Below are 115,343 nucleotides of genomic sequence, written 5' to 3'. Positions count from 1 at the left end.
AACCAGCTGTTTCAATCCGGCAATGGTTTGTTTTACCCAGTCTTCAGGATTTTGTTCAGAATAGCCAGTTCTTTCCTGAATTAAAGGGTACTCCTTTGTCACTTCACGAACAACTTCCCCTGTTTTATTTACCAGCAGTAATTTTACAGCACTTGTTCCTAAATCTACTCCAATAACGTAACTCAATTGATCACCTCTTTAAATAGCATGATAGAAGACTTAGCTAGGTACTAAGTCTTCTAAATCAGCAAAATTATTTATCTGTGTATGCATTTAATAAGTATTGATTGATTGTAGCTTTAATCACTTCTAAGCGACCGGATTTATTCTTAATTTCCTTGAGATTAAGGGCATACTCTTCCAGTGATTTGAAATCAGCTTTTCCTTCCACAATATCTTTACCGATTCCTTCTTTATAACTTGCATAACGGTCGTCGATAATATTTTCAAATACTTTATCTTCAACTAATTGGCTTGCTACTTTATACCCGACTGCGAAATGATCCATTCCAGCGATATGGGCGTGGAATAAGTCTTCTTGATCGAATGAGCCTCGGCGTGCTTTGGCATCGAAGTTTAATCCACCTGATCCTAGTCCGCCATTTTTAATAATTTCATACATTGCTAATGTTGTAGAATAAATATCTGCAGGGAATTCATCTGTATCCCATCCTAATAATGGATCTCCCTGGTTCGCATCAACAGATCCAAGTAATCCATTAACACGAGCATAACGAAGCTCATGTTCAAACGTATGACCAGCTAATGTAGCATGATTTGCCTCAATGTTAAGCTTAAAGTGGTCTTGCAGCCCGTATTTTAATAAAAATGCATGTGTAGACTGGGAATCAAAATCATATTGATGCGTTGTAGGTTCTTTAGGTTTAGGCTCAATTAAAAATTGGGCATCAAACCCGATTTCCTTCGCATAATCAACAGCCATCTCGAAGAATCGAGCTAAATTATCCTGCTCTAAGCCAAGGTCAGTATTAAGCAATGTTTCATACCCTTCACGGCCTCCCCAGAACACATAGTTTTCCCCGCCTAATTCCTTACCAATTTCTAATTGCTTCTTCACTTTTGCTGCAGAATATGCAAATACATCTGCATTACTTGAAGAAGCAGCACCATGAACAAAACGAGGGTTTGTAAAGTTATTTGCAGTGTTCCAAAGTAACTTTACATCACTGTCCTTCATATGATCCTTAATAAGTGCAACAATGGTATCCTGATTTTTGTATGTTTCTCTTAAACTGTCTCCTTCTGGTGCAATATCAACATCATGGAAACAGAAATATTTAGCACCAATTTTTTCAAAGAATTCAAAAGCTGCCTCCACACGGGCTTTTGCACGATCCATTCCATCATACTTATCCCAGTTACGGATAGCCGAACCTGCACCAAAAGGATCAGATAAATCAGCGGTAAACGTATGCCAGTAAGCAATACCGAATCGTAAAAATTCCTCCATTGATTGCCCATTAATTTGCTCTTCGGGATTGTAAAATTTAAAAGCAAGCGGATTTTTAGATTTAGGTCCTTCATATTGAATCTTGTTAACGTTTTCAAACCATGTCATTTGTTTATACCTCCAAATTGTTGAAATGATGTTCCTTTTTTCACTGTCATTATAGCAAGGTTCACTAAGTTTGTCTAGCGAATAAACAAAGGTTATAGAATATTTTTTATTAATATGATAAAATAGCTCTATAACTGGATACGCCAATAGAGAGTGAGTGAATAAGTTTGAGCCAAACATGGAATCAGCATGTCGTAAAAAAGGAAAATAAAGCGCTTGTTCTTAATACAATCAAAGCTAATGCACCTGTTTCAAGAGCGAGCATTGCACAAACCACTGGACTGAATAAAGGGACAGTTTCTTCCCTTGTCAGTGAATTATTAAATGAAAAATTGATCAATGAATCCGGAACCGGTGAATCAAGTGGCGGTCGGAGACCAGTAATGCTGCTGCTTAACGAAACTGCCGGCTTTACTATCTCCATCGACCTCGGTGTCAACCATATTCTTGGTGTTGTAACAGACCTGCGGGGAAATATTGTGAACGAGAGAACCATTACTTTCAGCAATGAAGACTTAGAAGAAGTTTTAAAACATCTACACCAATTAATTGATGAATTAAGGAATGAGGTGCCAGAATCTGAATATGGAATTGTCGGAATTGGTGTAGGAGTACCCGGAGTCGTAACATCAGATGGCGAAATACTGTTAGCACCAAATTTAGGATGGAAAAAAGTCCCTCTAAAAGATATTTTATTCGAACGATACCGTGTACCGATTATTGTTGAAAATGAAGCAAACGGCGGAGCATACGGTGAAAAGGTATATGGCGTCGGACAAATGGCTGACGAATTAATATACACGAGTATCAGTATTGGAATTGGTGTTGGTTTAATTCTGGACGGAAAATTATACAAAGGCTTACGTGGATTTTCCGGAGAGCTTGGCCATATGACAATAGAAAAAGACGGGCCAGATTGCCGTTGTGGGAATAAAGGATGTTGGGAGCTTTATGCCTCAGAGAAAACACTACTTGAAAAAGCTAGAGAAAATGGATATAAAGATACAAATATCCACGAACTTGTTACAGCAGCCGAAAATGGTGAATCAAAAGCTATTCATTTACTTGAGGAGCTTGGCGACTATTTAGGAATTGGAATTACTAACATCATTCATATCTTTAATCCCGAGCAAGTTGTAGTCGGAAATACTGTTCAAATTGCAGAAAAGTTCATTATGCCGGCAATTGAAAAGCGAATTGAGAAGAATGCTATAGGTTTTAATAAAAATGATGTTCAATTAAATGTTGCTAAATTGCAAAAATATTCAACTGTAATGGGAATGGCAGCATTCAATATTGAACATTTCTTTGAAGCGCCTGATAAGGCCGTAATTTCCAATTAGTCTAAAAAAGATGTAATTCCACCAAATTATATTATCACTTCCTGGGTGTATGACACATATGCTACATGGGGTGATGACACATGGAGAAAGATTATTATGATTATTTAGCGGATTTGTTTGAATGGGGAGAAAAATTAAAAAATGAAATTATGTCCTCAAAAATAACTGAGGAGGAAAAGTTACAGGCAATATTTCAAGTCGAACAATGGCAGGAAAAAATTCAGTCACTAATAGGAAGCACTATTCCTGAACTGGAAGACGAGGAACGGTTATTAGAACTGAGAAATGAAGGGGAAGCATTTATTTCTGATATAACAAGGAAAAAGTCTGAAAGTATTCCTTATGGGAAACATCAATTGCCGCCTTTGCCTTATTCATATAATGCACTGGAGCCCTACATTAGTGAACAGATTATGCGCCTGCATCATACGAAACATCATCAGTCATATGTTGATGGTCTTAATAAAGCAGAAACAGCCTTATACATCGACAAAAAAGAACCAGTAAAGCACTGGTTACGAGAGCAGGCTTTTCACGGATCTGGTCATAACCTTCACACAATATTCTGGTATAATATGACGCCAAATGGTAAGAAAAAGCCATCTGGTGAGATCCTACGACAAATTGAGAAAGACTTCGGATCCTGGGCTGCATTTCAGAAGCTCTTTACATCTGTTGCTAATTCTGTTGAAGGAAACGGCTGGGCCGTTCTTTACTGGTCACCGAGAAGTGGTAAATTAGCCATACAGTCATTTGAAAAGCACCAGTTATTCCAGGTACCTGACACAATTCCGTTATTAGTACTGGATGTATGGGAACATGCATATTACCTTCAGCATAAAAATGATAAAAAAACCTATATTGAGAACTGGTGGAATGTGGTGAACTGGGAGAATGTGAATAAACGATTAAAAGAAGCAAGAAAAGTGAAATGGGAATTATATTAATGCCACAAAGCCAATTCAAAAGTTTATGAACTTTAACAGTACACCGGCTCTGACTTTGCCTGTACGAAGTATGGGAAGGATGCTCTACAATATTATTAAACATAAAAAAGTTACTCAGGAACAATACTTAATTTGATTGTTCCTGAGTATTTTTGTATGTTCAAGAAAGTACAGATCGCTTATATTCCATACCTTATTAAGTGTATCTCAAAAGCACACTTTTCACTTGGGTGGAACGTGATAGTTATGTACTATTCTAGTAGGAATCAAGTGAACTGTCGTCCAATCCAGGGTAGGAGGCTGACTCGTCGTTGACTGGTATAACCTCAATAATTCTGACCTCATTTTTAGTTAAGGTTACTGAGTGTGTCAATTTATTCTCCTTCACTTCAAGCTGCTTTGATTCAAAGAAAGGGATGGCACTCTTATTCAGCACTTCAATCTGAGATTTTGACGGGAAGCGTGGTCTCCCCATCTGCTGCCATGTTCTCCATGGATTGGCGCATTCCTCACTAATGGACTGTTCTGTCATAAAATAAATCCCCCTATTTACTGGAAGTTCCAACTCGAAATCCTCGCTAAAATCGTTACCTTTTTCCATCACTAAATTCCAGATAATCAAAACTAGCTCTCCATTAGCTCGTTTCGTTACAATCAGATTATTATCCCGGTACATTACCTTGCTTCCTAATCGAGTGAACTACTCCCACCACTTACCACCCTTACGGGTTGCTTGAAGTGGGGGCTTCTTGGATAATCGTCCCTTTTGGCAGCTGACGAAATAGACCAAGCTAACCCTCTTGTTCCAAGAGTTTATCCTTTCATTCGGCACTTGTTAATAAGCGAATGCCTTCTTTTTTTATGTTTAGCGCAGCATTGTAATCTCTATCAAGATTTAGTCCGCAAGAACAAACATACATCCTAACATTCATAGGCATTGGTTGGGTATTTCCACATACAAAATGTTAGAAAGTCAGTTATCCATTCATCTGAACCTCCACATATAGCCGGTCCGCCTACTTTCAATTCCTTGTTGACTGATTTGATCGCATTAACAGTTACTCTATATAACTTAAAATATTCCTCTTTATCTGTATCTTTCCAAAAGTTGACCAGATTAGGTTCATTCCATATTTCGAATGGCCATGTTAACACTTCTTCTATTCCGTACCGATCGATAAAATGTATAGTTACCGTTTTTATAAGCATTTCCCATTTTTTATAATCTTTCGGTGGGGTGACATTCCCTTCCCATGCAAAAATTGTCTGTGAACCTGATGCAAGGCTTGGGCATAAATCCAATTTCAACAAATGGCTTCAGTCCAAGTTCAAGAAATGAATCAAAGATCCGGTCAATATAAGTAAAATTGTAAAATGGGTGTTTCTCTCCATCAATTTCTAATTCACGATATATTCCAATATCATCGTGCAATAAGCCATGACCTCTGATATAGGAAAAGCCAATCTCTTGTTGTACTATTTTCAAATGTTCCAGGTACTCTTTTTTGTAATGCTTAACCTAATCTCCCGGTACCAATACATTTTTTCCAATTTCCCGGAAAAGACTGGATGTTTTTATCATCAATTTGTATCACTTTTTTCATTCTTTCTACACCTCCCGTTGATCTAAACTCCGCTGTATGCCATAAACCCGCCATCTACAGGGATACAGGTACCTGTTACAAAGCCGCTCGCTTCATCATCAACTAACCAGAGTAATGTACCTAACAGTTCCTTAGGAGTACCAAGTTTCCGCATCGGGGTATGTTCAATGATCTTTTGCATTCGTGGTTTAGGAGATCCATCCTCATTAGTAAGCAATGTCCTGTTCTGATCTGTCAGGAAAAATCCTGGTGCAATGGCATTTACTCTGACATTAGCCTCGGCCATATGCACAGCAAGCCATTGTGTAAAATTATTAATTGCAGCTTTTGCGGAACTGTATGCAGGGACCTTAGTCATCGGACTAACCGAACTCATTGAAGAAATATTAATAATGCTAGTTTTTCTTTCAACCATTCTTCTTGCAAATACCTGGGTCGGGATCAAGGTACTGATAAAATTAAGATTGAAAACAGCAGAAAATCCATCAGTAGTCATATCGAAAAACGTCCTTATCGTATCATCGTTTAAATCTTTTGCTCGATAAACTTCATTAGTCGTTGTTCCATCAGGATGATTACCACCAGCGCCATTAATCAGAACATCGCATGCACCATAAGTTTGAAAAACTTTCTCTTCCGCTTCTATCACCATTTCTTTATTTAACACATCACATTTTATCGCTATAGCTTCGCCTCCGTTACTTTTAATTTCCTTAACAACATTCTCCGCCTTCTCCAATGTCCTGTTAAGAACAGCTACTTTCATTCCCTGACGAGCCAGTTCAATTGCCATGGCGCCGCAAAGAACTCCACCGCCTCCTGTCACAACCGCTACTTTACCCTTTAAGTTTATGTTTATTGGTAACATCTGTTTCTCCCACCCTTTCTGATAACTGATATGCATCCCATAATCCTGATAAGTACATCACTCCCAATGCACGGTCATATAAACCATAACCTGGTCGGCAAACTTCATCCCATATGTGGCGTCCATGGTCCGGTCTCACATATCCCCGGTAGCCTATCTCATGATATGCTTTCACTATTTTATCTATTGGCAAAGACCCATCTGCTGTGTAGTGAGATGTTTCAATAAAATCTCCATTATTAAATAATTTCACATTGCGGATATGAGCAAAGTGAATCCGATCTTTTAGTTCGTAAATCATTTCCACGATATTATTATCTTTCCTTACTCCCAGTGCCCCGCTGCATAATGTGATTCCATTGTAATGACTATCTACTAAGCTGGTAATCTCCAGCAATCTTTCTTTAGTTGTCACAATCCGTGGTAAGCCAAACATTTCCCACGGCGGGTCATCAGGATGAATCGCCATTTTCACATCGTATTCTTCACACACAGGTATAACCCGTTCAAGAAAATATTGGAGATTAGCCATTAAGTCTTCAGTGGTAACAGTAAGATATGCTTCAAATAACTCCTTTAATGCCTCTAAACGCTCCGGCTCCCAACCCGGCATTGTATATTCAGGGTTTGTGGCGATTCTGTTCACTAATTCTATTGGATCCATGTTTTCTACTTTTGCCTTCTCATAAAATAAGGCAGTTGACTTGTCTGGCAAAGTTCCAAATAGATCTGTTCTTATCCAGTCAAATACAGGCATAAAGTTATAACAAATAACTTTCACTCCTATTGTGGAAAGATTTTTAATTGTTTGAATATAGTTAGCAATATATACATCACGATCAGGACTTCCCAGTTTAATTGACTCATGAATATTGACACTTTCTACCACTTTCAGATGAAGATGATATTTATCTGCGATTCTCCTGCATTCCTGTATTCGTTCTAATGGCCAAATGTCCCCTGCTGGAATATCATGAAGGGCCCATACTAACCCTTTTACCCCGGGAATCTGCCTTATTTGGGATAGTGTCACACTGTCATTGCCCTCCCCAAACCATCTGAATACCATATTCATGATGTTTCCTCCCTTATATCAATAAATTGTTCTTCTCTTTTCGTCTTCAATTCCCGATTTGCGGTAAAAATAGGTATTTATTTGATCACGCCATTCCTTTGCATTTCTTTTCTGCATAGAAAAACGCTCGCTAATATTTTTATATCTCGGTACATCGATATGTTCTTTTATAGTTTCCCATTTACTAATTAACTGTTCCACTTGTTCATAACCTGAAAAATGGGTGTCATAAATATGTTGAATAACTGTTTTCCCGCTCTTCAAGGTATACTTGTATGGTACGTGGTGGAAAAATAATAGTAATTCATCAGGACATGTATCAATATTGTTATACAGGAGTTGGTTAGGCATTTCATACTGGGCGGTATACCCGGTTCCTGTTTCTATCGTTCTGTCTACCCCTATACCCTGTCGGTCTGCAAAATGATAGGTTCCCCATCTAGAATATTCATAGCCGTCAATATTAGGTCCGTAATGCGAGTGAGGGGTTACCATCCAGCCTATTCCCAGTGGTGCTGTATAGTTCTCATAGATATGCCATGAATCCATCAATATTTCTTCCATTGTTTTAAGCACTGATTCTTTTTTTCCAAATGTCTGCTGGATCCATTCTTTCGCAATTGTTTCTGCAGCTAATCCCGGATTCCATGTCAGTCTTCCATACCCGTATAAATTAGCCTGCGCTAAAGTATTTCCTGTCCAATTATCATCATTTCCAATATTCGATACTGCTGCTAGACCACTGTATTTATAAGAATGAACATTCCCTGCTACTATTTCTTCTATTGTCGTTCCTTCTCCTTTTATATGTGTATCAAACTTAAGAACGTGCTTCCACTGCGGGATTAAATAACATAAGTCTCTTTGTTGCCCGGTATACTCCTGTGCTATCTGAAATTCGACCATTTGATTCGTATGTTCCATTGCACCTATTAACGGTGATACTGGTTCACGGACTTGAAAATCCATTGGCCCATTTTTTATTTGTAAAATGACATTTTCGTGGAACTTTCCATCTAATGGCTTGAAATGGTCATATGCAGCTCTTGCTCTATCTGTACTGCGGTCACGCCAATCCTGCACACAATTGTAAACAAAACAACGCCAAATGACCTTTCCATTGTATGGAGCAAGAGCTTCTGCTAACATATTCGATCCATCCGCATGGTCTCTCCCATATGTAAATGGCCCAGGACGATGTTCTGAATCTGCTTTAACTACAAAGCCACCAAAGTAAGGGATATACTGATAAATTTCTGTTACTTTTTCTTTCCACCATTTCCTCACTTTATCTACCAATGGATCTGCCGTGTCCAACCCATCGATTGCTATAGGACTTGCAAAATTTATGCTAAGATATAAGGTTACTCCATATGATTTAAAAATATCGGCAATTTCTTTTATCTCAGGTAAGTATTTCTTCGTAATGAAGTAGGTTTCTTCTTCCCATACATTTACATTATTTATAGAGATAGCATTAATTCCTACAGACGCAAGAAATCTTGCATAATCTCTGATCCTTGATTTGTCTTTAACAATTTCCCCGTTTTCATAGAATATAGAATTTCCTGAATAACCTCTTTCGACACTGCCATCAAGATTATCCCACTGGTTGACCATTCTAAGAATGTTTTTTGGCCCCTCAACTACATTCAGGGAAGTAACATCATTACCAAGCTGGACTTCTCTTAATACATGAAAAACAGCATACAGTAGTGCTTTATCTGTTTTTCCAGTAAGTATAAGCTGACCCTGGTTATTTGTTATCAAATACCCTTCTTCCGGTAAATCAGCAATTATCTCTTTTTGCTTCCCATTCAGCAGCCCGCTAATTTCCTTTATGACACCGATTACAATTTTAGCTTGGTGATTAGTGGTAATGTCGGGGGCTATTTTATACATACTGTTCAATGCAAATCTTAGTTCTTCCTTAATGGACCTGGCGATACATGAATTACTCAGTACCGCCACTTCTCTCCAAAAATCTTTATTATTCTCGTTCACTATCTTATATTGAAGCCACATATTATACATTGTACTTGTTTGCATTTGTTCCCAACTCCTTTAATTATGTAAAAAAATTCGGATTCTCTTCTCTTAATGCATCTTTTTCTATATCTACTAACCGGAGATGCTCAATTATTGTTTCTTCCGCTAATTCCGCATTCCGGGCAGAAATTGCTTCAAAAACTTGGCGGTGTTGTGACACAATAATTTTCCAATCATGGTTTACAGCAAGTCTTAACAGGCGCAGTCTGTCAAATTGGATATTCATCCTTTTAACCATTTCCCATGAACGCAGCTTGTCACAGCCTTTATACAATAAACGATGAAATTCATCATCCAGTTCGAACAACCGTTGATAGGACCCTTTTCCCAATGAAAATTCCTGAAGTGTTAAGTTTGTTTCGATCTGCAATAAAGCTTCCTCATCCATCGACTCTGCCGCTTCTCTCACGATAGCCTTTTCAATATTTTCGCGAACAAATCTGCCTTCTTCGACAGACTTTAAGTCAATTTTTGTTACAATTGTTCCAATTTGGGGAAATACACCTAATAACCCTTCCTGATTAAGTTGCAGGAAAGCCTCTCTTACGGGTGTTCTACTAACCTCCAGCTTCTCGGAAATTTCTTTTTCTGATAATTTTGTTCCTGGTGAAATCTCACCATTCATTATCTGTTCCTTTATAATCCTGTAGACATAATCCCTTGAAGATCCTTTTGCTCTTTGTCTTTGAACAACCATTTTAACACCTCATAATTTATACTAGTATGGTAGATTAAATTATACGTTTTTTTTTCGTTAAATTCAACTATTGAGACGATTTTTCTAAAACCATTAGTTATAATTCCATAAAATCACCCACTCGTCGCCCTCCATCGTTACATAAACAGGCTGTCGAATTTCAAATGATCCATACTTACTTGAAAATGATTGGGTTACAGTATAGTGATATACATTTAATATCTCCGGTACTTCATCACTCATCCGCCACTTTGGTAATTCTTCCACTTTTGAATAACTGTATTCAAACGAACTGACGCCAAAGTTCTCTTTAAGCATACTGGTACGTTCCTGCATGTAAATATTTTTTTCCAATTTTTCTTTCATAAATGAATGAAACAATTCCCATGAATTTGCAAAGTCTCCTGTTTGTTCATAGTTATAAAATAACTCCAATGCCCGCTCTGCTTTTTTTTCAGGACTAAACAGACTACTAATAAACAAATATAACAGTATGAGGAAACCAATAAATATGAAAATTAATATGATATTTTTCCATTGCAATAATCGATTTCTTTTATAAAAATATCGCATACTTTCACCTCAGCCTTGTACCATTTTTATATATAAAACCCTCTAATGAAGCATATTCAAAGCCATTCTATTTTATTATTTACATTTTCTTCATTAAAAATGAGTCTATTTGCCTATTGTAAACCCTTTCTTTATTTTATATACTGTAAACGGTTACAATATTAGTTGTTGTGTACATATACTGTTCATTCTTCTATTCGAGACGAATGAATACATGTACAGTATTTTGATTCAAAATAGATTGTCCCCCTTTGCATCCATATGAGAGTATGGGTGCCTTTTTTTTTCAAAAAAATAAAACCATGATCTGATATTGATCATGGTTTTATTTTTCTAATTCGCCTTAGTGAGCTTCAACTGGTTTAACATAAGCTGTTTTTTCATTTTTTGTATATATTTTTCTTACAAATGGAATAACATAATGGTCTAATCCAAATCTTCCTGCATTATAACCCGCAACTAACAAGAATAATGTAAGTAAAATCATTTGACCGTTCGTGCTGACAGTCCCGCTTAAAAGGAAAGCGAAGTTCATTAATATCCCCATTAATGCAGCGAAGTTTGTAAATACACCCAGGATTAAAGCAATACCAACTAATAATTCACCCCACATTACAAGGAAGGTAAAGATATCCGCTCCAGGGAGTGCCACATTCTCTAAAAATGTTGCCCACCATCCTTGTACTGCAGGATGATCTCCGGTTGCCTTTCCAATTGCTCCCTGAATAAATCCCTCTGCATCAAAACCGCCAGTTATTTTTCCCCAACCGCCAACTAACCATTGGTACCCGATATATACTCTAATAAATGTTAAGATTGCTGCCACTATACGATTTTCTCTTAATAAATTTACAAACATTTTCAAACACTCCTTCAAAATTTTTATTATTTTGTTCAACTCTTCACATAATTGCTCATTATTTAGTGTGCTTCAGCTATAACGCCTTTTAAACGGTTCTTTCTTTCCATTACTTTATGACGGAGAAACGGAATAACAAATCTGTCTAATCCAAATTTGCCTGCATTGTAACCTGCAACTAACAAGAAAGCTGTTAATAGAATCATTTGGCCGTTTGTGCTTACGGTTCCGCTGAAAACGAAGGCAAAATTCATTATAATACCCATTAATGCTGCAAAGTTTGTAAATACACCTAGAATGAGTGCAATTCCTACTAAGAGTTCGCCCCACATAACTAAGAAAGTAAAGAGGTCAGCTCCTGGAAGTGCGACTTTTTCTAAAAATGCTGCCCACCATCCTTGTACTGCCGGATGATCTCCTGAAGCTTTTTCAATTGCCCCCTGAAGAAATCCTCTTGCTTCAAATCCACCTGTCATTTTCCCCCAGCCTGCTGTCATCCATTGATACCCTAAATAAATACGAATAATTGCTAATAAACCAGCTACTATTTTGTTACTTCTTAAAAACTCTACAAACATTTCATCCAACTCCTTTTTTATTTGTTCAATATTTCACAATATATTGTGTAATCAGATATCTTGTTTACACTTATATAATATCATGATTTTCGTTTAATGGAATAATAATGTTCAATACTTCACAATTTATTCAAATATTTATGTCTAACTTGTGACAACAAGGCCGAATTTGTTTATTCTATACATGTAGCGTTTTCAATGAACAGTTTGAAATAAAGTAACCCTGCAAAATACAATTCTATTGAGAGAGGTGCAAACAATGAAGTATCGACGTCTTGGAAGAACGAATCTAAATGTATCTGTTGTTGGAATTGGAACATGGCAATATGGTGGGGAATGGGGGAAAGATTTCACACAAAAAGAGGTTGACGCCATTCTGCACCAGGCTAAACATCAGGGCATTAATCTTATTGATACAGCAGAATGTTATGGCGATCATCTATCTGAACGATTCATCGGTGATTTTATAAGCCGTGATCACAGAGACGATTGGGTTATTGCAACGAAATTTGGCCATCATTTCCACAGTAACTTTGAGCGTACAAGGCATTGGTCTGCAGATGAAGTATTAAAACAATTGGATAGTTCACTTCGTTCATTGAAAACCGACTATATTGATTTGTATCAGGCACATTCTTGCACAGATGACGAATTTAATAATGATGACCTATGGACGATGCTCGACAAACAGAAACAAGCAGGAAAAATCCGCCATCTTGCGATATCACTTGCAGGAAATACGGATAGTTATCAAACTGACAGAGCGACTGATGTAGGGGCAGAAGCAATTCAGGTTGTTTATAACCGGCTTGATCGAGCTCCAGAAGAGGAAATTTACCCATCTGCCATTAATCAGGATCTTGGAGTACTTGCAAGGGTACCTCTTGCAAGCGGTTATTTAAGCGGGAAGTATAAGCCTGGTGCTACTTTTACCAGTAATGATGTCCGTTCCCGGCATGATCAAAAAGAAACAGAACGCAAACTGAAATTAGTCGATGAAATTGCTTATCACGAGTTACCTGAGGGTGTAGATATGGCAAGTTGGGCATTAGCATGGTGTCTAAAACATGAAGCGGTAACTACTGTTATTCCAGGCTGTAAGAATGAAGAACAAGTTATCTCTAATGCAAAAGCTGCTGATTTACACATGGTATCAGAAGCTCATCCGCAAAATGTAAATTTCTAAATTGGTTATTTAGCTCAATGGGGGGTGATATCTATCCCCTTTGAGCCTTTGCCAAATATATTGGGAAGGTAGGGTTGGTTGGAAATGAATAATCTGAAGGAACACTTAAAAGAATTAGAGGAAAGCCATATCAATCTTGATGTACGAAAAAGTCCGGAAAAACTTGGAAAAATACTTGCAGACGATTTTTTCGAATTTGGGTCATCGGGGTATACTTGTAACAAGAAAGATTGTCTCGAAAGTGGTGTCGTATTAACCGAGATGTCATTACATAATTATAATATTTATCCTTTATCAGCAGATGTGGTATTAACTACCTATTATATTGTAGATAAAACAAGAAACCGGAACACGCTAAGAAGTTCGATATGGAAATTGACCGATAACAGGTGGCAACTATTCTTTCATCAGGGCACAATTACCCCATTACAATTAAATGAGATTCTTGGTCAGATTGAATAGCATCAGCGTCTCTATGATCATACGCTATTTTAAATACAGACCGATTCTGTCTATAGAAAAAACTGTTCAAAAATTATCAGGTAACATTTTTGAACAGCTTTTCTCTCTAAATATTATACATGCTTTACAAAACACTGTTTCACTTCACTCAGTATTTCATCCCCATTACGTTCCCAAAGTAATTTATTTATAATTTCAACCTCAATCGGCCCATCATAGCCTGCCTCTTCAACCGCTTTTCTCATACGATTGATTTCTATTACGCCTTCACCCATCATAGCACGCCCTGCAAACATATCTGGCATTGGAACCTTCCAATCTGACACATGAAAACCGAGGATCCTCCCTTTGGCTCTTTCAATTTCTTTGTACAGATTTGGGTCCCACCATACATGATAAACATCAACAATAACCCCGACTTCATTCGAATCATATTTTTCAGCAATGGTTGTTGCCTGGTCCATTGTATTAATAACGGAACGGTCTGCAGCAAACATTGGATGAAGCGGTTCAATAGCAAGCTTTACCCCGTAATCCTTTGCAAAAGGCACTAGCATATCGATCCCTTCTGCGACTTGCTCTCTAGCTGTATCGATGTCCCTGTCTGCACTCTGTCCGCAAACTAAGACAAGTGTATCTGTTCCCAGTTCAGCAGCTTCTTCGACTGCCCGTTTATTATCATCAATTTTCGTTGCTCTTTCTTTCGCAGTTGCAGCAGGGAACATCCCTCCACGACAAATACTGGAAACTTTTAAACCAGAGTCCTGGATCAGTTTCTTACTCTGTTTCAATCCTATTTCTTCTATCTTGTGCCGCCATACAGAAATCCACGGTACATCCTGGTGAAGACACCCTTCTACTGCTTCTTTTAAAGTCCATTGGTCAACAGTAATCTGATTAAGACTTAAACGGTTCAATAGCTTATCAGTCATTAACGTGCCCCCTGTTCTATACCTGCTAACTCTAACGCTACCTTCATTCTCTTTGTCGCCAGTTCTGGATCTCGTAACAAGCCAGCTTCATCGGCCAGTACGAACAAATCAGACAAATGTATAATGGAACGTGCCCCTTCTTTACCGCCAATCATCCGGAAGTGATCTTGATGACCATTCAGATAAGCCATAAAGACAACCCCTGTTTTATAGGAAAATGTCGGTGCCTCAAAGATATGCCGGGAGAGCGGGACTGTTTTTTCGAGTATTGCATCATACGAATTCCAGTCATCTGCATCAACTGCATGCATTGCTGCCGCTGCCGCTGGTGCGATTGCATCAAATATACCTAATAATGCATGGCTGTATCCTTGATCATCCCCTTTGATCAGTTCAGGATAATTAAAGTCATCTCCTGTATACATCCGAACGCTTTCCGGTAATAATCTGCGCATATCAACCTCTTTCTGCGCATCAAGAAGAGAAATTTTAATCCCATCCACTTTTGTTTCATTATCCCGTATAATCTGCAGACACACTTCCATCGCTTTGTCTGTATCTTCGAAGCCCCAGTACCCCTCTAATGCAGGATCAAACATATCACCAAGCCAATGCAAAATTACTGGCTCCTTTACATTTTGCAAAATTTTATTATAAACACGTTGATAATCTTCAGGTCCTTTCGCACATGCAGCTAATGCACGGCTCGCCATTAAAATAATCTTCCCGCCTTCCCCTTCAACAAACGACACCTGCTCTTCATATGCTCTCTCTACATCTTCTAAAGATACTGCTGGTGTTGGTGCTAGATGATCTGTTCCTACGCCACTAGCAACCTTTCCCCCAACAGATTTTGCTTCCCTTACAGACCTGGAAATTAATTCTTTTGCTCTGTCCCAGTTTAAGCCCATTCCCCGTTGTGCAGTATCCATTGCTTCTGCCACAGACAGACCAAGTGACCATAAATAGTGGCGATACTCCATTGTTTTGTCCCAGTCAATCTGGCCATCCAAGGTCGGATCAGAAACAGAAAGCGGGTCAGCTACAACATGTGCTGCGGAGAATGCAATTCTTTTCTTAAATGGTTTATCCTGTGGAATTTCAAATCGTTGAAATTCCCTTGTTTCATAAGAATAGAGCTTGCGGTCTTTATTTGGCAATAATAATTTTGTCATGCAAAGTCCCCCTTACAGTTTAATTTCCGGAACATCTATCCAGCGTCTTTCCTCCCACGATTTCAAGCCCAGATCAGAAAGCTGTGTACCTTTAGCACCTTCCAGCAGGTCCCAAGGGAATGCTTCATCAGCGAAAACATGCTTCAGGAAAAGTTCCCATTGCACTTTAAAGCCATTATCATACACTTCATTAGTTGGTACTTCCTGCCATTGGGACTGGAAGTCAAATGGATTCTCTATATCCGGGTTCCATGTTGGTTTAGGAGTGTTCACACGGTGCTGTACTTTACAATCACGTAATCCTGCAACTGCACTTCCTTCTGTACCATCTACCTGAATTGTCAATAAATCATCTCGATTCACTCTTACAGCCCATGAGGAATTTGCCTGTACAATAATTCCATTCTCTAATTCAAAAGTTCCGTAAGCAGCATCGTCCGCTGTAGCTTTATATGTTTTGCCATTTTCATCAACACGCTCAGGAATGTGGGTGGCACCGATACACGATACAGCCTTCACATTACCGAATAAATTATCAATCACATAACGCCAGTGTGCAAACATGTCCACAATAATTCCGCCGCCATCTTCTTTACGGTAATTCCATGATGGCCGTTGTGCTTCTTGCCAGTCTCCTTCGAACACCCAGTAGCCAAACTCCATTCTTACGGAAAGAATCTCACCGAAAAACCCGGAGTCTATGAGTCTTTTTAATTTTAATAAGCCCGGTAAAAATAACTTATCCTGTACAACACCATTTTTCACACCAGCTTCTCTCGCCAGTTTCGCCAGTTCAATCGATCCTTCCAGGTTTGTAGCTGTTGGTTTTTCACAATAAATATGCTTCCCTGCAGCGATTGCCTGCTTTATACTATCAGCACGTCTCACCGTTGTTTGGGAATCAAAATAAATTTCGTTATAATCATCAGCAAGCGCAGCTTCCAGATCTGTTGAATAACGTTCGATACCATGAGTTTCTGCCAGCGCTTTCAATTTCTTCTCATTCCTACCAATTAGTATCGGGTCCGGCATCAATGTATCATCATTTTTAAGCATTACGCCGCCTTGTTCTCTAATTGCTTTAATCGAGCGAATTAAATGTTGATTTGTACCCATCCGGCCTGTGACACCATTCATTATAATTCCAATCTTATGTTGAGCCATTTCAATCCCTACCTTTTCCTTTTGATAGATTAAGTCTACCGCAATAAAAAAAATTCGTCTTATTATTCTAAGAACGAATTTCTTAATTTCGGAAATCAAATTATATATGGTAACTTTTCTGGTTGTTCCGATATTTATTTGGTGAAATGGAAACAATGTTTTTGAATGCACGGTAAAAGGTCGAGATTGACTCAAAACCCGCTTCGAAACATATTGATGCGATATCTTTATCTGTCTCGGCAAGCATTTTTTTGGCAAGGCCTACCCTTACTTCTGTTAAGTACTGGATCGGAGTCTGTTGATAGTTTTCTTTAAAAATCGTGTTCATATGCCTTGTGCTGATACCAAGTCTTGCGGCCAAATCTTCAGCATGTATCCATTCATAGTAATGGGAATCTATGTATTCTTTCAATCTCTCAGCTCTTAAAGCATTCGCATCAGAAACCGGAGACTTTTTTTCCCCTCTTACCATGAGTAATAGTAACTGGGAAAGAAAAATTTTTAACGCCATTTCCTGCTCATTTGTCTGATTTGCCTGTTCGTACAATAAAGTACGGAGTGTTTGACGTATTTCACTACTGTCAAACGGGTTCAGACCAATGAATTTGGTTTCATTTAATGGGAGTTTCTCATAGATAGATTTATCCATCACACGTTGGTCAAAAGCAAGAACAAGTACTGTCAGCTTCTTATCCGGAATAATGGCATGTTGTGTGAATGGCTTTATAAACGTAAGATAATCCTGTTCAAAGTGATGCAGTTCTCCGTCTAATTTTATCTCCCCCATCCCTTCCAGTGCATATAATACCTGGTAAATCTCATGATGATGATTTTCTACCCGATCGCCTTTAGTATGTTTACTTTCATACAATTTTATCCCGTATGGTTCAAGGTTTATTTTTTTCAGCATAAAAACTTCCCCCAATTATCAGACTGAAATCTCTAATTATTTGATATTCCTATTCTACTACTGCGAAAATAAGGAAGTTATGATATATTTCTATTATACTGTATAGAATGGAAAAGAAAACAATAGTGAGGGGTTTTTACATGGAGAAAAAGGTATCAGTTGTATTAGTCGGCATAGGAGGGTATGGGAATATTTATGTAAAAGAGTTTTTTTCTGACGAGAATGAAAACGCATTCTTAGAAGGGGTGGTGGACCCGTATCCCGAGAATTCCAGATACTATCAGGAAATAATGGATCACAACATACCTGTTTATTCCAGCTTAGAGGATTTTTATTCTGAGCATACAGCAGATTTAGCAATTATTTCTTCACCGATTCAGCTGCATAAGCATCAGTCATGCTTAGCAATGGAAAATGGGAGCCATGTTTTATGCGAGAAGCCTGCAACAGCCAATCGTGAACATTTACAAGAAATGATTGATACAAGAGACCGGACGAATAAATTGTTAGCCATTGGATTTAACTGGTCCTTTACTGATTCTGTACAACAATTAAAAAAAGACATACTTTCCGGCCTTTTCGGTCAGCCTTTAAGAATGAAAAGCTTAGTATTATGGCCTCGTAATGTAGACTATTTTAACCGATCAAGCTGGGCAGGAAAGAAATTCAGTTCTCAAGGTGAAATGATCTTTGACAGTGTTGCCAACAATGCTACTGCTCACTTTCTGCATCACCTATTATATTTAACAGGTGACACGATTGAAACGTGTGCGGAAATTGATCAGCTATCTGCTGAGTTATATCGCGCTAATCCAATCGAAACATTCGATACTTGTGCTGTTCACCTGATAACCAAAAATAATGTAGAAATGGTGTATTTAGCCTCACATGCTGTTGCAAATGAACACAGACCAAAATATACATTGGAGTTTGAAAATGCAGTAATTACATATCACCCGACAAATGAAAATTCTAATATAATCGCAAAATTTAATGATGGAAAAGAAAAGGTTTATAAAGATCCTGAGAAAGACCATCTAGCAAAATTTGGTGTGATGTTGGATGCAATCTTACAAGGTCATAACAAAATACTATGTGGTCCAGAAGCAGCTAGCGGGCATGTGAATGCAATTTACGGGATGCATCAATCAGTTAAAGAAATTCCTGTTTTCCCAGATAAATGGATCACAATAGAAAAAACAAAAAAACTTACGATAGTGGAAGGATTAGAAGAGACATTAACACAGTGTTACAAACAGTTCTGTCTTCCAGATGACTTAGGAACGGAGTGGAGTGCCCCGGGCTCAATTATTAAATTGTAGATCATCGCAAATTGGCTGAAAAATCCTAACTTTAATTTGCTAATAAGTATAAAGAAATACGAAGACACCGGCAGAATGTTCGTTTCCGCTGGGGTCTTCGTACATTACCACTGCTTAGTAAGCTTCAAAGTTCATATCATTTGAACATTTCTAAAAGAACTGTTAATACTGATTGATCTGATTGTTATATTGAGGCAGGTAGGAAACTACTGCTTCCACTTCTCCACTTTCAAGCATTTCCACATAATCAGTATAAAAGGGAATCTCCGGATATAAAGATTTCACCTGTTTACGTTTATAAGGGTCCGGGTCATAGACTGCCCCCACTTCCACACCTTCTATCATGCCATCCTTGATCAGAGAAATATAACTGTTAGATTGTTCATGAAATCCTGCAATTCCTAATTTTAATTTGCGCATCATACATCAATCCTTTTTAAATAATTCGAGCCGCTTCTTGCGAAATTCTTTCGGAGAGACTCCTTCTTTTTCCTTAAAGTACCTGCTAAAATGAGAGGCATTTTCAAATCCGCATTTGAATGCAATTTGCTGGATGGCCATTTTCTCTTCTGCTTCAAGTAGATATTTTGCTTGTTTCATACGGCACGCCATAACATACTCCATTACCGTAAACCCTGTCATTTCCTTAAATACATGAGAAATATAAGATTTGTTTAGGTTCAGAGCTACTGCTATCTCTGATATCGACAGCCTGTGTTGAGAGTGTTTTTGTATATATGTTGCAATTTCTTCTGCATGAATTGCTTTTCCGCTTTTATCCTTTTTATCAAAAGCAAGTGTATCATGCAGGAGATGATTGACCTTCACTAACAATTGACCTGTTAATAATTTCATTTCCCATTCTTTCTCAATTTCTGAAATGTCAGTTGCCCTCATAACCTGGTCCATCATCTTAAAAATATTTTCTACATCCAGCAAACTTGCATTGCTTTTTGTCCGAATCAGATAATGATGACAAACCTGAAATACATTTAGCAATTTTGTTGCTTTCATAGTCCGTAAGATTTCCTCCACGGTTTCAGGAGAAAAATGCAGATGACTTCTAATGTATTCACTATCTTCCGGGATATTCGGTTTGTGTAATGCTAAACCATCCATTAAAAGGATATCTCCGGGAAGTAAGTCATAAATCTCACGGTTTATTAAATAACGGCAATTTCCACGATGAAACATATAAATCTCATAGGCATCATGTGAATGAAGCTCTTCATGTTCCGGATCATCACTGACTCGATACTTTACTGAAAACATCTGCTCCATTGGTTGCACCACCTGTTAATATTGTAATCGAACTGGCTGTTCGTTAAAATAACTGAAAATGGGGAGAATCTATTCATTCTTTACTGTAAGTGCGCTTATATTATTATATTTCATTATTCATAAGATGACGGGTTAATAGTTATTACAGAGGCTGCCACATCCGTTATAAAAAGTGATCGATAGATATAAGTATGTCATAGAGTTTCTAATGTGGAAATGGTTTGCTTTACGAGTATGTTGATTACCGTTTCTTTTTTTCATTCTTAATATTTTATTAGAAAATGTGGAGCGAAAGGGTACTTAATTGAACAGATGAGAACATTAAAAATTCTCATGAACAATCTATGCATTGAATGCTCATGAGAATTTTATAGTTTTTTACAATTGAGTGAAACTTGAGTCCTTATATCATTAGGAGTGATAGCCTTAGAACATAACCAAAATATACTGTTATTCCACATAATCCATATGATGCTTTTTTCACTTCAACAGCCTGTTAGATCGAGCGTCATAGCTATGGTTTATCCTGCCTTTTTTTATGATTCATCCGCTTTTAATTTTTGCAAGCTTTTTAGTATGTCACTTTTTGCTTTTCCCATATTAGATTCCACTGCAGCCACATATGCTCCTTCTACGATTGGTATACCTTCCGCTATTTCTGTATTCTTTATGGAATACATCTCTATTGCCATTTCTGCATTCATTTTCGCACTGCCTAAATCATAGAAAAGGATCGCTTCTGATTTTCCATTTACGCTTTTCATTGCTGCCTGGATCTTTTCAATACTTGTCCCTATCTCATTATCACTTGTCCCACAAGCCAGCATAACAGGCACATCGGTGATAACCTGACTGATTAATTCTTTTACCCCTTCACCAATGTGAATACTGTGCGAAACAATTATCAAGGCTACTTTATTACTCACTCCCATCCCCCGTCTCCATAACTGTCATAAGTGCTTCGAATATATAAAAGGATGACATCGATCCCGGATCGACATGTCCTTTGGAACGTTCTTTCAAATAGGATGCTCGACCTTTTGTTGCTGTCATTTCTCTTGTATCTTCGATTGTTGCCTGACAAACTTCCAACAAAGCATCCCAATCCTCGGCGGGTTCTTCCGCAAGAAAGTTCGCAACCTGGTTCCATACATCATAAAGAGTTTTTTCACCCATACCTGCTTTTCCGCGCATCTTAATCCCTTCTGCTGCTTCTCTTACTGCAGTTTTAAAAACAATCTCATCTACTTCTTTTCCTTGCATAGCCATTGACATTTTCAAAAAGGCTGTACCATACAGTGGACCAGAAGCTCCGCCAACTTTTGCAGTCAATGTCATTGCAACACTTTTCAACACGTCGGCTACTGATTCATATTCTGTATCTGATATTTTCGCCAGCACTTCCCGGAAACCGCGCTCCATATTGATACCATGGTCTCCATCACCAATTGCCTGGTCTAATACAGTTAACTGTTCTTTGTTTGCCTCCATTCGTTTTTGAATTTCATTCATCCATTTTTTTGTCTTTTCCACAGTTAAAATAATCATTATATTCTCCTTTAGTTACAAAATGATAGCGCTTCACACTCTTTGTCTAATAGTTCTGTTAATTGGTCATCAAGATCAAGTAAAGTAATTGAAAAGCCTGCCATTTCCAATGAAGTCATATATTCTCCTACCCATGTTCGATGGATGTTAATCCCTTTTTCGTTTAGTTCCTGAACCACTTTGCGGCTGGCAATATATAATTCCATCTCAGGAGTTGCACCTAATCCATTAATCATTACCGCAACATGATTACCAAAGTGTTTATCACCTAAAATGTTATCAAGCAGTGTTTTAGCAATCTGATCAGCTTTCTGCAATGGGATACGTTTAATCCCTGGTTCTCCATGTATTCCTATTCCTATTTCCATTTCATTATCTTCTAAAATAAAGCTGGGCTTTCCTGCTGCCGGTACCGTACAAGATGTTAATGCTACTCCCATTGAGCGTACATTCGCGATCGTCTTTTCCGCCACTTCTTTCACTTCTGCAAGCGATGCTCCTTTTTCTGCCATTGCTCCTGCTATTTTGTGGACAAATACTGTCCCGGCGATACCCCTCCTTCCTGTGGTAAATGTGCTGTCTTCCACTGCAACATCGTCATTGACAATGACCTGTTCTACCTGAATTCCTTCCAATTCAGCCATTTCCTTTGCCATTTCAAAATTCATTACATCACCTGTATAGTTTTTAATAATCAGCAATACACCGGCACCACTGTCTACAGCTTTAATTGCTTCCATTACCTGATCAGGTGTCGGTGAGGTGAACACTTCTCCGACAACCGCAGCGTCAAGCATCCCTTTTCCTACATACCCTGCATGAGCTGGCTCATGACCACTTCCTCCGCCACTTACGAGACCGACTTTTCCTTTTACAGGAACATCGCTTCTTGTAATAACCGTTGTATTTGGCAGCCTTTTCAATAAATTTGAATGGACTGATGTTATTCCTTCAATCATTTCATCAACAATCTGGTTTACATCATTAACAACTTTCTTCATCAGGGCTCACCTCTTCTTATTTTTTTGTTACTATATTAACCTAGAATAGCAGACATTTCCACTTATAGACTGACAAAGTTACTATCCATATGATGAAAAATCGTGAAGCTGAAAACTTCACGATTTTTTTCATTATTCTTCTACCGGATGAACTGCATCATATAATAATTGTTCAAGTTCATCTGTATATGCTTGTTTTATATCTTCTGTCCAATTAAAGAGGGTCTGCATTTCCTCAATAACTTTATCTTTTTCTTTCCTTACCCAATCGATATGGAAAAATAACGCTCCAGTTCTCCTTACGAAGAAATCGACGGGTTTACAAGCTGCCTCGTATTTAATACTGTAATGAAGCATTGAATAAGTTAATGGCGGTAAACTGCTGGAGGAATTTCCCGATTCCTTGTATAATTCAAATAGTTTGTCAACATTGGATCCATATCTTTGTACCAGTTTTTTTGCATCTGTATCTGGCAAACCTATTTCTTTTCCTTTTTCAACCTGCTCTTTTGTAAACTCGATAAACCCTTTAGATCCACCAACTTCTCCCCCGGAAATCGGGAGATGCTTCGTATCACTCGGATAAAAAACTTTTCTCTCTGCTTTTATCATCTTATCTGCGAGGAAATCGACGACATCTTCTGCCATTTTACGATAACCAGTCAATTTCCCACCAGCAATGGAGATTAAGCCGGAATCAGACTCAAATATTTCATCTTTCCGTGAGATTTCAGAGGGATCTTTACCTTCCTCATGGATTAAAGGACGTAACCCTGCCCAGCTTGATTCTACATCATCCGCATTAATGTTTAAATCCGGGAACATATAATCAATTGCATGAAGAACGTAGTCACGATCTTCTACCGTCATGGTCGGATAGGCAATATTTCCTTTATATACTGTATCAGTAGTACCTACATAGGTCTTTCCTTCCCTCGGAATAGCGAAAACCATTCTCCCGTCAGGAGTATCGAAGTAAATCGCTTGCTGCAACGGAAAAGCAGACTGATCGAATACTAAATGAATACCTTTTGTCAATTGTAATGTTTTCCCTTTTTTAGAGTTGTCCTTCTCTCTTATTGTATCCACCCAAGGACCCGCAGCATTGATTACATGTTTTGCAAATATATCATGCATTTCGCCTGTTAACTGGTCTTCAACCTTTACTCCTGTGACTTTTCCGCTATCATATAACAGGTTATCCACTTTAGCATAATTTAAAGCTAAGGCCCCTTTCTCTATAGCTTTTTTCATTACTTCCATTGTCAGCCGGGCATCATCAGTCTTATATTCGACATAATATCCTGCCCCTTTCAAATTATCACTTTTTAACAATGGTTCTCTCTGCAATGCTTCCTCACGGCCAAACATTTGTCTGCGTTCTGATCTCTTCACACCTGCAAGAAAATCATAAACACGTAGGCCGATATTTGTCGAGAAAGGTCCAAAAGTTCCCCCCTTATAAAAAGGTAACATCATCCATTCAGGGGTTGTAACATGCGGGCCATTTTCATATACTATCTCTCTTTCCTTCCCGACTTCTGCTACCATTTTGACTTCAAATTGTTTTAAATATCGTAATCCTCCATGAACTAGTTTTGTAGATCTGCTAGATGTTCCCGCAGCAAAATCCTGCATCTCCACAAGGCCAACATTTAAACCCCTCAGTACAGCGTCAAGCGCAATGCCTGCTCCAGTTATCCCCCCGCCGATAATGATCACATCAAGCGGAGTATTTTTCATTTGTTGATACGTCTGTTGTCGGTCTAAGCTTGAGAATAACATAGATTTCGTCCCTTCAATCTTTCTATATTTGGTTACATTATCACAGCGCAAGGCATACTGATAAGTTCTCTTTATTTGTTTCTTCCATTATTTAAACACTCGTGTCGCTTCAACTGCCTTTTTCCAGCCACTGTATAGTTTATCTCTCGTTTCATCATCCATTTTACTTTCAAATTGATTATCCACTTTCCAGCGGTTAGTAATTTCATCACGACTTTCCCAGTAACCTACTGCGAGACCTGCCAGATATGCTGCACCTAAAGCAGTTGTTTCTATCACTTCCGGTCTCTCGACAGGCAGGTCTAAAATGTCACTCTGGAATTGCATTAAAAAGTTATTAGCTACAGCTCCCCCATCAACCCTAAGTGATTTCACATCAATACCTGAATCCTCGACCATTGCTCCGATTACATCTTTTGTCTGATAAGCAATTGACTCTAACGTTGCTCTGATGAAATGCTCTTTAGTCGTTCCACGCGTTAACCCAAACATAGCCCCTCTCGCATCACTGTCCCAGTATGGTGTACCAAGTCCCACAAAAGCCGGAACTAAGTATACTCCGTCAGCCGATTCGACTCTCTCCGCATAGCTTTCTGTTTGTTTCGCATCTTTAAACATCCTCAGACCGTCCCGAAGCCACTGAATGGCAGAGCCAGCTACAAAAATACTGCCTTCTAATGCATATTCGACTTTTCCATTCACTCCGCATGCAAGTGTTGTAAGAAGTCCATGATCAGATCGAACAGGCTCCTCACCTGTATGCATTAACATAAAACAACCGGTCCCGTACGTATTTTTCACCATTCCTTTATCGAAACATGCCTGCCCGAACAATGCTGCCTGTTGATCTCCTGCTGCACCTGCAATTGGTACTCTCTGCCCAAAGAAGTGATAGTCAACTGTTTCTCCATAAACCTCAGAAGATGAACGGACTTCTGGCAGCATCGCTTCAGGGATATCAAGAATTTTTAATAATTCCTCATCCCACTTTAACTCATAAATATTGTACATTAAGGTACGAGAAGCATTAGAGTAATCTGTCACATGCACTTTACCCCCAGTTAATTTGTAAATTAACCATGTATCAATTGTGCCAAATAATAAGTCACCATTATCAGCTTTTTCTCTAGCTCCTTCGACTTTATCCAATATCCATTTCACTTTGGTGCCGGAAAAATAAGCATCAATCAGTAAGCCAGTCTTATTTCTGAATGTTTCCTGATGACCTGCTTCTATTAACTCACGACATATCCCGTCTGTTTGTCTTGACTGCCAGACAATTGCTTTATAAACTGGTCTGCCAGTATGTTTATCCCAAACAACTGCAGTTTCTCTCTGATTTGTAATCCCTATTCCGGCAATTTGGGATGGTTCAATATCTGCTTTGCGAAGCACATCTGCGATACATGATAATACAGACGTCCAAATCTCATTAGCGTCGTGCTCTACCCAGCCGGATTTTGGGAAAAACTGTTCAAATTCTTTTTGTGCTGTTTCCACTATCTGTCCTTCATGATTAAAAATAATTGCTCTTGAACTTGTTGTACCTTGATCAATTGATAAAATGTATTTTTCCATAATTCTTCCTCCCGGTTATTTAATCTTTTTATATAACTTTTTTATTCGTTTGATTATTCGCAGAGCTGAAGTTATACTTTTTTAATTCATGTACCACTGCAATGATAAATATGGAGAGTACAACAGCTGACATTATCCAGAACAAAACAGAGAGTTCCCCCATAAAAAACGCATTATAGAACACGGCACCATAGACGCCTCCAATTAATGGTCCTATAACAGGTATAGCCGCATATCCCCAATCCGAATCACCTTTTCCTACAATCGGTAAAATGGAATGCGCAATTCTTGGACCTAAATCCCTGGCGGGGTTTATTGCATAACCTGTTGTACCCCCAAGTGACATCCCAATGGCTATAATAAGAAGTCCTACAATTGCAGGGTTTAAACCTTCTGTAAAGTCATTGGCACCAATAAATAGTAAGCCCATTATTAGAACAAAAGTACCGATCATTTCACTTACCAGGTTGGATGGTGCACTTTTTATAGCTGGATCTGTTGAAAAGACAGCAAGCTTAGCTCCTTTATCTTCTGTAACTCCCCAATGGGGCAAATATTGAAGAAATACAATAACTGCTCCAATAAAACCACCAATTAATTGTGCTGTAATATAAATCGGAACTTTACTCCAGGGAAATTCACCAATGGAAGCAAAAGCTAATGTGACAGCAGGGTTAACATGTGCATCTGACACGTTTCCTACCGCATACACAGCCATGGTAACTGCAAGACCCCATCCAATTGTTATCACTACCCAGCCTGCTGCCTCTGCTTTCGTCTTTTTCAGAACAACCCCGCCAACGACACTTCCACCAAAAATGATTAAAATCATTGTTCCAATTAATTCTGCTAAAAATTCAGACACTTTCCTCACCCCTTCATTTGAATAAAATTACATTGATAAGAGGTGCACCTCAATAATTTATATACCGGTATTGCTGTTTTTCATTCTGCCGGATATACAGATAGACGAAAAAATCCACACTACAATAACTATACTTCTTCCCGGGGAAGTATAATAATTGCAGTGTGGACTCCTTGTCTCCGACACTATTGGTTAATTAACTTGTTGCTCACATGATAACCCATTTATAAAGCGCTGTCAAATTTTTTTCATCTTTCACTTTCAATAATTTTTATTCTTCCACATTACCATAACACCTTACTTGATGTAGTAATGGCTACTGCTCCACTGTCAAACGCTTCCTGTATTTGTTTTTTCGTTTTAATCAATCCACCTGCTATAACCGGTGTTTCCGTTTCGCGGGACACTTCTTCTATTACTTCAGGTATAATACCTGGCAAGACTTCTATGTAATCAGGTTTTGATTGTTTGATCATTTTTATATTATTTTGAACTGCTAAACTATCAAGTGCAAATAAACGTTGAATGGCAACAATCTTATGCTTTTTTGCCAGTGACACAACATTATTTCTAGTAGAAATAATTCCGTCAACTTTTACTTGCCTGATTAAATACTCCATTCCGTACTGGTCTACTTTCAAGCCATTAATTAAGTCAGCATGAACAAAGACTGTCTTACCGTATTTCTTTGCATACCTTACCATTTGATTTAACTGGGCAATTCTTGTTTCGAGCAAGATAAACAAGTTATGTTCACTTTTGACAATTTCCTCAAAATCTTTCATATTTCTAATCGCCGGCAAGACCCCTTTTAACTGCATTTATATTCCCCCTATTCTTCACTGTTTTTAGTTAAATATTTGCGATAATTAGCTTTTTAGCATAAAATAATAGATGGTGTTTGTATTCTGTCTCATTATACTCTACCATATTTACTTGAAATTCTGATAATTCGGACAACATTTTTATTAAATGATGAGGTTTGTGTTCATTCATAGGTTGTGCGATATCATATGGAAGTCATATCCTCTATCCAACTCCAGCCATATCATATGCAAGGCCCTCTTATAGCTTGACTATACTTAACATATGGATACATCCATATCGGCAAAAAATCAATATTTTCGAAAGGAAGTGGGATAAATGGGAGCAATTACTGACGAAAGATCAAAAGTTTCCCTGCTGCAAGATGTAGATTATTTGACTAAAATTCTGGATGATGTGTTACTTCATGAAGGCGGGGAGCCATTATTAGATATCGTCAAAAAAATTCGCGAACTTTCAACAAAAGTGAGAGAGACAGAAGATGATGATGCACAAAAGCAAATTAAGCAAACGATGAAAGAACTTAACCCTGATGTTAGACAAAACGTTATCCGTGCGTTTGCTATTCATTTACATTTATTAAACATTGCGGAACAAAACTATCGTACTAGACGTCGCCGTGAATACCAGGCACAAGACGCAGATATCATTCAACCTGGTTCCTTAGAAGCAGGCGTAAAACAGTTAGTTGACAATAATGTAACTCCAGAACAAGTTACTGAGTTACTTGAGAAATTATCCTTGGAATTAATTATGACGGCACACCCGACTGAGGCTACAAGAAGAACAATTTTACAGATTCATAAAAGAATTGCTAACCTTCTTACCTCCTGGGATTATGCAGTTACGCGCTACTCGAAAAAAATGATAAAAGAAAGAATTGCTAATGAAATTACAATTCTCTGGCAAACACAGGAGATTAGACAGAATAAGCCATCTGTAATGAAAGAAGTATCGAATGGTCTTTATTATTTTGATCGTGTATTGTTCGATGTATTACCACGTATACATGACGATTTAGAAGACTTATTATATGAAAAATATAATCAGAGATGGAATATTCCTTCATTCCTGAGATTTGGTTCATGGATCGGCGGAGACCGTGATGGAAATCCGAATGTTAAAGCCACAACAACATTTGAAACACTTAAATGCCACCGTGAGCTTGTATTGAAAAAATACAATGAAGCTTTAAATACATTAAAAGACCGAATGAGTCACTCCAGCTCCATTGTAAATGTAAGTGATGAGATTAAAGCATCGATTGCAGCAGACCGAAAAGCACTTGGTGAAAATGGCTGGCACAAAGAAGATGAAGTATACCGTGTAAAACTATCACTAATGTTAAAGAAATTGGAATATACAGCACAGGATGATGACCGGGGATATCAAAAGTCTGAGGAACTTCTAACAGACTTAAATATCATTCGTGACAGTATGCAAGTACATCACCCTAAGAGTAATCCAATTAAGCTATTGAGAAAGGTTATCCGTCAAGTAGACTTATTTGGTTTCCATTTAGCGTCATTAGATATTCGTAACCACAGTGGTGAACATGAATCAGCACTAACGGAAGTCTTGAAAAAAGTAAATATCACAGATGATTATTCTTCATTGAATGAAGAAGATAAGGTGAAAACTCTAATTCAGGTGCTTGAAAATCCTCGTCCAATGGTATCCATTTATGATGAATTCACACCGGAAACTTTAGAGGTAATTGATACCTTCCGTATGATAAAACGTGCGCAGGATACATTTGGCCTTAGAGCAATTGAAGTATATTTAATCAGTATGACAAGTGCTGTTAGTGATTTACTGGAAGTTCTTGTTCTTGCTAAGGAAGCAGGCCTGTACCGCGTTTATCCAGACGGTAAAGTTGTAAGTAAAATCCATGTAGCACCATTACTTGAAACAATCGATGATTTAAAAAACGGGCCTGGAATGATTAAACAATTATTTGATATTCCGCTTTACCGTAAACATCTAGAAGCACGTGGTGACTTGCAGGAAGTAATGCTAGGTTATTCTGACAGCAGTAAAGATGGTGGAAACATTACCGCTAATTGGGAATTATACAAAGCCCAGCAGGAAATCCACGACATTGCTTCAAGTTATGGTGTTAAATTGAAATATTTCCACGGACGTGGCGGGTCATTAGGCCGAGGTGGAGGTGCACTTTATTCAAGCATTTTATCACAGCCGCCAGTCACATTAGGTGATGGAGTGAAGATTACCGAACAAGGGGAAGTCCTGTCTTCACGTTACCTGCTGGAGGATATTGCATACAGAAGTTTAGAGCAAGCTACTTCTACTCTTATGACTGGTATTGCTGGTATTCATGACCAGACAGCAACTGATCCACAGCCAACAAAAGAAGAAGAAGAGGTTATGTCTATCATTTCCGAATATGCTCTGAAGAAATATCAATCCTTAGTATTTGAGGATCCAGGTTTCATTCAATACTTTAATCAAGCTACACCTTTACATGAACTTGGTGATTTAAATATTGGCTCCCGTCCAATGAAGCGTAAGGGTAGCAATCGTTTTGAAGACTTACGTGCCATTCCTTGGGTGTTTGCATGGACGCAGTCCCGTCAATTATTGCCAGCATGGTATGCTGCAGGTACCGGAATTAAAAAATATTTAGATGAAACAAATAATATAGAAATATTCCAGAACATGTACAAGCACTGGCCATTCTTTGAAGCAACAATTAACAATCTTCAAATGGCATTAACGAAAGCTGATTTAAAAACAGCGAGTGAATATGCTAATATGATGCAGGATAAAGAGATTAGCCAGCGGATTTTCCGTCAGCTTGAAGAAGAATACCATTTAACAAAAGATATTGTCTTACAAATTACTGGCTTGAATGATTTATTAGACCATAAACCAAATATTAAAGAATCTGTCAAATTACGTAACCCGCTTGTTGACCCATTAAATCAGCTCCAGGTGTTACTCGTTTCCCAGCTTCGCCAAGAAGAAGAAGGCAGCGAGAACTATGAAGAGTTATTAATGGAAGCACTGCTAACGATCAATGGTGTCGCAGCAGGTTTAAGAAACACAGGATGATTAAGGTTCCAAACTCCTGGGTATAACTATTATACCCAGGAGTTTTTTTATATCCTTTTAACATAATTTTATTGTTTAATTAATTGTGTCTATTTTTTGAATTAATTGTTACAACTTTTTGAACAATATGTTATAATCAATGTAACCACTTACAATAACATGATTAAGAGGTGAACATAATGGATATATTATTAATTTTCTTACTTATTTTTAGTTTTACCCCATTCCTTCTGTGGGGAGATAAATGGAAAAAAACCGCTTTATTACAAATACCATTTGTTATAGGTGCATGGTTTACCTTTGTTAAACATATGATGGTCGGCATAGCCCCAAATGAAAGTTACCTGTGGATCTTCTTTATTGCTAATTTAATTTATGGTCATATCGCATTTACGATTATATTGCTGGAACTAAGAAAATCTATGAAGATAAGACAACGTTTCATTCAACAAAACTAAGTTATCAAAAATCCGGACATAGTTCGGATTTTTTTATATGAAATAAATTTACAGAAATCAGTTTATCCATTAGTAGTAAATATTACCTATCTTACTCTCCCTGCATTTAACTTCTGGAATTCACCACAGAAGTTTCCCTTTATTGTTTGTATCCGCTTTCTAAAGTATAATTTAGTCATAATATAACAGAGGAGGCCACAAATTGAATATTGTAATTGCACCTGATTCATATAAAGGAAGCTTGTCAGCAATAGAAGTAGCAACAATTATTAAAGAAGCCATTCAGGAAATTGCTGATGACCAGATCATTATTAAACCAATGGCAGATGGCGGTGAAGGGACAATTGAAGCTATCTTGTCCTCAACTGATGGAACAGCGGTACATCTGCAAACCTCGGGACCACTTGGTATGCCGGTTGATACTTATTACGCTATTATTGATGGAAATACCGCTATTATAGAAACAGCTCTCCATGCAGGTATTACACAACTCTCTGATAACGAACGGAATCCAGATAATACAACAACTTACGGAATTGGTGAAGCGATCAATGATGCGGTCAGTAAAGGATGCCAATCAATTATAGTTGGACTTGGGGGAAGTGCCACGAATGATGGCGGTTTAGGAATGATGCTCGCTCTTGGAATGAGAGCATATGATAAGCATCATAATGAATTGGGGCCATTTGGTAGAGATTTATTAATGCTTGACTCCATTGATATGAGCGGATTGAACCCAAAAATAAAAAATTTAGAAATTAAAATTGCATGTGATGTAGACAATCCATTATGCGGGCAGAGAGGAGCTTCAGTGGTATACGGTCCCCAAAAAGGAGCGACGGACTCTCAAATTAGTACATATGACAAGGCACTTGGCAAATATGCAGATTTGGTGGAATCTGAATTTAACGCTTTTCTAAGGAATGTGCCAGGTGCCGGTGCAGCAGGCGGATTAGGATTTGCCTTTTTAGCATTAGGAGGTCAGCTGGAATCCGGAGCAAAATTAATAGCAAGCACAACAAAATTGGAGGAAGCACTGAAGAATGCTGATATGGTGATTACAGGTGAAGGAAAGAGTGATGAACAAACATTATACGGAAAAGCTCCTTCCTTTGTTGCTGATATGGCTAATCATCTGAAGATACCTGCAATACTGTTGTCAGGAAGCCTTGGCGGGAATACCGATATGCTTAGGGGGAAATTTGCCGGCTGTTTTTCTATAATTAATAAGCCATTGTTACTCTCGGAATGTATGGAAGAGAGTAAAGAGCTGTTACGTAGTCAAACAAAACAAATCAGAACACTAATTCAACATTTCCAATAGGGATAACTTGTTTCCTTCTCCTAGATTTGCGATAATTATGAAGAATATATCGCATAAAATGACAAGAAGTGAGGTTTTTAATCGGCACTAAGCATTAGCGCTAACTTACCAGAATGCTTAGCGTCTGTGAAAAAGAACATGTTATTTAGGAGGTCTTTTGCTTGAACGAATCGTACCATAATTCCAAGCTGAAAGTTTTTTCATTGAGTTCCAATACTCCCCTTGCAGAAGAAATCGTTCAGCATATCGGCATTGAACTTGGACAATCCTCTGTCAAGAGATTCAGTGACGGTGAAATTCAAATTAATATTGAAGAAAGTATTCGCGGATGTGATGTGTTTGTTATCCAATCCACCAGTGATCCTGTAGAAGATCATATTATGGAGCTGCTTATTATGACTGACGCATTGAAAAGAGCTTCAGCAAGATCAATCAATTTAGTGATTCCATACTATGGTTATGCGAGACAGGATCGGAAATCACGCGCCCGCGAACCCATTACAGCAAAACTTATTGCAGACATTATTCAGAGAGCGGGTGCCGATCGAGTAATTTCTATTGATCTGCATGCACCACAAGCGCAAGGCTTTTTTGATATTCCTGTTGATCCAATTACTGCAGTTCCACTTATCGGAAATTATCTTCTGGATAAACAGCTTGATGATATTGTAGTGGTAGCACCAGACCATAGCAGTGTATCACGAGCGAGGCAATTGGCCGATCAGCTTAAGGCACCCATTGCCATTGTAGACCGTAGAGGACCAAGAGAGAATGCTTCCACTATCAACATTGTCGGAGATGTCGCAGAGAAGACAGCAATTATTATAGATGATATTATCGACACTGGAAGAAGAATTGCAACAAGTTCCCAGGCGTTGGCAGCACATGGTGCCAGAGAGGTATATGCTTGCACCACCCATCCCGTTCTCTCGGGTCTCGCTGTAGAGAAAATAAATGAATCAAATGTAAAAGAATTAATTGTAACTAACACGATCTTATTATCAAATAGTCAGCAAACAGATAAAATTACTCAGCTAACAGTAGCACCCGTCGTAGCTGAGGCAATCATCAGATTATATGAACAACAGTCTGTCAGTTCTCTCTACAAATAAGTATCGCAATAAAAAAACCACCATTAGGTGGTTTTTTTATTGTATCCATCTAAACGCGCACACTTTATTAGGCGAAAACATAAGATATGCATATAAAGAGAGGAAGAGACAATATGAATATAAATCGCCTAATAAAAAAAATTAATCCACAGCAAGTTATCACGATCTCCTCCCCACTGCTCTTACTGTTGTTATGGGAGATATGTTCCAATACAGGAGTATTAGATGCACGTTTTTTTCCACCTCCAACACTTATTATTCAAACAATGTTCAGTCTGGGTGAATCTGGAGAGTTATTTTCACACATATCTATAAGTCTGACGAGAATATTACTAGGCTTTTTGCTCGGAGTCATTCCTGCCATCTGTATAGGGCTATTAATGGGAATGTATAAGTATTTCCGGCATTTCTTTTCTCCAATTGTAATGATATTTATGCCAATTCCAACATTAGCGATGTTACCGATCATACTTATCTTATTTGGTATCGGTGAATTCTCCAAGATGATTACAATAGCGATCAGTGTTTTCTTTCCAGTCGTTATTAACACTGCCGCAGGTGTCGCAAATATTGATCGAATTTACCTTGACGTTGCAAAAAATTATCAAGCGAATGCGAAAGACTTTTTCTTAAAAATCGCATTACCTGGTGCACTCCCTGTTATGCTGGAAGGGATACAAATGGGGCAGGCTATCGCACTACTGACAATTGTGGCAGCAGAAATGATTGGTGCTACATCAGGTATTGGTTACTTAATCTGGATGAATTACAAAGCATTCTTACTCCCGGAAATGTATGTTGGGTTAATACTCATCTCCTTTTTTGGATATTTGTTCTCATTATTACTCCGTGGTCTAGAAAGAAAATTATTACCTTGGAAATAATTTTAAAAAAGGGTGAGTCTATGTCGAAAATTGAAATAAGGGAGCTTTCCAAACGGTTTGATAAAGGAAAAAAACATATTGAAGCATTGCAAAACATTGATTTAACCGTGAGTCAGGGTGAATTTGTTTGTATCTTAGGACCAAGTGGTTGTGGAAAAACGACCTTATTACGAATCCTCGCTAACCTTGAAAAACCGAGTAAAGGTAAAGTAACCATCCATTCCAAACATAACAGCCAGCAACCCATTCAGTCGATGGTATTCCAGGAGAATGGTGTCATTCCTTGGCTCACTGTTGAGGAAAATGTAGCATTTGGCTTAAAGATGAGACATACACCAGAGAAATTCACTAAGAAACAGACTGAGTATTATATTTCAAAAGTAGGTTTAGCTGATTTCCGAAAACTGTATCCGAAAGAACTTTCTGGCGGGATGAAGCAAAGAGTCAGCATCGCCAGAGCTTTTGCCAATGATCCAGAAATTTTGTTAATGGATGAACCTTTTGCAGCACTTGATGAACAAAATAAATTTATTCTTCAAGAGGAACTCCTGAATATATGGCAAGAGACCAGAAAGACAGTATTATTTATTACCCACAGTATTGACGAAGCCTTACTATTGAGTGATCGTATATTATTGATGAGTGCACAACCAGGTAAAATAGTGAAAGATATTAGACTGAATATTCCCAGACCGCGCACCATTGAACAAGTTAGATCAAAGCCAGAGATTACTCGCATTTTCCTAGAGATTTGGGAGCATTTGCAACATGAAGTAAAACAAACTAGGTTAATAAAAACTGCAATGGAGGAATGAAAGTGAAAAAGCCGGTTTGGTTAATTGTATTATTTTTCGGATTTATTGCTTTATCAGCATGTCAAAATAGTGAGAATAAACCATCCCTTTCCCTATCTCAAGACGGTGAGTTGCCGCCTTTGGAAGAAACAGCCAAAGTAGTAATCGCGGAAGACGGCTCCGCTTCGGGCGCCGGATTTTATATCGCAAAAGATAAAGGGTATTTTGAAAAATATAATATAGAAGTGGAGTTTGCTACATTCGGGAATAGTGATGAAATGCTTCCAGCAGTAGCTTCCGGCGAAGTCGATGTAGCTGGAGGCATATCCTCTGCTTCATTCTTTAATTCCATCGCACAAGGTATTGATGTCCGCTTTATTGCAGATAAAGGACATAACAATGAAGGAAGTGCCTATTTCTCATTTGTAGTGCGTGAGGACTTACAGAATGAGATAACAGATTACGCTGATATTGAAGGAAAAAAAATAGCTGTCTCTACCAGAAATGCTGTTGATGATTATATTTTTCATGAAATGGTGAAACATGCCGGTGTCTCAACAGACAATGTTGAATTTGTTTTAATGAGCGATTTTGGAAATATGATGTCTGCAATGGGAAACAGGCAAATTGATTTAGCACTCCAAATTGAACCATTGATTACGCAAGGCGAGAATGAAAAAATTCACCAACGATTCGGAGATACGACCGATTATGCCCCTGAAGCACAAATAGCCATGGTACTTGGTTCTCCAAATTTCCTGAATGAAAGAAGAGATGTTGCAGTAAGATTCATGGTGGCATATTTAGAAGCTGTCAGAGATTACAATGATGTCTTTGTCAAAAATGAGGGGGATCAGGAAGAGATTATTTCCATCATGTCCAACCACACTGCGTTAAAAGATAAAGATCTGTGGAAACAAGTTGGTGTTACAGGACTTAACCCTGATGGTTTTATATTTGAGGAAGATGTAAAGAAACAATATGAATTTTATAAAGAAAATGGTGCAATTAAGGGAGAGCTGGATTTAGAAGAGATTATTGATATGACTTTAGTAGAGGAAGCAATTAATATCATTGGTACCTATGAAGATTAACTATTCCAATCTGTTTAATATGTTTAAATAGATATATCCCTCTTTCTTTGATAAACTATCACTATATTAATAAAGGGGGGAAATATTGATGAACGTACTAGATGCTATCAAGAGCAGACGGGAAATTACAAAATATGAAGAAAGAGCAATTGAAGATGATGTACTAGAAAGAGTAATTGATGCCACTTACTATGCCCCGACCGGAAACAACCTGCCTTCCAAAGATATTATTATAGTGACAGATTCGGATAAGTTAGTATCATTGAAAGACACGACACCATTTATGCCATGGATTGCGGATGCAAAAGCTGCGATTGTTATTACAGGCAGGCCAGACATTAGTAAATACTGGCTTCAGGATACATCAATAGCTGCCGGTTATACATGGCTGGAAGCTGTTAACCAAGGTTTGGGAGCTGCTTTTGGCGCTATCTATCATGCTGAAGATGCTGAAGAATCACAGCGAAGGGAAAGCCATGCCCGAAAGGTGCTGGGTATACCTGAGGACCGTCGTGTGGTTGCAATTATCGGGATGGGTTATCCAGCAGAAATTAAGCCGCCTAAAGAACTTTTACCAAGGGAAGAAATGGTTCATTACAATAAGTTCTAAGACATAGTCCCGGAGTTTTAATTCCGGGATAGTTTTATTCCCTTCAGCCTGTTAACCACTCAAATGTGAAGCTTACCTTCGTCCACTGCTGCAAGTCCAAAACTTCCAAGTGAAAAACCAAAAAGTATTCCTCTTCCCCATAATGATTGATAAAACACTTTCTTTCGATATTCTTATTCCCTGTAATAGAATGAAATGATATTCTAAATGATTCATTTTTTTGATAGAAAATTATATAATGGTCAAATATCTCGTAAGTCATATCTTCCAGAATAAATGTTTCTATTAATGATACAGGTGTTTCGGAAAAGGAAAAAACATCTTCTAAAATTAAACGTGGCTCCTGCTTTTCCCAGCTAAATGTCCGATTATAACTGGTTAGTATTGGGTCATCATATGCCTTTTCCATTTGAAGGGAAAAGAGATTAGTATTTTCGTTCACTGCTGCTGTTTTCAATTTGGCATAATAATTAGCACCAGCTGATTGAGTAAAACCATTAATCACCGGAACCGAGTGACCAGCAGAACTGTTACAGATAAAGTGATACCGGGCTTCACCAAAGTAATCTTTATTATATTGACCGGCCCCTAAATCTTTCAAAAAGTACTGATTACCTGAGAATAATATAAAATGCCCGATATCATTATGATTATGCGGTTCATCATTATTTCCTCCTTTTGCGGCAAAGGCAAACGTACGGTTTTTTTTCATCAGACGTGAAACCATGATAGCAGAATCAGCTAGCAAGTAATCAGCTTCCGGCCAGTCAGAGCCTGTTTCAGGTTTTGACCAAATAAGTTCACGAAAAGCAGGCGCCCATCTCCCACAATGATCGATAATTTCTTTTTGTGAAAAATGATCTGAATGTATATGAACTTCCGAGAACTTTTTATGTAAATATTGCGTGAAGCCTAACATAGGCTTTGCTCTACGATATGCATCAGAAAAGTTTACTGTATCATTATTAGCAAGGAATACTTTCTGCTGAAATAGAGATATTTCTTTCACTTTACGGCGCTCCCAGAAGTCACTGGCCTTTCCTGTATATTTCTCAAATAAATCAATATAATAGACAAAATAACCAAAGCCGTATTGCCAGTAATTAAACCCTTCCATACAAGCACCATCCGCTTTAAACCCACTAAGGTAGTACTCCATTGTTTGGTTCACTCTATCGAGAACTTCCCCAAGACCGGGATCTTCGCCCATTATATAAATTGCTGCTGATCCGATTGATCCGGCACAAACAGCGGCCCAATTATGGGTGGATGTTTCCCAGTGAAGTTGGCCGTTTTCAATAAATTCTTTTAAAACCCTGCGATATATCTCTATTCTTACTTTTTCGATTAAAAATTGATCCAGTCTGTTTGTGAAGATATGCAGTAATTCTGCCAAAGTAAAAGCTGTCTCTGCTGCAAATAAATCTATCGTATATCTTAAGCTATAATTATTTCTGAAATCCTCATAGCTTTGTTCTTCCAAATCCTGATTAATGTGGGCAGATAAAGACCAAGTGAATTCCTGGCATACTTGCCAAAGTTCATTTTCCAATAATAATAGATAATCATTATTTTCCGGATATATGTATGCCAGTAATCCATATGTTGTTAATCTTTTTCTTCTTCCAAAATAACATCTTTCAAATTCTTCCCTGTCACCTGTCTGATGAAATTGCCTATATGTTTGAAATGTCATTTCAACTAATGGTTTTTCTCTGAATTTGTCGGCATTTTCCTTTAATGATGTTATTATTTCCGTATCTATTCTTGTCCTGTCAATTGATTCCCAATAAACCCGGTTAATCATTATATAACTCCTTCTAAAAATTTCTGCCTGTACTCGTATGGGGTATAGCCTGTATATTGCCTGAATATTTTTATAAAGTAGCTTTGGTTATCGTAGCCAAGCCGTTCACTAATTGCACCAACTGGTTCATGGGACTGCTTTAATATTTCTTTCGCCCGCTCCACTTTTGCCTTTTTCACATATTCGATAAAAGTCATTTTCATTTCTCTCTTAAATAAGCGACTGAAATAGCTGGCATTTAAAAATAAGTGATCTGCCACTTCTTCCAGAGAAAATTTAGACTCGATATTTCTCGAAACAAAATAACAGGCATTTAGGACATCTTTATGTTTTGCTCTCACTGATAGCGACTCAGAGTGTTTCTTCCAGTTATCAATAAACCTTTCTACATAATCAATCACTTCATCCATCAAATCCAGTAACAGAACATCATTCTGGATGGATTCTTTATAATAAGCAGGGGTAACATGATACATTATATTAACTTTCCCCTTCAGCTCCAGAACTAGGTGAATCAGCGTTTCCTTAACATAGCCGGGGTTCAGTTCGTACTTAAAACAGTAATGTTTAAAATGAATTAAATGCTGTTTCAGCGATTCTGAATCTTCGTGAAAAACTGCTTGTTTTATTAGACTAATCAGTTTTTTTATATGATCTTCCGTTTCGATACTGACATTCGATTCAATCAACACGTTTTGTCTGATGGTTGAAATTGTATTCTTATTTAAATAGAATAATTTATCATTAAACAGAAGTTGATCTATCGACATTTTTAAAGATTCAACATGACCATTATGTCCAACGATAAAGGATACCTCTACATCGAGTACCCGATTAATTTCTGATTGTATATTCGTCAATAATTGTTGAATCACTTTGTAATAATCTATTTTAATTGACAAATCATTTTCGTAAAGAAGAAAAGATTTATTCCCTTCATAATGAATATAAAATAGGGTCTCTCCCATTCTTCTGATCATTTCTTCCGTAACATTTCGAATCGCAAAAAGTAACGTGTCCTCACTAATGTATTTCTTCTCTTTCCGGTAGAAATCATTCACAAGAAGGAGGACGGGGATATAACACTTTTCAGGATTTAAATAATCATTAATTAACTGATTGGAAATTCCCTTCACAAATTGTTTAAATAACCTTTGTTCCTCTATATCATTTGATTGGTTTATTTTAAACTGCAAATGTTCTATTTCCTTTAATTGATTATTTTCAGTATCTAATCTGTTTTTACATTTGATTAATATTTTTTTCATATCCTCAATATCCAGTGATTCTTTAAGTAAATAATCCTGTACATTCATTTTTAAAGCTTTCTGTGCATAGGAGAATTCATTATGGCAGGAAATGATAGCTACCTGAATATTCTCATTTAATTGCTTAAGCTTCTCGGTTAATTCTATACCATTCATCTTTGGCATCCCAATATCAGTAATAAGAATGTCCGGCACTTCTTTCTTGGCAAACTCAAGTGCCTGCAAGCCATTTTCATGTGTGCTGATTAATGTAAGGCCAAGCTTCTGCCAGTCAATTGTCTCGGCTAAATATTCAACCATGGGAAAATCGTCATCAACTAACATCACTTTGTACAATGGAATCACCCTCCATGATCACTTGAATTATAGTTTCTGTCCCTTTACCTTCAATACTCTCAATCTGGATGGAAGCATTGTTTTGATAATACAGTTGCAACCGCTCAAAAACATTGGAAATACCTATACTCGAAAATCCCTTATTTGTTCGTTTCTGTTGTTTTGTCTGGGCTAAAGATTCCCTTAAAAAAGATAGATCTGACGGATTCATTCCAACACCACTGTCTTTCACACTAATAATAAATTTATTTTCCTCTATCTTTGCCTCTAATGTAATGATACCTGCACTCTGAATCAGCCCGTGAATAATGGAATTTTCTATTAACGGCTGCAGAATGAACCTAGGCACAAGAATATGGTGTGTTGCTTCAGTTACATTAGTGATTAATTGGATTTTATTCTTCTGCCGCATGTTCATTAAGTTCACATAATCCTCGATTAAGTTTATTTCCTCCTCAAAAGGAATTACATCTTTCTTTGTGTCAATTGTCCATCGCAGTAAGGTTGACAGCGATTGAATCATTTTCGCACTATCTTTATCACCGAACTTCAATATTTTCATCCGAATTGAATTTAAGACATTAAAGAGAAAATGCGGGTTGATCTGCGCCTGAAGCATGGCAAGTTCTGCTTGGCGTTTTCTCAACTGGGTATGCTTCACCTCTACAATCATTCTGTTTACACGGTTAATCATTTCATTCAGGGACATGGAAAATTTGCCGATTTCGTCATTACTAGTCACATCTGCGCGAACAGATAAATCACCTTCCTGAACTTGCTTCACTACTTTATTCAGGTGTGTTAACGGCCTTGTAATTCTGTTCATCAAGTAAGCTAAAATTATAAAGAAAAGTAAGAATGATATAAATAACAGCAGAAATACATCAGAAAAAACGGATGTAATATTGGAGGTTGCATTCTTATATGGGATAATGGAAACTAAACTCCAGCCATTGAAGGAAAGAGTTTTCATTGAGATAAGATAATCCCGGTTATGCCATTTAATGATTTCAGCATCATTTTGATTCACCAGTTTGGATGAAAAGGGAAGTGGATGATTTATTTCATCACTATTTTTTGTCGATAAAATTTTCTTCTCATTATCTATTAAATATATATGTTCTGTTTCATTCTGGTTTTGTAATATTTCCCGTATCTTTGTTTCCAGCAATGTCACGACGACATACCCGTAGATACGCTGATTCGTGTCCCGTAAAGTTCTTGCTACAGATATCTGATAAGGATGTTTATGAATATCAGGTTTGAAATTAGTCGATTCAACACCAATCCACAATGACTGATATCCACTCAATTGTCGTAATTGCTCAAACCATTCCTCTTGAAAAATCTGTTGAGGGTTATAATCTGATATCGCATAATTGGTGTAGTATTTCCCATTTTCCAACAATATCGTCACATAGGACTTCTCCCCAAGCAGTGTAATATTTTCAATAGTCCTTCTGACGAGACTATCTTCCATGTATTCATCATATGTTAGATTAGTAAAGTTACTCGTCTTATCCTTGGATTTTCGTTTCAAAATTGTATTCAGTTCTGAATCTATTTGTACAAAATTGGAAACATTTAATAAATCCTCTAATAACCTTGACACATTCTCCTCAACGAGATTCAGTTCTTTTTTGGCATTTAATAACGCCTGTTCTTCAACAGCATCCCTCGTTAAATAGGTATATAAAGATAGTGACAATATAACAGGAATACCGATACAGATAAATGATGCTAAAAATACCTTTGTACGAAAAGAAGGAGACGTTAATCTCCGATAATTACTCCACATATAATAATCCTCCTGCTTGCAGATAGGTTATGGGATTTTCTCGGGTAAAACGCCCCTTTCCATATTGTAAACCTTTTCATTTTTAAATTCCAGATCAATTTATCACTGATTGTTTGCAATAATTTCTTCAGCTTGTGAATGAATCGCTTCAATTGTTTCATCAATCGATTGCTCTTCATATATTAATTTTTCATATTCATCATTTACTACCTGATAAATTTCTGCCTGATAAGATACTGGTGGAATCAGTTTAGAGGATTTCGCATTTTTTAGTACACTTATTAATGCTTCTTTATCCACTTTCTCCGGACTGACGGTATCTGAAAGAATGGTATCAACAATATTTCCTAATTCGTCCTCACCCACCCCATTCCATGACGGGATGTTCTTCCCTTGCACAACCTGGCCTTCCGTTGTATACCAGCGAATAAATGTATATGCAGCCTCTTTATGTGAAGAATTAGCTGCAACAGACATATAATCAGTCGTTACAGGAGTATAACCACCTTCATCACCTGCATCATTTTTTGGATATGGTGCAATACCGACATTGAACTCTAGTGGAAATTCTTCCGTTCCTCCTAATTCAGTATTCATCCAGCTGCCGATTAATACTAAACTTGCATCCTGATTAAAAAACTGGTTACGATAATGGAGTTTTTGTGACATGATATCAGTATATGGTGTAGCAGATTGGTCTTCTTTTTCCATTTTCCAGCGTAGTTCCAATGTTTTACGGAAAAGTTCATTTTCAAAATTAGAAGTACCGTCTTCTTTTACAAACTCTGTGTTTTCAGGTTCACTGGCAAGTGCCAATTTCATATATTCCATCCAGCCTCCATTTTGCGGGCCATGGAAAAAAGTCCCGTAATGGTCTTCATTTGTTAACTGTTTTGCGTATTCTGCAAAGTCGTCCCATGTCCATTCTGTCGGCATTTCCAGTCCAGCTTCTGACAAATGATCTTTATTCACTAATACATACCACGGATTAAACTTTCCGGGCAGCGCATAATACTGATCATTTAATATTGTATTTACCTTATATTCTTCACTCACTTCATACCCTTCCGCTTCAATAAATTCATCGATAGGTGCAACCATTCCTAAATCTACACGTTCAGCATAAGAAGCAGGATCACTAAACATCAACACATCCATCTGCTCACCTGAAGATGCTGCTAAATCCAACTTCTGCAATGCTTCATTTGTATCACCTTTCTCACTTAGAATAACAAGATCTACATTAATATCCGGGTGTGCTTCTTCAAAGGCAGCAAGTGTCTCAGACCAGTTGTAACTTGCTTCATTACCATGTGTATGAAACTTTATCGTAACTTCTTCTCCCGTTTCGCCTTCTTGCTCTTCATCTGATTCTTCTGAACTCACCCCTGATTCAGAGGAGGTTTCTGAACCTGTATTCGTTTCTTCTGATCCACCTGAATTACATGCCGTGAGGAATAAGATAAGAAATGCAATGCTAAATAAACTAAGCAACAACCTTTTTTTCATTAACGTAACCCCCTGATAATTTATTATTGAAATCACTTACAATTTAATGTTAGCAAATACTTTAATAAAACAATGTTCATTTTTTTACCTTAAACACCATTATTTTGACTTTATCCTTTTACCCCGCCTAATGCAATCCCATCGATAACGTGTTTTTGACCTAAAATAAATACAATAAGCAGTGGCAGAATTGCCGAGACTGCTGCTGCCATAATTAATGAATAAAACTCACCATTAATCGTCGTAAACTTTTGCATAGCAAGCTGAATCGTGTACAAAGCATCTGTACGTAAAAATATCAACGGATTTTGGTAATCATTCCATGTCCAGATAAAGCGGAGAATGGCATATGTTGCGACAGCCGGTTTAACAATCGGCAATGCAATTCGCCAAAAGATTCTCCAATGCCCTGCCCCGTCGATTTTTGCTGCATCAATGAAATCATGATGAATTCCCATAAAAAATTGCCTTAACATAAATGTTCCCAGCACACTAAAACTGCCAAGCAGGATTAAACCAAAATGACTGTCAAATAAACCAATCTGACGATACAGGATAAATTGAGGAACAAGACTTGCTTGAGGTGGTACCATATATGTTGCCAAAACGATAAGAAATAACCATCTGCCTGCGGGAAACCTTACTTTTGAAAAACCGTATGCTGCCAATGAAGATACGACAACGGACAGTATTGTTGTTAGAACAGCTACTTTAATAGAATTCCAATAATACAGATAAAATGGCTGGTCACCAAACCATACTTGTTTGTAATTCTCCAGAGCATTCCATCTTGAAGGAATCCATTCAATCGGATATTTAAATACATCTGCTTCGATTTTAAACGAAGTGGACAGCATCCATATGAATGGTAGTAAAAAAGCAATACTGCAAAACAATAATATAACTGTACTTGCCAATTTCCTGAAATTCAATTTCATCAGGTTCACCTCCTTCTAATAATTCACCCATTTTTTCTGACCAAACCATTGCAAAATGGTGATAGTAAAAACGAACAGAAATAATACAACAGCTATCGCTGAAGCATAACCAATCTCTAGATTTAAAAATGCCATTTCATACAGATGCCATACAAGCATTGTTGTTCGGTTTAATGGCCCCCCCTGTGTGAGAACCGCTATTAAGTCAAACACTTTAAATGTAGCTATTACGCCTGTAATTAGTAAGAAAAATGATGTAGGCGAAATTAGCGGAAATGTAATGTTCCTGAATTTATACCATGCATTTGCTCCATCCATTTCGGCTGCTTCATACAACTCTTTCGGAATTGACTGGAGGCCAGCTATATATACGATCAGATTAAAACCGATTGAGATCCAAATATGGATTATCGCTACTGACAATAAGGCAAACTCAGGATCAGAAATCCATGTTGGGGGATTATCAATCCCAAATGACATTAACACCTGGTTAATTGGACCAGCGGAAGGATGAAACAATACTTGCCACACAACAGCTATCGCTACTACACTTGATATATACGGCATAAAAAACGCCACTTTAAAGTAACTTTTTAAATAAACATTCTTATCGATTATCACAGCTAAAATTAAGGAAAAAATCATTGTTACTGGTACTGTAAAAATAAATAACGCATTATTAATAATAGACATGATAAACTTCTCGTCCTGCAGTAATGCCGAAAAATTTGCAAACCCTACCCATTTTAATTGATCAATGCTTACAACAAACTTCCAATCAGCAAATGCTAAAATAAATGTCGCCACAATAGGGAACAGCACAATGACAGATACACCTAAAAGCATCGGGGAAACAAATAAAAGCCCTGCAAGGTTCTCGTTTTTTTCTATTTTGTTCTTTTTTTTACGGTCGACAGCAGTTAATCGCTTTGTGTCAGCACTAGCCATCCAATGCACCTCTTTCCACATGTTTTTTAATATTATGGGTTTTTGATAAACGTCTCATTGCAAATCTGGAAAAATATGTTGTTATATAAACTGCACCGCTGCCTAAATAGAATATGGCCAATCCAGGAATAACCCAGCAAATAAATAAAAAGCTGAGAGTGGATATGAACAGCCAAACTGTCTGTAATGGTAGTAGTGTGGTTATATGTAATGCTGTCTTAATTTGTTTCAACATACCGAGATCTGAGGTTGCCATTAAATAGAAAATATAAAGTAAAACGGAGCAGATAATTATTAAAACAGTTGTACTGCTGCTCAGGATCAAATAATAAATCAGCCCGTGGAAATTTGGTAATATCGTGAAATCGATATACAATGCTATCATGGCGAAAATCATAACACCCGCAAATTTGTTTGCTTTCAGGAAATGACTCTTGTACGTTTTCCAAAAGTGTCTGCTTATAGAAAAATCATTCTCTCCCTCCTGCCACCTGTTATTTATGGCAAACATAGCGATAATGGAAGGAAATAAACCGAGAATAACTCCCCCGCATATAGTGCCGGCTATTGCCAATAAATTTAGATACGCCAGCCGGTAAAACCATTCACATAATTTGTATAAACCATTTGTTGCTTGTACCTCCATGTTGATCAGCCTCCCCTCACAATTATATTGTAAGCATTTACATCGATAGGTAATATCACTTTTTTTACCTGTTACATACGAAATTTGACTTTGTAAGGTGAAAAATTTTCAGTACTGATAAGGAGACACATCTTGCCGTACAAAAAAAAATAGACCACATGTCAGATGAACATGTGATCTATCTATATTATTTAATTTTCAAACCAGTTGTTTGCTACAGTCTGTTTATACCAGTAATAACTGTCCTTCTTCGTCCGCTCTAATGTACGGTAATTTACATGAACAATACCAAATCGCATCGTATATCCCTCAGCCCACTCAAAATTGTCCATCAGTGACCAAGTAATATATCCTTTAATATTCACCCCTGATGCAATTGCACGGCTTAGGGCAGTCAAATGCTGCTGTAAGTAATTGATTCGCCCGCTATCTTTTACCTGGCCGTTTTCCGGCTCATCATTATAACAGGAACCATTTTCAGTAATGTAAATCGGGATATCACCATAACTTTCTTTAATTCGCATCAATACTTTATAAAAGCCTTCAGGGAAAATTGGCCAGCCGATATCTGTCCGGTCATAATTCATTTCAACCATTTCCCAATCTAGTAACCCTTCATTTTCTTTATGTCTGGCGATATGTCCTGTGTAATAGTTAATTCCTAAAAAGTCAATCGGCTGATTAATTTTCTCCATATCTCCATCCTGTATATCCAGCTCTACTCCTTTTTTCTTAAACCACTCCAACATGAAATCAGGATAGCTTCCTTTAAATACAGGATCCATAAACCATTCCACATACCAGCCAATTTCGCGGTTACATGCATCAATATCTTCCTGACGATTACTATATGGCTCAAGCCAAGTTGTATTTGGTGCAAAGCCAATTTGTCCATCAATGCCTGTTTCTCGAAACTTTTTAACCGTTAAGCCATGTGTAACCAGCAAATGGTGAGAGATTTGGGCAGCTAGCTGTAAATTCTTGTTGCCAGGAGCATGGACACCAATATAATTTGAAAGAAAAGAAATACACCATGGTTCATTTAATGTAAGCCACTTATTGATCTTCCCTGAGAACTCTTTAAATATCACTTCTGCATACTGCACAAATGCATCGATTGTTTCGCGGTTGTTCCACCCTCCTTTATCTTGTAATGCTTGAGGAAGATCCCAATGATACAATGTACACATCGGTTCGATATCACTTTCAATTAATTTGTCAACTAACCGATGATAGTAATCTAAACCTTTTTGATTGATTTCACCAGTTCCATTCGGGAAAATCCTTGGCCATGCTATTGAAAAACGGTACACATCGATTCCCAATTCTTTCATTAACTCAATATCTTCTTCAAATCGGTGATAACTATCGCATGCAATATCGCCATTATCCCCGTTCACTACATTGCCTGGTGTTTTTGAAAATGTATCCCAAATCGAAACTCCCCTGCCATCTTCATTGGCTGCTCCCTCAATCTGGTATGAAGCTGTAGCTGTACCCCATTTCATATCTTTCGGAAACTGAATAATTGCCATTAAATAACTCCTCCTCATAATTATAATATGAACATATTGCTTTCAGACATAGTCGGACTGATTGGGCAAAATGCTCATCAGCAAACAAATTGCAAAAAACAAAGACTCCATTAAGGAAACCGATTTCCTTCACGGCAAAAATTAACCAAGTGCATTCTCTTTTATTACCTCAGCACTCTTCCCCCCTGATAAGGTTTCACAGATTTTTCACTCAAGGGTATAAGAAACCAGTATCTCAAAAGGATAATGAAGCAATTTATCATAATCCTCATTCACTATGGCGCTAATAGCTTTTTACGTGAAAGATACCGGTTTCATTATACCATACTATTTTATTTTGATCACTGCTTTATTTAAATTTTTAGAAATTACTATCCATTACTAATGTCAGCAGTTTCTAATTGAGATTCATGTGTAATATGATATACACTACGAAGCTTCAGACTTTCTTCTATATCTTTTAATGTAATGGTTTCAGGCAATACAGATTTATCTATTGTTACTATCTTGGGCTCATTTGCTGATAAATCAAAATAGTTGTCTGATAGAATTACATCTGGATCCAATTGAATTTCTACATACTTTGTATAGGCATTTGCTAAAATTTCTATCATAATTTGTTCATTGTTTTCCGATACGTGTGATGTTAAATGCGGGTTTAAAAATTCAAAATGCTTTGCTTTAGTAAAGATAACTGTTGTACTGCTGTACCATTCTTCATTTATATAAAGGATTGCTTCTAAATAACAATTACGCTTTCTTTCCGCTGTTAAAACTGATGAGAAATCTAATTCCTGGCAGTTTACCGCTGTTAATGAAGGAATAACTGTTTCTACATCTCCATGTTCTAAAATAACCGATTTGTTATTCCTAAGCTTCCATTCAACCCGGCATTTCACCTCTGTCAAATGATCGTTAGTGACATATATATTGGTATTCTTTTCTCCTTCTTCTAAAGATACGAGAACAGGGTCATAAAACTTCCTTGCAAAATAATGCAGTGCCTTCCATCTCCCGAAATAGTCGATACTTGACCATGAAGCGACTGGCCAACAGTCATTTAACTGCCAATAAAGAGATCCCATGCACCGTCCCAGATTACGTCGCCAATGTTCCACTCCATATTTAATAGCTTCAGCCTGCAATAATTGTGATGTGTAAAGAAGTGTGTCAAAATCTTTTGGATAAAGGAAATTTTCTGATAAATAATAAAGAATTTTCCCATTCGCATCATCATTTTTCTGATGTTTTTCCATAATTCTTGAAAAGATATTCCTATCTCCGGGTTCAGTGAACGATTCAATCGTTTTCAATGAAGGAAATGATTGAAAACCGAATTCTGAACAAAAGCGAAAATAATAATTTCGATATTCATTGAATGGTTTTTGTCCATGCCATACTTCCCAATAGTGAACATCTCCAATATCCGGATTTTTTGGCTCATCAAATCCGCCTCCTGATGATGGAGAAGACGACCAGTAAAAAGTCTGCGGGTCGTATTCCATTACTACCTCAGGTAACATTATTTCAAATAGTTTAATATAATCTCTTCTCCATTCTGCCTTTTTCGGCCATCCCCAATGCTCCATCGCTTCTTCTACTTCGTTATTTCCACACCATATACCAAGTGATGCATGATGACGTATTCGTTTAATTTGATCAATTGCTTCATTTTGCACATTTTGGGTAAAATGTTCTGTTAAGCGGTAAACACTGCACGCAAACATGAAATCCTGCCATACAATCAGACCATGTTGATCACACAGATCATAAAAATAATCTTCCGGGTAATGCCCGCCGCCCCAGACTCGAATCATATTAAAATTTGCTGCTTTGCAATCTTTAATTAATTGCTCTGTTCTTGCTTTAGTAGTACGCGGTAACAAACTATCTTCCGGAATGTAATTGGCTCCCTTCATAAAAATCGGATATCCATTCACAACAAATTCAAACGACTTGCCCCATTTGTCCTTCTCATGTTTCACCTCAATCGTTCGGAGCCCGACCGTATAATTCTTTCTATCCAGCTGCTTTTCTCCGTTTAATAAGGAGATTTCCACTTTATATAAAGGCTGTTCTCCATATCCTGCCGGCCACCACAGTTGAGGATCTTGGATTAAAAAAGATAGATGTTCCAATTGATTCAACTGATTTATCACTTGTTCCTCTTCTATTCCACCAGGAGAAATCACTTTTGCTGAAAGCCTGAGATTTGTATTTTTTTGATTGTGCAGGGTCACCTTCACGTCTAGTTGAACATGATTCTCTTCATGATTTTGAGCAATATAAACATCATCAATGCGATTATCATTCCACATAACTAATTCCACGTCTCGCCAAATTCCCAAATCAGGAATTTTGGGACCCCAATCCCATCCAAACATGCTATGTGATTTCCGTAAATGCTGATATCCCTGTATTGCATGATCAACTCCAGCCAATGGGTCTTTTTCATGCATACTCTCAATATACCGGATTGGGGAATATAAAATTACCTTCAGAATGTTCGTTCCTTCCTTCAAGTAATCTTTTACACTTATTTCAAAAATTCGATGCATATTATCTGTATTGGAAATTTTATGACCATTCAAGAATATATCAGCTATTGTATCAACCCCATGAAAGATAAACTCAAAGTGGTCATATTCTAACTCACCCTTTTTTATCTCAAACTCTTTTTGAAAAATATAATCCTTTTGAGCCACCTCTAATGCCTTTTCTTCATTGTCGCGGTAAAAAGGGTCATCAATGACTTCAGCATCCAATAATGTATTCATAACAGAGGCTGGAAGTGTTACAGGATACCAGGCATTTCCGGATAACTCCTTCATTTTCCAACCTTGGTTAAAGTTCAGCTTTTTCATAGGTCACCTCTTCGAATTTTTTGTAATAAGCATTGATTACTCTTTCAGCTGGTTTTCCAAAAACTGCGTAATCCGTATCCTGATCTGCTTCCCCTTCCGGATAAAGTACCACTTTCCAGTCCCATAATCCAAAACCTCTCACCCAGTCTCTTTTCCTTGTCGCCTCAAACATGTCACGATAAAAAGACGCCTGTTCTTCTAAGTTTATTTTCCCATCTAAGGACCAGTCATTTGGAATGCGAGAAGCACCTGTTCTGCTTGGACAGCCTGCTTCCGCAAAGAAGAAAGGCTTATTAAATGGCTGAATAATTTTCTCAATACGGTCTAATTGATTATCCCAATCCCCCAATGGGTAATATCCACTTGAAGATATAATATCAACTTCATCCCACCATTTTACATTTCCCTCCTGGTACTTATCCGTATTATAAGTAATTAAACCACCATAAACTTCGCGTACTTCCCGAATCAGTTGACGCCACTCCTGCTCACGCCTTTCCGTTTGAACCATTTCACAGCCAACGATAAACATTTCAGCATGTTTCTTTGCAGCTATATTTGCATAATGAAGCTGGTAATCTGTATAGCTTCTAAACCACTCGCTCCATTTCGGCTCACATGGTACGTCAATATCAAAAAAGTTGATATGGGCCCGCCATATTCCGTCATCCGGATTTACCGTCGGCTTTATGATTACTTTCAAATCTATTGATCTAGCGTAATCTATCATCTCTTCTAGCTCTTGATCTGACACCATATGTTCCCCACGAAAGATTACATTAGTAGAGAAAACAGTGTCCTGTGAAGCTGCTAATGCAAAAATGACATAATTGCAAGCAGTTCTCTCCTTCATTAACCTCAGGGATTCCTTAGCTTCTTTCTTCTTAAACTCTCCACGTTTTGCCCCCCAGCCAAACGTAAACCCTCTTATATACTCCATCTGTTTCTCTCCTTTTATTTCACAGATCCTGATGTCAATCCGTTATAAATATATTTTTGCAACGATGTAAATGCAATGAAAGTCGGTATAATTGCAAGCATAATACCTGCACAAATCACTTCCCATTCTGAGCCATATGGACCTTTAAATTTAAATAAAGCCGTTGAAATAACGTGCAGTTCTGTTTTCGGCATATAGAGATATGGTGTATAAAAATCGTTGTATACATTGATTCCTTTTACAATAATTACTGTAACAATAGCCGGTGTGAGTAATGGAAGGATTATTTTCCGGTAAATAGTAAAATAAGATGCCCCATCTAACATGGCAGATTCATCTAATGAAACAGATATCGAATTCATAAATTGCAGGAATATATAAATAGCAATTATATCTGTACCCAAATAAAGAATGACAGCTGCCCATATCGTATTAAACAGACCTAAAAAGTTAACAATTTGGAATGTGGCTACTTGTGTTGTTACACCTGGTATTAATGTAGCTAGTAAGAAGGCTCCAAGTATCAACTTACTGCCTTTGAATTTAAACCGATTTAAAACAAAAGCAACCATAGACCCTATTATGGTCGTACCAAAAATGGAAACTAGCAGAATAATAACAGTATTTTTAAATCCTGTTAGCATATTTCCTTCGGTAAAAGCCCGTTTAAAGTTTTCAAAATTTGTCCAGTCTTCTGGAGGTGTTAAAGGGCCTGTTGTTGTATACTCTGTACCAGTTTTAAATGCTGCAAAAAATACAATTAGAATCGGCAATATTGCAGCAACTACTCCCAGAATCAGGGAAACATATTTTATAGTAATACCCGCTAAAGACTTCGCTCTCATATTTACTCCTCCTCCGAGAAGAATTTCCGTTGTACAGCAGTAACAATAATGACGATAATAAGCAGAATAACTGCCATCGCTGATGCTAAGCCGATTTTCCCATACTTAAATGCTGTGTCTACTGTCTGTATAACAAAAGTGGCACTGCCGTTTGAACCACCTGTCATAATGTACGGAATCTCAAATGCACTTAGTGCACCACTAATGGCTAAAATTAGATTAAGAGATACAATTATTTTGATACTTGGCAAAATAATATACCTGAACTGGTGCCAGCGATTGGCACCATCAATTTCAGCCGCTTCATAAATATCTCCGGGAATAGAGGATATTGCCCCTAAAAAGATAATGAAGTTAAATCCCATATATCTCCAAATGGACGTACCAGCTAGGGAAATGTTAATCACATCCGGATTTCCAAGCCAATGGGTAGTCATGTCACCCATGCCGAGCAGCTTAAATACTGTGTCCAGTCCCCCATCTGGTTGGAAGAATAATAAAAACATGAATCCAATCGCCACACCATTTAGTAAGTAAGGGAAGAAGATAACACCTTTAAAGAAGTTCTTAAATCGTACTTTAAAACTTAATATTGTGGCAAAATACAATGCCAGGCCCATTTGGACAAAAGTCCCAACGAAATAATATAAACTGACAGTAAATACGCGGAAGTACTCCGGATCTGTAAAAACTGTCTTGTAATTTTCCAATCCTAAAAATTCCTTCTCACTGAATCCATTCCAATCCGTGAAACTGTACCAGAACATATTGGCAACAGGCAGAAACGAGAACGTACCTAGCAATGCCAACGGGATAATTAGAAAGGATACTATTATAATTCTTCGTTGGGTCCGATAACTTAATTTTGAAAACATCGTTTATTGACACACCTCACTTTCTTCCACCCTATTCTTTTATGTTTTAAAAGAACCGCTATTAATTCCAATAAAAACAGCAACGAGACCGGGAAAAAGCAATTTCTCTGTACAACTCTCCGAACTATTATCACTAAACAGAAAGGTTGTTTGATTTGTATGAGTATTTTTTCATCGTCCGGCAATCTGTATTTTTACATAACTATATTACTCATGTCCCAGCCCCGTGTAATAATTGGATTCTTTAATTTGCTTTTTTTACTCCCCTGCGATTTTTTCAAATGCTGCAGACCAGTCTTCATTCCAGCTGTTCATCACATCATCAAATGACATGTCTCTGTTTCCAATAGCGGCCTCAATTAATATCTTTTTATTTGGTTCCAGCCAGAGGCCAACTTCAGATTCTTTATCTATTTCATCCAGTAAACCTTTTTTTCCTTCAGGTGCAGGGGTTAGCATAGAGAATTCCCATCCTTTTTCTTCACCTGCTGCTAATTCCTCTGGAAGGGGAACTTCTTTTGATGCACTAATCCCTCCAGCCTGTTCTACTGAATATCCTGATTCATGGATAAACCAATCAACCCAGGCAAAAGCAGCTTCTTTGTTCTCACTATGTTTATTGATAGAAATATTTAAATCCGCCCCTAAAGAGAAGATGGTTTTCTCTGCGTCTGTTGGAAATGGCATAATCCCAATATCCTCACCATTGTCCCCTGCACCCTGAATTTGTTCCAGGGCCCATGAACCCAGAACCATTGTTGCAATCTCTCCATTATTCATACGTACTTTGGACGCTTCCCAATCAGTAGTCAAAGGATCTTCTTCGATTAATCCTTGTTCAGCTACATCATACATAAGTTTATAATGTTCATAATGCGGATCTCCTTCATCGAATGGAGTTGGGTCCTCCAGCATTTCAACATTATAATAATCTACACTTCCGGCAGTTGTCGTAACAGCACCTTCCCATTGTGTTAATGGCCATCCAGCTGCATAATTTGTATAAAGTGGAATAGCATCTGTATTTTCTTTAATTTTCTTTAATGCTGCGATAAATTCTTCTTTTGTTTGCGGGATATCTTCTACGCCAGCTTCCTCAAACACCGCTTTATTATAAATGATACCTGTATACGTTACTGCAATTGGAATACCATAGACAGTACCATCAACTGCACGTTCTTCCACACCTAAGTAGTTCTCTTCCATTTCATCTAATTTTCCGAACGGTTCAAAGAAATTAGGAATATCCTGAATCGGGACTTGGACAGGCAAATATTGAACATCCCCGTAATCTTCTGTATTCATCCGTGGCATAATCTCTCCGCCATAATCAGTAAGTGCTTCAAAACTTACATTTACATTTGGATATTTTTCATTAAATTTTTTGGCATAATCCTGATAGACCGTATCCACAATATCGGTTCTGTGAGTAATTACCGTCAGATCGCCTTCGATTTCTTCCGGGTCTAATTCTTTCCATGATTCATATAGCGGTGCATCTGATTCAGCAGATTCTGATACATCATTTACTCCTTCTGATCCATTACTTGCATCTTCTTGATTATCAGATGAACAACCAGCTACAATCAATAGAACAGCTAACATTGTTACGAAATACATTACTGTTTTTTTATTCATACTTTTCAACCCCTCCCCTTTATTAGGTTAACGTTTAAGTAACCTATAAACAGTATAATAACTTGAAACCGCTTACCAGTCAATACTTTTTTCTGAATTAAACAAATCATATCCGCACTCAATCTAGCAATTTTTTATACTAAAACTAGAAATTATAAATACAATCTATTAGTTTATCGTTAAGTTACAAGAACACAAAAAAGAACGAGCATTTCACCCGTTCTACATTATGAAAAATTTTATTTCGCTATTTATTATCTTTGGTGAACCATATGGAAAGAAGACGAAGGTCTTTATCTACATAACCTTCCGAACAGATTCACGAAAGATAATTTTCCCTTTTATAGCAATCCTGCCAAATTCCGCTGAAGGATTATCCATTTTTTCGCAAATGAATTTTACCGCAGTTTTTGCCATCTCCTCAATGTCTACTTCCACAGTAGTAAGGCTTGGAGAGGATAAGGTTGCATATATATCATTATCGAATCCTACAACTGAAAAATCATCCGGAACCTTATAGCCGTTTTTTTGCAGTCTGTCTATTAATAAATGTGCAACCTGATCACAGTTACAAACAAATGCTGTTGGCAATTGATCAGGAAAGTCAAACTCTATATACTCACCGCGGTCGTCCCGGTCACTTATGACATATTCTTGTTTTAAATGAATCTTATGTTCTAACAACGATTTATAATAACCTAAAAAGCGATCCTGAATACTACTTGTGGAAAAAAGGTTCCCAACATAGGCAATATCACGGTGCCCTTGTTTTATTAAGTAATTGGTGAGCTCATAAGCTCCATAAAAATTATCTGTAATTACTGCATCCACATCGTCATGCTCATCATAGAAATCCAGGAAGACAAGCGGCATATCAACACTTTGAATTAACTGGTTATATTCCTTACTAGGCTGACCAAGCATAATGAAGCCATCTACTCTACGTTCGTGATATATTCTTGGCAGTTTCAGCTTTTCTTCATCATCTCCCGGAAGAATATGAATAATACCGTAGTAGCCACTTTCTTCTAAAATTTGCGCAATGGATTGGTAAATTTTTAGATAAAAAGACTGAGTCATACCAGTATACCGTTCAGGAATAATGACACACACATTATAAGATCTGCCATCTTTCATCGATTTAGCCATTGTATTATAACGGTATCCCATTTCGTCTGCCAGCGTTTTTATTTTTTCTTTTAACTCTTCACTGACACCTTCTTTATCATTTAACGCCTTTGATACTGTTACACTACTTACATTCAATTTTTCTGCAATATCTTTCATCGTGACGTTTGACTTCAATTTGTTCACCTCATACTATTTCTTCCCATTTTTATCATCATAACATTATTTTAAATGTATTACTTAATCATTTTACTTAATAGTTACTTTCTCTCGAAATAAAACAAGAAAGTACCTGCACCTATTTCCAACCAAAATAAGTGCAGGTAACTCTCTGAATCCTCAATAACCTTTTAGAAGAGCTTCATTTTGTAAGATAAGTTCTTTTCTTTGTTGTGCATTTTCCAAGGAGCGACCGGCATCTTCCGGGGTATTAAACGTATAATCTATTAGCTGATCAACAGTAGTTAAAGCTACATGAATTCTAGTATCGCTTGATGCATAATAAATAAATATTTCATCATTATTATTCACTACCGCTCCATTACAGAAGATGACATTCGATACATCCCCAACTCTTTCATTATCATACGGCGCGATAAAATGACCCCCTGGTAATGCAATCAATTCCGTCGGATCTTCTAAACTGGTTGCAAAGGTATACAATACATATCGCAAGCCAGCTGCAGTATTACGAACACCATGTGCAATATGAATCCATCCTTTTTCAGTTTTAATCGGTGCAGGTCCTTGACCGTTCTTCACTTCATATATAGTGTGGTATTTCTTACCATGGATTACTTTTTCTTCATTAATAATTGGTTTCGTAATATCTTTCGTTAAGCCAAATGCTATGCCCCCTCCTGACCCAGTAGAGATAAAGCCATCTTGCGGACGTGTATAAAATGCATATTGACCATCCACATATTCTGGATGAAGAACCACATTACGTTGTTGTGGTGAAGGAGTTTTAATATTCGGCAACCTTTCCCAGTTTTTCAGATCTTTTGACCGGACAAGGCCTGCTTGTGCCACAGCACTGGATGTATCAAATTCAGCCACATTTGGATCTTTACTCTCCGAACAGTAAATTCCGTAAATCCATCCATCTTCGTGTTTCACTAACCGCATATCATAAATATTCGTTTCTTCTTTACCAATATCATCCCAAACGAGCGGTGCCCCGGTAAATGTAAATTGGTCAATACCATTTTCACTTACCGCAAGAGCAAAAATCGACTTCCTATCTAATCCTTCTAACCGAACAACTAAGTAATACTTATTATCATGATAAATAGCACCGGGATTGAAAGTCGCATTCACACCAAGACGTTCCATGAAGTAAGGGTTCGTCTCTTTGTTCAAATCAAAACGCCAATGGATCGGAACATGATGACGTGTTAACACCGGATATTTAAATCTGTTATACACTCCATTATAGAATTGTTCTTCTTTTTCATTTTTTCTATTAATAAGTCTCTCTTGTTTTTCTATAAGTTCAAAGTATTTGTTGTGAATCATTCTCCTGACATCCTTTCCATATATTCCAGACAAAACCGTCCATTATGATATGATGTTTTCCATGGTTCCCCAATATCCCTTCTGGTCGGGGTCCCGTCAGCTTCAACAGACCAAAACCATTCGCCGTTGTCGCGTTTATCCACAATATTATTTTTTATATACTCCCACAATGAATCTATTAAAAGTTCAAATTTTGGATCATTAGTATGTTGATAGGCATTAAGGAAACCGACCATCGCTTCTGCCTGTACCCACCATACTCTTGTCATATCATAGTTATCTTCTATCTGCTCATTAATTAGTGAACCATCTGATTGTATCGCATAATCCGATATATTATAGGCAATATCCAGGATCATCTCATTGTATGCCGAATTATTTATACCGAGTGTTTTCACCGTTTCATCCATTAGCCAGCTAGCTTCAATATCATGGCCAAAAGACTTTACCGGAACTAATGAATTCCAACCCTTATCAAAAAATACACCTAGAAATTTAGTGTTCTTATCATAAATCTTTTGATAGTGAACATGCAGAAGATTCTGCAATACCTCTTTTAGTTTCTTAGATGGATACACTTTATACAAATTCGTATAAGCTTCCAATACATGAATATGGGTATTCATTGTAATCTCGGCAATCACACCATTTTCACTCAGCATTTCATTTGCTTGCGGGTTCCAGCATCGGTCAAATTCTTCCAAATACGCATTATTCGTACGGTTAAAGCCCTTCTCTTCGATTAATTGATAAATTTCCAACGCCAGTTCCAGCACTTCCTTCGATTCAGTCACTCGATAATATTCACTTAATGCGTAAATCGCAAACGATTGAGCATACACATGTTTCCTTGTATCTTTTGGCTCACCTTTGTAATTGACGAGCCAGTAGATCCCTTTATGTTTTCGGTCATAAAGCTTATCTCGCAGGAATAAGTAAAGATGCTCCGCATGTAATAAATAATCTTTATTTCCCGTAACCCGATACGCAGCAGAAAATGTCCACAGGAATCTAGCTGTTGCAATCCCTCCTTTATCCTCTTCTTTATGAACAATAAGTTCCTCATCCACTTTACCGAAAAATCCGCCATTCTCCTCATCTTTCAATTTCATCCAGAATGGGAGGATTTTATTTTCTAAGTGATCCCGGATTTCCGCAGCAAGTTTTAACATAGTCACAGTCCTTCCTTTAATTACTCGATAACTTAATATTAACATATTAATTAACCTAAATTACGCTGTCAAATATAATTATTTACTAATTAATAATACTCTTTATTTTTAATCCATTTTAACCACTAGATCAAACTTATGCCGCTGGAATACTTTAACTTCCAGCGGCATAGTATGAAAACAAACTTTTAGTTACAAATTGAATCATTCACTCCATAATTCTACTTTTTGTCGAATAAGTTCTGTATACTCATCTTCTGCTTTATCTATATTGACATTTTTTAAAGCTGTCATATATTCTTCCCAAACTACATTAAAATTACTTGGATCAGCTAAAGTTGCTTTAGGGACAAGTTGTTTTGTTATGTCCAATGCTCTTTGATTAATTGTTTGCAATTCCGAGTTTGCAGGAATAGAAATGTTGTAAGCTGCCCCCCACGGTTTCACCGGAAATTCCTCCGCTGAAGGAAATAAATCTTTCCATAGCTCTGCACCATAAGCTTTTAGTACTTCATTTTCTGTATCTGTTTGATTTTGTATCGCTAGTTCTCGTGTATTAGTAGTAAATGGTTGCCCTGTGGAATCTAATACTCCATCTCCATACCGGGGAGCAAACCTCGCAAAATTAAAACCAATTCCTGTTTTCTTTAAATAGTCCTTATCTGAATTCCTTTTCTCCCATTCATCCTCTGGTATCATTCGTTTACCATCTTTAATTTCATAATGCTCACCTTCAATACCCCAGTTGAGCATAATCTGTGTTTCTTCAGAGGCTAAATAATCTAGAAATTTAATAGCTTTTACAGGATCTTCACAATCTTTTGTAATACTTATACCCCAACCAACCTGGAGACCATTGCTTTGGTAAGAACGATTCTTAAATTCTTCATTTAATGTAACTGGATATACACCGTACATTCTTTCTTCCATTCCAGCTTCTCGTAACGCTTGTTGAGGATTAGCCATCAAATAATCAGGTCCTATCGTAGCAAGAACACGACCGGAAGCAAGTTTAGCTTCAAATTGATCGTTTTTTTGAACAAACATTTCGGGATCTATTAATCCCTCTGAATTCATTTCATTCCACCATTTAAATACTTCTTTCTCTATTGATCGACGATAATGCAATGTTGCTTCATAAGTATCTGGATTGATATAATATTCACCATCATCACTTCCACCTGTCATCATAAACCCTGAATTTAAGAATGATGATTGAATTCTCCAGCTATCCGTGTTCATCGTTAACCCAATTGTTTTCTGCCCATCAATTGTCGGATGTAATTCTTTGTATTCTTTCACAACATTCTTTAAATCATCTAATGTTCTTATTTTCGGATAATCTAACTCTTTCACCACTGCATGTTGAATCCATGCTCCATAACTCGGAGTAATTTGCTCATTATCTACCGGAGCAGTGGTTAGCACATAAATTGAAGGATCTTCCTCACTCCACTTAAGTCGATTCAATCCATCTTCACCTAACATTTTTTTCAGATTCGGGGCGTGCTCGTCAATTAACGGAGCAAGATCTATTAGAGCATCTGCATCGACAAGTTGATCCGCCCCCTTAGACACAATCATATCTGGGTAGTCTCCACTAGCAATCATTAAAGGAATTTTTGTTTGACCGCCTTCAATGTCGAATTCAGGGTCTAATAGTACTCCCGTATCTTCTTTAATTCTCTTTCCTACAGGTGTTTCCATCTCTTCTACCCAATCCGGGTTGGCATCTGAATCAAAAACAGTTAAAGTAGTTAATCCATCAGAAGTGGTTTCGCTTTTATTTGTTGTCTCATTTCCAGAATCTTGACATGCTACCACCAATAATAGAAAAAACAAAATAAATCCTAATTTTAATTTTTTTAACCTCATCTTTTCCTTCCCCCATTACTATTTATTTGCTTGAACAGTTTTACCTGAAAACACCATCATTACTGCTTAACAGCTCCTAATGTCATACCTTGTATAAAGTATTTTTGTACAAAAGGATATACACATATAATTGGTATTACAGTAACCATTGTAATTGCCATTTTTATAGATTGTGGAGATACTCTATTAACTTGTTCATCATTATGTCGCATCATATTCGCATCTTGAGATCCCCCCATACTGGTATTGTCCATAATTTTCATTAATTCATATTGCAAGGTTGTTAAACTTTCATTCATGCTATTGTATAAATACGTATCAAACCATGAATTCCACTGTCCAACTGCTACAAATAACGCTATAGTAGCTAACACGGGTTTACAAAGTGGCAGGATTATACGATAAAAAATCACAAAGTCATTTGCTCCATCCATTTTAGCTGATTCTTGTAGGGAATAAGGTAATCCATCCATAAAGGAGCGAATAATGATGATATTAAAAGCACTTACCAGACCAGGAAGTATATAAACCCAGAATGAGTCAATAAGTCCTAAATCTCTCACTAACATATAACCAGGAATCAAACCTCCCGAAAAATACATAGTTAAAACTATGGTGGTTGATACAAATTTTCTCCCTTGAAAGTCATTTCTACTTAAGGTAAATGCAACCATCGCCTGGATGAATACACCTAGAACCGTTCCAATAACTGTTCTTAATACAGAGTTGATAAATCCTGTTACCAGATTGTCATACTTTAATATTTCGAAATAATTACTTAGAGTAAATTCCCTCGGCAAAATATAAATACTGCCTCTTACTGTGTCTGTTGAATCATTTAAGGAAATTGCTAGTACATTCAGAAAAGGATATAAAGTTATGCTGATCACAAGAAATAGAAAAATATAATTAACGATCTCGAATACTTTCTCACCTTTAGAAACCTTTGGCAGTTTATATGATCTGGACACAATTTTTCCTCCTACATCACACTCTGATTAGAGTATCTTTTAAATATGCCATTTGCTAATAATAACAAAACAATGCTGACAACAGAGTTAAATATACCAATTGCTGTTCCATATGAGAATTGTCCTAAGCCAATACCATAATTAAGCGCATACAATTCTAAAACTTCTGCATATTCTATAACTAACGGATTACTAAGCAGCATTTGTTTTTCAAAACCAATTTGTATCAGATGTCCAATATTTAATATTAAAACAACTAATATCGTAGGACGGATTCCTGGTAACGTAATATGCCATATTTGTCTGAATCTATTCGCACCATCAACTTTTGCTGCCTCGTAAAGTTGCGGGTCTAATCCCGCAATTGCCGCTAAGAAAATTATTGCGTTCCAGCCCATTTCCTTCCATATGTCTGAAACGGTTACAATTCCCCAAAACCATTTTCCATCCGCCATAAATTGATAAGGCTGATCTAAAATCCCCATACCAACTAACAAATCATTTATGATACCACCATCAGTTGACAGCATTTTTGTAACAATACCAGCCACAACTACCCAAGAAACAAAGTGTGGCAAATAAGTAACAGTTTGCGTAACCCTTTTAAAAAAGGAATTTCGTACTTCGTTTAATAAAATGGCAAAAATTATCGGGATAGTAAAACCGAACAATAGCCCTAAAAAACTCATAGCAAGAGTATTACGTAATGCTAGAAAAAATCGTTCATCCTGAAATAGTTGAATAAAGTGTTGAAGACCAACCCATTCCTGTTCCCAGAATGCTTTCCCTGGAATATAATTTTGAAAAGCCATCGTCCATCCCCATACGGGCAGATAATTGAAAACAAAAACCCAGGCAACAAATGGTATTGACATCAGATATAGCATCTTCTGATTTTTGAAGCCTTTCCAAAAAACACTAAGTCTACTCTTCTTTTTTGTAATATCTTTTTTTGTAACTAAATCCATAATCCCCCTCCTTCTGTTGATATATTAATAGTAACTTAATGCTTTACTTTGTAGAACCCTATAAAATAATAGTTATTTCATGTAAAAAATAAAGAAAGCATCCATAAACAAGGAAACGCTTTCTTTAATACATACTTCTATCTAACTAGTCTATAAAATCCCTATTGCTTCTCTCTGAGTTCTTCTAAAAGTTGATTGATAACAGAAACCATGTCATTGAAAATCGGTTCCTCTATTTGCTCATCTTCTCTATATTCATTTAGTATCTTTATTGTCTCTTTAAGTTGTCTAACCTCTAAATAAGTATCTAAATTCGGGAGCTCATCTAGAGTAATTACATTTTCATGATTATAAACCTCTTTTAAATGGTCAATACTATTATTGTCAGTTATAAGACCAATCCATGTTGTAAAATAGCTGTACATAGAGTCATAGACGGTTAACAAATCAGGATCTGGAATGGGGCCATTCTCTGTCATTGCAATTAACTTCCTGTTTGAAGAAAGTTCCACAAGTTCTTCATATTTATAATTTTGAGGAGAATAATTATACTTTTCAGGGTAAGAGTCAAAGCTAACAATATCAACATACTCATCCCCTGGATACCATTCCGGATCAACTGAATTCCAGATCCATATTAGATTATTTAATTTATGATAATTGGTTAATCGATCATACATTAGTTTCCAGAGGTCAATAGTAGGCTCCGGCCCTTTTGCTCCCCACCAGAACCATCCTCCTTCCGCTTCATGCAGAGGTCTCCATAACACTGGAACTTTTGCATCTTGAAGTTTTTTTAATTCAACCGCAATTGCATCTATATCCCGAATTATTAACTGGTAATCTTCTGATTCCGGATTATTCATTGCGTATTCCAAATCGAAAGTTGTGGCATCTGTATAAAACCCACTCCACCAAGGTTTATCTTCTGTATCTATTAGATCTTTTGGGGCGTTCCAATGCCAAGCGAAAGTCACTATTCCGCCTTGTTCAGCCCATTTGAGAGCTTGCTCAACTTCATAGGTCTCTGCTCCTTTTTCAACACGCGACGGGCTATAATCCATCATGTCTAAACCTAGTATAGCTGGTGTCTTTCCTGTTAACTCTTTAATATATCTTATATCTGCTAAATCATTATTACTAGAATCTTGTTGACCTGCTATTATGCTCTTCCCAAAGTTATCCACTAGATAGCTGAACAAGGCCTGCGTTTCTTTTGTTGCATTAGGATTAACTAATCGATTATCCACTTTGTGTTCCATCGGCTGAGGTGCTAGGGATACCTTTATATAGTCGATTGCGAAATTCGTCCAATCAGGCATAATAGTAACTGTATTCGTACCTTCTTTAAGAAGTACTTTACCTGTTGAAACTTCAGCGAAGCCTTCCTCCATTTCAAATGAAGTAAATGCCTCTCCATTTAATTTTATCTTCGCATGTTTACCTTCACCATATATCGCACCATAACCGACCGTTAGGTTATATAAATCGGTATCTGGGACTGTAATAGTAAAAGATACACTGGCATCTTTGTCATTAAAATCACCAACATATCCATCTCCCGAAAAACCTGGTACGTCACTCAACACACTAAGTTTATTAATATCTGCATCTTCCGCTTCCAATTTCATTTCTTCAAAGTCATTTTTTACTTCTGCGTGGACTAATAATCCCACTTCAAAAAAGCACATAGCTAAAGAAAAAAACGAAAGCAAAATAACTGTTCTCATCAATTGAAATATTCTCACCGACAGCTACCCCCTATTTTATAAGATTAGCGCTCACATTATCCCCTTCTTTTTTAGTTTACAGTTAAACTTACCTTTTAAAGCTAGGTAATTTGTCTAATGTGATTACATACTGATGGTTATATACATCTCTTAAATAATCAGGTGTATTTTGTTCCTTTACATGTATAGTATGCCATGTCAAAAACCAAACCCAGTTAGCCCCTTTTATTATCATCTCAGCCGGATTCGGAATAGGTCCACATTCATGCAAAGCAACCGGCATTTTCTTACCTACTGTGCCCACAGCTTGTTGAAATAATTCGGCATGCGGTCCAGGATTATATGTATCCGCGCCTGCAATATCCACATAGTTGTCACCCGGGTACCATCCTTCTTTTATTTCTCCTGAATAACCAAGTACCCATATCAAATTGTTCAAACCATGGTATCTAGTATAACGTTCATACATTAAGCACCAGAGTTTCACAAAAAGTTCAGCTCCCCCCTTGCCCCACCAGAACCACTCCCCATCGAATTCATGGAAAGGTCTCCATAAAACCGGCACTCTAGCTTCTTGTAACTTCTTTAATTCTTGTGCCACTTCATCCATACGTTCAACCATACTACTGTATAAAGGTGTCCCTTCTGTCAAAGCTTCATTTAAATTAATCGTTCCCTTTGAAGATTCATATCCAATTCCATCTGGAGGCATTCCCCAATGCCAGCAAATTGATACTATTCCACCCAATTCCCACCATTCTATTGATCTTTTGTTTACACCTTCATAGTCTTCATTAATGTAATCAAGACCACGTATCGCAGGAAGTTTACCTGTTATCCCTTTTATATATTCCATTTCGTCATTTGGAGGTGCTTTCCAATCTGATTCTTGCTGACCCGAAAGAATGGATTCTCCAGAAATAGAACAAATGTATTTAAATAACTTTTTTGCTTCATATATTGCATTCGGATTTGATAATGTACAGTCTTCTAAAAGCAAATTTTCTTTCACTATATTTCCTCCTCAATTTATTAATTTGCCCAATTTATACCGCATTACAGTTAACCTCACTTTAAGGCCCCTTTAAATTACGGATGATTATTTTAAAAACCTCCTTCACTTTTATTAAACAAATAATAACTTAATGCTATTTCTGATATAACCCTATAAACTAGTTGCTATTTCATACAAAAAATAAAGAAAACGCCTTCAAAAATTAAGGTGGCGTTTTCTTATTTTTATTTTTTCCGATAATCTGATGGGGATATTCCTTCATATTTCTTAAACTTACTATGAAAGTAGTCAGCAGTTGTATACCCTACCATTTTTGCTACTTCATAAACTTTGTAACCTTCTTTTAAATAACGTTTGCTATTTTCGATACGCACTTTATCTAAATATGTTTTAAAGTATTCCCCCGTTTCTTCTTTAAATAATTTCCCTAAATATGCTTTGTGATAATGTAGAAGTTCTGCGATCATATCTAGCTTAATGTTATTAGCATAATTATTATCAATAAAATCTGTCATTCTTTTCACAATTAAGTTGGATTCACTTATATCAATAACTGAAGACAATTCAATCAAATGCTCATGCACTGAAGATATCAATTGCTTTACATTACGGCTATTCTGTATGTCTGCCAGATCAGCTAGAATATTGGTTATTTCCTCTTGAAATTGAGGATAACGTGCAGTTAACTTATTATTTATGTAAGTTAGTGTCATAGTGATCTGGCTTTTGATTTCTTTTTCCGATGCCCCGCTTTTTGCCAGCATTGCAACTGTATCTTTTATAAATTTTATAAATACACTTTTATCACTAATTTCAATTGCATAAAGTAACTTGTCCTGATAATTAGTTATCTCTCCTCTTTCCTCCTTAATTCTGCGGTCAAAAATTTGAGGAGTAGTTGACGTGATCAAATATTGCTCTTCATAAAAAAAACTCTTTTCCAGAAAGAAAATTGCTTGCCGATAACATTTATTTAATGACTCTATTTTTGAAACTACCTCCGATACAGCAGCTATCACTTCAATACTTTTCATTGTTAGTTGATGATAAATAGTATAGTATAATTTTTCAGTATTACTTCCACTCTTATTTTCATTAACAAGTATACCGATATGGTTATCTTTTAAAAAAACAATACCTTTGTCACCTTTTACCATGCCCTGTGTATTTTGATATATATCTCTAAGGGCAAAATCCTTTTTCTCATGAAATTTTAATAGTAAAAGAGCATAATGTTCCCATTTTAAGTTTTCCTCAAAATATAGTACCGATTTTTGCGTTAATACTCCCTGAATAATATTATCTACATGACTTTGACAATGATTATTTTCTTTTTCTTTATTAAATATATTTTGCTCATCCAATTCCTTGTGAATCTTCATTAGATAATTTGTTAATTCTTCCTCCTCTAGAGGTTTTAACAAGTAGCCAGTAGCGTTATACTGCAAAGCTTGCTTTGCATAATGGAAATCTGCATACCCACTTAGAATAAGAAATTTTACATTCTGATCTTTTTCCCTGATTATTTTTATCACTTCTAATCCAGACATTTTTGGCATCTTAATATCAATTATGACGAGATGTGGTAGATGTTTCTTATATTTCTCTATGGCTTCAAGGCCATCTGCAGCTGTATCAATTACTTCAAAACCAAACCTTTTCCACTCTATTAATGTTACAATCCCTTGTCTGGTTCTTCTTTCATCATCCACGACCATCACTTTCCACAATGTTCTCTCCCCCTACTCCTAAAAAAATAGATAGGGATACGGTTGTCCCTTTACCTTCTTCGCTTTCAATTTTTAGTTCACTATCTTCTCCACAAACTAATTTTAATCTTTGATATACATTCCGCAAGCCAATTCTAACACCTTGTTGATCTTCATTATCAGACAATGTACGTGAAATCTCAATAAGTCTTTTCCTGCTTATTCCAGTCCCATCATCACTAACTGTTATAAATAATCTATTGTCCTTTAATTTCGTTGATATTCTTACTTCACCTCCATTTCTCACATCTTCCAATCCATGAATTACACTGTTCTCTACTAAGGGTTGAATAATCAGAGGCGGTATTAGTAGTTTTTCAGTACTCGGCTCAATATTAAAATAATAATTTAATCTATCTTCATAACGGAATTTTTGAATGTCTAAATACCACTTTGTTACATCCACTTCTTTCTGCAGTTCTACTCTCCCCTCAGAAACCTCTAGATTATTCCTCATTAACTTGCCTAATAATTTCACCACCTCTGCTATTTCAGTTTCACCTTTGAAGTGTGCTTCCATTCTAATGGATTCTAGACAGTTAAATAGGAAATGCGGATTAATTTGTGAAGCAAGCATTTTGAATTTTATTTCACTTTGTTTCTTTTCAAGCAGAGCTTTTTGTCGATTACTTTTTTCTATCTTTTGCAGTAAATTCTTTGTATTAATCACCATTTGATCTAAATCATTAGCTAATTGGCCTATTTCATCCTTGCCATCTATGTTAATACGCATATTAAAATCACCTTTAGAAACATTGGATATTTGTTTGCTCAGTAAAATAATTCGGGTAGAAAACAATTTGGCCAGTATATAAATTAGAATTACAGCAACAAGAATGGTGATAGACATTAAGATTGTTCCCATTTTACCGAATTGATGGGCATTTTTTACGATTTCTTGATCCTCTATAATAGAAATGATGAATAATTTATTTAAAGCGTCTAGAGGAACATTTTGCACAAAAATTCTTCTAGGCTCTTTTGATTTTGTATCATGGAAAATACCAGTATCTCCTTTTAGAACTTCTTCCATATCAGTAACACGATCCAGTTTATGTCCAATTTGTTCTTCACTGTTAGAAGCAATAATGTTATTTTGGCCATCGACTAACATTGTCATAGATGATTCTTGTGAGAGTATGGTTTTTAATGTTTTGCTATTTACATTAATTACTAATACCCCACTAGTTTTATATGCTGAAAAGTCAATTTTTCTTACAAGACTCAGATACTTCTCATTACTTTTTGTCTCATCTCTAATATAGTTCCACTGTATTGCACCACCATTTTCTAATGCGGTTTTGAACCAATTCTTTTCTTTTATGTGAGCACTAGCAGGGATTATCTCCCAATCATTAATAAGATTAGGATTATCTACATAAAAACGAAGATTTGAAATTTCAGAATGATATGTTCTAATGTATTCCTGGAAGTTATCGTACTCCCAGTAATCACTAATTAATTGGAAAGTTGATTCATAATTTTTATTAAGTATATTTTCTAATTGGTAATCAAGTCTTATATTATTAGAGATATAGATAGGAACTTTTAAAATTTCAAGTGTCCTCTCCTTTACCCGCTCCATATTCATAGCTACTTGTTCTTCAGCCTCAGCAATCGCCTGATTTCTAAGTTCGTTAGTTAAGTACCCACCAACTATAACTACCGGAGCAAAAACAACCAATACAAAAGCGATAAATAATTTATCTCTGACATTTATATTATTAACAAACCGTCTAATTGGATTAAGAATCATACTCCCTCCCTTTAATAATTTATCGATAAAGTTAATGTATTCTATATTTTATAACACAAAAAATAATAACACCATAGATTTTTCGATTTATTAAGATTGTATAATTTATATTGTCAGATTTCTTTATTATTAGGCCCATATAGAATACAGTTCAACGTTCTTCGCTGTCGTTCAAATAATAACATGCAAAGTTTGTGTGTATTTAATAAAGAAATTCTTTAATTATGTCCAGTTAGTCTTATTGCTATTTTAGACTTTCAGCCGGAAAAAAAATTAATTCACTTTGACATTCAATAGCATTTCTTATATATTTAAGTAATCGATAACTTTTCTATAAAGGGAGGAGATTCTTTTTGCCAATTAGAATCAATCAACACCATTCTGAATTCCACTTATACAATAATAAAGTGAGTTATATTTTCCGTGTTATAGAGAAAAGCAGGCAGCTTGAACATTTATATTATGGAAAACGGATACATCACCGCGACAGTTTTGATCACTTGATAGAGCGGGAAATTAGACCATCCTGCAATATGTTTGAAGGGGACCACACTTCATCTATGGAGCATATTAAACAAGAATATCCTAGCTATGGATCGACCGATTTTCGTTTCCCTGCTCATTCCATTCTAAGGGAAGATGGAAGTCATATTACGAACTTTACTTATCAAAACTTTCGAGTCACTAAAGGAAAAAAGAAATTAGAAAACTTACCTGCTACTTATGTAGAACAAGAAGATGAGGGAGATACATTAGAAATTGATTTATATGACGATGTATTAAAGTGTCGACTTACACTTTCCTATACTATTTATCAAAACCGGAATGTGATTACTCGTCATGCTGAATTCTCTAACGAAGGAAATGAAAATTATTATCTCGATCATGCAATGAGTATGAGTATAGATTTTCCTGATGATCAATTTGAAATGGTCCATTTACATGGCGCCTGGGCGAGAGAAGGACATCTGGAGAAAAAAACATTATCAAAAGGTATTCAATCAATCTATAGCAATCGGGGAGCAAGCAGTCATGTGTTCAATCCATTTATAACGTTAAAGCGTCCCAATGCAGATGAACACCAAGGAGAAGTTTATGGATTTAGTCTCGTTTATAGCGGTAATTTCTTAGCACAAGTGGAGGTCGACAGCTATAATGTAAGCAGAATCACTATGGGAATTAATCCTTATCGTTTCAAATGGAAGCTTGGTGCAGGGAGTAGTTTTCAGACACCTGAATGTGTAATGGTTTATTCTGATAAAGGCTTAAATGAAATGAGTCAAACTTATCACAAGTTATATCGGGAACGTTTAGTTCGTGGAAACTGGCGAGACAACGCCCGTCCCGTATTGATTAATAATTGGGAAGCTACATACTTTGACTTTAATGAAGAAAAAGTATTAGAAATTGCCAGTACAGCAAAAGAGCTTGGTATTGAACTTTTTGTATTAGATGATGGCTGGTTCGGTAAAAGAGATGATGACACAAGTTCTCTTGGCGATTGGTTCGAAGATAAACGAAAATTGCCAAATGGTATTAATGGTCTGGCTGAAAAAGTGGAAGAACTCGAGATGCGGTTTGGGTTATGGTTTGAGCCGGAGATGGTATGCAAAGATACAAAATTATTCGAAGAACATCCTGACTGGATTATCTCTACTCCAGATCGGCAGATATCACATGGCAGAAATCAATTTGTACTGGATTTTTCCCGTTCAGAAGTAGTAGATTATATTTTTCAAATGATGAATCAAATTCTTTCAAAATCCAATATCACATATATTAAGTGGGATATGAATCGTCATATTACGGAAGCTTATTCACAGAAACTTCCAGCTGATCAGCAAGGGGAGGTATTTCATCGTTACATTTTAGGAGTATACGATTTATATGAGAGATTAATAAAAAAATACCCTGATATATTATTTGAATCCTGTGCAGGTGGCGGAGCCCGCTTTGATCCTGGGATGCTGTATTATGCGCCACAGACTTGGACTAGTGACGATACTGATGCAGTTGAACGTCTAAAAATTCAATATGGTACCTCGATGGTTTACCCATTAAGTTCGATAGGGAGCCATGTTTCGGCGACACCTAACCACCAGGTTGGCCGTTTAACCCCATTGCAAACAAGAGCTGCTGTCGCATACTTTGGCACATTTGGTTATGAACTAGATATCACCAAACTTTCTGATGAAGACAAAGCAATGGTTAGAGAGCAAGTGGCTTTCTTTAAAGAATATCGTGATTTGATTAGAATGGGCGAATTTTATCGACTCCTAAGCCCATTCGAAAGTAATGAAACATCATGGATGGTAGTAAGTCGGGATAAATCCGAAGCTTTAGTTGGTTATTATAAAGTGTTAGCAAAACCGAACGAAGCATATCAGCGGATAAAACTAAAAGGCCTTGATCCTGATCGGTTATATCGAGTAAATGGAACTACTACCCATTATGGCGATGAGCTGATAAATATCGGCATTTTACTATCCGGGAATTACACAGATAGGGCCAATGAATTCTGGGGACAGAAACACCCTGGAGATTATCAATCTCAATTATTTATACTTAAGGGTTTATAACGGAAAAGGAGTAAGTTTATTACTTACTCCTTTTCCACGTCATTATTTGGGGAAAATTCATTTATTTTGCTTCAATATGAAACAGGATTTCACTACCTGCTTTCACTTCTTCAGCAAAAGAAATGTTAGTTAAATTATAATCTTCTCCATTCATCAGAATTATTGGAGTGATCGTTTTGTAACCTTTAGCTTTGACTGATTCCACATCAAAATCAGCTAAATTATCTCCTTTTTTAACTTTATCACCATTATTTACTTTTATCTCAAATCCTTCTCCATTAAGTTCAACTGTTTCCAGACCCATATGCACTAATATTTCTGCACCATTATCTGCCCTTAAACTTATCGCATGCTTCGTTTTAAACACATCAACTACTTCCCCATCGACAGGAGAAACAACCAGATTAGAAGTGGGATCAACCGCTATTCCTTCACCCATCATCTTTTGAGAAAACACCTGATCCGGGACTTCTTCAAGCGGGACTACTTTACCTGTTAGTGGGGAGACCAGATCTGCGTTAGTATCTTTTTTCTTAAATAGGTTTTTGAGCATATTTATACCTCCATATACTTCAGACTTATTTTATATTACTTATACCCTGCTGCACCTCTTCTTAACCGCAGAAAACACTCGAACATTAAGTTCGAGTGTTTTCTATAACTGCTTTGAGTTTTTCTACATTTACTCTGGCACTGTCAAGGGGATCTCCATCAAATTTTTCCTGTTCTATTACATACCATTTGACACCAGCTCTTTCTCCGGCTTGCCATAAAGAACCAATGTCCAGTGTGCCTTTTCCAATTTCAATACTTCTTTTTTCACCATTTTCTATTGTCATATCTTTAATATGAAGTGATACAATCTGATCATCGTACGACTGAATTACCTTTAATGGGTCATTATCCGCATGTGTTGCCCAATAACAATCAAGTTCCACTTTCACATTCTCATTATCCGTTTCCTCGAAAATAATATCGAACCCTCGCTTTCCATTTCCTAAGTCGAAAAATTCCATATTATGGTTATGATAGGCAAAAGTAAAACCTGCCTCTTTACACTTACGCCCTATTTCATTCAGTTCTTCTGCTGCACGATAATATGCCCCTTCATCCGCTCGATAATCCTCTGGTAAAATTGGGCAAATAATGAGATTGTTTCCGATCTTACGATTATATTCAAGTGAATCTTCTAATTGATCACCAATTAATGTTTCGAAAGGCATATGGCTGCCTGCCGCCACTAATCCTGCTTCATCCATCACTTTTTTTAATTCATCTGCTGGTGTATCAAAAAAACCTGCAAATTGTACGGCTTCATAGCCCATTTCTCCTAATTTTCGCAGTGTGCCTAAAAAGTCATTTGCTGTATGTTCCCTTACGGAATACAGCTGGATTGCAATTTTGCCCATGGTAAACCCTCACTTCTTATTATAGATTAATTGCTTTTCCTGTTTCAGCTGATTGATAAAGTGCATCAATGATTTTTTGGATATTCGTGCCTTGTTTGGCATAAATGTCTGTGACATTTCCCGCGATACAGTCTGCTGCAAATGCATGAATCTCTGTTTCATGAGCATTAACATTTGGCAAATAGGCTGGTGTGATATCGAGCAGTGTGTCATGCTTTTCCTGATACATTTTTAACGGAAAAATATCTGCACCGCCTTCGTTCCCCATCAGTGAGACTTGCATGAAATCATTTTTCTCTACATTTGCTGCGAATGCTGATTCTAATACGATGGAAGCCCCATTTTTGAATGTAATCATTCCTACAGCCATATCTTCGACGGTATAATTCTCATAATCCCATGCACCTAATAAACCGACGCCTTTTCTGGTACCAAGCTGCTGGTGTGTTTGACCGAGGACTGATACAGGTTCTGGATATCCCATTAAATACAGAGCAGTGTCAAGCATGTGAACACCAATATCAATAAGCGGGCCGCCACCTTGCAATTCCTTATTTGTAAAAACTCCCCAACCGGGTATGCCGCGCCTTCTGATAGCCTGAACGCGGCCTGAATAAATCTCACCAAATTCTCCTGCATCAATAAATCTTTTTACTGTTTGGGTTTCTGCCTGATAACGATAGTGAAAACCGTACATTAATAATTTACCTGAGGCAGCTTGTGCATCTTCCATTTCCTTTGCTTCCTGCTGATTCATCGCAGGTGGTTTTTCGCAAAGGACGTGACATCCCGCCTCGAGTGCTGCAATAGCTGCATCACGGTGGAATTTATTAGGTACACAAATGCTCACAGCATCTAGTTCTACTTCCTTTAGCATTCTTTCGTATTGCTCAAAAACATAAGGAATATTCTCTTCGTCTGCTACCACTTTTGCTCTGTCATAAGCTACATCTGCAATGGCAACAACCTCCACTTGTTCCGGGAGTTTCTTATATGCAGGCAGGTGAACACTCGTAGCAATTCCGCCCGCTCCTATTATTCCGACACGTAGTTTACCCATAGTATTCGCTCCCATTATGCCCACCACATATCTGTCGGACTCTCTTTGATATTTACTGCCTTTAAGTTATCGATTGCTCTTTGGAATCCTTCATCTATCGACATAATCGGGTCCTCGTGTTCAATACTAACCACATAATCATAGCCATAGATTCTTAACGCACTAATCATATTAGACCACTCCTGCAAACTGTGACCACACCCAACTGAACGAAAGTTCCACGCTCTTGTCTGAATATTTCCATATGGCTGCATATCTGTTAAACCGTACATATTCACATTATCCTGGTCAATATATGTGTCTTTTGCATGGAAATGATGGATAGCATTTTCTTTTCCAAGGATTTTAATTGCAGCTACAGGGTCGATACCTTGCCACCATAAATGACTTGGATCAAGATTGGCTCCAATTGCCAGGCTGGTTTGCTCTCGTAATTTCAGCATAGTATAAGGTGTATGAACTAAAAACCCTGCATGTAATTCAAGTCCTATTTTCACATTGTGTTCCTCTGCTAAATTTCCGATCTCTTTCCAATACGGGATTAGTTTTTCTTCCCATTGCCATTCAAGAGTTTCTGCAAATTCAGGCGGCCATGGTGCAACAGGCCAGTTTGGAGCCTTTGCATTCTCACTGTCTCCAGGAGTACCTGAAAATGTATTCACAACTGGAACACCCATTAAACCAGCCAATTTAATCGTCTTCCGCAGAACAGAATCACATTCTTCTGCAAAGGATGTATCAGGTGTCAGCGGATTTCCATGGCAGCTGAAGGCACTAATTTCCAATCCTCTGTCTGTCACTGCTTTTAAATAAGCATTTCTTTTGTTTTCATCCTCCAAAAGTTCATCAACTTTACAATGTGCATTACCAGGATAACCACCTGTCCCTATTTCCACAGCGTCCAATCCACTTGCTTTTACATGATCCAGCATCTCTTCAAAACTTTTCTCAGCAAACAAAACTGTAAAAACACCTAATTTCATGTATAGCCCTCCTTATAATAATATATTTTTTTTCGATTCGTTCGCTTCGAGTGCGGCAAGTATAATTTTTAATGATTTATACCCTTCTTCTCCATCTATTAATGGTCTTTCATCATTTAATACACAGTGAACAAAATGATCAATAACACCTGATGATGTCTGGCCACCATTATCATTTGTCTGTATTTGTCCTAGTTCATAGTTGACTTTAGATCCATCTGTATAGCTCGCAATAAGACTGTAATTCGGATCCTCTTCCAGACGGAGGTTTCCTTTTTCTCCATATATAACAGTAGAATTGTCTTCCCCGCCTTTGTAAGCCCAGCTTGCAGTGAGTGTCCCTATAATGCCGCTCTCACTTCGTAATATAGTAACTGCCTGATCATCTACATCACTATTTTCTTTTGCAGAAGATTCGATCATTGAAGCCACTTCCACAAACTCTGTATTTAGAATGTAACGAATCACATCTGCTTTATGTACACCCAAATCGCCAAGTGCACCTATAAATGCCTCTTCTTTCCGGAAGAACCAGCTGTTTGCCCCGTCAATACTCCATCCTTCCGGGCCACCATGTCCAAAGGTTGTACGGAAACTGTATATCTTTCCTAGGCCTCCGTTCTCGATAATTTCCCGGGCTTTTTGGTGACTTGCTACAAAACGCTGATTATGGGCGATCATAAGTTTCTTGCCAGCTTTTTCGCTCGCAGATATCATTTGCTGTGCTTCCTCGTCAGAAGTTGCCATCGGTTTTTCACACAGTACATGCTTGCCATTCTCTGCAGCAAAAACTGATACAGGCGCATGCAGATAATTCGGCAGACAGACACTGACAAGATCAGCGTCGCTTTCAGTAATAGCTTTCTTATAGTCTGTATACGCTTTTGCTCCATACTTTTCTGCTGCATCCTGCACTCTATGTTCAACTATGTCACATACCGCTACAATGTTAACGCTGTCATTCGATGCATACTCCGGCAGATGCCTGTGGATGGCAATACTTCCACATCCTATAACTGCTACTTTTAATCTGGTCACATTAATCTCTCCTTTTATTTAGGCTGAATTGTTTCTAATGGCTTTGCATTTCCATATGATGAGTATTCACGCTGGACAGGACTTGCCCATTTCACTGCGTTTTTAATGATTCTTTGCACCTCTTTATGATAGTAAGTCGGATAAGTTTCGTGTCCTGGGCGGAAATAAAAAATACGACCATGACCTCTCTTATAAGTACATCCCGAACGGAACACTTCTCCACCTTCAAACCAGCTGACTAAAACCAGCTCATCAGGGGCAGGAATATCAAAATGTTCTCCATACATCTCTTCTTTTTCCAGTTCAATATATTCTCCAATACCTTCCACAATTGGATGTGAGGGAGACACTACCCACATTCTTTCTTTATCATCTGCTTCCCGCCATTTCAGGTCACAGCTTGTGCCCATTAATTTTTTGAAAATTTTCGAAAAATGACCGGAATGGAGTACAATTAAACCCATCCCTTCCAGCACTCGCTGGTGAATTTTATCAACTATTTCATCATTCACTTCATCATGAGCCATATGCCCCCACCAGATTAATACATCCGTCTCAGCCAACTTCTCATCTGTAATGCCATGATCTGGTTCATCTAAAGTTGCCGTATTTACTTCTACATTATCATCTGCAAGAAATTGCTTTATCGTGCCATGGATTCCATCTGGATAGATTTTTGCAACTTCTTCATTTTGCTGTTCATGTCTAAATTCATTCCATACTAGTACCCTCATTTTATTCTCCTCCAATCTCTTAGACTAATATTATTCGATTCTTTATCATTTGAACATAAATGATATAATCATAACATGAACTATTTTGCTATTAATTTGATTATAGACATTTTGCCCGGAATATATCAATGGATTTATGGTTGAAAAATATGAGAAAAAGGCTGGTGTTGATGTTGAAAATAAACTTCTGCGGTTATGCATACCATAATCAGAATTTCCATACTTCACACAAATCAAGGTATGCCTCCTATCTGTTTCGATTACAAATAGATGGAGTTGCCAAAGTGAAAGTTCATGGTAAATTACATGATATAGAAAAAGGACATTTGTTAATTGTTAAACCTAATGAAAATTACGAGTTATTTGTATCTGAAGGCCAAAAGAGCGGAGATTTTCATTTATATTGCGAAGGAGAGTGGATTGATCATCGATTCAGTCAAGCTCCTGCATTATCAAAAATTCAGGTAGATGATACTTTACTGGACTTGTGGCATCACCTGACGATTGAAGAAAGAAGGCCTTTTAAAGAAAGGAACAGTGAACTTACCCATTACCTGTTAAGTGCACTGTGCGTTTCTTTAGAAAGATTATTAGATCGGAAGAGCACAGATAAACAAAGACCATATATCGTGACGAGAATGATGCGATATATAGAAGAGTATGCTACAAAACCCGGATTCCAGGTCATGGATGTTGCTGAGCAATGTAATTTGAGTGTATCCCGTTGTGTTCATTTATTTAAAGAACATGTCGGTGTAACCATTATTGAATACGCTCAATCGATTCGCTTATCCACAGCCATCAATCAGATGAAATATACAACAATGACTTTAGAAAATATTGCACAAAACTGTGGATTTGGTTCTTATTCTTACTTTCATCGTGTATTCAAACGTAAACATCAAATTTCTCCAAGAGAATTCCGCGAGAAAATGTAGATAATTAACCGATCATTTCAGAAAGCATTTGTAAAAGTTCCACACGATTTTTTATGTTTAGTTTCTTGTAGATAATTGACAGGTAATTTTTCACTGTACCTTCACTTATACCCAGATGTTCAGCAATCATTCGGTTAGTCCAGCCTTTTTTCATAAGCTGAATGATTTGCCATTCCCTTTTATTGAAATCCTGTCTATGATTAAAGTGCTCTTTAATATAGTGGAGCGAGCTTTCTCTTTCTAATCTTAATAAGCTGTCAAGTCTTCTGGAGAAATACTGGACCATTTTCTGTGGTGCAACAAATTTCCCATCAACAATAAATCTAAGCGTATCTTTAAATTCATCTAATCCTGAACTCTTTAATATATATCCATCTGCACAAACGGAAAGTACTCTTTCAATTGATTTTTCGTCATCATAAGCTGACAGTAGTACAATTTTAATATTCGGGTAAGTTTCCTTTAACTTTTTTGCACATTCCATTCCGTCCATAATCGGCATATGGATATCCAGTAAACAGAGAAAAGGCCGCACCTCTTTCTGTTTTATAAAATCAATTACTTCCTGGCCATTTTTCAACTTACCAATTACTCGGAATTCATCCATGTCTTCCACGAAACTTGTAATCATATCTCTGAACAGGGTCTGTGCCTCTGCTACCACAACGGTATGTTTTGTCATCAATAATTCCCCCACTTTTTATAATAAACAGTCAATCTGCCGATAAATCAATGATACGGAAAAACTCTCAGTGTTCGTGTTAGCCTATGGACAAAGGAGTGCTTAAATGACAATCTTTCCAACCACAGATATATTATAACGTATATTTCGTTCTTTTAAAAGAACATTTTAGTTTATTTTTCCTACATAATTATTTCATTTCTGGATTTCTAATTAATTCTATTAATCTCGTAATATCTTTATTCCATATCTTATGATCTAAATAGGTATTACAATGGTCACGAAATTTATAGGAGTATACCGGCTTATGAAAGCAAATAGCTTCTTTCAGAAAAGAGCAATGTCCTCCCCACTCTAAATAAATATCTGTATCTTTAATATAGCCATATACATTGTTTACATTTTCCACCATATTTATTACAGTAAATAACTGATATTTATGAACCAGACCCGCTATTTCGGAAGAAAATCCACTTTTACCCAGTAGGTATAATCTCACATCAGTCATCTTCTTTTCCCTCATTAATAGGCAAAGATTGACAAAATTCTCTATTTCCAGAGAGTTATCCCACGAGTTCGGGACCAGAATTTTCGTTCCTGGAAAACTGTTCATTAAGTTTGGTCCCATCTCACTTGTTGCCATTATGTTACTTACTGCAAACATACTTTTTATAAAAATAACTGGTAACTTATTCCGATAAAAATTAAAAAGTACAGCCGAAGAACTTGTTAAGTTAAGATGATTCTTCTCTATAAAAAGACCTTCACACTCGGGCTGAAATACATGCTGGTGTGTAAGAATTTTTTTTGCATCTATATGGTCTTTTACATAAAATTGGGGTAATCCCTGAGAAAACACTACTGCTTCATCATAAAACCGTTCATCTTTATGAATCATTTTTCTCATGTGTTGCCAGTAAAGCTTAACTAAGGAAGGATAATTATATGTAGCAAAACGAATATTCTTCGGGATTGAAAATGACACGAATTGATAGGAATTATTTAATTTATTTTGAGACACTTTATTATTATTCCAGGAAAATGGTGGCAGCATTTTGCCAAATAACCTTAACCTACGATAAACTGCCGGATGGTATTCCAGTAGCTGGATGTAAATAGAGTTTCCTTCTTTATAATGATAATGACACATTGAATATAACTGCTGCAGTGAAATAACTGGATCATAGGGATCGATAACCCATAAAATTTTCTTTCTTCTCATAGTTCCACCCTTTAGTTACTTATTTTCATCTGTTTTCCAACGGATAAATTCAAATATAATCTTATATTCTTCAAGACTATATCTTTCCAGTCCTAATGCCTTTAATTCATTAACAAAGTCCAGCCACTCTTTGTCACTAACTAATATATCTCCGTCACTTTGCAGTAAAGCAGCCAAATCGACATTTAAAACCTCTGCAAGTTTTTCTACCACTTGTATTGATGGATTGTCATTTAGATTCCTTTCCAAATTACTTAGATAAGACTTTGAAATTTTAGATTTCTCCGCAAGTTCTGATAGGGTGAGCCCTTTTTGCTTTCTCATTCTACTAATATTCGTACCTATCATTCGTTAATACCTCAAATCAATATTTTTTCTTTCCACCCGGTTAAAAATAAGACTTTCGATCAACGGGATATTCCAGACATTTAGGGTAATGATAAATGTAACTAAATCCCTTCATCTCTCAGATAGCAGTATTTCTCTTCTGTTTGCTTTGCAATTTCATTAACATTGAATCCTTCTTTTAATAATCCCGCTCTTTCAATCGGTATCCTTGGCTTCAGTTCGTATAACCTCTCCATCTCCACGACCCATACCTTCTTATCCTCCAGTGGCAGGAAATGGACTTGCCCTGATCCTAAATGGATTTCTTTCGTAATCGTATCAGAAACTAATACCGGCAATCCTGCACATTGGGCTTCAAGTACACTAACAGGAAAGCCTTCATGTAGTGATGGGAAAATATACAAATCAAATGATTGCATCCAGTTTTCAACATCTTCTTTCTCACCGAGTATCAATATATGTTCCTGCAGTCTGTATTGAATAATCTTTTCTTCAATCTGTTTCTTTAAAGGTCCATCCCCTATCAGGGCTAATTTTGCTTGAGGAATTTTTCTTCTTAATGCTCTGAAGCAATCCAATAAAAAGGTATGATTTTTTTGAGCGGTATATCCTCCAACATGCCCTATAAGAAAATGGTCCTCCGTTAATCCAAGTTTATCCCGATACACTTTTCTCGTAGAAGCAGAGTACAGGAACTTCTCCAGATCAAGGGCATGCTGAAAGAATTCCGCCTGTTTTGCTTTCCACTTGAATAACCAATCGGCAGATTCAGTTGAGCATGCAAAGTAATCAGTAGCATGAACAGGCACAAATAGTCCAATTACTGACTTCCACAGTTTTGTTATAATACTTCCCTCTATTGCTGTATTATAGCTATGAGCAATTCTAACAGGTATGCGCACTCTTCTTGCTTCTCTAAGCGCAATGGCACTTAATTGATCAATATGACTATGCACAATGATATAGGACGCATGACGTTTGAAAAAACTTTTTAACGAACGCTTGTACATGAAGTATCCACTCTTATCCAATGATGGAATATAGTAGAGATGCCCCCCCATATTCTTAATTTCTTCGTCAAATGCTCCTTCTTTTGTTGTTAAAAAATCGAATTGTATCTTTTTTCGATCAATATTCCGATACATATTCATAAGTAGTGTTGGAATACCACTGTGATTCATACAATCTACAATATGTAAGATTCTTAATGCACTTTCCATATTAATCCCCCTTTAATATAAAGAACGTTATATTCTATATAAAGAACATAAATACAGTATTATACTCTCATGATTGTGTATGACTGTCAACATATTTCTACTTATTTTGATATAAGTTTAAAACCAGTAGTCCTAATTTTTCACGCCAAAAAAAACCCACTAGTTTCCTTGTGGGTTTACTCCTGACTCATCCGTTTCCTCTCATTTTCTTCCGTTAAGAAATTCATAAAAGTTTGAATTCCCATTCTCGGCTGGCTCTTAATAAGGGTGATATAATCTTTCTTTTTATATTCATTAATGACGACACTTTTCTCAATTCTGTTGACTATATGTTCCATCTCAAGCTCTCTTATTTGTTTCTTTATCCGTTTACTTTCTTTATATAATGCCAGACCAACAGATGCCATTAGAGCATATATCAGTAATGCTGCCAGCATACCATTTTGAAAGCCGCCAAAAAACAAGAAAAATATTAAGTTAAAAAAGGAAATTGCAATTAACGGTGTCGCAAACATCATGTATTTTGTATTTTTCTTCATTAATGGGCCAATCTTTGCAAAAAGGTTTTCTAACTCTGTCTTAATAAATGTTGGTATTTCAGTTGCCATAAAGGAAAACATAGTATACCTCCTTGTTCTTTCACAAATTACCCACTTTAGTAACATTAGATTAGATAATTACTATCTATTACTATTATAAAGTTATCCTGTTGGTTCCGTCAAAACCTATGCATTACTTGAATATTTACAGACCGATAGCTTATGATAAAAGAAGAGGTGAAGAAAATGAAACTTGCATTTATTTCAGATATTCATGGGAACAGCGTCGCACTGGAAGCAGTACTGGAAGATATAAAAAGTCGCCTTATTGATGATATTGTTGTATTAGGAGACTTGTGTTACAGGGGACCTGAACCGAAGCAATCACTAGATTTGATTCGCTCATTACACGCAAAAGTTTTGAAAGGAAATGCGGATGAATGGGTCATCAGAGGAGTAAATGAAGGGGAAGTACCAGACAGCGCTCTTTCCTTAATGAACAAAGAACAAGCATGGACCCGTGAAAAGCTAGACGATAATGATATTGTTTACTTAGAACAGTTGCCGTCAGAATTTTCCCTAACTTATGAAAATATAAATATTCACGCATATCATGCAACGCCTGACAGCTTATTTAACATTGTTTTACCAGAACAATCAGATGAAGAATTGTTAAATAAATTAACTTTAAGCAGGAAGGCTGATATTTATTTATATGGACATATCCATACAGCATACAAAAGAGTGATTGATGGCAAAACAATTATCAATACAGGCAGTGTTGGTTTACCTTTTGATGGAATAAACCACGCTTCATATGTAATCATCGAATTAAAAAATGGTTCACTATCCACAAACCATATAAGGGTACCATACGATATCGAAAAGGTTTGTAAACAATATGAAGATAATCGCTACCCGAATAAGGAAATGATGCAACAGATCATTCGAACTGGTAGAAATCAGTAAAAGCAACGTTACATACGTTGTTTTTTTTTTGAAAAAGGCTTGCAATACCATTCTCTATGTTATATAGTTAATTACATGAGTAACTAACCAGTTAGGTGGTGAACTAAAATTGTCTGAGAGATTAAATGAAGATCAACCAATATTCCAGCAGATAGCTGAATTAATTGAAACAAATATTGCCGAAGGTGAAATGAAAGCAAACGACAAGATTCCTTCCACCAATGAATTCGCCAAGCATTATCAAATTAATCCGGCTACAGCTGCAAAAGGGATAAATTTACTTGTCGATCAGGAAATAATCTACAAAAAGAGAGGTGTCGGAATGTTTGTTACTGAAAATGCAAAAAACATTATCTTAAAAAAAAGAAAATCCCACTTTTTTGATCAATATGTAAAGCCAATGTTAAAAGAGGCTGAGCGAATCGGAATAAATAAAGACCAATTAATTTCATGGATCGGAGAGAATAAATGATGGAGATTAAAGCGGTAAATGTTAGAAAGCAGTACCAGAAAGAAGTTGCATTAGACGATTTAACAATAACACTGGAAGGCAATAAGATTATTGGATTGCTGGGCAAAAACGGAGCGGGTAAAACTACTCTCATGCGATTACTAGCAGGGCATTTCTCTAATTCCAGCGGGCAGTTAACAATAGATAATAAGAGCCCATTTAATAATTACCCTGTATTGAGAGAAGTTTGTTTAATTATGGAAAGCAACAATTTTCACGAAAAATTCAGGGTGAAGGATATTTTAAATATTTCCGCCAACTTTTATCCTAATTGGGATAACGAATATGCGAACCACTTAGTGAATGTGTTTCGTCTTAATATAAATCAAAAAGCGAAAACACTTTCGAAAGGTATGTATTCTGCACTTGGGATTATCGTAGGATTAGCCAGTAATGCTTCGTTAACCATTTTCGATGAACCTTATATAGGGTTAGATGCTTCCTTTCGATCAACCTTTTATGATCTATTATTAGAAACATACCAGAACAATCCGAGGATGATCATCTTATCCACACACCTGATAGATGAGGTAAGCAGGCTTTTTGAAGAAGTTGCTATCTTGCATGAGGGGAAATTAATGCTGCATGATACCGCAGATAATTTTGAGCGCAAACACCTAATCCTGACAGGTTCCAAAGAGGAAGTTGATCAGCTTACATCAGGAAGAAACATTATCCACTCATCATCAATTATGGGGCAAAAGACCGTTGTTCTATACAATGAGGATATAACAGATTCAGGAAACCTTAAGGTAAGTAAAGCTAGTTTGCAGGAACTATTTGTTTATTTAACAAAAGAAGAGGTGAATAAAAATGGTACAACAAATCAAATTTAATATGTACTATCTCTTAAAGTCATCATGGTCTACCATCCTTATTTTTTGGGGAATCTATACAGGGTTTATTGCTTTAATGTTCATAATGGCGTTCTCCTTTCAGTCATCCGATATAGAATTTATCGGGTTTAATACAATTCCCAGTATGATCTTTACGACAGTCTTTGCCTTATTGCTCTTCAAGGAAACTTTCCCATCAATCATTAAATATGGTACAACAAGATTAAGCTATATATTTTCCATGCTTGTTTACGTTATCTTGTATGCTGTTGTGATGACTGTTATCAGTAACCTCTTAATAGTCCTGATTCACCGGTTCGGCAAGGTTTTAAATATAACAAACTTTCAATTTTATGGTCTTGATACAAGTTTTCAAAGTTCTGTTGGTAAATTGGATACAATGATCTATGAAGGAATGTTATATATATTACTGTTTCTAGTAGGATTTATTATTTCAAGTTTATTTTTCCGTTTTGGTTATAAGGTCAGCGCTATATTCATCCTTGTTATTGCTATGCCATTATTTATCAGGTCATATGCTGAGGATCTCACTGATTTGCTAAGCTATTTAATTATTACGACAGATCAGTATACAGCTTTCGCATTCCTGTTGCCTTTTAGTATTTTAGCAGTTGGCATATGGCTCATTACAAGAAATGCAAGTATTGTTGATAAACTTTCTAACAAATAGAAATAATAGAAATAAGCCTGGAGCATCAATAAAGCTTCAGGCTTTCCCTGTATATACATCCTTAAATATCTTTTGTCACATCAATCGCTTGCTTTTGTGCTAATAAGCATAACTCTGCAGCTTTAAATGTATGTTCCTGTGTCATTGCATTCTCTGTTCGATTCATGCAATCTTTAATCAACTCCCCAAAGAAGGGATAGCCCACTTTTCCGTTTACATCAAAATGCTGTTCTCCATCTTTATTAACCAGGTATACTTGATTACCTCCGGTTCCTCTCGCCAATTCGACATACTTTCGAACTTCAATGGTCCCCTCCGTCCCGACAATAAATGTTCTTCCATCACCCCACGTACTTAAACCGTCTGAGGTAAACCAGTCCACACGGAAGAACTGAGTAGCACCATTATCTCCTCTTAATGTCGCATCACCATAATCATCCAGCTCAGGATATTGAGGATGATCATAGTTTCCTATTTTACTATGTAATATTTCTGCATCCTTACAACCTGCATAGAATAGAAATTGTTCAATTTGATGACTCCCTATATCACACAGAATCCCGCCATATTTCTCCTTTTCAAAAAACCATTCAGGCCTGCTGGGAGCGTTTAATCTGTGAGGACCAAAACCTGTGACCTGAATGACCTTGCCAATTGCCCCTTCCTTGACAAGCTGTCCAGCAAAAACAGCACTTTCTACATGAATTCTTTCACTATAATAAACCATATACTTTTTGCCGGTTTCCGCAGCGATTTTTTTTGTTTCCTCCAATTGAGCTAAAGTGGTAAAAGGGGTTTTATCAGTGAAATAATCTTTCCCTGCCTTCATCACACGATTCCCCAGTGCACTTCTTTCAGAAGGTATCGCAGCAGCAGCCACTAATTTCACTTCATTATCTGACAGGATTTGGTCAATGGAATCTGCTTGTTTTGCTTGTGGAAACTTTTCCAGAAAATTTTTCACCTTTTCCTGATCGGAATCATATACCCATTTTAATGTGGCCCCAGCCTCTATCAGACCATTACATTGACCGTAAATATGACCATGATCCAATGCAACCGCAGCAAAAACAAATTCTCCTGGCTTAACAACCGGATTTGGTTTCCCCTTTGGAGCATAATTCATTCCATCTGCACTACCCATATTTAAACATCTCCTTTACGTATGTATAATTTTCATTGTAAGTGTTTTCATTCATTTTTAAAACACATTTGCCCAGACGGATCCATGATGGAAAATATAATTTTTTTTCCACTTCTTCTACTGTACCTTTCATTCTATAGCACTCGTTAAGATAATTAAATAGCTAAAAATGTTGGATTTTCATTCATTTTTGACTGAGAGTGTTTTTTCGAAGAAAGAAAAACACCTGTAAAAAACCACAGTAACAGGTACTGTGGCTACTTTAGTCCAGGGAAACCTTGTTGTTTCATTACATCATATATGATGATTGCGGCAGTATTAGATAAGTTAAGTGAGCGTACTTTATCTGTCATGTGGATCCGTAAACACTGGTCTTCTTTTCCTGCCAATAGCTCTTTAGGGATACCGTTAGTTTCTCGTCCAAAAACAAAAAATAAATCTTTATCGCTGTTACTAAAATCATAGTCTGAATAATATTTACCACCAAAGTTTTCAATATAATAAAATTCCGCTTTGGGGTAAGCATTGTAGAGTTCATCCAATGAATCATAATAATTAATTTTCACATCATGCCAATAATCAAGACCTGCACGTCTCAGCATTTTATCGTCAGTTGAAAAGCCCAGTGGTCTGATTAAATGTAAATGAACATTTGTTGCAAGGCAAGTCCTTGCAATATTCCCTGTATTTGCCGGAATTTCTGGTTGATATAAAACTACATGTACTGCCAATTTATTCACCTCTAATAATTAATTGCCTTAGTCATTATACCATATATAATTGTGAACTACTCCCACCACTTACCACCCTTACGGGTTGCTTGAAGTGGGGGCTTCTTGGGAGATATGCTATCCCCCTATTCGAAAAAACTTATACTGACAATCAGGGGTCCATGCGGCGGAATCTTCGTATGTCCAGTAACGATGCCTGCTATTATTTGTATGTGCGTTGACTAATGGCATATTTTCACTATCCTTTGCGACAACAATGGTATTATGATCCCATCTGCCATCACCTTGAAAATCATAACAGATAACGTCACCAAAAAGCAGCTCCTCCGGTTTATCAACCAATTTAGCTTGAAAGATATTTCCACTGCTGCTCAAGTACCAGCGAAAGGAATGGGCAACAGACCAGCTGTAACTCCAGCTGTTTCCACTATACCACCATCCTATCGATCGATCAGGAGCGCCCGTCATCGGAATCCCACCAGCTCTCAAACATTGTGAAATGTAGTTTGTACAATCGTTGACTTCAAAATAACGGTAATTTGGATTCGCATCATTCCACCATCGTTCAGCATACTGAACAGCAGCTCTTCTGTCATAATAAAGTCGCATGTTCACTTCTTCTGACACTGCTTGTTGATCACTATACTCACTATTTTCCTCATGGTGGTTTTCTTTTTCCTCACGAGGGAGCAACTCGTCTTGAATCAACTTACCATCAATAAATGTTGCACACCTTTCCTGCGATTCCTCCTCATGGTAATAGGAATGGGCATCTTTAATCATGCACTTTACTGATAGGGAGTAGAAAATTTCATATTTGTTCTCATTGCGTATCTCTGACTGTTTGATCCCTTTCACTTCGGTCCATTTAATTTTTTTCCTGTGTTTGTTATGCACCTTTATTTTACCTTTAAGAGGATTAGTCCATTCGTTTTTAAACTTTTCCTTCCAGTGTTTTTCTAATATAACTATCTCATTCAACAAGACCTCTCCTTTCATCCCACTTCTATTGATAAGTAGGAAAAGTGTATAAATATTACACGGAGTTTACTAAATAATTATAGAAAGATTAAAATCGCTTTTTTTATGATTATGTAGTTTTTGATCTGGGTAGAAGTATTATGAGTTAAAATTAAAGGAGGAAATTATAATGAAATTAAGTAAAAAATTAATAAGTATGTTTGGAGTATCTGTTTTATCACTTGGACTGTTATCCGCTTGTGGAGATGCTGAGGAAGAACCGGTGGAAGAAGAAACACCTGCACCTGCTGTAGATGAGGATATGCCAGCAGAAGATCCGGCTGTTGGAGAGGAAGATCCGGCTGTTGGTGAAGAAGCACCTGCAGAAGAAGATCCTGCTTTAGAAGAAGGTAACAGTGTGGAGATGGAAGAAGACGGCGCAACTGATGGTGCTGTAACCGACGAAGAAGATGCAACAATTGGTGACACGGAAGAAGACTAATTGAAATAAAGAGTAGGCAACTATGCTTACTCTTTTTTTATGAATTCAAATTGTAAATAAAAGGTTAAAATTGTTAAAAAACGGTTAATCGCATATTTTTTTAATTATTTTCGGGTATTATAGATTGATAGAAGGGGGGGATAGAAAAATGAAGAAAAAATGGTTATCTATCTTTTTCGCAGCAATTTTTTCTGCAGGTGTTCTAACTGCATGTTCTGGAGATAATGGTGACACGGAAGAGCCAACTGAAGATCAAGCAGAAGAACAGACGGAAACAAATGAAGAAGAAGGAACTGAGTAATAAATTAAACATAAAAGGGGAGGGTTTAATTTATACCTGCCCCTTTCCTTTCTCCAGATCCAATAAATATGTTTTCTTTTCTAAGCCGCCTCCGTATCCTACAAGTTTTCCGTCTATTCCGATCACCCGGTGACAAGGAATAACGATGGATAGAGGATTTTTATTATTGGCACCTCCCACTGCTCTCACTGCTTTAGGGGAACCTATGGTTTCAGCGATCTGTTTATATGAATATGTTTCTCCATACGGTACCTGGGTTAGCGCATTCCACACTTTTTTTTGAAACTCTGTGCCAAACAGCTTATATTTAATAGAAAATTGGCTCCTTAAACCTTGAAAGTATTCTGTTAATTGTATTTGTACTTCTTTTAATATATTCCGGTCATAATGAATGACAGGCGAAAACTGATGTTGAATGCACCATTTTAACAAATACTCTTTATTTGCGGTATAACTCCCGTAATTTAAAGAAAATATCGTATCCTCACTGCCCACAAGAGTTAACTTCCCAATGGGTGAATCCATTTCTGTATAAAAAAGCTCGTTCATTTCTGCACCCCTTATTTTCGAAAAGCAAGTCCTTTTTTCATCTCTTCGATTACTTCATCGCTTTCTTCTAATGCCATTGCTGCTTCGATCTTTTTGAAGCCGTCTTCTTCACCAATCTTACCTATTGCCCATGCTGCTGTTCCCCGTATAACAGGCCGCGGATCTTCCTCCATTAACCGAATTAAATCTTCCATTGCACTTGTTTCCTTATAATGCGCAAGTGCAAGAATGGCATTTCGTTGTATTGGCTTCTTTCCACGCCATGAACCTGCCATTTTTCCAAATTTCTCTTTAAATTCACGATTAGATATATTAAGTAAATCAACAAGTCTTGGTTTCACCAATTCCGGATCCGGCTCGAATTCCTCATGAAAATGTAAATCTATCCCTCTGTTATATGGACAGACAACTTGGCACGTTTCAAATCCATATATTAGATTACCTAATTTATCCCTGTGTTCATCAGGCATAAATCCTTTTGTCTGTGTTAAGAAAGCAAGACATTGCTGGGCATTTAATCTCCCCGGTTCTACCAGCGCCCCTGTCGGACATGCATCTAAACATTTTGTACAGTCACCACAACCATCATCTAACGGTTGATCAGGCGGGAATGGGATGTTCGTTATCATTTCTCCTAAATAGATATAGGAGCCTAATTCAGGTGCAATCATTAAAGTATTTTTACCACTAAAACCTATCCCTGCTCGCTCGGCAACAGCTCTGTCAGATAATTCTCCTGTATCCACCATAGATCGGCATGTGAAACCTTCCACCCTGTCCTTAATAAACTCGGAAAGCTTTTCCAATTTTTCATTCAGTACTATATGGTAATCTGTACCCCATGATGCACGGCAAAACATTCCCCTTCTGTCCCCTTTAACACTTTTCGGGCTGTTCTTCATTCTGGTAGGATATGCGAGTGCAATAGCAATGATCGATTCAGCACCTGACAACAGCAGAGATGGTTCAGTCCTTTCCTCAATCGTTCCTTTTTCGAACCCTGACGCGTATCCTAATTCCTGTTGTTCTTCCAGCCTTGCCTTAAACTGGGAAAAAGGTGCCGCACTGGCAAAGCCTATTTTATCAATACCAATCTCTTTACTATATGTGATTATCTCTTCTTTCAGCTTTTCATAAGCCATTACACTCACCTCCCAGTATTATTTCAGTCTCGCTCCCCTCATCCGATTAAGACATGCTGCTATTTCAAATCTTCTCGGTCTTGCTAAGTCACCTGGGTGCTGATTTGGAAATGGTCCAAATATCTGTATTCCCTTCTCATCCATTAAGGATTCCAGATAATCGAGTAATTCCGCTAAAGTCCTTTCCTTATCAAGGATCTTCTTTTTTTCCAGATAACTGATAATCTCAGCAATCATATTAGTTTGTGAATTATCTATTAATTGTTCTACATAGCTTAAATCTACAGTAGTTTTACCCATGATAATTTGTGACAATCCACGTGCCTGTACTTTCTTTTTCTTGCCTTTATAAACTGCTAAACTGTCTCGCAGGAACACTCTTTGGGCCAATGACAGTGGATTATTAACCGTTTCAAAGGATCGATTTAGCGGATAATTCCTGACAATAGATTGCGTTTCAGCTGTCACGTTATATGGTTGGTACTGATCCATCATTATTACATCATTACTAACGTCAAAATAGTCCCCAGATCCGCCCATCACCAGAATGGTAGATATGTTCCTGTCGACGTACAATTGTTTAATCTTATCAATAAAAGGAGTAATAGGTTCTTTAGATCGATTGATAAGTGCATTCATACGAGCATCCCGAATCATGAAATTGGTTGCGCTTGTATCTTCATCTATTAGCAATGCCGATGCCCCTGCTTCCAAAGCTTCCACCACATTTGCCGCTTGGGAGGTGCTGCCGCTAGCATTCTCTGTTGTAAATTTTTTTGTATCTTGTCCGTGAGGTAGGTTATTGATAAACATGGATATATTTACAGCATTAATTTGTCTGCCATCCTCTGCTCTTATCTTAACCGCATTTTCATCAGTTAAGACATACTCCCTGCCATCACCCCTGATATGGTGATAAACGCCTCTTTCAATAGCTTGTAACAACGTACTCTTTCCATGATAGCCCCCGCCAACAATCAAATTAATACCTTGCTTCACTGCCATCCCTGTTAATGGTTTATTTCTGTGAGGAATGGCCATTTCCACCCTATTTTCTTCAGGGCTTTTAAAAGGGACAGCACTATTTAATGGCTTGTTACTTATTCCGCTCTGTCTAGGTAATATAGAACCATCTGCAATAAATGCAATCCATCCATTCCTTTTCATCTGTTTACGTATTTCTTTATGCTGGTCAGCTAAATGAGCACTTTCGGTTAATTCTTCCTCAGATAAACTAAAAATCGAAACACTTAAAATGGACGGTAAATGCTTAAAAAATACTCTTTCGGCCTCTTGACCATTTATTCTGCGGCCATTAGCGGGTAATCCGATAGAAAAGCAAATAGTTATTTCATTACTGCCAATCATTACAGCAGTTCTTTCCAGAATTTCCTGTCCAGGTCTATCAATATAAATTAATCCGCTCTTACCAGATCCTTTTGCCTGAGAAGATTGTTTTTGAATCGCCACTGCTACAGATCTGGCAATACGATCAGCTACATAGATTTTTCTATGTTTATTTTCTCTCCATTCCTTCCGAATCGGCCGAACAGCTTCAGGTATAACAATCCGTATTCGGGACGGAGAGGCAAAAGGATCCCCCTGTACATAATCTATATACAATTGATACTTCGAGAACTTATAATTTCCCTGAATAGACTTGTATGCTTTATAGCCTTTCCCATCAATTCTCTTTAGGTGATTTTGTAACGTATTCACAATTAAAACTCCTCATTATAAATATCTTCTTATAGAATACATTTACTAAAGCATTAGAGGCAAATAAAAAACGTAATGCTTCATTAAAAACGAAACACTACGTTCACACCTATGTATGGAGCGGGTGAAGGGAATCGAACCCTCGACATCAGCTTGGAAGGCTGAGGTTTTACCACTAAACTACACCCGCATTTATTTTATAAAACTACAACTTTACTAAATATTCAGCAATGTTTTACAATTCCTTAACAAAACCACGTTTTAAATTATAACAATGACAAATCATTAATGCAAGTAATTTTTCAAAAAAGTTTAGTAATATTCATTACGGGTATCATACAAACAAATACTTATGAATGGGAGCGAAATATATGATTTGGACAATTATCGGTATTTTACTATTAATTTGGATTATTGGGTTCTTATTAGATTTTGCTGGTGGAATTATTCACATTCTATTGGTGATAGCTCTAATCGTCTTTATTTACAAAATGATAAAAAGATAAAAAAGCGGCGAAATTTGCCCGCTTTTTTTATGTGAATTTATATAAATAATAATAAACTAAGTGCCATTACTGCCATCCCTGTTATTAGTCCATAAATGGAAGTATGCGCCTCGTCATACTTTTTCGCTGCTGGCAAAAGCTCATCGAGTGAAATAAACACCATTATTCCTGCAACAGCCGCAAAAATAATACCAAACATCATATCAGTTAAAAATGGCATTAAGAATAGAAAAGCAATTAACGCACCGACAGGCTCAGCTAAACCTGATAAAAAGGAAAGTTTAAATGCCTTTTTCTTATCACCTGTTGAGTAATAAATGGGAACAGAAACTGCAATCCCTTCAGGTATATTATGAATCGCAATAGCTACTGCAATCGCGAGTCCCAGCGCCGGATCCTGAAGTGCGGCAGTAAATGTTGCTATACCCTCCGGAAAATTATGAATAGCAATAGCCAAAGCGGTAAATGTCCCCATCTTAAGCAATGCTGCATCTCCATTCGCCGACTTTTTATTATTCATATCCTCCACCTTTTTTATATTATGAGGATTACCTTGAGAAGGAATAAATTTATCAATAAGGGCAATTAATAACATACCAGCAAAAAAACCGATAACCGTTAACCATTGACCAAGTACATCACCTGTTGCATCTATTAAGGCATCCTGTGCTTTAATAAATATCTCCACCATGGATACATAGATCATCACACCAGCAGAAAACCCTAATGCCCATGATAAAAATTTAGTATTCGTAGTGGATGTAAAAAAAGCTAGTAAACTCCCAACACCTGTTGCAAGCCCTGCCATTAACGTTAAGCTGAATGCTAATACGATACTGTCTATTTCTGTCATATACCAGATACACCTCTCCCTGCAAAGTGAAATAACTAGCTAAAGTAATATATGCAACTTCAGCAAAAAGTTTCACTTACGAAACATCTTACTCTTCATCTAAAAATTCGTCAATCTTTTTACACAAAAAAACGCCCACCTTTAAAATGAGCGTTCTTCATTATTTATCCCTGTATGAATACCAGTCTGCAATTCTGTCAACATCATCCAGTTCCAACTCTCTCACAATTAGGTGCCGGCCTACGAATTTGTTCAATATTGCCGTATCCAATGTGGCAAGCTGTTGTTTCCGATGAAGAATATGCTGCTTTTTCTGAAAAGATTGTAATCTTCTATGTTTAACTAAGACAGTATCACGGCTTAATAATCGATTTTGAATAAAGAGATTTTCCCCTTCAATCTTGTAACCAATCGTTTTATACTGAAAATACCCTAATAAACCAGCCAGAACAGTAACAATTAATGGAGCTAGTATCCATTGACTGAAGTATATTGCCACAGGAATGAGAGCAAGGAAAGGAAAAATCATCATTCTGAATAAATAGTAGGGTAAAGCTCTCTTTGGCAAATTTGTCCAGTTTATTTGCTTGTATTCATACTCTGGAAGCAGTTTGTTTAGAAACTCTTCTACCTTTTGTTTTCTAATTAACGGATAAAGTAATGTATGAGTCTCTGTACTTTGACCAACCTCTCCGCTGGCAATTTCTACATATAATGTTGCCAGACCTAGCGGCTGTCGAATAATTGACTCTTTTATTCCAACTGCCTGAATTCTTTTTAGTGGTATAGTAGATTGCTTCTTCTCCAGCAATCCTCTTGTAATGAATAATTCTTTTTCATATCTGGTGATGGTAAAATTCCAGTGTTGAATTACTGTTAGCACTATACCCATTGCCCAGAGAATAATTAACGTTATTATAGATAATACAATCAGCACTTGTAATGCCTGGGAAAAAAGCCAGCTTGATGCCTGATTATATAGTTGATCGGGTATAAATGTTTCTACTTCCGAGAAAGCCAGACCAAACAGCCCTAATATGATCCCAAAGCTTCCTGAAGTCGAACCCGCTAGCAAAAGGGCTTTAGGCGAAATGGTCTCTGAAGGATATTTAAGCTCATTTGTCTGCTCCTGCTCCTGGTCATCTGTAATATCCTCTTCAGTTACAAATTGTCTCTTATATTTTAACTGGTCATGAACCAGCTTCCCCTCTTCCATCGTTACCGCATGAAGTGAGGCATCAATCTTATGATCACTGCCAGCAGTTTCAATCTGAACCTTTGTCAGTCCCAGAAGTCTGTGCAGAATGTTTTGTGACAGGTCAATCGATTGAATTCGATGTTTGGAAATCGTCCGTTTCTTCCTAATAAAAATACCTTGTTCAATTCTAATCTGGTCATCCTCTAATTGGTACGTAAATCTTAACCACGTTAAAACACTTATCAGAATGATTAAAACAATAAATACTACCGCACCCATCATAATATAGAACCAGGCACTATTACCAACTGCCAGAATAATTATTGGTAATAAACTGAAAATAGATTGTCGAATTGTTTTAAAAGCAGATAAAATCATCGCAATAGGGTGCAAACGTTTTGGCTCAGACATCATCTTGCTCCACCCTCGCTAACTTAGAAATTTGGTCACGTAAATCTGCTGCTTCCTCTTCCATCAAGGCTGGAATTTCATGCTTGGTTGCCGCAGTAGATATTTGCAATGTGGAGAGACCATATTTTTTCAGTATTGGTCCCTGTTCTGTGTCCACATGTTGCACACGGATCATTGGGACAACGGTTCGCGTGACAATAATTATCCCGTGCTGAATATAAATTTCCTGGTCATATATTTGATAACGCCAGCGTTTCCAGCGTATCTTAGGTATAATCAATGCTGTAATGCTCCATTCAACTACCGAAAAAATCAGCAACCCTATTCCAATCCAGTGATTAATGAAATCAAAATAATTGGATACAATAAGGCCGGCGATCCCTAAAATCAACGGTATGATTGCATATAAGTGTGCTGTTAACTGCCATGCTTTTACTGCATCTTTTGCAATTCTCTCAGATGGTTGTTCGCGCATAAAATAATCCTCCCTTTTGACATTCTCCTCTTTGTACGTATTTGCGGATGAAAATGTTTCACTTCAATTGAGATATTTGATCAAAAGTAAGGATTTTTCCACATAACCTTTCAAGCAGGTGGCGATCGTGACTGATAACTAAAAGGCCAATTTTCCGTTGTTTTGCTATTTTTATGAATGCTTTCCATATGGCTGCCTGAGAGATTGGATCAAGCATTGTGGTCATTTCATCTGCTATAATATAGTTTGGATTTGTCAGTAAACAACGTGCAATGCATACTCTTTGTAACTCACCCCCTGACAGTTGGAGAGGAAATCGCTTTAGCCATTCTTTTTCTATACCAAATAACTCCACAATTTCACTGTCAGGCTCTCCTGCTTCACGTAACACCTTCTCAATACGCCATTTCGGATTTACCGCCTGCTCAGGGTGCTGCCATATTAGCTGAACCGGATGGGGCTCACCTTTCTTTTGTTTGATAGAAACTTCCCCTTCGTCAGGAACATCATACCCGGCTAGTATTTTTGCAAAAGTAGTTTTTCCTGCTCCGCTTCTGCCCATTAATCCAATGATTTCACCTTTATTAATAGAAAACTCCAGATTCCTGAATAAGGGTGTGGACTTGTCAACATAGTAACTTATATTTTTAGCTGTTAACATACTGGATCACCTGGCAACGAAAATTTATTTTCCGGTAGTGCATCCCAAAGCGCTTTTGTATACGGGTGTCTCAGTCGGGACCCTTCTTTATCAAAAGCAGTCTTTACAGCTAATTCAATTATTTCTCCATCGTGCAGGACTGCGATTTTATCTGCTGCTTCCATCGCCGCGTGGAAATCATGCGTAATCATTAACATTCCTCTTTCTGCTGATCGTACTGATTTCAGCAAGTGTAACATTTCAGACCTTGCTTGTTCATCTAACCCTGGAGTCGGTTCATCTGCAACAATAAGGCTTGCACTGCTTATCAGTGCTGATGCCACCAGTACACGCCTGGCTTGTCCACCAGATAACTGGAACGGATACCGGTTGAAAATGCTGGACGGTAGTTGCAACTGTTCAAGGACTTTATTTATTCTATTTGTCTCTTGCGAGAATATTTGTAATTGCTTACCTATCTTCATTAGAGGATCCAGTGCCTCTACTGATTGAGGAATTAACACTATTTCTTTACCATTCAATTTTGGAGAGATCTCTTTATTTTCTACTTTCATCCTGCCGCTGTATCCTATATTCTCAGGCAACACATGAAACAGGGCCTCTGCAAGTAAGCTTTTCCCTGATCCGCTAGCACCGACAAGAGCAATAATTTCCCCTTTATTAACATTTAAAGTGATGTTGCGCAATATTACCTTTTGGCTGTTTTTATGAAAAATTCGTAAACCGTTAATCTCTAACAATGTTTTCATGCGAAAAATCCTTTTCTAAATAACTTTTCCATGCTTTTGCACAAATTTGAAATAATAAAATGATAATTAAAAGAATTAAACCAGGGAAGAAAGCAAGCCACCAAAAGCCTGTTGACAGATACTGCATTGCTTCTGACAGAATAATCCCGATTGCCGGTTGTTCTGGCGAAAGTCCAAATCCTAAAAAAGTGATAGATGCTTCATGTAAAATCGCATGTGGAAAAATTAGAGTAAAACCAACCAGCATTTGTGGAAGTAAATGCGGCAAATAATGATGACGTGCTTGCCACCAGAATCCTTTACCCAGTTTTTCTGATATTTTTACATATTTAGTTTCTTTTAATTGAAGGATTTCTGCACGTAATACTCTTGTTAAGCTTGGCCAATGGGTTAACACTAACCCGATCACTACTCCTTTAAATCCTCCGCCTAATGTGAATGATATCAGTATGAGTGTGACCAGATGAGGAAGACTAAGAAACAAATCGGTAAGCCAGCTTATTAGCCGATCCAGCCATTTGTGCATTGATGCAAGCATTGCCGCTAAAAAGCTGACAATAGTAGATAATACAGCTGTCAGTAAGCCTACTGTAATACTTAACTCTATTCCCTTCATTGTTCGAAGAAACATATCCCGTCCCAACCAATCCGTGCCAAATAAATGGCTAAAACCGGGCGGTAAATTTCTTTCCTCTAATTGGATACTTATTTTATCCGGATCTATCAGCATTGAGATAACATAAAGAAGGACTAACAGGATAACAGGGAGATACGTCCATTTTTTCATAAACGTGATTCCCCTTTCCTTTGTCTGAGTCTCGGATCTACCACTGTATATAGCATGTCTGCTAAAAAATTCCCTAAAAAGACAAAGCATGCACTAATAATGACAACCCCTAAGAGTAAGGGTATATCCCCATTCAATCCAGCATTTACAATAGCCTGGCCTAGACCCGGGTAACTGAACACCTGCTCGGCCAGGATAGCACCACCAAATAATTCGCCAAATGATGCAAAATGCACGGATATGGCTGGCAGTATCATGTTTCTTACCCCATGCCTCGAAAAAAGCTTCAATCCCTTTAATCCATTTGCTCTTGCTTGCTTTATAAATGGCTGCTCTAAGACATCAAGCAGTTTTTCTCTTGTGTGCAGGCATACATTAGCTATACCAATAATACTTAGCGTTAATGCAGGTAATATGGCATGATATAGACGGTCAAAGAATGAGACCTCGTAGGATAAATCGCCGATAGGCGCACTAAGACCTACAGGCAATATACCAAGCCATACTGCAAAAATCATTAATAATATTAAACCTAACCAGAAACCAGGGGTAGATAACAAAATATAACAGTACCCTCTAATAACTCTGTCTATCCATGTCTCTTTCTTCATTGCAGCAAAGACTCCTAGCAAGATTCCGATTATGCCAGCAAGAACCCATGCTATCCCCATTAGTAAAAAGGAAGATATAAAGCGATCAGCTATTATATCCTTTACTGGTATCCGATAGATTAATGAAACACCTAAGTCTCCTGAAATAATACTGGCAAGCCAGTGAAAATACTGTACAAACATTGGTTCATTTAAACCCCAGTAGTCCTCTATAGCAGCCCTTTGCTCAGAACTGATAATTAACATATCTGCACCGATATATGCACGGACTGGGTCAATTGGTGATATGCTTACCAAAGTAAAAGTAATGAAACTAACTGCAACTAGCAGTAGTAGTAAATATAATATTTTTTTTCCAATAAAAGTGACTAGTTGCATAATTTTTCTCCCTTTTTACTCAGCAATTGACCATTCTGTAATAAAATCCGTTATCGGCCAGCCATGACCATGGGGCTGCACTTTCTGTTCGCCAATGTTTATATCTTCATTTACATAATATATATGGTTCAAGTTAACAAGCCATACCCAGGGGGCATCTCCTTTTGCACTAACCCCCGTTTGGCCATCCCATTGTATTTTTCTCCAGTTTTCGTTTGCTTCTTTCTCGGATAATGCGTGGATTGCTTTGTCCAGATACTCGTCTATTTTTTCATTTTTATAATAATTGCTGTTGAAATACTCAACACCCTGCATGCTTGAACTGTACAAGGAGTAAAGTTCTACTGGATCATGACTGCCCCATCCCATCATCACAGGGTTGGCGTGCATTAATTTCTCCAGCTCTACCCAACTCTTAGCTTCAGTTTCAACCATTATCCCAAAGTTTCTCATTTGGTCAGCGAATACAAGGGACAAAGATTGACGTAACTGATCTCCTGATGGGTAATAAAGAGTGAATGCTGCTTTTAATCCATTTCTTTGATAAAAACCATCCGTTCCTTTCTCCCAACCAGCTTCTTTCAAGATCTGCTCCGCTTCTGCCGGATTATGGTCCACTACCGCCTGATCATTTCCCCACGGCAAGCCATCTACACTGGAATATGCTGTCGTTCCTTCGCCATTAAGAATACCCTCAACCATAGCTTCCCGATCTACAGCCATATTCATTGCACGCCGGATAGCGGGATCTGCTGTCACTTCATTGCCAACTTCTTCCCCATCTTCATTAGTAAAAGGTTCCGTTACAGGTAACATTACCCCACGGTTATCCACACTCTCAAGCGAAACACGTTCCATACCAGGGATTTCCCCTGTCGCAAATGTAATTGGTAATGACAAAACATCGACCTTTCCTGCTTTTGCAGCAGCTAATGCCTGATCTTCTTCCGCAAAAAGGAATGTTAAACGGTCAAATTCTAAATCCCCTCCATAATAGTAGGGATTTTTTTTCACAATTAATTGCTCTCCTTTTCGCCATTCGACCAGTTGATAAGGACCAGAGCCAATTGGTTTTTCGCTGTAATCCTGGTCGTATGCATGCTGCGGAACGATACCAAGCGTCTGAAGTGTTGTGATAAAAGTGGACTGAGGTCTTGCCAGGTGAAAAGCTATCTTCTTATCACTGATTTTTTCGATTTCAGTCAAATTTGTTAAATCAACAACAGATTGTGACTGCTTTGCCGTTTCAAAAGTGAAAATGATATCATCTGCTGTTAAAGGCTCCCCATCCGAAAATTTAACGTCACTTTTTATTTCTACTGTCCATATAAGCCCGTCAGCTGAGACTTCATAATTTGTTGCAAGATCTTTTGTTATATTTAAATCCTGGTCTCTCGATAGGAGAGTGCTTTGAAATAGCGGCGATCCGTACCTCCCCCATCCTGTAGTCGGATCAAATCCGGATTCCGGTTCACCACCAATTGCTAATGTCAGCTGGTTTTCAATATTATTATCAGGCCGGTCTTCCGATTCTGCGATCTCTTTGTCACCACAAGCTGTTATCAATAACAGAAGACTTAAAAGTAACAAAATGCCTGCTTTTATTTTCATTTCATTGTTCTCCCTCATTCTAAAAAATTTTCCTATTAGTGGCCAGTCGATTCACATACGGAGAAAAACCCCGTTTACTGAACAGGGTTTCACGGACAAATTATTGTGATATTCACTTTGGAGAATACTATTTGTTTATCTTTTCATCACTTTAAGTAAGCTTACATTTCGAGAGACAATAAGTATATACATAGTAGATACTTATTGTCTGGTGATTATTTTTGTTTATTGGCAAGTCTGTGTATCAATACAGCGTTATAAGCTCCGCCAAAGCCATTGTCAATGTTCACAACGCTAATCCCTGATGCACAGGAATTTAGCATCGTTAATAACGCCGATAAACCTTGAAAATTGGCCCCGTAACCTATACTTGTTGGTACTGCAATAATTGGGTGTGATACCAGTCCGCCTACAACACTTGGTAAGGCACCTTCCATTCCGGCAATTACAACCGAAACTGTCGCTTGCCGGATTTCATCAATATGTGCGAATAAACGATGAATGCCTGCTACACCTACATCATAAAACCTTCTAACTTCTAACCCGTAAGCTTCTGCTGTTAATGCAGCTTCTTCCGCTACTGCTAAATCCGATGTACCTGCACAGACAATGGCAATATACCCGTTGCTGTATACAGGTTCACCCGAATTCATCATGAATAGAAGATTAGCAATTTCATGATACTGAAAGTCCGGCAATGTTCTCTGGATTGCTTCTGCTTTTTCTTTATTCACTCTTGTCACAAGGATATTTTCCTTTTTCGCCATCATTGCCCGGGAAATATCGATAATTTGTGTCGATGTTTTTCCTTCTCCAAAGATAACTTCTGGAGAGCCTTGCCGCTTTTTGCGATGATGATCCACTTTCGCAAAGCCTAAATTTTCAAAAGTAGCTAATTGCTTTGCTGCTGCTTCTGCACTTAACTGTCCCGTCTCTATTTGCTTAAGAATTTCTTCTAACATACTTTCACAACCTACTTTAAAAGAATTTTTCAATATCTTTTGCTAATTGCTGATAACGCATAAAAATTTCTTTATATTTTTCATGATTGGACATATTTGGCTGAACTACCTGGTCTATTGGAATGTTCTCTTTAATCTGTTCAAAGGATGCAACTTTATCAATCGCAACCAGGGCTGTCCAGCCTGCTCCCCATGCAGCGCCATGATGGGTATCAGCTAATTGAATTTCTTTCCCAAAAACATCTGCCATAATCTGCACCCATAATGGAGATTTGGAAAGCCCGCCATTCACAGAAATACTTGTTGGTTTTCCTGCTATGGCTTCTAATGATTGTCCAATTTGATATAAATTATAGACGATCCCTTCTAGAACGGCTCTAACAAGATGTGGTCTGCGGTGTGTGACATTTAGTCCATAAAAATTCCCGCGAGCTTTTTGATTCCAAACTGGAGCACGTTCTCCGTTTACGTACGGGATGAATAGCAATCCTTCTGCACCAATCGCAATATTTTCTGCTCCACTAAGAAATTCCTCATGAGTTCCTTTAAATTCCATCATATCTTTTAACCATTGGAGAGCAATTCCTCCATTGTTAGTCGGTCCGCCTATAATGGATGTCCCGGCTGTAAAGGCATAACTGAAAGTTTCCCCATTATCATTAACATGCTGACCTTCTATCAATTGTCTAATCGCACCACTTGTTCCAACTGACACAGCAACTTCTCCTGGTTTAATAGCTCCATTACCTAAATTCGCGAGTTGGCCATCGGCAGCTCCAATTACTAATTTCGCCTCTTTTGGCCAATTCAACACAGATTCTATTTCCGTATTTAGACCATCCAGGACTTCTGTTGGCGGCACAATTGTCGAGAGCTGTAACTCCTTAACACCGGCTTGCTGTAATACTTCTTTGTCCCATGATAATGATTTTATATTCATTAATCCAGTGGCGGAAGCCATTGAATAGTCTACTAGCCTTTTTCCGTACCATTTGTAAATAAGATACTCTTTCATTGACATAAAATATGCTGCTTTCCGGTACGGTTCATAATTATTCTCTTTCATCCAGATTAGCTTCATAAATGGTGACATTGGATGGATAGGAGTACCTGTTCTAGTATAAATGTTTCTTTTTAAGTCTGCATCCATTTTTTTTACTAATTCACTGCTTCGCCCATCTGACCAGATCAGCATATTAGATAACGGTTCTCCATCTTCCCCTACACATATAAGTGAATGCATTGCACAGGATATACCAATCGTTAGCACTTTCTCATTTTTAGTCTTCATAAAAATATCTTTTAGTACTTCCCGTGTATACCTCTCAATAATCGCAGGTTCCTGTTCCACAACGCTTTCCTGCGGATAAATGGTTTCGATTAATTTTTCTGATTCTTGTATCACATTACCTTTTAAATCAAATGCCACTGCCTTTACACTTGTTGTACCTAAGTCAAGACCTATAACTAACTCCTTCATTCTGTTTCCCTCCAAATAGATAAACGACAAATCTTCTATCATTATAATAGAAAAGCCAGACTTGCCGCTAGCCCTTTTAGCTAATCATGTTTTTTAATCACACTTATATACTCTTATTAACACGAAAAGCTTTGGAATGATCCAAAGCTTTTCAATGCTTAAGCTTATGATAATGCACGATTCATGCTGCCGCTTTTATAACCTACTAAATCCATCGTAACAAATTTATACCCGTAACTTTGCAGTTTCTCTGTTACTCTTTGATGATTTGCAAGTAATTTTTGCATATCTTGTGGTTCTACTTCAATTCTTGCAATCTCTCCATGGGTTCTTACACGCACTTGTCGTAACCCTATCGTTTTAAGAAATGCTTCTGAGCGATCCACCTTCGTTAATTTCGCCTGGGTTATTTTTTCTCCGTAAGCAATTCTAGATGATAAACAGGCGAATGAAGGTTTATCCCAAGTAGGCAGTCCTAATTCTTTAGATAATTCTCTAATTTCATTTTTATATAAATCCGCTTCCTGTAGTGGTCCTCGGACACCTTGTTCTTTTGCTGCTTTCATACCCGGGCGAAATTCGTTCATATCATCTGCGATCACGCCGTAAACAATGTTACGGAACCCTTTTTCCTGCATAATAGGCACTAAATGATCAAATAAACTGGTTTTACAGAAATAGCAACGATTTTGATTATTTTCCGTATATCCAGGTATTGCTAATTCACTTGTTTCAATCACCTGATGGTTTGCACCAATATGTTCTGCAAGTTTCACAGCCTCTTCTAATTCACTCGTCGGGTATGTTTCCGAATCAGCTGTCACTGCAAGAACATTTTCTTTACCCAATGTATCTATTGCTGCTTTTAATAAGAAAGTACTATCAACACCACCTGAAAAGGCAACGACAACTTTCTTCATATCATGGAGAATAGAAGTCAATGTTTCGTATTTTCTCATAATATCCATTCTATCTCCTCCTAACGGTTTCATTTATATATTATATCGTCATTGCTCCAAAACCGCCATCTACTCTGATAAATGTTCCTGTAACAAAACCGCTCGCTTTATCAGAAGCTAAATATACTGCGGCTCCTTGTAATTCTTCTGGCTCTCCAAAACGGTTCATCGGTGTATGATTCATTATGGAAGCAACTCGCTCTTCACTTAGTATTTTTCGATTCTGTTCAGCCGGGAAGAATCCAGGGATAATGGCATTTACCCGAATATTATTTGGTGCAAATTCGCGTGCCAAGTATTGTGTCACACTATTCATTGCAGCTTTTGAAGCGGAATATGTGAATACTTTTGATAATGGCGTTGTGGAAGAAACAGATGAAATATTAATGATACTGCCACCGCGGTTCTGTTCCACCATTTTCTTTGCAAAAATCTGAGTAGCAAATACGACCCCTCTTAAGTTAACATCCATTATTTTGTCCCATTCTTCTGTTGCTAAATCTAAAAATGGGGTTGTACTGTTCATACCAGGTGCATTAAGTAAAATATCCCATCCGCCAGACCACTCTTCAATTTCACCAGCAACTTTCTCCACTGTAGATAATTCACTTACATCTGCCTTGAAGGCTTTCGCTTCTCCTCCATTTTTGTTAATTTCCTCTGCAACATTCTCAGCTGTATCCAGATTACGTCCAACAATAGCAACTTTTGCCCCGTGATCTGCTAAACCTTTTGCAATTGAACTACCTAAAGTACTGTTTCCCCCGAGTGCTACAGCCACTTTCCCCGTTAAATCAAATAATTTGCTCATTTATATTCTCCCCCTCGTAATTAGACTAAATTTCCTTCTTCATCAAACTTTAGTTCATACAAGTCTGTAAGTTTTGTTAAGTTATCATTCTCTTCAATTTCCTGTAACATATTCTCAGACACTTCAATTTCCCCAATTTCTAAAGTGTTCTTTATTCTTACGACTCGTGCCTTTGTAAAATCGAGAATATTGCATGTTTTAATTGCCGCCTGAATAGCTGTCTTATCTGATGGCATTGCTGTTGATATATGAGTAGGTCCTACCACTGTTGATGTAAGGCCATTTGCATACGTAGTTGCCGTATCCATCTTATCTACAAGTTTTTGTGTCGTAAAATCTGCTGTACCTACCCCGTTAGCATTACCTTCTGTTTGTTCCGTCAAATCCAAAACAACCATTTTGGTAACCTCTGGCCCGCCATATGCATATGGCGTCGGGTAGCGTCCGGTAATATTCGGATCCATACCGTCACCGCTTATATTTTTACCGATCTCATCAATTACCAGCACATCTATCTGATCAAAGAATAATTTAGGCAGAGAAGCTTTCGCCAACTTTTGTAAATCTGGTTCTTTTTGTTCAATTTCTTCCGGCAGAAGCACTTCAAGTTTTGCAACTTTATCAAATGCATTCTCCACTGTTGCAACCGCAAACATAATTGGCATCTTTTCGATTATAATTTTCGCCATTGCAGGTACATGCTCTGCCATATGTTTAAAGCCTAACTGGTGACATGCTTCGGCCCCTTTTTGCTTACCAAGTCCGATACTGATCATCTTCATAATCCCACTCTCAACAGGACCGCGGAAGGCAGTATGTGGCTTAATGCGGTTAATAACAACTATCCCATCCGCTTCTGAAGCTATTTTATCTACGTATATTGGTAAACCGTTTTCAAGTTGGTCTATCTTAATAACTTCCATGGATGAACGTATCTCTGCCCCCACGACATCTTCTTTTACACCTAAATGCTCCAGTACTGCTTTTTGACCAGGTCCAGTTGCCCCGCCATGACTTCCCATACAAGGAACAATAAATGGCTTTGCCCCGTGTTTCTTTAGGTAATCAATCGTTACTTTCGTTAATTCCACCAGACGGTCCAGCCCACGTGAGCCTACAGCAACAGCGACTTCCATTCCTGGTTTAATCTGACTTTCCAAGCCTTTTTGTTCCAACTGATTGTTTAACTCTGATCCAAGATCGTCAATTTGCTTATCATCAAAACTCTGTTTGATTTTTACCATTTTAGGTATCGGTATATCCTGGACTAAATCATGTAAAATACTCATCAGTTTCACTCCTCATAAATATATAAAGTAGTATATCATTTAATTGTTTGGCGCTCAAATTAATTATGTCAGAAAAAAATACGTGACAGATAAATAACACCAGTTACTGTTAACATACTAAATATGGTTGAAAACAATACAGTTTGTGCAGCAAAGTCGGGATGGCTTTTATATTCTTCCGCTATAACTGCACTGTTAACAGATGTCGGCATGGCGGAAGCAATAAATAGTGCCTGAGCTAAAGTGCCTTCAAGGTTAAATAACCAGATTATTAACAATGCTATGGCTGGGCCACCTATCAGTCTTACTAGAATACTAACGTATATGGAGATTAGCCCTTTTTTAAATTCCAGTTTCGCCACCTGGGCACCAAGTGTCAATAAAGCGAGCGCTACCATTGCGTCTGCTATATAGTTAGCTGATACATATACCGGCTCTGGTACTTGTACATTCCATGCATTTAATAGAACACCAGATAACATCGCATAAAGAACAGGCATTTTAAAATACCCTAAAGCTGCTCGAAGCTTCCCTTCACTTGCTGCTCTTAATGTAAAAATACCATATGAGAATAAAAAGATATTTTGTAATGTTAACATTATCACCTGAATCGACATTGCAAAAGGATCACTTTTAAATACAAGGTCATTAACTGGAACGCCGTAGTTACCAGAATTAAAAAACATGACACTGTTAGCGAAAGTATTCCGTTTACTACCTGTAATATGCATCACTTTCGCGATCAGTATCGCAATAATATACAGAAGTGCGACAAGCAGAAGGAAGAACCCGAATACTTGTAAAAATAACTCAAGCCCGAAAGTTGCTTCATACAGTTTTACAAAAATAAAACCAGGTACTAGAAAGTAAATATTCAGCTTTGCTAATGTGGATAGATCTAATTTGAATTTTAAGTATAGGTAATAACCTATTGCCATCAATATAAAAACCGGGAGTATAATATCCTTAAAGATGATTAAAAACTCTGACATGACAGCCTCCCTTCCCATAGGAACCAAAAATAACAACGTTGTTATTTATATATTAGCACACTCTTAACCAAAAAGAAACAGTATTCTAAATTATTATTGCAAGACCGGAAGGCGATAGGCTGTGGTAATATAATTACTAATTTGATATACTGATTCTAAATGTCTATTATTTTCTCTTTTTTATTTGTTTTATAAACAAAATAATTTCACTCGGAGGTTAGTTAGTTATGTTAACGGGAGATGGAGCGTATATAAAGAAAATTAATCGCCAATACATATTAAAGGTGATCTATGAGGAGGTCAAAATCTCACGGGCAAACTTGGCTAAAGTAACAGGACTTAATAAAGCAACTGTCTCTGTCCAGGTAAATGATCTTATTAATGATGAACTAATATGTGAAACAAGGGAGGAACATAACGTTGTCGGCAGAAGACCCATCCTGTTATCCATCAATGAAAGCGCTGCATTTTTCCTTGGTATAGATTTAGACTATGATTATATCTTATTTAACATTACCAATCTTAAAGGAGATACTGTTAAATATGAAAAAATCGAATTAAATACTGATATTTATGAAGAAATTGCAGATTTAGTAGCAAACAGAATTAAGCATTACGAACAGGAATACAGCTGGGCGAAATTTGGACTAGCCCAAACTTATATCGCTGTTCATGGTACAGTGTCAACGGATGAAGTAATTCATTTTATCCCAACATACCAATGGCGCGACAAAGATTTGAAAGATGACTTAATTCAAAAAGGGATTAATTATTTGCATGTCGAAAATAATGCGAATTTAGCTGCATATGCAGAAAGAGTTTTTCATTATCATACAAGTGATAACTTAATACTCCTTAACCTTTCTTCAGGTATTGGATCAGGAATTATTATTAATGGGGAATTACATCGCGGTTTTCATGGCCATGCTGGAGAAATGGGACATATGATTATTTACCCCAAAGGAAGACCCTGCCGGTGTGGCAATGAAGGGTGCTGGGAAAGATACGCATCTGAGCCGGCTTTCTTTGATTATGCGAATCGATTATTAGATCATCGTATTTATACAGAGCAAGATGTAACGAAACTAATTGAAGTAAATAATGATGAGATCATAACAGCATTAAATAAGTGGATTGCAGATATTTCAATTGGAATTAATAATATAATAAACCTGTATAACCCGGAAATGATTGTACTAAATAGCCCAATACTTGGATCTTACAAAAATTCTCTCAATGAAATTAACAAGCATTTAACGTCATCAGTATCTCATTACAGGGATATTGTGATTTCAGGACTTGGTGCTAAGTCTGCAGTAGTCGGGGCATGCGCCATGGGGATACAGAATTTCCTGGAATTACCTGACTTGTCATTAAACGCTACGAATAATAGTGTTAGTGCATAACTAGATAAAAACTCACGATACAGAAATCGTGAGTTTTTGTTTATCTTTGGGGTAACAGTTATTTCATCCACTCTGTATGGAAGACGCCTTCTTTATCTTTTCTCTGATAAGTGTGCGCTCCGAAATAGTCACGCTGTGCCTGTATTAAATTTGCTGGCAAATTCTCTGTTCGATAACTGTCATAATAAGCAATCGCACTAGCAAATGTCGGTACAGCGATACCATTTGCAATTGCCACTGACACAACTTCACGCAAGGCAGACTGATATCCTTCCACTATTTCTTTAAAATATGGATCAAGCATTAAATTGGCAAGTTCCGGGTTCCGGTCATAGGCATCTTTTATTTTTTGTAAGAAATGAGCACGGATAATGCATCCTCCACGCCAGATCATTGCAATTTCACCGTAGTTCAGGTTCCACTCATTTTCATCAGAAGCCTGTCTCATTTGAGCAAATCCCTGAGCATATGAAGTAATTTTGCTCATATATAAAGCTTTTCGAACCGATTCAATGAGCGCTTTCTTATCCCCGTTAAAGTGAATAGAAGGTCCGCTTAATTGTTTACTCGCTGCAACCCGCTCTTCTTTCAGTGCGGAAATAAAACGAGCAAATACTGATTCGGTAATCAACGGAAGAGGGACTCCTAAATCAAGAGCATTCTTGCTTGTCCATTTCCCTGTACCTTTTTGACCAGCTGTATCCAAAATAACATCAACCAGCGGCTTACCTGTATCTTCATCTTTTTTCGTGAAAATATCAGCGGTGATTTCAATTAAATAACTATCCAGTTCACCCTTATTCCACTCTGTAAATACTTCATGAAGCTCATCTGTAGTCAACCCTGCTACATTTTGCAAAATATAATATGCTTCAGCAATTAATTGCATATCTCCATATTCTATGCCGTTATGGACCATTTTCACAAAATGCCCTGCACCATTCGGGCCAATATATGTAACACATGGATCTCCATCTACCTTCGCTGAAATGGCTTCTAGGATCGGTGCAACTAAGTCATAAGCTTCTCTCTGACCGCCAGGCATAATGGAAGGTCCTTTTAATGCTCCTTCTTCCCCGCCAGATACTCCTGTTCCAATAAAATGAATACCTGTATCATCTAATTCTTTGTTGCGGCGAATTGTGTCAGTAAACAGGGTGTTTCCGCCATCAATCAGAATATCACCTTTCTCTAGATATGGCTTTAGTGACTCAATTGTCGCATCAGTTGCTGGTCCCGCTTTCACCATTAATAATATTTTTCGAGGTGTCTCTAATGATTGGACAAATTCTTCAATCGTTCTTGCACCTGTGAAGTTTTTCCCTTTTGCTTCCCCCTGTAAAAACGCTTCCGTTTTTTCGTAAGATCTGTTAAATACAGCTACAGAGTGACCTCTACTTTCGATATTCATGGCTAAATTTTTCCCCATTACTGCTAAACCCACTACACCAACTTGCTGTTTCTCCACGTATTTCTACCCCCTCATTTAATAAGTTTGTTTAGTAAACAAATAATATTTATATCTTAAAACTATTTAATGATAATTGCAAGCAGCTCTATTATTTTATCTTTTCATTGTAAAGTGACATGGTGTCATATATAATAAGAGGTGACACTGTGTCACACTCAGGAAGGGGATTTTCCTATGAAAAATCAACTAGCCAATATTAATATACGACAAATAAAAACCGAGTTAATGAGATTTATGATGGCTTATGAATTTGCCTTGGAAGAAATAAATACAAAAATAAATATTCTCCAGAAAGAATTCGAGTATGTTCATGAATATAATCCAATTGAGCATGTGAAATCGCGAATTAAATCACCAGAAAGTATTATTAAAAAAGTAAGAAAGAAAGGTCTGCCTTTAAATATCTCCTCCATTCAGGAAAATATCAGGGATATAGCAGGAATAAGAATCACCTGTTCATTTGTTACTGATATTTATCAAATTGCTAAAATGCTGGAAAAACAAAAGGACATCACAGTCATGGAGAAAAAGGATTATATAAAGAGGCCAAAACCGAATGGCTATAAAAGTTTACATTTAATTATACAAATCCCTATCTTTATGTCAGACCGCGTGGAAAATATTTATACAGAAATTCAGATCCGTACTATTGCGATGGACTTCTGGGCTAGTTTGGAACATAAGATCTATTATAAATATAATAAAGAAATACCCGATCACTTAAAAAGAGAACTGAAAGATGCTGCAATTTCAGCAAATGAATTAGATGAGAAGATGGAAAGAATTCACCGGGATATTAGTCAGTTAAAAGAAGCAGATGGAGAAGTAGTGACAATGGAAGAAGAGTACCAGTTTCCGGCAGATCTCCTCATGCCCCTATTAAATGATTCTTATCAGAAAAAGGAGTGACAGGGGTGCCTAAGTCTACCTTTTATAATTTACCTTCAGAGAAGAAACAGATTCTTATAGAAGCATTACAACACGAGTTTTCCAGAATGTCTTTAGCAGATGCTTCTGTTGCAAGCATCATTCATTATGCAAATATTCCAAGAGGAAGCTTTTATCAGTATTTTAAGGATAAAGAAGATGCCTTTTATTACTTATTTGATCAACATATCCATATGGCCCTGGACACTTTTTTATGGATTCTAAAAAAACACAATGGGCACTTGTTTGATGCTATGCCAGATTTCTTTCAAGTAATTATTTCTGAAAAAAACAACTTTAGATTTTTTGAAAATGCTTTATTAAATATGAATCACCGCATGGAAAATTCTTTTACTAATATATTCACTGATGAAATGAAATCTGGTCATTATAAGAAAATTACCAGTATCATTAATTTCCGTGAATTAAGATTAAATGAAAATGAAGAAATAATACCACTATTAAAGCTGTTATCTATCATTACAGTCCATGCTATGATAGAAAAATATTCTAAAGACTTACCATTAAATACTGCAGTAAATAATTACAACAAACAGCTGGAATTAGTGCAAAACGGTGTGATGAGAGATTAACATTATGGAAACTCGTGACCATACTCTCTTCCGGCAATTTCGGAATGGAGCATGGTCTTAGAGTAACTATCCTTCTAGATTGTAGTAATCACTGGTCCCTCTTTAGTAAGAATAATGGTATGTTCCATTTGAGCAACCAGACTTCCTTCCGTTGCTATTGTCCAACCGTCATCCTCCTGATATACCTCTTCTTCTTGTGAGGAAATAAAGGGTTCAAAAGCGATAACCATGCCTTCTTTCAATACCTCATCATCCCAGTTATTTTTAAAATTGTATATATGATCAGGCGCTTCATGGATTGCTCTTCCTATACCATGACCAGTAAGGTTTTTAATAACGGTTAACCCATTGTCTTTTGCTGTTTGATATACAGCATTTCCTATATCACTGATTTTAGAACCTGGATTAACATGTTTAAGTCCTTCATCAAAAGCTTTCTTTGCAACCTGGCACAGCTTCTTTTGTAAATCTGTTCCTTTACCTACCACAAAAGAAATTCCAGTGTCGGCAAAGTAACCATTTTTTGATGCGGAAACATCGATGTTGATTAAATCCCCTTCCCTGATTACATAGTCACCTGGTATACCGTGAGCTACCTCTTTATTCACACTAATGCAGGTATATCCCGGAAAGTCATATTCCCCTTTTGGAGCTGATATCGCTTCTGCCTGCTCAAAGCGTTCTTTTGCTATAAGATCAAGCTCTTTTGTAGTAATCCCAGGAGCCGTTCTTTTCACAAGTTCATCCCTTATTGTCGCAACTATCTTTCCAATTTCCTTTAACCCAATAAAGTCTTCTTCCGTTCTCGCAATCATATGTTAACCTTCCTCTTCATAGACATTTATTAACAATAATTAATTATCCTTCACTTTTCTAAAAAAATCAAACTGTTCCCATCACATCAAAAGGAGACCGATTATGATTATTCGTGTTAGGCAAGGTGACTCATTGTGGTATTACAGTCAGTTATTTAACTTACCGCTATCATTAATTTATGCTTCAATTCCAGATAATTCTCCTAATCTGTTATTTGCCGGTCAACAGATTAACATTCCAGGTTATGTATCTCAGGCTTATATTATTAAACCGAAAGATACACTATGGAATATTGCACAGAAATTTAATATACCATTAGATAGTCTGTTCCTATTGAATCAGGACACCTCTTCTTCCTACTTACAGCCCGGACAGCAAATTCTTATTCCTGCACGTGTTACAAATCTTATCGTCACTGATATCAATCCATATACTTATGAAAAAATGATCCGTGATATTAATGATCTTACTTCTGTATATCCATTTATTCTCAAGAGGACTATTGGCAGATCTGTTCTGGGTAGAGACTTAATTGAATTAGAGATCGGAAATGGAGAAAGTGTTCGCCATATTAATGGATCATTTCATGCAAATGAATGGATTACAACACCGGTTATTATGCGTTTTATTAACGAGTATGCCCTTGCATTAACAAACAACCAGCCCATTCGAGGATTTAATTTATTGCCATATTTTGAGGCAATCAGGTTATCTTTCGTTCCAATGGTGAATCCTGATGGGGTAAATCTCGTAATAAATGGTGCAGCATCTGCAGGGAACTTAAGTGAGCAAGTATTACAAATAAATATGCAGGAAGAGAACTTTAATGAGTGGAAAGCAAATATTAATGGGGTAGATTTAAATAATCAATATCCGGCACTGTGGGAAAAGGAAGCTGCAAGGAAACCTGCTATTCCCAGTCCGAGAGACTTCCCTGGATACCAGCCTTTAACCGAACCAGAAGCAATAGCGATGGCTCAGCTGGCCCAGGAAAAGAATTTTGATCTGATGAATGCCTTTCACACCCAGGGAGAAGTTATATATTGGGGATTTGAAGGTTTAGAACCTCCCATAGCAGGAACAATAGCGAATGAATACCAACGTGTCAGCGGGTATACACCGATTCAGTATGTTGATAGTTACGCAGGTTATAAGGATTGGTTTATTCAACAATTCAGAAAGCCTGGATATACAGTAGAACTTGGTACAGGCATTAATCCATTGCCAACTGCTCAATTTGATGAAATTTACGAAGAGACTTTAGGGATTATGTTAGCAAGTTTATACGTATGAAACAGTCAGGTAAATAGAAAAAACTATTTACCTGTACCCTATTCTATCCATTTCACTATATCATTTAATGGCCGTCTCTTTTTGTCTGGCGGATCTATTTGCCTGTATCCGAATGCAGCCATTACCGAAATAGAAAAAGAGCCTTCATCCAATAACCCTTCTTCCCTCAATAATTCATTCATCTCATTTATTGAAAAGCCTTCAATCGGACAGGAATCTATACCAATTAGCGCAGCTGCCGTCATCATATTAGCAAGGGCAATATATGTTTGTCTGCACGCCCAATCGTATATCCTTCTTTCGTCCGTAAGTTCAAAGTCATTTTTTTGAAAGTTTTCGATCATGGAAAGCAAGCCTTCCACCCGTTCACCAGGATACTCGTGTACATTAATGAAATGATCCTTTAAGTAATCAGAATCATACGTTAGATCTTTCTCTGTTCGTGCTAAAAATATGACAAAATGGCTTGCATCATTGATCTTCCCTTTAGCACCCCAAGACGTGTCTCTAATTTTTTCACGTAAACGGTCGTTCTGAATAACTAGGAAACGCCATGGTTCGATACCAAACGAGCTTGGAGATAGATACCCTGCCTCTAAAATAAAGCGAAAGTCATCGGATGGAATTTTCTTTTCCGGATCAAATTTTTTTGTTGCATGCCTGAAATGGAATGCCTCTATAATTTGATTCTTTCTTTGTTTCTTATCCATGTTTTCACCTCCAGATCATACTGCTCTTATTATACATCTTAATGATGGACACACCCTATCTATATGCTTATTTGCTCAAAAAAAGAGCAGAAGTCTGCTCTTTTTAAGGTAGTTTATTTCCTGCTGTCCGGTACAACTCGTACCATTCTTCTCTTGTTAACGTGATTTCTGATGCTTTGGCAATATCTCTTAACCGCTCTGTGTTCATCGTTCCAACAACAGGCTGCATTCGAGCAGGATGTCTAAGAATCCAGGCGATAGCTACCGCAGATTTAGTTGCCCCTTTTGTTACCGCAAATTCAGCTAATTTTTGATTCAATTCAGGAAATTTATCATTATCAACAAATACCCCTTCGAAGAAACCGTACTGGAACGGGGACCATGCCTGAATAGTCATATCATTAAGACGACTGTAATCCATAATACTTCCATCCCGGACAATTGCCGGTTCGTGCAGCATATTAACATTAAGCCCCGCATCTATCATAGGGGTAAACATCATGCTTAATTGTAATTGATTAGCTATTAACTCTTGATCAACATATTTCTTTAACAGTTCAATTTGCATTGGATTATGGTTACTAACACCAAAGTGACGTACTTTACCTGACCTCTTCAGTTCATTAAATGCCTCTGCAACTTCTTCAGGCTCTACCAGTGTATCTGGCCTATGGAGTAATAATACGTCTATGTAGTCTGTGTTTAACCGCTTTAAGCTTCCTTCTACTGATGCTAAAATATGATCCTTGGAAAAGTCAAAAAAGCCCTGTCGGATACCGCATTTTGTTTGAATTACCATCTTCTCTCTTATGGAGGAATTCATGTTAATCGCTTCTGCAAAAATCTCCTCAGACTTACCGCCACCATATATGTCTGCGTGATCAAAAAAATCGATACCCAGTTCCAGCGCGTTTTCAATGACCCGATTTGCTTCTTGTTTTGTTAATTGGTCCATTCTCATACAACCAAGAGATATTTCACTTGCAAGTAAACCGCTTTTACCAAGCTCTAATTTTTTCATGCTGTACCACCTCTATATCGGAAAAATTTATAGAATCAGTTTATCACAAATGATGAATGTAAGCGAGTGAACTACTCCCACCACTTACCACCCTTACGGGTTGCTTGAAGTGGGGGCTTCTTGGGTAATCGTCCCTTTTGGCAGCTGACGAAATAGACCA

At 37.2% G+C, this 115,343-nt stretch carries 107 protein-coding genes, 1 tRNA gene and 2 pseudogenes (1 of these 110 running past the window's edge); 26 read left to right on the top strand and 84 right to left on the bottom strand.

The window, feature by feature from the left end; all coding sequences use genetic code 11:
- Both xylB and xylA read right to left on the bottom strand, forming a co-directional pair.
- Positions 1–186, bottom strand: partial view of a xylulokinase gene (gene xylB / locus BMW36_RS07170; RefSeq protein ID WP_089740177.1) — the start only. The gene continues 1,314 nt to the left of window position 1, outside the view; the window shows 186 of its 1,500 coding nt (coding positions 1–186); its start codon is at positions 184–186; its stop codon lies off the left edge, out of view.
- Positions 187–253: 67 nt separating this feature from the next.
- Entirely contained in the window at positions 254–1,579 is a 1,326-nt protein-coding gene (gene xylA / locus BMW36_RS07165; RefSeq protein ID WP_089740176.1) for a xylose isomerase, read from the bottom strand.
- A gap of 167 nt (positions 1,580–1,746) precedes the next feature.
- Here xylA and BMW36_RS07160 point away from each other — a divergent pair, with 167 nt between their 5' ends.
- The gene (locus BMW36_RS07160) at positions 1,747–2,922 is read left to right on the top strand and encodes an ROK family transcriptional regulator (RefSeq protein ID WP_089740175.1); all 1,176 of its coding nucleotides are present in this window, start codon (positions 1,747–1,749) and stop codon (positions 2,920–2,922) included.
- Positions 2,923–3,002: 80 nt separating this feature from the next.
- Positions 3,003–3,869: a superoxide dismutase gene (locus BMW36_RS07155; protein WP_089740174.1), complete on the top strand. Its 867-nt coding sequence runs from the start codon at positions 3,003–3,005 to the stop codon at positions 3,867–3,869.
- A 256-nt stretch (positions 3,870–4,125) separates the two neighbouring features.
- Here BMW36_RS07155 and BMW36_RS07150 read toward each other — a convergent pair whose 3' ends face one another.
- The 10 genes and pseudogenes from BMW36_RS07150 to BMW36_RS07105 form a co-directional block, all read right to left on the bottom strand.
- The gene (locus BMW36_RS07150; protein WP_089740173.1) at positions 4,126–4,545 is read right to left on the bottom strand and encodes a GH39 family glycosyl hydrolase; all 420 of its coding nucleotides are present in this window, start codon (positions 4,543–4,545) and stop codon (positions 4,126–4,128) included.
- Between the two features lie 145 nt (positions 4,546–4,690).
- Positions 4,691–4,825: pseudogene (locus BMW36_RS07145) on the bottom strand (zinc ribbon domain-containing protein); the annotation flags it as partial.
- Between the two features lies 1 nt (position 4,826).
- Positions 4,827–5,473 (bottom strand): annotated as a pseudogene (locus tag BMW36_RS07140) (GH39 family glycosyl hydrolase); the annotation flags it as partial.
- A 22-nt stretch (positions 5,474–5,495) separates the two neighbouring features.
- Complete coding sequence (locus tag BMW36_RS07135; RefSeq protein ID WP_089740172.1) at positions 5,496–6,341, bottom strand: SDR family oxidoreductase; 846 nt, start codon at positions 6,339–6,341, stop codon at positions 5,496–5,498.
- Positions 6,310–7,416 (bottom strand): mannonate dehydratase, encoded by a 1,107-nt coding sequence (gene uxuA, locus BMW36_RS07130; protein ID WP_089740171.1) that lies wholly within the window; start codon positions 7,414–7,416, stop codon positions 6,310–6,312. The genes BMW36_RS07135 and uxuA overlap by 32 nt, the downstream gene beginning before the upstream one ends.
- Positions 7,417–7,434: 18 nt before the next feature.
- Positions 7,435–9,465, bottom strand: a complete 2,031-nt coding sequence (locus tag BMW36_RS07125; protein ID WP_245711613.1) for an alpha-glucuronidase family glycosyl hydrolase — start codon at positions 9,463–9,465, stop codon at positions 7,435–7,437.
- Between the two features lie 19 nt (positions 9,466–9,484).
- Positions 9,485–10,162, bottom strand: a complete 678-nt coding sequence (locus BMW36_RS07120; RefSeq protein WP_089740170.1) for a GntR family transcriptional regulator — start codon at positions 10,160–10,162, stop codon at positions 9,485–9,487.
- A 93-nt stretch (positions 10,163–10,255) separates the two neighbouring features.
- Entirely contained in the window at positions 10,256–10,735 is a 480-nt protein-coding gene (locus BMW36_RS07115; RefSeq protein ID WP_089740169.1) for a hypothetical protein, read from the bottom strand.
- Positions 10,736–11,078: 343 nt separating this feature from the next.
- Entirely contained in the window at positions 11,079–11,594 is a 516-nt protein-coding gene (locus tag BMW36_RS07110) for a DoxX family protein (RefSeq protein ID WP_089740168.1), read from the bottom strand.
- A gap of 62 nt (positions 11,595–11,656) precedes the next feature.
- Positions 11,657–12,172 (bottom strand): DoxX family protein, encoded by a 516-nt coding sequence (locus BMW36_RS07105; RefSeq protein WP_089740167.1) that lies wholly within the window; start codon positions 12,170–12,172, stop codon positions 11,657–11,659.
- Positions 12,173–12,431: 259 nt separating this feature from the next.
- On the opposite strand from BMW36_RS07105, the gene BMW36_RS07100 reads away from it, so the two are divergent.
- Positions 12,432–13,358, top strand: coding sequence for an aldo/keto reductase (locus BMW36_RS07100; protein ID WP_089740166.1), 927 nt, complete (start codon positions 12,432–12,434; stop codon positions 13,356–13,358).
- An 84-nt stretch (positions 13,359–13,442) separates the two neighbouring features.
- Positions 13,443–13,820: a nuclear transport factor 2 family protein gene (locus BMW36_RS07095; RefSeq protein ID WP_089740246.1), complete on the top strand. Its 378-nt coding sequence runs from the start codon at positions 13,443–13,445 to the stop codon at positions 13,818–13,820.
- A gap of 113 nt (positions 13,821–13,933) precedes the next feature.
- On the opposite strand, the gene BMW36_RS07090 is transcribed toward BMW36_RS07095, so the two are convergent.
- The 4 genes from BMW36_RS07090 to BMW36_RS07075 form a co-directional block, all read right to left on the bottom strand.
- The gene (locus BMW36_RS07090) at positions 13,934–14,752 is read right to left on the bottom strand and encodes a sugar phosphate isomerase/epimerase family protein (RefSeq protein ID WP_089740165.1); all 819 of its coding nucleotides are present in this window, start codon (positions 14,750–14,752) and stop codon (positions 13,934–13,936) included.
- The gene (locus BMW36_RS07085; protein ID WP_089740164.1) at positions 14,752–15,927 is read right to left on the bottom strand and encodes a dihydrodipicolinate synthase family protein; all 1,176 of its coding nucleotides are present in this window, start codon (positions 15,925–15,927) and stop codon (positions 14,752–14,754) included. The genes BMW36_RS07090 and BMW36_RS07085 overlap by 1 nt, the downstream gene beginning before the upstream one ends.
- 12 nt (positions 15,928–15,939) lie before the next feature.
- Positions 15,940–17,091, bottom strand: a complete 1,152-nt coding sequence (locus BMW36_RS07080; RefSeq protein WP_089740163.1) for a Gfo/Idh/MocA family protein — start codon at positions 17,089–17,091, stop codon at positions 15,940–15,942.
- A gap of 100 nt (positions 17,092–17,191) precedes the next feature.
- Positions 17,192–18,001, bottom strand: coding sequence for an AraC family transcriptional regulator (locus BMW36_RS07075; RefSeq protein WP_089740162.1), 810 nt, complete (start codon positions 17,999–18,001; stop codon positions 17,192–17,194).
- Between the two features lie 140 nt (positions 18,002–18,141).
- Here BMW36_RS07075 and BMW36_RS07070 point away from each other — a divergent pair, with 140 nt between their 5' ends.
- Positions 18,142–19,323: a Gfo/Idh/MocA family protein gene (locus BMW36_RS07070; RefSeq protein ID WP_089740161.1), complete on the top strand. Its 1,182-nt coding sequence runs from the start codon at positions 18,142–18,144 to the stop codon at positions 19,321–19,323.
- A 162-nt stretch (positions 19,324–19,485) separates the two neighbouring features.
- On the opposite strand, the gene BMW36_RS07065 is transcribed toward BMW36_RS07070, so the two are convergent.
- The 9 genes from BMW36_RS07065 to BMW36_RS07025 form a co-directional block, all read right to left on the bottom strand.
- A complete protein-coding gene (locus BMW36_RS07065) occupies positions 19,486–19,746 on the bottom strand; it encodes a Gfo/Idh/MocA family oxidoreductase (protein ID WP_139180297.1) in 261 nt (86 codons plus the stop codon).
- A 3-nt stretch (positions 19,747–19,749) separates the two neighbouring features.
- Positions 19,750–20,604, bottom strand: a complete 855-nt coding sequence (locus BMW36_RS07060) for a helix-turn-helix transcriptional regulator (protein ID WP_089740159.1) — start codon at positions 20,602–20,604, stop codon at positions 19,750–19,752.
- Between the two features lie 536 nt (positions 20,605–21,140).
- Positions 21,141–21,530 carry a dihydroxyacetone kinase phosphoryl donor subunit DhaM gene (dhaM, locus tag BMW36_RS07055; protein WP_245711612.1) on the bottom strand — a complete coding sequence of 130 codons (390 nt, stop codon included), beginning with the start codon at positions 21,528–21,530 and terminating at the stop codon, positions 21,141–21,143.
- Positions 21,523–22,152 (bottom strand): dihydroxyacetone kinase subunit DhaL, encoded by a 630-nt coding sequence (gene dhaL / locus BMW36_RS07050; protein WP_089740158.1) that lies wholly within the window; start codon positions 22,150–22,152, stop codon positions 21,523–21,525. The genes dhaM and dhaL overlap by 8 nt, the downstream gene beginning before the upstream one ends.
- 11 nt (positions 22,153–22,163) lie before the next feature.
- On the bottom strand, positions 22,164–23,153 hold the full coding sequence (gene dhaK, locus BMW36_RS07045) for a dihydroxyacetone kinase subunit DhaK (protein WP_089740157.1): 990 nt from the start codon (positions 23,151–23,153) through the stop codon (positions 22,164–22,166).
- A 132-nt stretch (positions 23,154–23,285) separates the two neighbouring features.
- Positions 23,286–24,938, bottom strand: a complete 1,653-nt coding sequence (locus BMW36_RS07040) for a glycerol-3-phosphate dehydrogenase/oxidase (RefSeq protein WP_089740156.1) — start codon at positions 24,936–24,938, stop codon at positions 23,286–23,288.
- A gap of 87 nt (positions 24,939–25,025) precedes the next feature.
- Positions 25,026–26,519 carry a glycerol kinase GlpK gene (gene glpK, locus BMW36_RS07035; protein WP_089740155.1) on the bottom strand — a complete coding sequence of 498 codons (1,494 nt, stop codon included), beginning with the start codon at positions 26,517–26,519 and terminating at the stop codon, positions 25,026–25,028.
- 25 nt (positions 26,520–26,544) lie between these two features.
- Complete coding sequence (locus tag BMW36_RS07030; RefSeq protein WP_089740154.1) at positions 26,545–27,381, bottom strand: MIP/aquaporin family protein; 837 nt, start codon at positions 27,379–27,381, stop codon at positions 26,545–26,547.
- A gap of 284 nt (positions 27,382–27,665) precedes the next feature.
- On the bottom strand, positions 27,666–28,202 hold the full coding sequence (locus BMW36_RS07025) for a glycerol-3-phosphate responsive antiterminator (protein ID WP_089740153.1): 537 nt from the start codon (positions 28,200–28,202) through the stop codon (positions 27,666–27,668).
- A 322-nt stretch (positions 28,203–28,524) separates the two neighbouring features.
- On the opposite strand from BMW36_RS07025, the gene ppc reads away from it, so the two are divergent.
- The 8 genes from ppc to BMW36_RS06985 all read left to right on the top strand — a co-directional run bounded on the left by ppc (position 28,525) and on the right by BMW36_RS06985 (position 37,557).
- On the top strand, positions 28,525–31,281 hold the full coding sequence (gene ppc / locus BMW36_RS07020; RefSeq protein WP_089740152.1) for a phosphoenolpyruvate carboxylase: 2,757 nt from the start codon (positions 28,525–28,527) through the stop codon (positions 31,279–31,281).
- A gap of 179 nt (positions 31,282–31,460) precedes the next feature.
- A complete protein-coding gene (locus BMW36_RS07015; RefSeq protein ID WP_089740151.1) occupies positions 31,461–31,739 on the top strand; it encodes a spore morphogenesis/germination protein YwcE in 279 nt (92 codons plus the stop codon).
- A gap of 202 nt (positions 31,740–31,941) precedes the next feature.
- A complete protein-coding gene (locus tag BMW36_RS07010) occupies positions 31,942–33,063 on the top strand; it encodes a glycerate kinase (protein WP_089740150.1) in 1,122 nt (373 codons plus the stop codon).
- 161 nt (positions 33,064–33,224) lie between these two features.
- Positions 33,225–34,175, top strand: coding sequence for a ribose-phosphate diphosphokinase (locus BMW36_RS07005; protein WP_089740149.1), 951 nt, complete (start codon positions 33,225–33,227; stop codon positions 34,173–34,175).
- Positions 34,176–34,288: 113 nt separating this feature from the next.
- On the top strand, positions 34,289–35,059 hold the full coding sequence (locus BMW36_RS07000; RefSeq protein WP_245711611.1) for an ABC transporter permease: 771 nt from the start codon (positions 34,289–34,291) through the stop codon (positions 35,057–35,059).
- Between the two features lie 20 nt (positions 35,060–35,079).
- Positions 35,080–35,874: an ABC transporter ATP-binding protein gene (locus tag BMW36_RS06995; RefSeq protein ID WP_089740147.1), complete on the top strand. Its 795-nt coding sequence runs from the start codon at positions 35,080–35,082 to the stop codon at positions 35,872–35,874.
- Positions 35,875–35,876: 2 nt separating this feature from the next.
- Positions 35,877–36,947 carry an ABC transporter substrate-binding protein gene (locus tag BMW36_RS06990; RefSeq protein ID WP_245711610.1) on the top strand — a complete coding sequence of 357 codons (1,071 nt, stop codon included), beginning with the start codon at positions 35,877–35,879 and terminating at the stop codon, positions 36,945–36,947.
- A gap of 88 nt (positions 36,948–37,035) precedes the next feature.
- Positions 37,036–37,557, top strand: a complete 522-nt coding sequence (locus tag BMW36_RS06985; protein WP_089740145.1) for a nitroreductase family protein — start codon at positions 37,036–37,038, stop codon at positions 37,555–37,557.
- A gap of 43 nt (positions 37,558–37,600) precedes the next feature.
- Here the strand turns inward: BMW36_RS06985 and BMW36_RS06980 are convergent, their stop codons facing one another.
- The 23 genes from BMW36_RS06980 to BMW36_RS06870 form a co-directional block, all read right to left on the bottom strand.
- A complete protein-coding gene (locus BMW36_RS06980; RefSeq protein WP_089740144.1) occupies positions 37,601–39,364 on the bottom strand; it encodes a heparinase II/III domain-containing protein in 1,764 nt (587 codons plus the stop codon).
- Positions 39,364–40,959, bottom strand: a complete 1,596-nt coding sequence (locus BMW36_RS06975; protein WP_245711621.1) for a response regulator transcription factor — start codon at positions 40,957–40,959, stop codon at positions 39,364–39,366. The genes BMW36_RS06980 and BMW36_RS06975 overlap by 1 nt, the downstream gene beginning before the upstream one ends.
- Positions 40,946–42,766 carry a sensor histidine kinase gene (locus BMW36_RS06970; protein ID WP_089740142.1) on the bottom strand — a complete coding sequence of 607 codons (1,821 nt, stop codon included), beginning with the start codon at positions 42,764–42,766 and terminating at the stop codon, positions 40,946–40,948. Before BMW36_RS06970 ends, BMW36_RS06975 begins: the two co-directional genes overlap by 14 nt.
- A gap of 102 nt (positions 42,767–42,868) precedes the next feature.
- On the bottom strand, positions 42,869–44,275 hold the full coding sequence (locus BMW36_RS06965) for an ABC transporter substrate-binding protein (RefSeq protein ID WP_089740141.1): 1,407 nt from the start codon (positions 44,273–44,275) through the stop codon (positions 42,869–42,871).
- 110 nt (positions 44,276–44,385) lie between these two features.
- Positions 44,386–45,213, bottom strand: a complete 828-nt coding sequence (locus BMW36_RS06960; RefSeq protein WP_089740140.1) for a carbohydrate ABC transporter permease — start codon at positions 45,211–45,213, stop codon at positions 44,386–44,388.
- Between the two features lie 15 nt (positions 45,214–45,228).
- Positions 45,229–46,161: a carbohydrate ABC transporter permease gene (locus tag BMW36_RS06955; protein ID WP_089740139.1), complete on the bottom strand. Its 933-nt coding sequence runs from the start codon at positions 46,159–46,161 to the stop codon at positions 45,229–45,231.
- Positions 46,154–46,807 (bottom strand): YesL family protein, encoded by a 654-nt coding sequence (locus BMW36_RS06950; RefSeq protein WP_089740138.1) that lies wholly within the window; start codon positions 46,805–46,807, stop codon positions 46,154–46,156. The genes BMW36_RS06955 and BMW36_RS06950 overlap by 8 nt, the downstream gene beginning before the upstream one ends.
- 191 nt (positions 46,808–46,998) lie before the next feature.
- Positions 46,999–48,342: a GH1 family beta-glucosidase gene (locus BMW36_RS06945; RefSeq protein WP_089740137.1), complete on the bottom strand. Its 1,344-nt coding sequence runs from the start codon at positions 48,340–48,342 to the stop codon at positions 46,999–47,001.
- A gap of 371 nt (positions 48,343–48,713) precedes the next feature.
- Complete coding sequence (locus BMW36_RS06940) at positions 48,714–51,206, bottom strand: beta-mannosidase (RefSeq protein WP_089740136.1); 2,493 nt, start codon at positions 51,204–51,206, stop codon at positions 48,714–48,716.
- Entirely contained in the window at positions 51,187–52,146 is a 960-nt protein-coding gene (locus BMW36_RS06935; protein ID WP_089740135.1) for a glycoside hydrolase family 113, read from the bottom strand. The genes BMW36_RS06940 and BMW36_RS06935 overlap by 20 nt, the downstream gene beginning before the upstream one ends.
- A gap of 14 nt (positions 52,147–52,160) precedes the next feature.
- On the bottom strand, positions 52,161–52,991 hold the full coding sequence (locus tag BMW36_RS06930) for a carbohydrate ABC transporter permease (protein ID WP_089740134.1): 831 nt from the start codon (positions 52,989–52,991) through the stop codon (positions 52,161–52,163).
- 2 nt (positions 52,992–52,993) lie between these two features.
- Entirely contained in the window at positions 52,994–53,866 is an 873-nt protein-coding gene (locus tag BMW36_RS06925; protein WP_089740133.1) for a carbohydrate ABC transporter permease, read from the bottom strand.
- Positions 53,867–54,124: 258 nt separating this feature from the next.
- A complete protein-coding gene (locus BMW36_RS06920) occupies positions 54,125–55,504 on the bottom strand; it encodes an ABC transporter substrate-binding protein (RefSeq protein ID WP_089740132.1) in 1,380 nt (459 codons plus the stop codon).
- A gap of 297 nt (positions 55,505–55,801) precedes the next feature.
- On the bottom strand, positions 55,802–56,809 hold the full coding sequence (locus BMW36_RS06915; protein ID WP_089740131.1) for a LacI family DNA-binding transcriptional regulator: 1,008 nt from the start codon (positions 56,807–56,809) through the stop codon (positions 55,802–55,804).
- 162 nt (positions 56,810–56,971) lie between these two features.
- Positions 56,972–58,150, bottom strand: a complete 1,179-nt coding sequence (locus BMW36_RS06910; protein WP_089740130.1) for a glycoside hydrolase family 130 protein — start codon at positions 58,148–58,150, stop codon at positions 56,972–56,974.
- Positions 58,147–59,322 (bottom strand): AGE family epimerase/isomerase, encoded by a 1,176-nt coding sequence (locus tag BMW36_RS06905; RefSeq protein WP_089740129.1) that lies wholly within the window; start codon positions 59,320–59,322, stop codon positions 58,147–58,149. The genes BMW36_RS06910 and BMW36_RS06905 overlap by 4 nt, the downstream gene beginning before the upstream one ends.
- A gap of 204 nt (positions 59,323–59,526) precedes the next feature.
- Complete coding sequence (locus BMW36_RS06900) at positions 59,527–61,197, bottom strand: ABC transporter substrate-binding protein (RefSeq protein WP_089740128.1); 1,671 nt, start codon at positions 61,195–61,197, stop codon at positions 59,527–59,529.
- A gap of 59 nt (positions 61,198–61,256) precedes the next feature.
- Positions 61,257–62,168 carry a carbohydrate ABC transporter permease gene (locus BMW36_RS06895; protein ID WP_245711609.1) on the bottom strand — a complete coding sequence of 304 codons (912 nt, stop codon included), beginning with the start codon at positions 62,166–62,168 and terminating at the stop codon, positions 61,257–61,259.
- 11 nt (positions 62,169–62,179) lie between these two features.
- Entirely contained in the window at positions 62,180–63,136 is a 957-nt protein-coding gene (locus BMW36_RS06890) for an ABC transporter permease (RefSeq protein WP_089740127.1), read from the bottom strand.
- 161 nt (positions 63,137–63,297) lie between these two features.
- Positions 63,298–64,884 carry a glycosyl hydrolase gene (locus BMW36_RS06885; RefSeq protein WP_245711608.1) on the bottom strand — a complete coding sequence of 529 codons (1,587 nt, stop codon included), beginning with the start codon at positions 64,882–64,884 and terminating at the stop codon, positions 63,298–63,300.
- 70 nt (positions 64,885–64,954) lie between these two features.
- Positions 64,955–65,878, bottom strand: a complete 924-nt coding sequence (locus BMW36_RS06880) for a glycosyl hydrolase (protein ID WP_175480375.1) — start codon at positions 65,876–65,878, stop codon at positions 64,955–64,957.
- A gap of 227 nt (positions 65,879–66,105) precedes the next feature.
- Positions 66,106–67,602, bottom strand: a complete 1,497-nt coding sequence (locus BMW36_RS06875) for a response regulator transcription factor (RefSeq protein ID WP_245711620.1) — start codon at positions 67,600–67,602, stop codon at positions 66,106–66,108.
- A complete protein-coding gene (locus BMW36_RS06870) occupies positions 67,586–69,406 on the bottom strand; it encodes a sensor histidine kinase (protein ID WP_089740124.1) in 1,821 nt (606 codons plus the stop codon). Before BMW36_RS06870 ends, BMW36_RS06875 begins: the two co-directional genes overlap by 17 nt.
- Positions 69,407–69,759: 353 nt before the next feature.
- Between BMW36_RS06870 and BMW36_RS06865 the strand changes: the two genes are divergently transcribed.
- Positions 69,760–71,985: an alpha-galactosidase gene (locus tag BMW36_RS06865; protein ID WP_089740123.1), complete on the top strand. Its 2,226-nt coding sequence runs from the start codon at positions 69,760–69,762 to the stop codon at positions 71,983–71,985.
- A gap of 61 nt (positions 71,986–72,046) precedes the next feature.
- On the opposite strand, the gene BMW36_RS06860 is transcribed toward BMW36_RS06865, so the two are convergent.
- From BMW36_RS06860 to BMW36_RS06835, 6 genes are all read right to left on the bottom strand, one after another.
- Positions 72,047–72,538 carry a PTS sugar transporter subunit IIA gene (locus tag BMW36_RS06860; RefSeq protein WP_089740122.1) on the bottom strand — a complete coding sequence of 164 codons (492 nt, stop codon included), beginning with the start codon at positions 72,536–72,538 and terminating at the stop codon, positions 72,047–72,049.
- 85 nt (positions 72,539–72,623) lie between these two features.
- Entirely contained in the window at positions 72,624–73,394 is a 771-nt protein-coding gene (locus BMW36_RS06855; protein ID WP_089740121.1) for a sugar phosphate isomerase/epimerase family protein, read from the bottom strand.
- A 19-nt stretch (positions 73,395–73,413) separates the two neighbouring features.
- Positions 73,414–74,454: a Gfo/Idh/MocA family protein gene (locus BMW36_RS06850; RefSeq protein ID WP_089740242.1), complete on the bottom strand. Its 1,041-nt coding sequence runs from the start codon at positions 74,452–74,454 to the stop codon at positions 73,414–73,416.
- 14 nt (positions 74,455–74,468) lie between these two features.
- Entirely contained in the window at positions 74,469–75,437 is a 969-nt protein-coding gene (locus BMW36_RS06845) for a sugar phosphate isomerase/epimerase family protein (protein WP_089740120.1), read from the bottom strand.
- 12 nt (positions 75,438–75,449) lie between these two features.
- Entirely contained in the window at positions 75,450–76,475 is a 1,026-nt protein-coding gene (locus BMW36_RS06840; protein ID WP_089740119.1) for a Gfo/Idh/MocA family protein, read from the bottom strand.
- Positions 76,476–76,489: 14 nt separating this feature from the next.
- A complete protein-coding gene (locus BMW36_RS06835) occupies positions 76,490–77,209 on the bottom strand; it encodes a ThuA domain-containing protein (protein WP_089740118.1) in 720 nt (239 codons plus the stop codon).
- Positions 77,210–77,379: 170 nt separating this feature from the next.
- Here BMW36_RS06835 and BMW36_RS06830 point away from each other — a divergent pair, with 170 nt between their 5' ends.
- Complete coding sequence (locus BMW36_RS06830; RefSeq protein ID WP_342707255.1) at positions 77,380–78,147, top strand: helix-turn-helix transcriptional regulator; 768 nt, start codon at positions 77,380–77,382, stop codon at positions 78,145–78,147.
- A 4-nt stretch (positions 78,148–78,151) separates the two neighbouring features.
- On the opposite strand, the gene BMW36_RS06825 is transcribed toward BMW36_RS06830, so the two are convergent.
- From BMW36_RS06825 to BMW36_RS06805, 5 genes are all read right to left on the bottom strand, one after another.
- Positions 78,152–78,829 (bottom strand): response regulator, encoded by a 678-nt coding sequence (locus tag BMW36_RS06825; RefSeq protein ID WP_089740117.1) that lies wholly within the window; start codon positions 78,827–78,829, stop codon positions 78,152–78,154.
- A 190-nt stretch (positions 78,830–79,019) separates the two neighbouring features.
- Positions 79,020–80,051 carry a hypothetical protein gene (locus BMW36_RS06820; protein ID WP_089740116.1) on the bottom strand — a complete coding sequence of 344 codons (1,032 nt, stop codon included), beginning with the start codon at positions 80,049–80,051 and terminating at the stop codon, positions 79,020–79,022.
- A 15-nt stretch (positions 80,052–80,066) separates the two neighbouring features.
- Entirely contained in the window at positions 80,067–80,399 is a 333-nt protein-coding gene (locus BMW36_RS06815; protein ID WP_089740115.1) for a helix-turn-helix domain-containing protein, read from the bottom strand.
- A 101-nt stretch (positions 80,400–80,500) separates the two neighbouring features.
- Positions 80,501–81,619: a glycosyltransferase gene (locus BMW36_RS06810; protein WP_089740114.1), complete on the bottom strand. Its 1,119-nt coding sequence runs from the start codon at positions 81,617–81,619 to the stop codon at positions 80,501–80,503.
- 176 nt (positions 81,620–81,795) lie between these two features.
- Positions 81,796–82,239: a DUF5392 family protein gene (locus BMW36_RS06805; RefSeq protein WP_089740113.1), complete on the bottom strand. Its 444-nt coding sequence runs from the start codon at positions 82,237–82,239 to the stop codon at positions 81,796–81,798.
- 165 nt (positions 82,240–82,404) lie between these two features.
- Here BMW36_RS06805 and BMW36_RS06800 point away from each other — a divergent pair, with 165 nt between their 5' ends.
- The 4 genes from BMW36_RS06800 to BMW36_RS06785 all read left to right on the top strand — a co-directional run bounded on the left by BMW36_RS06800 (position 82,405) and on the right by BMW36_RS06785 (position 85,165).
- On the top strand, positions 82,405–83,127 hold the full coding sequence (locus tag BMW36_RS06800; protein ID WP_089740112.1) for a metallophosphoesterase family protein: 723 nt from the start codon (positions 82,405–82,407) through the stop codon (positions 83,125–83,127).
- A gap of 109 nt (positions 83,128–83,236) precedes the next feature.
- On the top strand, positions 83,237–83,599 hold the full coding sequence (locus tag BMW36_RS06795) for a GntR family transcriptional regulator (protein ID WP_089740111.1): 363 nt from the start codon (positions 83,237–83,239) through the stop codon (positions 83,597–83,599).
- Complete coding sequence (locus BMW36_RS06790; protein WP_245711607.1) at positions 83,596–84,474, top strand: ABC transporter ATP-binding protein; 879 nt, start codon at positions 83,596–83,598, stop codon at positions 84,472–84,474. Before BMW36_RS06795 ends, BMW36_RS06790 begins: the two co-directional genes overlap by 4 nt.
- Entirely contained in the window at positions 84,452–85,165 is a 714-nt protein-coding gene (locus BMW36_RS06785; RefSeq protein WP_089740110.1) for a hypothetical protein, read from the top strand. The genes BMW36_RS06790 and BMW36_RS06785 overlap by 23 nt, the downstream gene beginning before the upstream one ends.
- A gap of 61 nt (positions 85,166–85,226) precedes the next feature.
- Here the strand turns inward: BMW36_RS06785 and BMW36_RS06780 are convergent, their stop codons facing one another.
- The 3 genes from BMW36_RS06780 to BMW36_RS06770 all read right to left on the bottom strand — a co-directional run bounded on the left by BMW36_RS06780 (position 85,227) and on the right by BMW36_RS06770 (position 88,021).
- Positions 85,227–86,309 (bottom strand): Gfo/Idh/MocA family protein, encoded by a 1,083-nt coding sequence (locus tag BMW36_RS06780; RefSeq protein ID WP_089740109.1) that lies wholly within the window; start codon positions 86,307–86,309, stop codon positions 85,227–85,229.
- A gap of 257 nt (positions 86,310–86,566) precedes the next feature.
- On the bottom strand, positions 86,567–87,040 hold the full coding sequence (trmL, locus tag BMW36_RS06775) for a tRNA (uridine(34)/cytosine(34)/5-carboxymethylaminomethyluridine(34)-2'-O)-methyltransferase TrmL (RefSeq protein WP_089740108.1): 474 nt from the start codon (positions 87,038–87,040) through the stop codon (positions 86,567–86,569).
- Positions 87,041–87,157: 117 nt separating this feature from the next.
- Positions 87,158–88,021, bottom strand: coding sequence for an amidase domain-containing protein (locus BMW36_RS06770; RefSeq protein WP_245711606.1), 864 nt, complete (start codon positions 88,019–88,021; stop codon positions 87,158–87,160).
- Between the two features lie 169 nt (positions 88,022–88,190).
- Between BMW36_RS06770 and BMW36_RS06765 the strand changes: the two genes are divergently transcribed.
- Positions 88,191–88,502 carry a hypothetical protein gene (locus BMW36_RS06765; RefSeq protein WP_089740106.1) on the top strand — a complete coding sequence of 104 codons (312 nt, stop codon included), beginning with the start codon at positions 88,191–88,193 and terminating at the stop codon, positions 88,500–88,502.
- 148 nt (positions 88,503–88,650) lie between these two features.
- Entirely contained in the window at positions 88,651–88,803 is a 153-nt protein-coding gene (locus BMW36_RS20305; protein WP_175480374.1) for a hypothetical protein, read from the top strand.
- A 30-nt stretch (positions 88,804–88,833) separates the two neighbouring features.
- Here BMW36_RS20305 and BMW36_RS06760 read toward each other — a convergent pair whose 3' ends face one another.
- From BMW36_RS06760 to BMW36_RS06745, 4 genes are all read right to left on the bottom strand, one after another.
- Entirely contained in the window at positions 88,834–89,352 is a 519-nt protein-coding gene (locus BMW36_RS06760) for a methylated-DNA--[protein]-cysteine S-methyltransferase (protein WP_089740105.1), read from the bottom strand.
- Between the two features lie 11 nt (positions 89,353–89,363).
- Positions 89,364–90,494, bottom strand: a complete 1,131-nt coding sequence (queG, locus tag BMW36_RS06755; protein WP_089740104.1) for a tRNA epoxyqueuosine(34) reductase QueG — start codon at positions 90,492–90,494, stop codon at positions 89,364–89,366.
- A gap of 18 nt (positions 90,495–90,512) precedes the next feature.
- Positions 90,513–92,213 (bottom strand): ABC-ATPase domain-containing protein, encoded by a 1,701-nt coding sequence (locus tag BMW36_RS06750; RefSeq protein WP_089740103.1) that lies wholly within the window; start codon positions 92,211–92,213, stop codon positions 90,513–90,515.
- A gap of 116 nt (positions 92,214–92,329) precedes the next feature.
- Positions 92,330–92,403: transfer RNA gene (locus BMW36_RS06745), tRNA-Gly, on the bottom strand.
- Positions 92,404–92,584: 181 nt separating this feature from the next.
- On the opposite strand from BMW36_RS06745, the gene BMW36_RS20170 reads away from it, so the two are divergent.
- Positions 92,585–92,719, top strand: a complete 135-nt coding sequence (locus BMW36_RS20170; RefSeq protein ID WP_139180296.1) for a lmo0937 family membrane protein — start codon at positions 92,585–92,587, stop codon at positions 92,717–92,719.
- A gap of 37 nt (positions 92,720–92,756) precedes the next feature.
- Here BMW36_RS20170 and zupT read toward each other — a convergent pair whose 3' ends face one another.
- The 14 genes from zupT to BMW36_RS06675 form a co-directional block, all read right to left on the bottom strand.
- Entirely contained in the window at positions 92,757–93,572 is an 816-nt protein-coding gene (zupT, locus tag BMW36_RS06740; protein WP_089740102.1) for a zinc transporter ZupT, read from the bottom strand.
- A gap of 160 nt (positions 93,573–93,732) precedes the next feature.
- Positions 93,733–95,184: a PH domain-containing protein gene (locus BMW36_RS06735; protein ID WP_089740101.1), complete on the bottom strand. Its 1,452-nt coding sequence runs from the start codon at positions 95,182–95,184 to the stop codon at positions 93,733–93,735.
- The gene (locus BMW36_RS06730) at positions 95,174–95,656 is read right to left on the bottom strand and encodes a PH domain-containing protein (protein ID WP_089740100.1); all 483 of its coding nucleotides are present in this window, start codon (positions 95,654–95,656) and stop codon (positions 95,174–95,176) included. Before BMW36_RS06730 ends, BMW36_RS06735 begins: the two co-directional genes overlap by 11 nt.
- A 58-nt stretch (positions 95,657–95,714) precedes the next feature.
- Positions 95,715–96,317 carry an ABC transporter ATP-binding protein gene (locus BMW36_RS06725; RefSeq protein WP_089740099.1) on the bottom strand — a complete coding sequence of 201 codons (603 nt, stop codon included), beginning with the start codon at positions 96,315–96,317 and terminating at the stop codon, positions 95,715–95,717.
- Complete coding sequence (locus tag BMW36_RS06720; protein ID WP_089740098.1) at positions 96,311–97,066, bottom strand: ATP-binding cassette domain-containing protein; 756 nt, start codon at positions 97,064–97,066, stop codon at positions 96,311–96,313. Before BMW36_RS06720 ends, BMW36_RS06725 begins: the two co-directional genes overlap by 7 nt.
- Positions 97,044–97,853, bottom strand: a complete 810-nt coding sequence (locus tag BMW36_RS06715) for an ABC transporter permease (protein ID WP_089740097.1) — start codon at positions 97,851–97,853, stop codon at positions 97,044–97,046. The genes BMW36_RS06720 and BMW36_RS06715 overlap by 23 nt, the downstream gene beginning before the upstream one ends.
- Positions 97,850–98,842: an ABC transporter permease gene (locus tag BMW36_RS06710; protein WP_089740096.1), complete on the bottom strand. Its 993-nt coding sequence runs from the start codon at positions 98,840–98,842 to the stop codon at positions 97,850–97,852. Before BMW36_RS06710 ends, BMW36_RS06715 begins: the two co-directional genes overlap by 4 nt.
- A 15-nt stretch (positions 98,843–98,857) precedes the next feature.
- Positions 98,858–100,453 (bottom strand): ABC transporter substrate-binding protein, encoded by a 1,596-nt coding sequence (locus BMW36_RS06705; RefSeq protein ID WP_089740095.1) that lies wholly within the window; start codon positions 100,451–100,453, stop codon positions 98,858–98,860.
- Between the two features lie 215 nt (positions 100,454–100,668).
- A complete protein-coding gene (gene larB, locus BMW36_RS06700; protein WP_089740094.1) occupies positions 100,669–101,415 on the bottom strand; it encodes a nickel pincer cofactor biosynthesis protein LarB in 747 nt (248 codons plus the stop codon).
- Between the two features lie 16 nt (positions 101,416–101,431).
- On the bottom strand, positions 101,432–102,895 hold the full coding sequence (locus BMW36_RS06695) for a gluconokinase (RefSeq protein ID WP_089740093.1): 1,464 nt from the start codon (positions 102,893–102,895) through the stop codon (positions 101,432–101,434).
- Between the two features lie 164 nt (positions 102,896–103,059).
- A complete protein-coding gene (gene larE / locus BMW36_RS06690; protein WP_425431926.1) occupies positions 103,060–103,863 on the bottom strand; it encodes an ATP-dependent sacrificial sulfur transferase LarE in 804 nt (267 codons plus the stop codon).
- A 31-nt stretch (positions 103,864–103,894) separates the two neighbouring features.
- Complete coding sequence (locus BMW36_RS06685; protein ID WP_089740092.1) at positions 103,895–104,665, bottom strand: glucose 1-dehydrogenase; 771 nt, start codon at positions 104,663–104,665, stop codon at positions 103,895–103,897.
- A 20-nt stretch (positions 104,666–104,685) separates the two neighbouring features.
- Positions 104,686–105,954, bottom strand: a complete 1,269-nt coding sequence (locus BMW36_RS06680) for a nickel pincer cofactor-dependent isomerase, group 22 (protein WP_089740091.1) — start codon at positions 105,952–105,954, stop codon at positions 104,686–104,688.
- Between the two features lie 68 nt (positions 105,955–106,022).
- The gene (locus BMW36_RS06675) at positions 106,023–106,946 is read right to left on the bottom strand and encodes an AEC family transporter (RefSeq protein WP_089740090.1); all 924 of its coding nucleotides are present in this window, start codon (positions 106,944–106,946) and stop codon (positions 106,023–106,025) included.
- Positions 106,947–107,173: 227 nt separating this feature from the next.
- Here BMW36_RS06675 and BMW36_RS06670 point away from each other — a divergent pair, with 227 nt between their 5' ends.
- Positions 107,174–108,352 (top strand): ROK family transcriptional regulator, encoded by a 1,179-nt coding sequence (locus BMW36_RS06670; protein ID WP_089740089.1) that lies wholly within the window; start codon positions 107,174–107,176, stop codon positions 108,350–108,352.
- Positions 108,353–108,410: 58 nt separating this feature from the next.
- On the opposite strand, the gene gndA is transcribed toward BMW36_RS06670, so the two are convergent.
- Entirely contained in the window at positions 108,411–109,820 is a 1,410-nt protein-coding gene (gene gndA, locus BMW36_RS06665; RefSeq protein WP_089740088.1) for an NADP-dependent phosphogluconate dehydrogenase, read from the bottom strand.
- Positions 109,821–109,997: 177 nt separating this feature from the next.
- Between gndA and BMW36_RS06660 the strand changes: the two genes are divergently transcribed.
- Both BMW36_RS06660 and BMW36_RS06655 read left to right on the top strand, forming a co-directional pair.
- A complete protein-coding gene (locus tag BMW36_RS06660) occupies positions 109,998–110,732 on the top strand; it encodes a GTP pyrophosphokinase (RefSeq protein WP_089740087.1) in 735 nt (244 codons plus the stop codon).
- Between the two features lie 5 nt (positions 110,733–110,737).
- On the top strand, positions 110,738–111,343 hold the full coding sequence (locus tag BMW36_RS06655) for a TetR/AcrR family transcriptional regulator (protein WP_089740086.1): 606 nt from the start codon (positions 110,738–110,740) through the stop codon (positions 111,341–111,343).
- Positions 111,344–111,417: 74 nt separating this feature from the next.
- On the opposite strand, the gene map is transcribed toward BMW36_RS06655, so the two are convergent.
- Positions 111,418–112,158: a type I methionyl aminopeptidase gene (gene map / locus BMW36_RS06650; protein WP_089740085.1), complete on the bottom strand. Its 741-nt coding sequence runs from the start codon at positions 112,156–112,158 to the stop codon at positions 111,418–111,420.
- Between the two features lie 103 nt (positions 112,159–112,261).
- Here map and BMW36_RS06645 point away from each other — a divergent pair, with 103 nt between their 5' ends.
- Positions 112,262–113,452 (top strand): M14 family metallopeptidase, encoded by a 1,191-nt coding sequence (locus BMW36_RS06645; protein ID WP_089740084.1) that lies wholly within the window; start codon positions 112,262–112,264, stop codon positions 113,450–113,452.
- A gap of 38 nt (positions 113,453–113,490) precedes the next feature.
- On the opposite strand, the gene BMW36_RS06640 is transcribed toward BMW36_RS06645, so the two are convergent.
- A complete protein-coding gene (locus BMW36_RS06640; RefSeq protein ID WP_089740083.1) occupies positions 113,491–114,162 on the bottom strand; it encodes an NAD(P)H-dependent oxidoreductase in 672 nt (223 codons plus the stop codon).
- 103 nt (positions 114,163–114,265) lie between these two features.
- Entirely contained in the window at positions 114,266–115,183 is a 918-nt protein-coding gene (locus tag BMW36_RS06635) for an aldo/keto reductase (RefSeq protein ID WP_089740082.1), read from the bottom strand.
- Positions 115,184–115,343 lie beyond the last annotated feature (160 nt).

Source organism: Gracilibacillus ureilyticus, assembly GCF_900111195.1.
GTDB lineage: Bacteria > Bacillota > Bacilli > Bacillales > Amphibacillaceae > Gracilibacillus > Gracilibacillus ureilyticus.
The sequence above is the reverse complement of the archived record's forward strand: the minus strand, read 5'-3'. Positions and strand labels throughout refer to the sequence as shown.

Coding starts and splice junctions, on each gene's coding strand:
- BMW36_RS06635 (WP_089740082.1), bottom strand. CDS start 115,183: ATGAAAAAATTAGAGCTTGGTAAAAGCGGTTTACTTGCAAGTGAAATA.
- BMW36_RS07110 (WP_089740168.1), bottom strand. CDS start 11,594: ATGTTTGTAAATTTATTAAGAGAAAATCGTATAGTGGCAGCAATCTTA.
- BMW36_RS06925 (WP_089740133.1), bottom strand. CDS start 53,866: ATGTTTTCAAAATTAAGTTATCGGACCCAACGAAGAATTATAATAGTA.
- BMW36_RS06675 (WP_089740090.1), bottom strand. CDS start 106,946: ATGTCAGAGTTTTTAATCATCTTTAAGGATATTATACTCCCGGTTTTT.
- BMW36_RS06970 (WP_089740142.1), bottom strand. CDS start 42,766: ATGTGGAGTAATTATCGGAGATTAACGTCTCCTTCTTTTCGTACAAAG.
- BMW36_RS06725 (WP_089740099.1), bottom strand. CDS start 96,317: ATGTTAACAGCTAAAAATATAAGTTACTATGTTGACAAGTCCACACCC.
- dhaK (WP_089740157.1), bottom strand. CDS start 23,153: ATGAAGAAAGTTGTTAATGATGTAAACCAGATTGTTGATGAAATGATT.
- BMW36_RS06780 (WP_089740109.1), bottom strand. CDS start 86,309: ATGGGTAGTGCAGATGGAATGAATTATGCTCCAAAGGGGAAACCAAAT.
- zupT (WP_089740102.1), bottom strand. CDS start 93,572: ATGACAGAAATAGACAGTATCGTATTAGCATTCAGCTTAACGTTAATG.
- BMW36_RS06835 (WP_089740118.1), bottom strand. CDS start 77,209: ATGAGGGTACTAGTATGGAATGAATTTAGACATGAACAGCAAAATGAA.
- BMW36_RS06855 (WP_089740121.1), bottom strand. CDS start 73,394: ATGGGCAAAATTGCAATCCAGCTGTATTCCGTAAGGGAACATACAGCA.
- BMW36_RS06705 (WP_089740095.1), bottom strand. CDS start 100,453: ATGAAAATAAAAGCAGGCATTTTGTTACTTTTAAGTCTTCTGTTATTG.
- BMW36_RS06980 (WP_089740144.1), bottom strand. CDS start 39,364: ATGATTAACCGGGTTTATTGGGAATCAATTGACAGGACAAGAATAGAT.
- BMW36_RS06955 (WP_089740139.1), bottom strand. CDS start 46,161: ATGGCTAGTGCTGACACAAAGCGATTAACTGCTGTCGACCGTAAAAAA.
- uxuA (WP_089740171.1), bottom strand. CDS start 7,416: ATGAATATGGTATTCAGATGGTTTGGGGAGGGCAATGACAGTGTGACA.
- BMW36_RS07115 (WP_089740169.1), bottom strand. CDS start 10,735: ATGCGATATTTTTATAAAAGAAATCGATTATTGCAATGGAAAAATATC.
- BMW36_RS06905 (WP_089740129.1), bottom strand. CDS start 59,322: ATGTTAAAACTTGCTGCGGAAATCCGGGATCACTTAGAAAATAAAATC.
- BMW36_RS07070 (WP_089740161.1), top strand. CDS start 18,142: ATGGAGAAAAAGGTATCAGTTGTATTAGTCGGCATAGGAGGGTATGGG.
- BMW36_RS07025 (WP_089740153.1), bottom strand. CDS start 28,202: ATGCAGTTAAAAGGGGTCTTGCCGGCGATTAGAAATATGAAAGATTTT.
- BMW36_RS07090 (WP_089740165.1), bottom strand. CDS start 14,752: ATGACTGATAAGCTATTGAACCGTTTAAGTCTTAATCAGATTACTGTT.
- BMW36_RS06965 (WP_089740141.1), bottom strand. CDS start 44,275: ATGAAAAAAAGGTTGTTGCTTAGTTTATTTAGCATTGCATTTCTTATC.
- BMW36_RS06765 (WP_089740106.1), top strand. CDS start 88,191: ATGAAATTAAGTAAAAAATTAATAAGTATGTTTGGAGTATCTGTTTTA.
- BMW36_RS07125 (WP_245711613.1), bottom strand. CDS start 9,465: ATGCAAACAAGTACAATGTATAATATGTGGCTTCAATATAAGATAGTG.
- BMW36_RS06670 (WP_089740089.1), top strand. CDS start 107,174: ATGTTAACGGGAGATGGAGCGTATATAAAGAAAATTAATCGCCAATAC.
- BMW36_RS06735 (WP_089740101.1), bottom strand. CDS start 95,184: ATGATGTCTGAGCCAAAACGTTTGCACCCTATTGCGATGATTTTATCT.
- BMW36_RS07065 (WP_139180297.1), bottom strand. CDS start 19,746: ATGATGCGCAAATTAAAATTAGGAATTGCAGGATTTCATGAACAATCT.
- BMW36_RS06985 (WP_089740145.1), top strand. CDS start 37,036: ATGAACGTACTAGATGCTATCAAGAGCAGACGGGAAATTACAAAATAT.
- xylA (WP_089740176.1), bottom strand. CDS start 1,579: ATGACATGGTTTGAAAACGTTAACAAGATTCAATATGAAGGACCTAAA.
- BMW36_RS07000 (WP_245711611.1), top strand. CDS start 34,289: ATGAATATAAATCGCCTAATAAAAAAAATTAATCCACAGCAAGTTATC.
- BMW36_RS06945 (WP_089740137.1), bottom strand. CDS start 48,342: ATGGCAATTATTCAGTTTCCGAAAGATATGAAATGGGGTACAGCTACA.
- BMW36_RS07105 (WP_089740167.1), bottom strand. CDS start 12,172: ATGTTTGTAGAGTTTTTAAGAAGTAACAAAATAGTAGCTGGTTTATTA.
- queG (WP_089740104.1), bottom strand. CDS start 90,494: ATGGCTTATGAAAAGCTGAAAGAAGAGATAATCACATATAGTAAAGAG.
- BMW36_RS06860 (WP_089740122.1), bottom strand. CDS start 72,538: ATGCTCAAAAACCTATTTAAGAAAAAAGATACTAACGCAGATCTGGTC.
- BMW36_RS06960 (WP_089740140.1), bottom strand. CDS start 45,213: ATGAAATTGAATTTCAGGAAATTGGCAAGTACAGTTATATTATTGTTT.
- BMW36_RS06910 (WP_089740130.1), bottom strand. CDS start 58,150: ATGATTCACAACAAATACTTTGAACTTATAGAAAAACAAGAGAGACTT.
- BMW36_RS20305 (WP_175480374.1), top strand. CDS start 88,651: ATGAAGAAAAAATGGTTATCTATCTTTTTCGCAGCAATTTTTTCTGCA.
- BMW36_RS06900 (WP_089740128.1), bottom strand. CDS start 61,197: ATGAGGTTAAAAAAATTAAAATTAGGATTTATTTTGTTTTTTCTATTA.
- BMW36_RS07150 (WP_089740173.1), bottom strand. CDS start 4,545: ATGTACCGGGATAATAATCTGATTGTAACGAAACGAGCTAATGGAGAG.
- BMW36_RS06660 (WP_089740087.1), top strand. CDS start 109,998: ATGAAAAATCAACTAGCCAATATTAATATACGACAAATAAAAACCGAG.
- BMW36_RS06710 (WP_089740096.1), bottom strand. CDS start 98,842: ATGCAACTAGTCACTTTTATTGGAAAAAAAATATTATATTTACTACTA.
- BMW36_RS06825 (WP_089740117.1), bottom strand. CDS start 78,829: ATGACAAAACATACCGTTGTGGTAGCAGAGGCACAGACCCTGTTCAGA.
- larE (WP_425431926.1), bottom strand. CDS start 103,863: ATGGATATTATGAGAAAATACGAAACATTGACTTCTATTCTCCATGAT.
- BMW36_RS06850 (WP_089740242.1), bottom strand. CDS start 74,454: ATGGGTAAACTACGTGTCGGAATAATAGGAGCGGGCGGAATTGCTACG.
- BMW36_RS06760 (WP_089740105.1), bottom strand. CDS start 89,352: ATGAACGAGCTTTTTTATACAGAAATGGATTCACCCATTGGGAAGTTA.
- BMW36_RS06685 (WP_089740092.1), bottom strand. CDS start 104,665: ATGAGCAAATTATTTGATTTAACGGGGAAAGTGGCTGTAGCACTCGGG.
- BMW36_RS07135 (WP_089740172.1), bottom strand. CDS start 6,341: ATGTTACCAATAAACATAAACTTAAAGGGTAAAGTAGCGGTTGTGACA.
- BMW36_RS06720 (WP_089740098.1), bottom strand. CDS start 97,066: ATGAAAACATTGTTAGAGATTAACGGTTTACGAATTTTTCATAAAAAC.
- BMW36_RS20170 (WP_139180296.1), top strand. CDS start 92,585: ATGATTTGGACAATTATCGGTATTTTACTATTAATTTGGATTATTGGG.
- BMW36_RS06640 (WP_089740083.1), bottom strand. CDS start 114,162: ATGGATAAGAAACAAAGAAAGAATCAAATTATAGAGGCATTCCATTTC.
- BMW36_RS06845 (WP_089740120.1), bottom strand. CDS start 75,437: ATGAAATTAGGTGTTTTTACAGTTTTGTTTGCTGAGAAAAGTTTTGAA.
- BMW36_RS07080 (WP_089740163.1), bottom strand. CDS start 17,091: ATGGCTCAACATAAGATTGGAATTATAATGAATGGTGTCACAGGCCGG.
- BMW36_RS06680 (WP_089740091.1), bottom strand. CDS start 105,954: ATGAGTATTTTACATGATTTAGTCCAGGATATACCGATACCTAAAATG.
- BMW36_RS07060 (WP_089740159.1), bottom strand. CDS start 20,604: ATGGAGCAGATGTTTTCAGTAAAGTATCGAGTCAGTGATGATCCGGAA.
- BMW36_RS06820 (WP_089740116.1), bottom strand. CDS start 80,051: ATGAGAAGAAAGAAAATTTTATGGGTTATCGATCCCTATGATCCAGTT.
- BMW36_RS07040 (WP_089740156.1), bottom strand. CDS start 24,938: ATGTTATTCTCAAGCTTAGACCGACAACAGACGTATCAACAAATGAAA.
- BMW36_RS06805 (WP_089740113.1), bottom strand. CDS start 82,239: ATGTTTTCCTTTATGGCAACTGAAATACCAACATTTATTAAGACAGAG.
- BMW36_RS06785 (WP_089740110.1), top strand. CDS start 84,452: ATGGTACAACAAATCAAATTTAATATGTACTATCTCTTAAAGTCATCA.
- BMW36_RS06920 (WP_089740132.1), bottom strand. CDS start 55,504: ATGAATAAAAAAACAGTAATGTATTTCGTAACAATGTTAGCTGTTCTA.
- larB (WP_089740094.1), bottom strand. CDS start 101,415: ATGTTAGAAGAAATTCTTAAGCAAATAGAGACGGGACAGTTAAGTGCA.
- dhaL (WP_089740158.1), bottom strand. CDS start 22,152: ATGATTATTTTAACTGTGGAAAAGACAAAAAAATGGATGAATGAAATT.
- BMW36_RS07095 (WP_089740246.1), top strand. CDS start 13,443: ATGAATAATCTGAAGGAACACTTAAAAGAATTAGAGGAAAGCCATATC.
- BMW36_RS07085 (WP_089740164.1), bottom strand. CDS start 15,927: ATGACAAAATTATTATTGCCAAATAAAGACCGCAAGCTCTATTCTTAT.
- BMW36_RS06830 (WP_342707255.1), top strand. CDS start 77,380: ATGTTGAAAATAAACTTCTGCGGTTATGCATACCATAATCAGAATTTC.
- BMW36_RS06815 (WP_089740115.1), bottom strand. CDS start 80,399: ATGATAGGTACGAATATTAGTAGAATGAGAAAGCAAAAAGGGCTCACC.
- BMW36_RS06995 (WP_089740147.1), top strand. CDS start 35,080: ATGTCGAAAATTGAAATAAGGGAGCTTTCCAAACGGTTTGATAAAGGA.
- BMW36_RS06935 (WP_089740135.1), bottom strand. CDS start 52,146: ATGGAGTATATAAGAGGGTTTACGTTTGGCTGGGGGGCAAAACGTGGA.
- BMW36_RS07155 (WP_089740174.1), top strand. CDS start 3,003: ATGGAGAAAGATTATTATGATTATTTAGCGGATTTGTTTGAATGGGGA.
- BMW36_RS06810 (WP_089740114.1), bottom strand. CDS start 81,619: ATGGAAAGTGCATTAAGAATCTTACATATTGTAGATTGTATGAATCAC.
- BMW36_RS07100 (WP_089740166.1), top strand. CDS start 12,432: ATGAAGTATCGACGTCTTGGAAGAACGAATCTAAATGTATCTGTTGTT.
- ppc (WP_089740152.1), top strand. CDS start 28,525: ATGGGAGCAATTACTGACGAAAGATCAAAAGTTTCCCTGCTGCAAGAT.
- BMW36_RS06790 (WP_245711607.1), top strand. CDS start 83,596: ATGATGGAGATTAAAGCGGTAAATGTTAGAAAGCAGTACCAGAAAGAA.
- BMW36_RS07120 (WP_089740170.1), bottom strand. CDS start 10,162: ATGGTTGTTCAAAGACAAAGAGCAAAAGGATCTTCAAGGGATTATGTC.
- BMW36_RS06645 (WP_089740084.1), top strand. CDS start 112,262: ATGATTATTCGTGTTAGGCAAGGTGACTCATTGTGGTATTACAGTCAG.
- BMW36_RS06800 (WP_089740112.1), top strand. CDS start 82,405: ATGAAACTTGCATTTATTTCAGATATTCATGGGAACAGCGTCGCACTG.
- BMW36_RS06715 (WP_089740097.1), bottom strand. CDS start 97,853: ATGAAAAAATGGACGTATCTCCCTGTTATCCTGTTAGTCCTTCTTTAT.
- BMW36_RS06930 (WP_089740134.1), bottom strand. CDS start 52,991: ATGAGAGCGAAGTCTTTAGCGGGTATTACTATAAAATATGTTTCCCTG.
- BMW36_RS06950 (WP_089740138.1), bottom strand. CDS start 46,807: ATGGAGGTACAAGCAACAAATGGTTTATACAAATTATGTGAATGGTTT.
- BMW36_RS06730 (WP_089740100.1), bottom strand. CDS start 95,656: ATGCGCGAACAACCATCTGAGAGAATTGCAAAAGATGCAGTAAAAGCA.
- BMW36_RS06890 (WP_089740127.1), bottom strand. CDS start 63,136: ATGGATTTAGTTACAAAAAAAGATATTACAAAAAAGAAGAGTAGACTT.
- BMW36_RS06940 (WP_089740136.1), bottom strand. CDS start 51,206: ATGAAAAAGCTGAACTTTAACCAAGGTTGGAAAATGAAGGAGTTATCC.
- BMW36_RS07075 (WP_089740162.1), bottom strand. CDS start 18,001: ATGCTGAAAAAAATAAACCTTGAACCATACGGGATAAAATTGTATGAA.
- BMW36_RS06695 (WP_089740093.1), bottom strand. CDS start 102,895: ATGAAGGAGTTAGTTATAGGTCTTGACTTAGGTACAACAAGTGTAAAG.
- BMW36_RS06870 (WP_089740124.1), bottom strand. CDS start 69,406: ATGATTCTTAATCCAATTAGACGGTTTGTTAATAATATAAATGTCAGA.
- map (WP_089740085.1), bottom strand. CDS start 112,158: ATGATTGCGAGAACGGAAGAAGACTTTATTGGGTTAAAGGAAATTGGA.
- BMW36_RS07015 (WP_089740151.1), top strand. CDS start 31,461: ATGGATATATTATTAATTTTCTTACTTATTTTTAGTTTTACCCCATTC.